Annotated in this window: 101 protein-coding genes (2 of these 101 running past the window's edge); 34 read left to right on the plus strand and 67 right to left on the minus strand. The window is 69.4% G+C overall.

All coding sequences use genetic code 11. From position 1 onward, the window contains the following. Both QTI45_RS19340 and QTI45_RS19345 read left to right on the plus strand, forming a co-directional pair. On the plus strand, positions 1–964 hold the 3' portion of the coding sequence (locus QTI45_RS19340) for an HlyD family secretion protein (RefSeq protein WP_286655538.1). It extends 170 nt beyond the left edge of the window; 964 of the gene's 1,134 nt are visible here — the last part of the coding sequence; its start codon lies beyond the left edge, outside the window; the stop codon is at positions 962–964. Then, complete coding sequence (locus QTI45_RS19345) at positions 961–2,376, plus strand: efflux transporter outer membrane subunit (RefSeq protein ID WP_286655539.1); 1,416 nt, start codon at positions 961–963, stop codon at positions 2,374–2,376. The genes QTI45_RS19340 and QTI45_RS19345 overlap by 4 nt, the downstream gene beginning before the upstream one ends. A gap of 7 nt (positions 2,377–2,383) precedes the next feature. On the opposite strand, the gene QTI45_RS19350 is transcribed toward QTI45_RS19345, so the two are convergent. Beyond that, the gene (locus QTI45_RS19350) at positions 2,384–3,574 is read right to left on the minus strand and encodes a CaiB/BaiF CoA transferase family protein (RefSeq protein ID WP_286655540.1); all 1,191 of its coding nucleotides are present in this window, start codon (positions 3,572–3,574) and stop codon (positions 2,384–2,386) included. Further along, on the minus strand, positions 3,567–4,499 hold the full coding sequence (locus QTI45_RS19355; protein WP_286655541.1) for a hydroxymethylglutaryl-CoA lyase: 933 nt from the start codon (positions 4,497–4,499) through the stop codon (positions 3,567–3,569). The genes QTI45_RS19350 and QTI45_RS19355 overlap by 8 nt, the downstream gene beginning before the upstream one ends. A gap of 95 nt (positions 4,500–4,594) precedes the next feature. Here QTI45_RS19355 and QTI45_RS19360 point away from each other — a divergent pair, with 95 nt between their 5' ends. Further along, entirely contained in the window at positions 4,595–5,335 is a 741-nt protein-coding gene (locus QTI45_RS19360; protein WP_286655542.1) for an IclR family transcriptional regulator, read from the plus strand. Between the two features lie 158 nt (positions 5,336–5,493). Next, positions 5,494–7,671, plus strand: coding sequence for a malate synthase G (locus QTI45_RS19365; RefSeq protein WP_286372064.1), 2,178 nt, complete (start codon positions 5,494–5,496; stop codon positions 7,669–7,671). Positions 7,672–7,767: 96 nt separating this feature from the next. Here QTI45_RS19365 and QTI45_RS19370 read toward each other — a convergent pair whose 3' ends face one another. Both QTI45_RS19370 and QTI45_RS19375 read right to left on the minus strand, forming a co-directional pair. After that, complete coding sequence (locus tag QTI45_RS19370; RefSeq protein ID WP_286372065.1) at positions 7,768–8,484, minus strand: ProQ/FINO family protein; 717 nt, start codon at positions 8,482–8,484, stop codon at positions 7,768–7,770. A 150-nt stretch (positions 8,485–8,634) separates the two neighbouring features. Next, positions 8,635–9,567 carry a LysR substrate-binding domain-containing protein gene (locus QTI45_RS19375; protein ID WP_286372066.1) on the minus strand — a complete coding sequence of 311 codons (933 nt, stop codon included), beginning with the start codon at positions 9,565–9,567 and terminating at the stop codon, positions 8,635–8,637. Positions 9,568–9,649: 82 nt separating this feature from the next. Here QTI45_RS19375 and QTI45_RS19380 point away from each other — a divergent pair, with 82 nt between their 5' ends. The 6 genes from QTI45_RS19380 to QTI45_RS19405 all read left to right on the plus strand — a co-directional run bounded on the left by QTI45_RS19380 (position 9,650) and on the right by QTI45_RS19405 (position 14,742). Next, positions 9,650–9,961: a DUF2917 domain-containing protein gene (locus QTI45_RS19380; RefSeq protein ID WP_286655543.1), complete on the plus strand. Its 312-nt coding sequence runs from the start codon at positions 9,650–9,652 to the stop codon at positions 9,959–9,961. A gap of 98 nt (positions 9,962–10,059) precedes the next feature. Continuing rightward, positions 10,060–11,238 carry an acetyl-CoA C-acetyltransferase gene (locus tag QTI45_RS19385; protein WP_286655544.1) on the plus strand — a complete coding sequence of 393 codons (1,179 nt, stop codon included), beginning with the start codon at positions 10,060–10,062 and terminating at the stop codon, positions 11,236–11,238. Position 11,239: 1 nt separating this feature from the next. After that, the gene (locus QTI45_RS19390) at positions 11,240–12,034 is read left to right on the plus strand and encodes an enoyl-CoA hydratase-related protein (RefSeq protein WP_286655545.1); all 795 of its coding nucleotides are present in this window, start codon (positions 11,240–11,242) and stop codon (positions 12,032–12,034) included. 5 nt (positions 12,035–12,039) lie between these two features. Beyond that, positions 12,040–13,203 carry an acyl-CoA dehydrogenase family protein gene (locus QTI45_RS19395; protein ID WP_286655546.1) on the plus strand — a complete coding sequence of 388 codons (1,164 nt, stop codon included), beginning with the start codon at positions 12,040–12,042 and terminating at the stop codon, positions 13,201–13,203. 58 nt (positions 13,204–13,261) lie between these two features. Further along, positions 13,262–14,518, plus strand: a complete 1,257-nt coding sequence (locus QTI45_RS19400) for a 6-phosphofructokinase (protein WP_286655547.1) — start codon at positions 13,262–13,264, stop codon at positions 14,516–14,518. Continuing rightward, entirely contained in the window at positions 14,518–14,742 is a 225-nt protein-coding gene (locus QTI45_RS19405) for a cysteine-rich CWC family protein (RefSeq protein WP_286655548.1), read from the plus strand. Before QTI45_RS19400 ends, QTI45_RS19405 begins: the two co-directional genes overlap by 1 nt. Here the strand turns inward: QTI45_RS19405 and QTI45_RS19410 are convergent. Next, positions 14,733–15,965: a zinc-binding metallopeptidase family protein gene (locus QTI45_RS19410; RefSeq protein ID WP_286655709.1), complete on the minus strand. Its 1,233-nt coding sequence runs from the start codon at positions 15,963–15,965 to the stop codon at positions 14,733–14,735. The genes QTI45_RS19405 and QTI45_RS19410 overlap by 10 nt on opposite strands. 167 nt (positions 15,966–16,132) lie before the next feature. On the opposite strand from QTI45_RS19410, the gene QTI45_RS19415 reads away from it, so the two are divergent. Together QTI45_RS19415 and QTI45_RS19420 are read left to right on the plus strand one after the other, a co-directional pair. Then, positions 16,133–17,590 carry an MFS transporter gene (locus QTI45_RS19415; protein ID WP_286655549.1) on the plus strand — a complete coding sequence of 486 codons (1,458 nt, stop codon included), beginning with the start codon at positions 16,133–16,135 and terminating at the stop codon, positions 17,588–17,590. Positions 17,591–17,615: 25 nt separating this feature from the next. Further along, entirely contained in the window at positions 17,616–18,380 is a 765-nt protein-coding gene (locus QTI45_RS19420; protein ID WP_286655550.1) for a class II glutamine amidotransferase, read from the plus strand. Between the two features lie 21 nt (positions 18,381–18,401). Here the strand turns inward: QTI45_RS19420 and QTI45_RS19425 are convergent, their stop codons facing one another. Both QTI45_RS19425 and QTI45_RS19430 read right to left on the minus strand, forming a co-directional pair. Beyond that, positions 18,402–19,907 (minus strand): carotenoid oxygenase family protein, encoded by a 1,506-nt coding sequence (locus QTI45_RS19425; RefSeq protein ID WP_286655551.1) that lies wholly within the window; start codon positions 19,905–19,907, stop codon positions 18,402–18,404. Positions 19,908–19,914: 7 nt separating this feature from the next. Continuing rightward, a complete protein-coding gene (locus QTI45_RS19430) occupies positions 19,915–20,328 on the minus strand; it encodes a DUF2141 domain-containing protein (protein ID WP_286655552.1) in 414 nt (137 codons plus the stop codon). A 221-nt stretch (positions 20,329–20,549) separates the two neighbouring features. On the opposite strand from QTI45_RS19430, the gene QTI45_RS19435 reads away from it, so the two are divergent. Then, positions 20,550–22,760, plus strand: coding sequence for a TonB-dependent receptor (locus QTI45_RS19435; RefSeq protein ID WP_286655553.1), 2,211 nt, complete (start codon positions 20,550–20,552; stop codon positions 22,758–22,760). 13 nt (positions 22,761–22,773) lie between these two features. Beyond that, on the plus strand, positions 22,774–24,039 hold the full coding sequence (locus QTI45_RS19440) for a PepSY-associated TM helix domain-containing protein (RefSeq protein ID WP_286655554.1): 1,266 nt from the start codon (positions 22,774–22,776) through the stop codon (positions 24,037–24,039). A 71-nt stretch (positions 24,040–24,110) separates the two neighbouring features. Here QTI45_RS19440 and QTI45_RS19445 read toward each other — a convergent pair whose 3' ends face one another. From QTI45_RS19445 to leuS, 9 genes are all read right to left on the minus strand, one after another. After that, a complete protein-coding gene (locus QTI45_RS19445; RefSeq protein ID WP_286372083.1) occupies positions 24,111–24,941 on the minus strand; it encodes a PhzF family phenazine biosynthesis protein in 831 nt (276 codons plus the stop codon). Then, positions 24,938–25,885, minus strand: coding sequence for a glutathione synthase (gshB, locus tag QTI45_RS19450; RefSeq protein WP_286655555.1), 948 nt, complete (start codon positions 25,883–25,885; stop codon positions 24,938–24,940). The genes QTI45_RS19445 and gshB overlap by 4 nt, the downstream gene beginning before the upstream one ends. Beyond that, positions 25,882–27,129 (minus strand): benzoate/H(+) symporter BenE family transporter, encoded by a 1,248-nt coding sequence (locus QTI45_RS19455; RefSeq protein WP_286655556.1) that lies wholly within the window; start codon positions 27,127–27,129, stop codon positions 25,882–25,884. The genes gshB and QTI45_RS19455 overlap by 4 nt, the downstream gene beginning before the upstream one ends. 20 nt (positions 27,130–27,149) lie before the next feature. Continuing rightward, positions 27,150–29,018, minus strand: coding sequence for a potassium transporter Kup (locus QTI45_RS19460; RefSeq protein ID WP_286372086.1), 1,869 nt, complete (start codon positions 29,016–29,018; stop codon positions 27,150–27,152). Between the two features lie 153 nt (positions 29,019–29,171). Beyond that, positions 29,172–30,470, minus strand: a complete 1,299-nt coding sequence (gene gshA / locus QTI45_RS19465; protein ID WP_286655557.1) for a glutamate--cysteine ligase — start codon at positions 30,468–30,470, stop codon at positions 29,172–29,174. Between the two features lie 118 nt (positions 30,471–30,588). Further along, positions 30,589–31,881, minus strand: coding sequence for a glutamate-5-semialdehyde dehydrogenase (locus QTI45_RS19470; protein WP_286655558.1), 1,293 nt, complete (start codon positions 31,879–31,881; stop codon positions 30,589–30,591). A 96-nt stretch (positions 31,882–31,977) separates the two neighbouring features. Then, complete coding sequence (gene holA / locus QTI45_RS19475; protein WP_286372089.1) at positions 31,978–33,051, minus strand: DNA polymerase III subunit delta; 1,074 nt, start codon at positions 33,049–33,051, stop codon at positions 31,978–31,980. An 8-nt stretch (positions 33,052–33,059) separates the two neighbouring features. Further along, positions 33,060–33,578: an LPS-assembly lipoprotein LptE gene (locus QTI45_RS19480; RefSeq protein WP_286655559.1), complete on the minus strand. Its 519-nt coding sequence runs from the start codon at positions 33,576–33,578 to the stop codon at positions 33,060–33,062. Further along, on the minus strand, positions 33,575–36,217 hold the full coding sequence (gene leuS / locus QTI45_RS19485; RefSeq protein ID WP_286655560.1) for a leucine--tRNA ligase: 2,643 nt from the start codon (positions 36,215–36,217) through the stop codon (positions 33,575–33,577). The genes QTI45_RS19480 and leuS overlap by 4 nt, the downstream gene beginning before the upstream one ends. A 180-nt stretch (positions 36,218–36,397) precedes the next feature. Between leuS and QTI45_RS19490 the strand changes: the two genes are divergently transcribed. Genes QTI45_RS19490 through QTI45_RS19515 form a run of 6 tightly spaced genes read left to right on the plus strand, consistent with a single transcriptional unit; the run spans position 36,398 to position 47,622 of the window. Beyond that, positions 36,398–38,020 (plus strand): alpha-glucosidase, encoded by a 1,623-nt coding sequence (locus tag QTI45_RS19490; RefSeq protein WP_286655561.1) that lies wholly within the window; start codon positions 36,398–36,400, stop codon positions 38,018–38,020. Beyond that, a complete protein-coding gene (gene glgB, locus QTI45_RS19495) occupies positions 38,010–40,169 on the plus strand; it encodes a 1,4-alpha-glucan branching protein GlgB (RefSeq protein WP_286655562.1) in 2,160 nt (719 codons plus the stop codon). Before QTI45_RS19490 ends, glgB begins: the two co-directional genes overlap by 11 nt. Positions 40,170–40,176: 7 nt before the next feature. Next, positions 40,177–42,225, plus strand: coding sequence for a glycogen debranching protein GlgX (gene glgX, locus QTI45_RS19500; protein WP_286655563.1), 2,049 nt, complete (start codon positions 40,177–40,179; stop codon positions 42,223–42,225). A gap of 50 nt (positions 42,226–42,275) precedes the next feature. Further along, positions 42,276–43,574, plus strand: coding sequence for a glucose-1-phosphate adenylyltransferase (gene glgC / locus QTI45_RS19505; RefSeq protein WP_444813186.1), 1,299 nt, complete (start codon positions 42,276–42,278; stop codon positions 43,572–43,574). 5 nt (positions 43,575–43,579) lie between these two features. Then, a complete protein-coding gene (gene glgA / locus QTI45_RS19510; protein ID WP_286655564.1) occupies positions 43,580–45,061 on the plus strand; it encodes a glycogen synthase GlgA in 1,482 nt (493 codons plus the stop codon). Then, the gene (locus tag QTI45_RS19515) at positions 45,058–47,622 is read left to right on the plus strand and encodes a glycogen/starch/alpha-glucan phosphorylase (protein ID WP_286655565.1); all 2,565 of its coding nucleotides are present in this window, start codon (positions 45,058–45,060) and stop codon (positions 47,620–47,622) included. Before glgA ends, QTI45_RS19515 begins: the two co-directional genes overlap by 4 nt. Here the strand turns inward: QTI45_RS19515 and QTI45_RS19520 are convergent. From QTI45_RS19520 to QTI45_RS19535, 4 genes are all read right to left on the minus strand, one after another. Then, positions 47,591–48,052, minus strand: a complete 462-nt coding sequence (locus tag QTI45_RS19520; RefSeq protein WP_286655566.1) for an ExbD/TolR family protein — start codon at positions 48,050–48,052, stop codon at positions 47,591–47,593. The genes QTI45_RS19515 and QTI45_RS19520 overlap by 32 nt on opposite strands. A gap of 17 nt (positions 48,053–48,069) precedes the next feature. Continuing rightward, positions 48,070–48,768: a MotA/TolQ/ExbB proton channel family protein gene (locus QTI45_RS19525; protein WP_286655567.1), complete on the minus strand. Its 699-nt coding sequence runs from the start codon at positions 48,766–48,768 to the stop codon at positions 48,070–48,072. A gap of 7 nt (positions 48,769–48,775) precedes the next feature. Next, a complete protein-coding gene (dapB, locus tag QTI45_RS19530; protein ID WP_444813298.1) occupies positions 48,776–49,567 on the minus strand; it encodes a 4-hydroxy-tetrahydrodipicolinate reductase in 792 nt (263 codons plus the stop codon). Positions 49,568–49,679: 112 nt separating this feature from the next. Then, complete coding sequence (locus tag QTI45_RS19535) at positions 49,680–50,243, minus strand: outer membrane protein assembly factor BamE (protein ID WP_286372099.1); 564 nt, start codon at positions 50,241–50,243, stop codon at positions 49,680–49,682. Positions 50,244–50,330: 87 nt separating this feature from the next. On the opposite strand from QTI45_RS19535, the gene fur reads away from it, so the two are divergent. After that, positions 50,331–50,750 (plus strand): ferric iron uptake transcriptional regulator, encoded by a 420-nt coding sequence (fur, locus tag QTI45_RS19540; protein ID WP_286372100.1) that lies wholly within the window; start codon positions 50,331–50,333, stop codon positions 50,748–50,750. Between the two features lie 90 nt (positions 50,751–50,840). Here the strand turns inward: fur and hprK are convergent, their stop codons facing one another. From hprK to QTI45_RS19560, 4 genes are all read right to left on the minus strand, one after another. Further along, on the minus strand, positions 50,841–51,797 hold the full coding sequence (gene hprK / locus QTI45_RS19545) for an HPr(Ser) kinase/phosphatase (protein WP_286372101.1): 957 nt from the start codon (positions 51,795–51,797) through the stop codon (positions 50,841–50,843). 28 nt (positions 51,798–51,825) lie between these two features. Further along, positions 51,826–52,293 (minus strand): PTS sugar transporter subunit IIA, encoded by a 468-nt coding sequence (locus tag QTI45_RS19550; protein ID WP_286372102.1) that lies wholly within the window; start codon positions 52,291–52,293, stop codon positions 51,826–51,828. Between the two features lie 90 nt (positions 52,294–52,383). Continuing rightward, positions 52,384–52,713 carry a ribosome hibernation-promoting factor, HPF/YfiA family gene (gene hpf / locus QTI45_RS19555; RefSeq protein WP_093381418.1) on the minus strand — a complete coding sequence of 110 codons (330 nt, stop codon included), beginning with the start codon at positions 52,711–52,713 and terminating at the stop codon, positions 52,384–52,386. A 322-nt stretch (positions 52,714–53,035) separates the two neighbouring features. Continuing rightward, positions 53,036–55,156 carry an ATP-dependent helicase gene (locus tag QTI45_RS19560; protein WP_286655568.1) on the minus strand — a complete coding sequence of 707 codons (2,121 nt, stop codon included), beginning with the start codon at positions 55,154–55,156 and terminating at the stop codon, positions 53,036–53,038. 210 nt (positions 55,157–55,366) lie between these two features. Between QTI45_RS19560 and corA the strand changes: the two genes are divergently transcribed. Continuing rightward, positions 55,367–56,353: a magnesium/cobalt transporter CorA gene (gene corA, locus QTI45_RS19565; protein ID WP_286372104.1), complete on the plus strand. Its 987-nt coding sequence runs from the start codon at positions 55,367–55,369 to the stop codon at positions 56,351–56,353. On the opposite strand, the gene QTI45_RS19570 is transcribed toward corA, so the two are convergent. From QTI45_RS19570 to QTI45_RS19615, 10 genes are all read right to left on the minus strand, one after another. After that, positions 56,346–57,122 carry a 5'-methylthioadenosine/adenosylhomocysteine nucleosidase gene (locus QTI45_RS19570; RefSeq protein ID WP_286372105.1) on the minus strand — a complete coding sequence of 259 codons (777 nt, stop codon included), beginning with the start codon at positions 57,120–57,122 and terminating at the stop codon, positions 56,346–56,348. The genes corA and QTI45_RS19570 overlap by 8 nt on opposite strands. Next, complete coding sequence (locus QTI45_RS19575) at positions 57,119–58,747, minus strand: ABC transporter substrate-binding protein (protein ID WP_286372106.1); 1,629 nt, start codon at positions 58,745–58,747, stop codon at positions 57,119–57,121. The genes QTI45_RS19570 and QTI45_RS19575 overlap by 4 nt, the downstream gene beginning before the upstream one ends. Before the next feature lie 14 nt (positions 58,748–58,761). Continuing rightward, positions 58,762–59,775, minus strand: a complete 1,014-nt coding sequence (locus QTI45_RS19580) for a dipeptide ABC transporter ATP-binding protein (protein WP_286655569.1) — start codon at positions 59,773–59,775, stop codon at positions 58,762–58,764. Further along, entirely contained in the window at positions 59,772–60,791 is a 1,020-nt protein-coding gene (locus QTI45_RS19585) for an ABC transporter ATP-binding protein (protein ID WP_286372108.1), read from the minus strand. Before QTI45_RS19585 ends, QTI45_RS19580 begins: the two co-directional genes overlap by 4 nt. Position 60,792: 1 nt before the next feature. Next, positions 60,793–61,692: an ABC transporter permease subunit gene (locus QTI45_RS19590; RefSeq protein ID WP_286372109.1), complete on the minus strand. Its 900-nt coding sequence runs from the start codon at positions 61,690–61,692 to the stop codon at positions 60,793–60,795. Continuing rightward, positions 61,692–62,699 carry an ABC transporter permease subunit gene (locus QTI45_RS19595; protein ID WP_286372110.1) on the minus strand — a complete coding sequence of 336 codons (1,008 nt, stop codon included), beginning with the start codon at positions 62,697–62,699 and terminating at the stop codon, positions 61,692–61,694. The genes QTI45_RS19590 and QTI45_RS19595 overlap by 1 nt, the downstream gene beginning before the upstream one ends. 95 nt (positions 62,700–62,794) lie before the next feature. Then, the gene (locus tag QTI45_RS19600; protein ID WP_286655570.1) at positions 62,795–64,474 is read right to left on the minus strand and encodes a long-chain-fatty-acid--CoA ligase; all 1,680 of its coding nucleotides are present in this window, start codon (positions 64,472–64,474) and stop codon (positions 62,795–62,797) included. 117 nt (positions 64,475–64,591) lie between these two features. Next, on the minus strand, positions 64,592–66,079 hold the full coding sequence (locus QTI45_RS19605; RefSeq protein WP_286655571.1) for an NAD(P)(+) transhydrogenase (Re/Si-specific) subunit beta: 1,488 nt from the start codon (positions 66,077–66,079) through the stop codon (positions 64,592–64,594). Then, the gene (locus tag QTI45_RS19610) at positions 66,076–66,414 is read right to left on the minus strand and encodes an NAD(P) transhydrogenase subunit alpha part 2 (protein ID WP_286511333.1); all 339 of its coding nucleotides are present in this window, start codon (positions 66,412–66,414) and stop codon (positions 66,076–66,078) included. Before QTI45_RS19610 ends, QTI45_RS19605 begins: the two co-directional genes overlap by 4 nt. Before the next feature lie 33 nt (positions 66,415–66,447). Continuing rightward, positions 66,448–67,578 (minus strand): Re/Si-specific NAD(P)(+) transhydrogenase subunit alpha, encoded by a 1,131-nt coding sequence (locus tag QTI45_RS19615; protein WP_286655572.1) that lies wholly within the window; start codon positions 67,576–67,578, stop codon positions 66,448–66,450. 229 nt (positions 67,579–67,807) lie between these two features. Between QTI45_RS19615 and QTI45_RS19620 the strand changes: the two genes are divergently transcribed. From QTI45_RS19620 to QTI45_RS19630, 3 genes are all read left to right on the plus strand, one after another. Continuing rightward, on the plus strand, positions 67,808–68,530 hold the full coding sequence (locus QTI45_RS19620; RefSeq protein WP_286371667.1) for a response regulator transcription factor: 723 nt from the start codon (positions 67,808–67,810) through the stop codon (positions 68,528–68,530). 61 nt (positions 68,531–68,591) lie between these two features. After that, on the plus strand, positions 68,592–69,269 hold the full coding sequence (locus QTI45_RS19625; RefSeq protein WP_286655573.1) for a sensor histidine kinase: 678 nt from the start codon (positions 68,592–68,594) through the stop codon (positions 69,267–69,269). Positions 69,270–69,271: 2 nt separating this feature from the next. Beyond that, positions 69,272–69,739 carry an NUDIX hydrolase gene (locus QTI45_RS19630; protein WP_286371669.1) on the plus strand — a complete coding sequence of 156 codons (468 nt, stop codon included), beginning with the start codon at positions 69,272–69,274 and terminating at the stop codon, positions 69,737–69,739. Here the strand turns inward: QTI45_RS19630 and mnmA are convergent. Next, positions 69,729–70,841: a tRNA 2-thiouridine(34) synthase MnmA gene (gene mnmA, locus QTI45_RS19635; protein WP_286655574.1), complete on the minus strand. Its 1,113-nt coding sequence runs from the start codon at positions 70,839–70,841 to the stop codon at positions 69,729–69,731. The two genes, QTI45_RS19630 and mnmA, sit on opposite strands and share 11 nt — an antisense overlap. Positions 70,842–70,892: 51 nt before the next feature. Beyond that, a complete protein-coding gene (locus QTI45_RS19640; protein WP_286371671.1) occupies positions 70,893–71,888 on the minus strand; it encodes an LLM class flavin-dependent oxidoreductase in 996 nt (331 codons plus the stop codon). Between the two features lie 76 nt (positions 71,889–71,964). On the opposite strand from QTI45_RS19640, the gene QTI45_RS19645 reads away from it, so the two are divergent. Continuing rightward, a complete protein-coding gene (locus QTI45_RS19645; RefSeq protein ID WP_286655575.1) occupies positions 71,965–73,536 on the plus strand; it encodes a phospholipase D-like domain-containing protein in 1,572 nt (523 codons plus the stop codon). Between the two features lie 7 nt (positions 73,537–73,543). On the opposite strand, the gene QTI45_RS19650 is transcribed toward QTI45_RS19645, so the two are convergent. From QTI45_RS19650 to QTI45_RS19665, 4 genes are read right to left on the minus strand one after another with little or no spacing between them, the layout of a single operon-like run. Then, positions 73,544–73,921, minus strand: a complete 378-nt coding sequence (locus QTI45_RS19650) for an SHOCT domain-containing protein (protein WP_286371673.1) — start codon at positions 73,919–73,921, stop codon at positions 73,544–73,546. A gap of 46 nt (positions 73,922–73,967) precedes the next feature. Continuing rightward, the gene (locus QTI45_RS19655) at positions 73,968–74,192 is read right to left on the minus strand and encodes a LapA family protein (RefSeq protein WP_286371674.1); all 225 of its coding nucleotides are present in this window, start codon (positions 74,190–74,192) and stop codon (positions 73,968–73,970) included. Positions 74,193–74,232: 40 nt separating this feature from the next. Beyond that, positions 74,233–74,685, minus strand: a complete 453-nt coding sequence (locus QTI45_RS19660) for an SH3 domain-containing protein (RefSeq protein ID WP_286655576.1) — start codon at positions 74,683–74,685, stop codon at positions 74,233–74,235. A 12-nt stretch (positions 74,686–74,697) separates the two neighbouring features. Further along, the gene (locus QTI45_RS19665; RefSeq protein ID WP_286371676.1) at positions 74,698–76,128 is read right to left on the minus strand and encodes a basic amino acid/polyamine antiporter; all 1,431 of its coding nucleotides are present in this window, start codon (positions 76,126–76,128) and stop codon (positions 74,698–74,700) included. 274 nt (positions 76,129–76,402) lie between these two features. On the opposite strand from QTI45_RS19665, the gene QTI45_RS19670 reads away from it, so the two are divergent. Further along, positions 76,403–77,167: a carbonic anhydrase family protein gene (locus tag QTI45_RS19670; protein WP_286371677.1), complete on the plus strand. Its 765-nt coding sequence runs from the start codon at positions 76,403–76,405 to the stop codon at positions 77,165–77,167. Between the two features lie 49 nt (positions 77,168–77,216). Continuing rightward, complete coding sequence (locus tag QTI45_RS19675; protein WP_286655577.1) at positions 77,217–77,660, plus strand: outer membrane lipoprotein; 444 nt, start codon at positions 77,217–77,219, stop codon at positions 77,658–77,660. Positions 77,661–77,681: 21 nt separating this feature from the next. On the opposite strand, the gene QTI45_RS19680 is transcribed toward QTI45_RS19675, so the two are convergent. Together QTI45_RS19680 and ssb are read right to left on the minus strand one after the other, a co-directional pair. Further along, complete coding sequence (locus QTI45_RS19680; protein ID WP_286655578.1) at positions 77,682–79,346, minus strand: ankyrin repeat domain-containing protein; 1,665 nt, start codon at positions 79,344–79,346, stop codon at positions 77,682–77,684. Positions 79,347–79,529: 183 nt separating this feature from the next. Beyond that, positions 79,530–80,054, minus strand: a complete 525-nt coding sequence (gene ssb, locus QTI45_RS19685) for a single-stranded DNA-binding protein (RefSeq protein ID WP_286655579.1) — start codon at positions 80,052–80,054, stop codon at positions 79,530–79,532. 123 nt (positions 80,055–80,177) lie between these two features. On the opposite strand from ssb, the gene uvrA reads away from it, so the two are divergent. Continuing rightward, entirely contained in the window at positions 80,178–83,279 is a 3,102-nt protein-coding gene (gene uvrA / locus QTI45_RS19690; RefSeq protein ID WP_444813292.1) for an excinuclease ABC subunit UvrA, read from the plus strand. A gap of 24 nt (positions 83,280–83,303) precedes the next feature. Here uvrA and QTI45_RS19695 read toward each other — a convergent pair whose 3' ends face one another. After that, positions 83,304–84,008 carry a hypothetical protein gene (locus tag QTI45_RS19695; protein WP_286655581.1) on the minus strand — a complete coding sequence of 235 codons (705 nt, stop codon included), beginning with the start codon at positions 84,006–84,008 and terminating at the stop codon, positions 83,304–83,306. A 10-nt stretch (positions 84,009–84,018) separates the two neighbouring features. Further along, the gene (locus QTI45_RS19700; protein ID WP_286655582.1) at positions 84,019–84,969 is read right to left on the minus strand and encodes a 5'/3'-nucleotidase SurE; all 951 of its coding nucleotides are present in this window, start codon (positions 84,967–84,969) and stop codon (positions 84,019–84,021) included. A 275-nt stretch (positions 84,970–85,244) separates the two neighbouring features. Between QTI45_RS19700 and atpE the strand changes: the two genes are divergently transcribed. Further along, a complete protein-coding gene (gene atpE, locus QTI45_RS19705) occupies positions 85,245–85,487 on the plus strand; it encodes a F0F1 ATP synthase subunit C (protein ID WP_286371684.1) in 243 nt (80 codons plus the stop codon). Positions 85,488–85,497: 10 nt separating this feature from the next. Here the strand turns inward: atpE and QTI45_RS19710 are convergent, their stop codons facing one another. Then, the gene (locus QTI45_RS19710) at positions 85,498–86,820 is read right to left on the minus strand and encodes a tetratricopeptide repeat protein (RefSeq protein WP_286655583.1); all 1,323 of its coding nucleotides are present in this window, start codon (positions 86,818–86,820) and stop codon (positions 85,498–85,500) included. Positions 86,821–86,916: 96 nt separating this feature from the next. Here QTI45_RS19710 and QTI45_RS19715 point away from each other — a divergent pair, with 96 nt between their 5' ends. After that, on the plus strand, positions 86,917–87,951 hold the full coding sequence (locus QTI45_RS19715; protein ID WP_286371686.1) for a GlxA family transcriptional regulator: 1,035 nt from the start codon (positions 86,917–86,919) through the stop codon (positions 87,949–87,951). Here QTI45_RS19715 and QTI45_RS19720 read toward each other — a convergent pair. The 7 genes from QTI45_RS19720 to gtdA all read right to left on the minus strand — a co-directional run bounded on the left by QTI45_RS19720 (position 87,948) and on the right by gtdA (position 95,379). Continuing rightward, the gene (locus QTI45_RS19720) at positions 87,948–88,832 is read right to left on the minus strand and encodes an acyl-CoA thioesterase (protein WP_286655584.1); all 885 of its coding nucleotides are present in this window, start codon (positions 88,830–88,832) and stop codon (positions 87,948–87,950) included. The two genes, QTI45_RS19715 and QTI45_RS19720, sit on opposite strands and share 4 nt — an antisense overlap. 79 nt (positions 88,833–88,911) lie before the next feature. After that, positions 88,912–90,258, minus strand: a complete 1,347-nt coding sequence (locus QTI45_RS19725) for an FAD-dependent oxidoreductase (protein ID WP_286655585.1) — start codon at positions 90,256–90,258, stop codon at positions 88,912–88,914. Continuing rightward, the gene (locus QTI45_RS19730) at positions 90,255–91,235 is read right to left on the minus strand and encodes a Bug family tripartite tricarboxylate transporter substrate binding protein (protein WP_286655586.1); all 981 of its coding nucleotides are present in this window, start codon (positions 91,233–91,235) and stop codon (positions 90,255–90,257) included. Before QTI45_RS19730 ends, QTI45_RS19725 begins: the two co-directional genes overlap by 4 nt. Positions 91,236–91,305: 70 nt before the next feature. Continuing rightward, positions 91,306–92,289: a Bug family tripartite tricarboxylate transporter substrate binding protein gene (locus tag QTI45_RS19735; RefSeq protein ID WP_444813293.1), complete on the minus strand. Its 984-nt coding sequence runs from the start codon at positions 92,287–92,289 to the stop codon at positions 91,306–91,308. 41 nt (positions 92,290–92,330) lie between these two features. Further along, entirely contained in the window at positions 92,331–93,554 is a 1,224-nt protein-coding gene (locus QTI45_RS19740; protein ID WP_286655587.1) for a 3-hydroxybenzoate 6-monooxygenase, read from the minus strand. 16 nt (positions 93,555–93,570) lie between these two features. Continuing rightward, a complete protein-coding gene (locus tag QTI45_RS19745; RefSeq protein ID WP_286655588.1) occupies positions 93,571–94,275 on the minus strand; it encodes a fumarylacetoacetate hydrolase family protein in 705 nt (234 codons plus the stop codon). A gap of 66 nt (positions 94,276–94,341) precedes the next feature. Beyond that, positions 94,342–95,379 carry a gentisate 1,2-dioxygenase gene (gene gtdA, locus QTI45_RS19750; protein WP_286655589.1) on the minus strand — a complete coding sequence of 346 codons (1,038 nt, stop codon included), beginning with the start codon at positions 95,377–95,379 and terminating at the stop codon, positions 94,342–94,344. Positions 95,380–95,511: 132 nt separating this feature from the next. Between gtdA and QTI45_RS19755 the strand changes: the two genes are divergently transcribed. Beyond that, positions 95,512–96,426, plus strand: coding sequence for a LysR family transcriptional regulator (locus tag QTI45_RS19755; RefSeq protein WP_286655590.1), 915 nt, complete (start codon positions 95,512–95,514; stop codon positions 96,424–96,426). A 36-nt stretch (positions 96,427–96,462) separates the two neighbouring features. Then, entirely contained in the window at positions 96,463–96,912 is a 450-nt protein-coding gene (locus QTI45_RS19760; protein WP_286371694.1) for an acyl-CoA thioesterase, read from the plus strand. Positions 96,913–96,919: 7 nt separating this feature from the next. Here QTI45_RS19760 and QTI45_RS19765 read toward each other — a convergent pair whose 3' ends face one another. From QTI45_RS19765 to QTI45_RS19795, 7 genes are all read right to left on the minus strand, one after another. Further along, the gene (locus tag QTI45_RS19765) at positions 96,920–98,971 is read right to left on the minus strand and encodes a S9 family peptidase (RefSeq protein WP_286655591.1); all 2,052 of its coding nucleotides are present in this window, start codon (positions 98,969–98,971) and stop codon (positions 96,920–96,922) included. A gap of 78 nt (positions 98,972–99,049) precedes the next feature. Beyond that, positions 99,050–99,601 (minus strand): GrpB family protein, encoded by a 552-nt coding sequence (locus tag QTI45_RS19770; RefSeq protein ID WP_286655592.1) that lies wholly within the window; start codon positions 99,599–99,601, stop codon positions 99,050–99,052. Between the two features lie 11 nt (positions 99,602–99,612). Beyond that, positions 99,613–100,887 (minus strand): fumarylacetoacetase, encoded by a 1,275-nt coding sequence (gene fahA / locus QTI45_RS19775; protein WP_286655593.1) that lies wholly within the window; start codon positions 100,885–100,887, stop codon positions 99,613–99,615. Beyond that, positions 100,884–102,188, minus strand: coding sequence for a homogentisate 1,2-dioxygenase (gene hmgA, locus QTI45_RS19780; protein WP_286655594.1), 1,305 nt, complete (start codon positions 102,186–102,188; stop codon positions 100,884–100,886). Before hmgA ends, fahA begins: the two co-directional genes overlap by 4 nt. A gap of 19 nt (positions 102,189–102,207) precedes the next feature. Continuing rightward, a complete protein-coding gene (locus QTI45_RS19785) occupies positions 102,208–102,399 on the minus strand; it encodes a DUF2783 domain-containing protein (protein ID WP_286371699.1) in 192 nt (63 codons plus the stop codon). A gap of 6 nt (positions 102,400–102,405) precedes the next feature. Continuing rightward, positions 102,406–104,085: an FAD-dependent oxidoreductase gene (locus QTI45_RS19790; protein WP_286655595.1), complete on the minus strand. Its 1,680-nt coding sequence runs from the start codon at positions 104,083–104,085 to the stop codon at positions 102,406–102,408. Between the two features lie 4 nt (positions 104,086–104,089). Continuing rightward, the gene (locus QTI45_RS19795) at positions 104,090–105,049 is read right to left on the minus strand and encodes an MBL fold metallo-hydrolase (protein ID WP_286371701.1); all 960 of its coding nucleotides are present in this window, start codon (positions 105,047–105,049) and stop codon (positions 104,090–104,092) included. Between the two features lie 116 nt (positions 105,050–105,165). Between QTI45_RS19795 and QTI45_RS19800 the strand changes: the two genes are divergently transcribed. Beyond that, on the plus strand, positions 105,166–105,993 hold the full coding sequence (locus QTI45_RS19800; RefSeq protein WP_286655596.1) for an IclR family transcriptional regulator: 828 nt from the start codon (positions 105,166–105,168) through the stop codon (positions 105,991–105,993). On the opposite strand, the gene QTI45_RS19805 is transcribed toward QTI45_RS19800, so the two are convergent. From QTI45_RS19805 to tsaB, 8 genes are all read right to left on the minus strand, one after another. Further along, positions 105,974–106,471, minus strand: a complete 498-nt coding sequence (locus QTI45_RS19805) for a GFA family protein (protein WP_286655597.1) — start codon at positions 106,469–106,471, stop codon at positions 105,974–105,976. The genes QTI45_RS19800 and QTI45_RS19805 overlap by 20 nt on opposite strands. Then, positions 106,468–106,818 carry a GFA family protein gene (locus QTI45_RS19810; protein ID WP_286371704.1) on the minus strand — a complete coding sequence of 117 codons (351 nt, stop codon included), beginning with the start codon at positions 106,816–106,818 and terminating at the stop codon, positions 106,468–106,470. Before QTI45_RS19810 ends, QTI45_RS19805 begins: the two co-directional genes overlap by 4 nt. A 41-nt stretch (positions 106,819–106,859) precedes the next feature. Next, a complete protein-coding gene (locus QTI45_RS19815; protein ID WP_286655598.1) occupies positions 106,860–108,335 on the minus strand; it encodes a DUF1501 domain-containing protein in 1,476 nt (491 codons plus the stop codon). Between the two features lie 11 nt (positions 108,336–108,346). Then, entirely contained in the window at positions 108,347–110,200 is a 1,854-nt protein-coding gene (locus QTI45_RS19820) for a DUF1800 domain-containing protein (RefSeq protein WP_286655599.1), read from the minus strand. A 179-nt stretch (positions 110,201–110,379) separates the two neighbouring features. Further along, positions 110,380–111,204 carry an orotidine-5'-phosphate decarboxylase gene (gene pyrF / locus QTI45_RS19825; protein ID WP_286655600.1) on the minus strand — a complete coding sequence of 275 codons (825 nt, stop codon included), beginning with the start codon at positions 111,202–111,204 and terminating at the stop codon, positions 110,380–110,382. A 26-nt stretch (positions 111,205–111,230) separates the two neighbouring features. Next, positions 111,231–111,980 carry a uracil-DNA glycosylase family protein gene (locus tag QTI45_RS19830; protein ID WP_286655601.1) on the minus strand — a complete coding sequence of 250 codons (750 nt, stop codon included), beginning with the start codon at positions 111,978–111,980 and terminating at the stop codon, positions 111,231–111,233. Next, complete coding sequence (gene rimI, locus QTI45_RS19835) at positions 111,977–112,573, minus strand: ribosomal protein S18-alanine N-acetyltransferase (RefSeq protein ID WP_286655602.1); 597 nt, start codon at positions 112,571–112,573, stop codon at positions 111,977–111,979. The genes QTI45_RS19830 and rimI overlap by 4 nt, the downstream gene beginning before the upstream one ends. A gap of 115 nt (positions 112,574–112,688) precedes the next feature. Further along, positions 112,689–112,747, minus strand: partial view of a tRNA (adenosine(37)-N6)-threonylcarbamoyltransferase complex dimerization subunit type 1 TsaB gene (tsaB, locus tag QTI45_RS19840; RefSeq protein ID WP_286655603.1) — the end only. The gene runs 619 nt beyond the window's last position; only the last 59 of its 678 coding nucleotides appear in the window; its start codon lies off the right edge, out of view; its stop codon occupies positions 112,689–112,691.

Below are 112,747 nucleotides of genomic sequence, written 5' to 3' on the forward strand. Positions count from 1 at the left end.
CAAGGTCGACGGCTATGTCGCCGAGGTCATGGTGCAGGACTACATGGCGGTCAAGGCCGGGCAGCCGCTGGTCCGGCTGGACGACCGCATCTATCGCCAGAAGCTCGACCAGGCGCGCAGCAGCCTCGCGATCCAGGAGGCGAACCTGGCCAACACGGCGCAGGCCCGGCTGTCGCGCGAGGCCACCATCGGCAGCACCCAGGCGCAGATCGCCAGCGCCGATGCCCAGCTGGCCAACGCCCGCGCCCAGCTCTCGCGGGCCCAGGCCGACATGCGCCGTGCCACGCCGCTGGCCAGGGACGGCTCGCTGTCGCAGCGCGAGCGCGACCAGACCGAGGCCGCACTGCACCAGGCCGAAGCCAGCGTGAAGCAGGCCGAGGCGGCAGCCCGGCAGGCCCGCGCCGGCCAGGCCGTCGCCACGCAGGATCTGCACACGGTCGTGGTCAACCGCGACGCGGTCGAGGCCGCGGTCGAGGCGGCACGCGCCACGGTGCGGCTGGCCGAGATCGATCTCGAGAACACGCAGATCCGGGCTCCGCGCGACGGCCACCTGGGCGAGGTCGGCGTCAAGCTCGGCCAGTACGTGACGCCCGGCACGCAGCTGATGGCCGTCGTGCCGCAGCAGGTCTGGGTGGTGGCCAACTTCAAGGAGGCGCAGACCGCGCGCATGGCTCCGGGGCAGCTGGCCCACTTCCATGTCGATGCGCTCGCGGACGCCGAACTCGAAGGCCGCGTCGAGCGCCTGTCGCCGGCCACCGGCTCGGAGTTCAGCGTGATCAAGCAGGACAACGCGACCGGCAACTTCACCAAGATCCCGCAGCGCCTGTCGGTGCGCATCGCGGTCGATCCGGGCCAGCCGCTGGCGCATCGGCTGCGGCCCGGGATGTCGGTGGTGGTGAGTGTCGACACCCGCTCGAGCCGCGGCGCCGACGCCGCAGTTCACGCCGACGGAGATCCGTCATGAAGCGGGCCGCCCTGATCCGCGCCGCCACGGCAGTGGCCGCGGCGCTGCTGCTGCAGGCCTGCGGCAGCCTGCCGGCCGCGCCCACGCTGGCCGCCGCGGTGCCCCCGAGCTGGCAGGGCGCCGCCGCCGCGGCGCCTGGCGTGCCGGTGCGAAGCGGCTGGTGGAGCGCCTTCGGCGACCCGGTGCTCGACGGACTGGTGCAGCAGGCGCTGGCCCACAACACCGACCTGCGCGCCGCCGCGGCGCGGGTCGCCGAAGCCCGAGCGCTGGCCGACGTCCAGCACGCGGCCGCCTGGCCGACGCTCGACTTCGGTCTCGGCGGCCAGCGCAGCCGCAGCATCAGCGCGGCGACCGGCAAGCCCTATCTGTCGAGCGTGCTGCAGCCGCAATTCCAGGCTGCCTACGAAGTCGACCTTTGGGGGCGCGTGAGTTCGCTCGGCCAGGCCGCCGATGCCCTGGTGCTGTCCAGCGAGGACACGCGCGACAGCGCCGCGCTCAGCGTCGCTGCCACCACGGCCGCCAGCTACATCAACCTGCGCGCGCTCGATGCACGGCTCGAGGTCGCGCGGCAGACACTGGCGGCCCGGCAATCGGCGCTCGAACTGGCCCGCTCGCGCCAGCAGCGCGGCTACAGCTCCGAACTGGAGACGGCGCAGAGCGAGGCCGAATACCGCTCGACCGCGCAGGCGATCCCGCAGCTCGAGCTCGCGATCGTGCGCCAGGAGCACGTGATCGACCTGCTCACCGGCGCCGCACCCGGACCGGTGCCGCGCGGCCTGCCGCTGGTCGAGCTGAAGCTGCCCGCCCTGCCCGACGCCGGCCTGCCCTCGGAGCTGCTGCGCCGGCGGCCCGACCTGGCCAGCGCCGAGGCGCAGCTCGCGGCCACCGATGCCCAGCTGGCCGCCGCGCGCGCCCAGTTGCTGCCCTCGCTGCACCTGGGCGCAACGCTCGGCAGCATCAGCTCGAGCGCGCTCACCGGCGATCCGTTCAAGCTCTGGAGCATCGGCGGCAGCGTGTTGGCGCCGATCTTCGACGGCGGCCGGCTGAAGGCCCAGGTGCGGGCGTCGGACGCCCGCCGCGAGCTGGCGCTGGCGGGCTACGAGAAGGCCGTGCTGACCGCCTTCGCCGAAGTCGAGGACCAGCTTTCCGCGGTCGGCGACCTGGGCCGCCAGGGGCAGCAGGCCGAGGCGCAGCGCGTGGCGCTGCAGGAGGCGGTGCGCGTGGCGACCAACCGCTACCTCGAGGGCTATGCCTCGTACCTCGACGAACTCGATGCGCAGCGCAACCTGTTCAGCGCCCAGCAGGCCGAACTGCAGCTGCGGGCCGACCAGCTGGCGGCGCAGGTCGGCCTGTATCGCGCGCTCGGCGGCGGCTGGCAGCCCGAGGCGGCGAAGCCGGCAACGGCCGGCTGACGCAGCCTCAATCGCCCGCGACCGCGCCCCGCGCCTTGAGCTGCGCGATCTGCGCCGCGTCGTAGCCTGCTTCGCGCAGCAGCGCATCGGTGTGCTCGCCGAGCAGCGGCGGCTGCAGCCGGATGCCGGGACGCTCGCCGCCGATCGTGAAGGGCATCAGCGGCACCTTCGACTGGCTGCCGTCGTTCATGCGGACTGGCGCCAGTCCGCCGGTGGCGTTCAGGTGCGGGTCGTCGAACAGCTCCTGCGGCCGCGTGATCGGCGCGAAGGGCAGCTCGTTCTGCTCGAACACCGCACTGAGCTCGGCCGCGCTGCGCCCGGCCAGGTGCGAGCGCAGGATCGGCATCATCCAGTCGCGCGCCAGCACGCGGTCGTTGTTGGTCGCCAGGCGCGGGTCTGCCAGCAGCTCTTCGAGGCCGAAGGCCTTGCAGAAGATCGTCCACTGCTTGTCGCTGACCGCCGCCAGGAAGATCTGCTCGCCGTCCTTGACCGTGAAGACGTCGTACACGCCCCAGGCCGATATCCGGCTCGGCATCGGGTCGGCGGCGCGGCCGGTGGCGGCGAACTGCATCATGTGCTGCGCCACCAGGAAGATGTTGTTCTCGAACAGCGCCGACTGCACCTCGCAGCCCTGGCCCGTGAGCTCGCGCTGACGCAGCGCGGCCATCGCGCCGATGGCGCCGAACATGCCGCCCATGATGTCGTTGACGCTGGTGCCGGCGCGCAACGGGTCGCCGGCGCGGCCGGTCATGTAGGCCAGGCCGCCCATCATCTGCACCACCTCGTCGAGCGCCGTGCGGTGGTCGTAGGGGCCGGGCAGGAAGCCCTTGTGGCTGACGTAGATGAGGCGCGGGTTCAGCTTCTTCAGGCTGTCGTGATCGAGGCCCAGCTTCTTCATCGTGCCGGGCTTGAAGTTCTCGCTCACGATGTCGGCGCTGGCGACCAGGCGCAGCGCGGCCTCGACGCCTTCGGGATTCTTGAGATCGAGCGCGATGCTCTTCTTGTTGCGGTTGAAGGTCGGGAAGAAGCCCGCGCCCGACCCCAGCAGGCGGCGCGTGCTGTCGCCCTCGATCGGCTCGACCTTGATGACCTCGGCGCCGAGGTCGCCCAGGAGCATGCCGCAGGTCGGCCCCATCACCATGTGGGTGAATTCGACGACGCGGATGCCGGCGTAGGGCAGCGGTGGGGTGTCAGACATGTGCGGTTTCCTGGTTGAAGCCCTTGGGCAGGCCGGCCTCGGGCGTCATGCCGTAGACCGGTTCGCCGGGCAGGCCGGCGATCAGCGGCGCGCGCGCCGCGATGAGTTTCTGGAGGTCGATGCCGGTCCGCACGCCCATGGCCTCGAACATGAAGACCAGGTCTTCGGTGACCACGTTGCCCGAGGCGCCGGGCGCGTAGGGGCAGCCGCCGAGGCCGCCGAGCGAGGCATCGAAGGTGCGCACGCCTTCCTCGTAGGCGGCCAGGCAGTTGGCCAGGCCGAGGCCGCGGGTGTTGTGCATGTGGGCTGCGCCGGCCTTGTCGCCGATCTCGGCCCGCAGGCGCCTGAAGAGGCGGCGCACCTGCGCCGGGTTGGCGTAGCCCACGGTGTCGGACAGGCCCGACTCGTCGGCGCCGGCAGCGACGCACTGCGCCGCCAGCCAGATGACCTCGTCCTCGGGCACCTCGCCCTGCAGCGTGCAGCCGAAGGCCGTGGAGATGCCGGCCTCGAGACGCACCTGCGGCGCGATCTGGCGGCGCAGGTCGGCGATCGCGCGCACCTCCTCGATCATTTCCTCGCGTGTCTTGCGCACATTGGCCAGCGAATGGGCCGCGCTGGCCGACACCGGCATCGTGAGCTTGTGGACGCCGGCCGCCAGCGCCGCCTCGGCGCCGCGGCGGTTGGGCACCAGCGCCATCACGGTCAGGCCGGGCAGCGTGGCGGCGTGGCGCACCACCTCGGCGGCGTCGGCCATCTGCGGCAGCAGGCGCGCCGGCACGAAAGAGGCGACCTCGATCTCGCGCACGCCGGCCGCGTGCAGCGCGTCGATCCAGCGCAGCTTGTCCGCGGTCGGCATGGTGGCCTTGACCGATTGCAGGCCGTCGCGCGGGCCGACCTCGCTGATGAGCACATCGGGGGCTGTCATTGCAGGTCCTTCATGGCTTGACTGTTCTATCTTACAGAACTATATTCCAACAAACAGAATTAGACCGACGAACAATCCGCCTGTCAAGCCGCGCCATGCCCCGCAAACCCCAGACCGAATCCGTCTCAGACCTGAACGCCGCGCCCGGCGGCGCTGCCGCGGTAGACCGCGCGCTGAGCCTGCTGTCGGCCTTCCGGCCCGGCGATGATTCGCTCTCGCTGGCGCAGTTCGCCGAGCGCACGCAGCTCTACAAGAGCACGGTGCTGCGCCTGCTGGCCTCGCTCGAGCATGCGCGCCTGATCCGACGGCAGGACGACGGCCGCTACGCGCTCGGCACCGAGATCGCGCGCCTGCATGCGCTCCATGCGGCCTCGTTCTCGCTCGACGGCATCGTGCCGCCGGTGCTGCGCGAACTGGTCGCGGCCACCGGCGAAAGCGCGGCCTACCACGTGCGCCAGCCGCAGGGCAAGGGCTGGGCGCGCCTGTGCCTGTACCGGGTCGATTCGCCGCACCTGGTGCGCGACCACGTCCGCGCCGGCGACCTGCTGCCGTCCGACCGCGGCACCGGCGCCCGCGTCCTGATCGCCTTCGGCCCCGAGGCCGACCGGCCGGGCAGCGCGCCGGACCGCGCACTCATCGAGAGCATCCGCGACCAGGGCTACTGCGCGCTGGTCGGCGACCGCACGGCCGAGTTGGCCGGCATCTCGGCGCCGGTGTTCCATGCCGACGGCCGGCTGGCGGCCGCCCTCACGCTGACCATGCCGGCCCACCGCTACGACCCGCAACACATCGAGGCGGTCCTGGCGGGCGCGCGAAGGCTCAGCGGGCTGGTCTGACGGCGCTTTTCTTGCGAGCTGGGCGTAGGCTTGCGGAACACCGGACGCCGCGCCGATTACCTCCATTTTTGTCACTGATCAAACCCGCTATCGGCTCTTTTTCGCCAGACAGGTATCGAATACAGTCGAAGCCAGCATCTATCAAGGAGTACAGAACCATGACCGCCCGCACCTCCGTCCACGGCCTCCAGGTCGCCACCGAACTGCACCAATTCATCGAACAGAAGGTGTTGCCCGCCACCGGCGTCGCCAGCGAGGTCTTCTGGAAAGGCTTCGACGCCATCGTCAGCGAGTTCGCGCCCAAGAATGTGGCGCTGCTGGCCGAGCGCGACCGCCTGCAGCTCGAGATGGACCAGTGGCACAAGGCGCACCCGGGCCCGATCGCCGACATGCCGGCCTACCGCGCCTTCCTCGAGTCGATCGGCTACCTGCTGCCGCAGCCGAAGGACGTACAGACCACCACGGCCAACGTCGACGCCGAGCTCGCCTTGCAGGCCGGCCCTCAGCTGGTGGTGCCGATCCTGAACGCGCGCTATGCGCTGAACGCGGCCAACGCGCGCTGGGGCTCGCTGTACGACGCGCTCTACGGCACCGACGCGATCCCCGAGACCGGCGGCGCCGAGAAGGGCAAGGGCTACAACCCGGTGCGCGGCGCCAAGGTGATCGAGTTCGCGCGCCACGTGCTCGACCAGGCCGCGCCGCTGGACAACGGCTCGCACAAGAACGCCACCGGCTACAAGGTGGAAGGCGGCAAGCTGGTGATCGCGCTGCAGAGCAGCAGCACCGGCCTGAAGGACCCGTCGCAGTTCATCGGCTACACGGGCGAGGCGGCAGCGCCCAGGTCGGTGCTGCTCAAGCACAACGGCATCCACCTGGACATCCAGATCGACCGCTCGACCGCGATCGGCAAGAGCGACGCCGCCGGCGTCAGCGACGTGGTGCTCGAGGCCGCGCTGTCGACCATCCTCGACCTGGAAGATTCGGTGGCAGTGGTCGATGCGGCCGACAAGGTGCTCGCCTACTCGAACTGGCTCGGCATCCTGAAGGGCGACCTGACCGAAGAAGTCGCCAAGGGCGGCCAGACCTTCACGCGCGGCCTGAACCCGGACCGCGAATACACCGGCGCCGACGGCCAGCCCGTGAAGCTGCACGGCCGCTCGCTGATGTTCGTGCGCAACGTCGGCCACCTGATGACCAACCCGGCGATCCTGTACGCCGGCGGCAAGGAGATCCCCGAAGGCATCATGGACGCGGTCATCACCACGACCATCGCCACCGTCGACCTCAAGCGCCGCGGCAACTCGCGCACCGGCAGCGTCTACATCGTGAAGCCGAAGATGCACGGCCCGGCCGAAGTGGCCTTCGCCAATGCGCTGTTCGGCAGCGTCGAGCAGCTGCTCGGCCTGCCGGCCAACACCGTCAAGCTCGGCATCATGGACGAAGAGCGCCGCACCAGCGTGAACCTCAAGGCCTGCATCGCCGAAGCGGCCGCGCGCGTGGCCTTCATCAACACCGGCTTCCTCGACCGGACCGGCGACGAGATGCACACCGCCATGCAGGCCGGCGCGATGCTGCGCAAGGGCGACATCAAGGCCACGCCCTGGATCCAGGCCTACGAGAAGAACAACGTGCTGGTCGGCCTCTCGTGCGGCCTGCGCGGCAAGGCCCAGATCGGCAAAGGCATGTGGGCCATGCCCGACCTGATGCACGCGATGCTCGAACAGAAGATCGCCCACCCCAAGGCCGGCGCCAACACGGCCTGGGTGCCCTCGCCGACGGCCGCCACGCTGCACGCGCTGCACTACCACCAGGTGAGCGTCGCCGAGGTGCAGAAGCAGCTCGAGCAGATCGATGCCAACGCCGAGCGCGACAACATCCTGAACGACCTGCTGAAGGTGCCGGTGGCGATCAGCGTCAACTGGACCGAGGCCGAGCGCCAGCAGGAGCTCGACAACAACGTGCAGGGCATCCTGGGCTACGTGGTGCGCTGGATCGACCAGGGCGTGGGCTGCTCGAAGGTGCCTGACATCCACAACATCGGCCTGATGGAAGACCGCGCGACCCTGCGCATCTCGAGCCAGCACATCGCCAACTGGCTGCTGCACGGCGTGGTCACGAAGGATCAGGTCAACGCCACCTTCGAGCGCATGGCGGCGGTGGTCGACCAGCAGAACGCCGGCGATCCGCTCTACCGGAAGATGGCCGGCAACTTCGCGACCTCGGCCGCGTACAAGGCGGCCCAGGATCTGGTGTTCAAGGGCATCGAGCAGCCGAGCGGCTACACCGAGCCGCTGCTGCACGCATGGCGCCTGAAGGTGAAGGCCGGCACGGCCTGAATCTGAGCCCCCACGCTCCCCGAGGGGGCCGCAGGCCGCCTTGGGGCGGCCCGGCGCCGGCCTGAGCACTCCGCCCGCCTGCGGGCGGGCAGCCCGTCAGGACCGAGCGCGCTGGAGGGTGCGCCCGACCTCGGCCGGGTCCATGCCGTACATCTCTGCGAACTCCGCGACCGTGCGTCCGCTGGACTCGAAGGCACGCAGCAGCGCCTCGCGCTTGGCGGTTCGCGCGCCGACCTCCGCGAAGGCCTCGTCGAGCACCGCCTGGGTCGCTTCGTCCTGCGAGCGCGCGACCAGCACGTAGTCTTCGCGCGACAGGCCCGAGGCCTCGATGGCTTCGACCAGGCGGGCGCGCAGCTTCGGCCGCAGGTCTTCCTCGGTGCGTGCCTGGCGGCGCTTGAAGACCTCGAGGATCGCGTGGTGCACGTGCTCGGGCGCCACGTCCTCGACCGGCACGCCGTTCAGGTCATGGCGCTTCTCGCCGGCGGCCACGGCATCGAGGTAGCGGGTCGAGCGCGCATGCTGGCCCAGCGCGATCTTCAGGTCTTCCTTCTTGAATGCGTCGGGATGCAGCGCCAGCAATTCCTGGTAGACGCCGAGCTTGAGCGGCAGGAAACGGGCGCCGAACATCTTCGGATAGAGCTCGAACAGCTTCTCGAGCACGGGACTGGGCTTGCGGGCGGGGCGTTGCGGCGCCTTCGGCGCGCCGCCCTGGCTGGCGCCCGGCTTGGCGTTCTGCCGGGTGTTCTGCCGCCCACGGCCGCCCTTCCTGGCGGCTTGGGGAGCGGGGGCGGTGTCGGTCGTCGTCGGATTCATCGGAATTTGGGTCTGCGGGATCGGTGCCACTGGGGCCATGCGTGCCCCCGACTTTAATCCCTCGGCCCAGGCCGGCGCCGGGCCGCCCCCAAGGCGGCCACCCCCTCGGGGGGCAGCGACGCACGCAGTCAGGCGCGTGGGGGCTGCTTTTCAGCCGCGCTGCGCGGCCTCGGCTTCGGCCCGGAGCCAGCGCACGAAATCCTGCGCGTCGGAGTTGCCCGCGGCCCGCTGCGAGCTCTCGATGAAATAGCCGCGCCGCGAGGCCGCGCCCTCGCCGAAGGGGGCCACCAACTGCCCCGACTGGACCAGCTCGCGCAACAGCGGCATCCGCCCGATGACCACGCCCTGGCCGGCGACCGCGGCGCCCACCGCATCGGCGTACTGGGTGAAGCGCAGCGTGTTCTTCATGCGCAGGTCGGCCAGGCCCATGACCTCGAGCCAGGGTTCCCAGTCGGCGGTAGGCGATTCGGCGTGGTTCGGCAGGTCGACCGTCAGCAGGGTCTGCGCCGGCAGGTCGCCCGGCGTCTTCAGCGCAGCCGCGATGTGCGGCGCGCACAGCGGCATGACCGACTCCTCGAACAGGGTCGGGCCCGTGCCGCGGGTGATCGGCACGAAGCGCACGGCGACGTCGATGCGGGCGCGCTCGAGGTCCAGCACGTCGAGCGTGGCCGAGACCCGCACATCGACCCGCGGATGGTCGGCCGTGAAGCGCGCCAGCCGCGGAATCAGCCACAGCGAGGCGAAACCCGGCGTGGTCGTGATCGAGACCTGGCGCAGCACCGGCGCCGCGCGCACCCGGGCGGTGGCGTCGCGCAGCCGTTCGAGGCTCTCGACCACCGCACGCTGGAGCACCCGACCGGCCTCGGTCAGCGCCAGTGCGCGATGGCGGCGCTCGAACAGCGGCACGCCCAGGCTGGCCTCGAGCTGCTGGATCTGCCGGCTGACCGCCGACTGCGTGAGGAACACCTCGGCGGCAGCTTGCGTGAAGCTCAGCGTGCGCGCCGCGGCCTCGAAGCTGCGCAGCAATTCGAGCGGCGGCAGGTCGGGGCCTGCGAGTGGGGCTTTCGCATTCTCTAGACGCATGCAACGAGTTCCAAATGAACGTATGACAGAGAGAGCACCGATGACTATATTCATTCGCACAAGGAATGCAAAGGAGCTCTCCATGACCCCCCGCAAACAACGTCTGAGCCTCAGCCTGCCGAAGAAGGCGATCTTCACCCTGCCCGACGCCCACGAGGTCGACATCGAATGCACCAGCGGCGCCGTATGGATCACGCTGGACCATGACCGTCGCGACATCGTGCTGGAGCCGGGCGAACGCTTCCGCAGCGACTCGCACCGGCGCGCCCTGGTGGCGGCGCTGGAAGCGTCCTGCGTGCGCTTCAGCGCGGCGGCGCTGTCGATCGCCGCGGCGCCGGCTCCCGCCGAGCGGTCGCCTTGGCGACTCTGGCCCCACGGGATGTCCCCGGCTTGACCCCGCCGCCGGGGCGTTGAACCATCGACGCTCCCGGTCGGGGAGACGATGTCGTCGCTGCCCGCTCCGGGCCCCATTTCCCGGACGAAGGACACACCATGGCAGAGGCATACATCGTGGCCACCGCGCGCACCGCGGGCGGCCGTCGCGGCGGCAGGCTTTCGGGCTGGCACCCGGTCGACCTGGCGGCGCAGGTGATCGACGCGCTGGTCGCGCGCAGCGGCATCGACCCGGCGGCGGTCGAGGACGTGATCCTCGGCTGCGTGAGCCAAGTCGGCGAACAGGCCACCAACGTGGCGCGCAACGCGGTGCTGGCCTCGAAACTGCCCGAATCGGTGCCCGGCACCTCGGTCGACCGCCAATGCGGCTCGTCCCAGCAGGCGCTGCACTTCGCGGCCCAGGCCGTGATGTCGGGCAGCATGGACGCGGTGATCGCGGCCGGCGTCGAGAGCATGACGCGGGTGCCGATGTTCACGCCCAACGCGCTGCCGGCCAAAGCCGGCCTCGGCATCTACATGAGCCCGGCGATGCAGCGGCGCTATCCCGGCGTCGAGTTCAGCCAGTTCACCGGCGCCGAGATGATCGCGAAGAACTACGGCCTCACCAAGGACATGCTCGACCGCTACGCCTTCGAGAGCCACCAGCGCGCGATCGCGGCCAGCCGCGAGCAGCTGTTTGCCGACGAGATAGTCCCGGTCGAGGTGCGGCTGGCCGACGGCACGGCCAGCGGCGAGATGCACACGGTCGACGAGGGCATCCGCTTCGAGGCCACGCTGGAAGGCATCGCGGGCGTCAAGCTGATCGCCGAAGGCGGCCGCTGCACGGCAGCCACCGCGAGCCAGATCTGCGACGGCGCCAGCGGCGTGCTGGTGGTCAACGAGCGCGGCCTGAAGGCCCTGGGCGTGAAGCCGCTGGCGCGCATCCATCACATGAGCGTGATGGGCCACGACCCGGTGATCATGCTGGAGGCGCCGATTCCCGCCACCGCGCGGGCGCTCGCCAAGGCCGGCATGACGATCGACGACATCGACCTCTACGAGGTCAACGAGGCCTTCGCGCCGGTGCCGCTGGCCTGGCTGCAGAAGCTCGGCGCCGACCCGGCCAAGCTCAACGTCAACGGCGGCGCGATCGCGCTCGGCCATCCGCTCGGCGCCTCGGGCACCAAGCTGATGACCACGCTGGTGAACGCGCTCGGCCAGCGCGGCAAGCGCTACGGGCTGCAGACCATGTGCGAAGGCGGCGGCATGGCCAACGTGACGATCGTGGAGCGGCTCTGAGATGAGTGCGGTTCTCTATGCGCTCCATGAAGGCATCGCGACCATCACGCTCAACCTGCCGGCCAAGCTCAATCCGATCGCGCTCGACCTGCAGCAGGAACTGCGCGAGTGCCTCGCGCGTGTTCGTGGCGACAGCCAGGTGCGGGCGGTGGTCCTCACCGGCGCCGGCAAGGCCTTCTGCGTCGGCGCCGACCTGAGCGCCATGCGGCCGCCCGAAGAGGGCAAGACGCTGGGCGACCAGACCGCCGACTGGATGCAGTCGATGAGCAACCCGCTGATCCAGGAACTGCGCGAGCTGCCAGTGCCGGTGGTCTGCGCGGTGAACGGCCCGGCCGCCGGTGCCGGCGTCGGCCTGGCGCTGGCCTGCGACATCGTGGTGGCGGCGCGCAGCGCCTACTTCTACCTGCCCTTCCTGCCCAAGCTCGGCATCGTGCCCGACCTCGGCTGCACCTGGTTCATCCCGCGCCGGGTCGGCCCGGCGCGCGCCATGGGCATGGCGCTGCTCGACCAGAAGCTGGCCGCCGAGACCGCGGCGCAATGGGGCCTGATCTGGGCCGCCGTCGACGATGGCGCGCTCGGGTCCGAGGCGCTCAGCATCGCCCAGCGCCTCTCGCGCCTGCCGGCGCATGCGGTGCAGGAAGCCCGCCGCGCGCTCGAGCAGTCGGAGCGTCACACGCTGCCCGAGCAACTGCACTATGAAAGCGAGCGCCAGCGCGAGCTGATCGGGCGCCCGAGCTTTGCCGAGGGCGTGACGGCCTTCCTGCACAAGCGCAGCCCGGTCTTCCCGCCACGGTGAAGCCCATGATCGAACGCACCATTTTCGGCCCCGACCACGAAGCCTTCCGCGATTCCTTCCGCCGCTTCATGGACAAGGAGATCGCCCCCTTCCACGAGGCCTGGGAAGAACAGGGCTACGTGGCCCGCGAAGTCTGGAGCAAGGCCGGCGCCAACGGTTTCCTCTGCATGTCGCTGCCCGAGGAATACGGCGGCTCGGGTGCCGACCTGCTCTATTCGGTGATCCAGTTCGAGGAGCTCTGGGCCCGCGGCCTGACGGGCATCGGCTATGGGCTGCACAGCGAGATCGTCGCGCCCTATATCCTGCGCTACGGCACCGACGAACAGAAAAAGCGCTACCTCCCCAAGCTCGCGAGCGGCGAGATGATCGGCGCCATCGCGATGAGCGAGCCGGCCGCCGGCAGCGACCTGCAGGCGGTGCGCAGCACGGCGCTGAAGCAGCCCGACGGCAGCTACCTGCTGAACGGCAGCAAGACCTTCATCACCAACGGATGGCACGCCGACCTGGTGATCGTGGTCGCCAAGACCGATCCGGCCGGCGGCGCCAAGGGCACCAGCCTGTTCCTGGTCGAGCGCGGCATGCCCGGCTTCGAGAAGGGCAAGCGGTTGAAGAAGCTGGGGCTGAAGGCTCAGGACACCTCCGAGCTCTTCTTCGACGGCGTGCGGCTGCCGGCCGATGCCCTGCTGGGCGGCGCGGCACAGGAGAACCGCGGCTTCGTCTGCCTGATGGAGCAGTTGCCCTGGGAACGCCTGCAGATCGCGATCAGCGCGGTGGCGGCCTCGCAGGCCGCGATCGACCACACGGTGGCCTACGTGAAGGAGCGCCAGGTCTTCGGCAAGCCCGTGGGCGCCTACCAGAACACCCGCTACACCCTGGCCGAGCTGCAAACCGAGGTGCAGGTGGCGCAGGTCTTCGTCGACAAGTGCATCGAACTCCTGATGGCCGAGAAGCTCGACACCGCGACCGCGAGCATGGCCAAGTACTGGACCAGCGACCTGCAATGCAAGGTCATGGACGAATGCGTGCAATTGCACGGCGGCTACGGCTTCATGTGGGAGTACCCGGTGACCCGGGCGTATGCCGACGCGCGGGTGCAGCGGATCTACGGCGGCACCAACGAGATCATGAAGGAAGTGATCACCCGGGCGATGGGGCTGCCGGGCCGCTGAAGTCCGCACTGGCAGGCGGCACTGGCAGGCGGGCGGGGGCTGCAGGACAATGCGCCCCATGCCCACGCTCAATGCCTTCTACGCCCAGTCCGGCGGCGTCACCTCGGTCATCAACGCCTCGGCCTGCGGCGTGATCGAGACGGCTCGCCGGCACCCCGACCGCATCGGCACCGTCTACGCCGGCCGCAACGGCATCCTCGGCGCGCTCGCCGAGGACCTGATCGACACCGGCCGCGAATCGGCCGAGGCGATCGCGGCGCTGCGCAGCACGCCCTCGGGCGCCTTCGGGTCCTGCCGCTACAAGCTCAAGTCCCTCGACAAGAACCGGCGCGAGTACGAGCGCCTGATCGAGGTCTTCAAGGCCCACGGCATCGGCTACTTCTTCTACAACGGCGGCGGCGACTCGGCCGACACCTGCTTCAAGATCAGCCAGCTGTCGCAGTCGCTGGGCTATCCGCTGCAGGCGATCCATGTGCCGAAGACCATCGACAACGACCTGCCGCTGACCGACTGCTGCCCGGGCTTCGGCTCGGTCGCCAAGTATGTGGCGGTGTCGACGCTCGAGGCCTCGCTCGACGTCCGCTCGATGGCCGCCACCTCGACCAAGGTGTTCGTGCTCGAGGTCATGGGGCGCCACGCCGGCTGGATCGCGGCGGCCGGCGGGCTGGTGGCGGACCACGGGATTCCGGTGGTGATCCTGTTCCCCGAGATTCCTTTCGACCAGCCGGCCTTCCTGGCCCGCGTCGACGCGCTGGTGAAGTACCACGGCTACTGCACCGTGGTGGTGTCCGAGGGCTGTCATCACCCCGACGGCAGCTTCCTGGCCGAGCAGGGCAGCAAGGACGCCTTCGGCCACGCGCAGCTCGGCGGCGCGGCGCCGGTGGTGGCGCAGATGATCAAGGAGGCGCTGGGCCACAAGTTCCACTGGGCGGTGGCCGACTACCTGCAGCGCGCGGCGCGGCACATCGCCTCGGCCACCGACGTGAAGCAGGCCTACGAGCTGGGCCAGCGCGCGGTCGAGCTGGCACTGGAAGGCCGCAATGCGGTGATGCCGACGATCGAGCGCACCTGCGACCAGCCCTATGCCTACCGCCTCGGCACGGCGCCGCTCGACGCGGTCGCCAACGCCGAGAAGTTCATGCCGCGCGATTTCATCTCGGAAGACGGCTGGGGCATCACCGACACGTGCCGGCGCTACCTGCTGCCGCTGATCCAGGGCGAGGACTACCCGGCCTACCGCGACGGCCTGCCGGTCTACGTGACGCTCGAGAACATCGCGGTGGCCAGGAAGCTGGCGCCGTTCGAGCTTTCCTGATGGACGCCACCCCACGCCCGGACGACCCTTCGCGCTGCCCGTTGTGCGGCGAGTCGAACCGCTGCGCGATGGAGATCGAGCGCGAGACCGGCCAGGCGCAGCCGGCCTGCTGGTGCATGGAGGCCGATTTCAGCGAGGACCTGCTGGCGCGCGTGCCGCAAGGGCAGCGCCGCATGGCCTGCATCTGCGCGCGCTGCGCCGCGCAGGCCGCGCTTCAGGACTGATCGGCGGCCGGAACGTCCCTGGGTTCTTCCTTCACCGCCATCGCCGGCAAGCCGCCGCGCTCGCGCTGCTCGGTGATCACCTGGTGGATGAACTGCAGCTTGCCGACTGCCGCGCGCGGCAGCACGAAGGGGTAGTAGTCAGGCTGCCCCATGCTGCGCGACAGCTCGTTGAGCACGTTCGTGAGCCGCACCCAGCCATTCAGGAAGTCGAGGAACTGGCCGGCGCCCGGATGGTCGGGCTGCCAGAGGTCGGCGAGTTCGAAGAGGTCGCTCGTGAGCTCGACGTTCTGCGCATCGACGCCGAAACTCAAGGCGGTGTCGGCGGTGTCCGCCATGTGCAGGTAATGGGCCCAGGTCTCGGCCCAGTCCTCCCATGGATGCGAACTCGCGTAGCTGGTCACGAATCGATCGGCCCAGTCGGGCGGCGGACCGTTGTCGTAGTGGTTGCGCAAGGCCGCGCCGTAGTCGTCACGATCGTCGCCGAAGAGCTGGCGAAAGCCCTCGATCCAGGGCGTCGGCGCCACCAGCAGATCCCAGTAGTAGTGGCCGATCTCGTGCCGGAAGTGGCCCAGCAGCGTGCGATAGGGCTCGCGCATCTCGGCCCGGATGCGTTCGCGCACCGAATCCTCGGCCTCCTCGGCGTTCAGCGTGATGACGCCCATCTCGTGCCCGGTCATCACGTGCGGCCCGCCCGGCATGTGGCTCAGGAAGTCGAAGGCCAGGCCGTGCGCCGGATCGCTGACGCGCGTCACCACCGGCAGGCCGAGCGCCAGCAACTGCGAGATCAGCCGCCGCTTGGCCAGCTCGAGGCTCAGCCAGAGCGCGCCGTTGCTCTCCACTGACAGGTCGGGAATGGTCCGCGTCACGCTGCACGACAGGCACAGGCCGGGCACCAGGCCCTCGGTGTTGAAAGACGGGTCGTCGCCCTCGCGCGGCGCCGGCACCATCCAGTTGCAGGCCGCCGGCGTCATGAGGTTGGCGCAGCGGCGGTAGGCCTTGCCGTGGGTGTCGCCGAAGACCGCGAAGGTGTCGGGCTCGGCACCCTCGAAGTCGAGCGGCGCGAGCGGCACCACGCCGAGCCGTTCGACCACGTAGCCGAGCGGCGTGAGGCAGGCCAGGCATTGGCTGTTGCGCAGGAACACCGGGCGGCCGCACTGGCACTGATAGGCACGGCTCAGCGTCGGCGCCTGCAGTTCGGCCGCCAGCGAGCTGCCGGTTTCCATGGCGAGCGGTTCGCCGGGGCTGTTGTTGTCGTTGTTCTGGACTTCCATGGCGGCTCTCGGGTCTTCGGTCAGGTCAACGCATGATTCTGTCCGCCGACACTTCCCCGCGAAGCGGTGCAAACGCCGATATCCTTGTAGGACGGCCGAGCGCGGCAATTCCCCTTCCGATGAACAATCCTCCCCCGCAGTCCCTGAGCAGCCGATACGGCGAGCGCTACCGCTGGCTGCTGCTCGTTTCCGTCATGGTCGGCGTGATGGCCTCGATCATGTCGTCGACCATCGTCAACGTCGCGATCCCCGGCCTGAGCCATCATTTCTCGCTCGGCCAGGAGCGCGCCCAGTGGGTCAGTTCGGGCTTCATGGTGGCCATGACCGTGTCGATGCTGACCACGCCCTGGCTGCTTTCTCGCTACGGCTACCGGCGCACCTACGTCGGCACCATGGTGCTGCTGCTGGCCGGGGGGCTGGCCGGGGGGCTGGCCACCGACTTCACGCTGGTGCTGGTCGCGCGCGTGGCCGAGGGCCTTGCCGCCGGCGTGGTGCAGCCGATTCCGGCGATCATCATCCTGCGCGCCTTCCAGCCCCACGAGCAGGGCCGCGCCAGCGGCATCTTCGGCATGGGCGTGGTGCTCGCACCGGCCATCGGCCCGAGCATCGGCGGCGTGCTGGTCGACCTGTTCGGCTGGCGCTCGATCTTCTTCATGGTGGTGCCCTTCTGCCTGGCATCGATCTGGCTGGCCTACAAGTTCGTTCCGACCACCGCGCCGGGCGGCGTGGTCGCGGCCCGCAGCAGCGGGCTCGACTGGCGCGGGCTCGGGCTCGGCACCGTCGGCACGCTGTGCCTGCTGAACGGACTGGTCGCCCTGCGCGGCGACTCGACGCTGCACGCCACGCTGCTGCTGGCTGGCGCCGGCATCGCCTTCGGCGCCTTCGTCGCCTGGCAGAAGCGCCTGGCCGCGAGCGGCGGCGAGCCGCTGATGAACCTCGCGCTGTTCGAGTACCGGCAGTTCGCGATGGGCAGCGTGGTCGCCTTCATCTACGGCACCGCCTTGTTCGGTTCGACCTACCTGCTGCCGGTCTACATGCAGGTCGGCCTGCAGCTGTCGGCCTCCCACGTCGGCACCATCCTGCTGCCGGCGGGCATCGTGCTGGCCTTCACCATTGCCGGCGTCGGCCGGCTGGCCGACCGGCAGCCGACCTGGCTGCTGGTGTGCATCGGCCTGGTGCTGCTGGCCGCGTCCTTCGCGCTGATGGTGCTGCTGCGGATCGACAGCGCGCTGTGGCTGCTGGTGGCCTTCGCGATCATCGGGCGCATCGGGCTCGGCTTCATCCTGCCCTCGCTCAACCTGGGCGCGATGCGGCCGCTGGCCAAGCCGCTGATCCCCCAGGGGGCCAGCGCCATCAATTTCCTGCGCATGCTGGGCGGCGCCGCCGGCGTCAGCCTGTGCGCGATCGTGCTCGAGTGGCGGCTCGCGGTCCATGGCGATTCGCTCGCCAACGTGGCGACCAGCCCGGCGCGGCTGGCGGCCTTCGACGAGGTGTTCCTGATGCTGGCGGGCCTGTGTGCGCTGGCCATCGTCGCGGCCTGGCAGCTGCGGGTGAAGCCGCCCGCCGGGCAGGCATGAGCCCGCTTCAGTTCTAATAGCCGCCATGTGCCAGCTGCTCGGAATGAACTGCAACACGCCGACCGACGTGACCTTCAGCTTCACGGGCTTCGCCCAGCGCGGCGGGCGCACCGACCACCATGCCGACGGCTGGGGCATCGCCTTCTTCGAGGACCGCGGCCTGCGGCATTTCGTCGATCACCAGCCGGCCTGCGAGTCGCCGGTCGCCGACCTGATCCGCCGCTATCCGATCCAGAGCCGCAACGTCATCGCCCACATCCGCAAGGCGACGCAGGGCGCGGTCAACCTGCAGAACTGCCATCCGTTCGTGCGCGAGCTCTGGGGCCGCTACTGGGTGTTCGCCCACAACGGCGACCTGAAGGATTTCCGCCCGCGCCTGCACGGCAACTTCCATCCGGTGGGCAGCACCGACAGCGAGCACGCCTTCTGCTGGATCATGCAGGAGCTGGCCAAGTCGCATGCCGACGTGCCGAGCACCGCGGAGCTCACGCTGACCCTGCGCGAACTGGCGCCGCGGCTGGCCGCGCACGGCACCTTCAACTTCATGCTGTCGAACGGCCAGGCGCTGTGGGCCCATGCCTCGACCCACCTCTGGTACGTCGAGCGCCGGCATCCCTTCCTGACCGCCGAGCTGTCGGACGAAGACCTCAGCATCGATTTCGCGCAGCACACCACGCCCAGCGATCGCGTGGCGGTGGTGGTGACCGCGCCGCTGACCACCAACGAGCCATGGACGGCCTTCGCGCCGCACGAACTGGCGGTGTTCGTGGACGGGCAGCGGCACGGCTAGCCCCGCGAGCGGACCGGCCCGCTACGCCGCCGCGCCCGGCACGAACACCCCATGCAGCCCCAGCGGCAAGGCATGGGCCAAGGTCGCCTGCGCCACCGGGCCGTCCGCCAGCCGGTCGGCCGCAAAGCACGAGAGCACGGTCTTCTTCTGCGCCAGGTCGAGCACGGTGCCGAGAATCCAGCCGGGCCGCTCGCCATCGGGCACCAGCACATGCTCCTCCACCATGGCCTGCGGGCCGTAGACGAAGCGCTGCGATGCGCCTGACTCGACGTCGGTCAGCGCGATCGCGGCGAAGCCGGGGCGTTCCGCGAGCAGCTGGGTCGCGTGCAGCACCTGGCGATGCCGCAGGCCGATGCGGCGCGGGTCGATGCGCGGGAACTCGGCGTCGAGCCCCAGCCCGGTCTGGCTGGCCTCGCCCGTGGACAGGTTCAGCGTGGCGACCGTCAGGGTCGGCTCGGGGCCGCGCACGCGGCGGCCGCGCATCAGCTCGCGGTCGCTGGTGAAGACCGCCGCCGCGGTGTCCGAACGCACGTAGTCCACATGGATCAGCGTGCCGCCCGCCGTGTCTTCCGACCAGGCGTTGCCGAGGTGGAACAGGAAGCCGGCCGGCAGTTGCAGCAGCTGCCGCTTGCCCCAGTCCTTCTTGTCGACCACCAGCACGCGCATGCCGAGTTCGGGGCGCCAGACGTGGGCATCGAGGAAGCTCGCGCCAGCGTCCTTGCGCGCGCGCTCGAACACCAGCGGCGGCATCAGGAACACCAGGTGGCGGTCGGTCACCGCGAAGTCGTGGACCATCGGCAGCGCCGGGACCGGCAGCGCATCGGCCCGCCGCAATGCGCCGTCGGGTGCGATCTCGTAGAGCATCAGCAGCCCCTGGCCGGAGCCGATGCCGAAGTTCCACACCGACCCGTCCGGGTCCACGCGGGGATGGGCGGAGAACGGCAAGCCCGCCAGATCGCCGCGCCAGGTCTTGACGCCCAGCGTGCCCAGGCTGCCGGGATCGACCCGCGTGGCCGAACCGCCTTCCCACAGGGCCAGCAGTTCGCCGCCCAGCGGCAGGAGGTTGGTGTTCGCGACGTTCATGCTGTCGGGCGAAGTCGCCGGCGCCACCCCCGGCAGGATGGTGCCGAAAGCCTCATCGAGCCGGCGCCCGGCGCGCAATTCGGCCGTGCGCTTGCCGGTGGCGACGAAGCGGCCCTGGTGCCGCACCTCACGGCCCTCGATGACAAAGCGCTGCGTCATGCCATCGCCGTCGAACCAATGGTGGTAGCGCTCGCCGCCGAGGTCGTGGCCGGCCGGCCCGACCCGGTACAGCGTGCCGGACAGCGCGTCCGGGAAGCGGCCGCGCACCACGGCGCGGGTCGGCGCGAGGTCGGCCGGCGGCGTGGCGAAGCCGATCTTCCAGCCGGCGCCGGAAGCGTCGAACTGGGCTTGCCAGCCGTCGGGATTCGCGGCTCGCGCAGCCCGGGGCAGCAGCGGTGCCGCACCGGCGGCAGCCAGCAGGCGCAAAAGTTCGCGGCGGTCCATGGCGGCCTCAGCGCAGGTGCACCGTGATACTGGCATCGCCGTCGAGCCGGACGGCGGCGGCATCGAAGGTCGGCGGCCCCATGGTGCCGCGGGCGTCGTTGGAGAAGCCATGGCGCTCGACCGGCAGGCCGAGCGGATTGGCGTCGAGTTTCCCGTTGCCGTTCTGGTCGACGAAAAGCTTCAGCGCGTAGCGCCCGGCCGGCAGGCCGACGAAGACCATCTGGGCGCCACCATCGCGCAGCGGCACCACCTGCGCCGCGATCGATTTGCCGGTCGCGAAGCCCTCGGCGCTATCGAACATCGCGACATAGAGGGGCGACGCCGTGGCCGGGCCGTCGGCGACGGTCACGCGCAGGTCGGCCGCGGCGGCGGCCAGCGGGCCGAGCAACGCCGCAGCAAGAACAGTTCGAAGCGGATTCATGGAGGTCCTCCGTAGGAATGAAGGACCGGACGATCTCGCGAGGCGCCCACCGGGGCCAGCAGGATGCGACGAAATGCGGAAAAGGCGGCGCCAGCTGCGGCAGAGGGCGCCCTGGCGCCAAAAAAACAACGGCGCATGCGTCTTCCGGACGCCGCGCCGAAACAAATCCACAAGTCAAAACGATAATACTAACCGTTCTCATTTGCACTTTCGCTGCCGCCATGACCTCCCTCCATTTCCACCTTCGCCCCGTCGCCCTCGCCAGCGCACTGGCCATGCAGGCCCTGGCGGCCGTCGCCCAGACCGCGCCGGCGGCTGCGGAGCAGGGCGGCACCCTGGCCACCGTGACGGTCGAGGCCAGCGCGGACGCTTCCGCCGGCGGCCTGACCAAGCCCTTCGCCGGCGGCCAGGTGGCGCGCGGCGGCCGGGTCGGCATCCTGGGCACCCAGGACAACATGGCGACGCCGTTCTCGATCACGACCTACACCAACCAGCTGATCCAGAACCAGCAGGCCCAGAGCGTGGCCGACGTGCTGCTGAACGATCCGTCGGTGCGCACTGCGCGCGGCTTCGGCAACTTCCAGGAGCTCTACGTGATCCGCGGCTTCCCGGTGTACTCGGACGACGTGGCCTACAACGGCCTCTACGGCATGCTGCCGCGCCAGTACATCGCCTCGGAGTTCTTCGAGCGGGTCGAGGTGTTCCGCGGCGCCAACACCTTCCTCAACGGCGCCGCGCCTTTCGGCAGCGGCCTGGGCGGCGCCCTGAACCTGCTGCCCAAGCGGGCGACGAGCGAACCGCTGACCCAGGTCAGCGCCGGCGTGCAGACCGGCGGCGAAGGCTTCATCGCGGCCGACATCGCGCGCCGCTTCGGACCCGACGACAGCACCGGCATCCGGCTCAATGCGGTGCGGCGCGACGGCGGCACCGGCATCGACAACGAGAAGCGCGACCTGAGCGCGTTCAGCCTCGGCTTCGACTGGCGCAGCCGCAACGTGCGGGTGTCGGCCGACGTCGGCTACCAGGACCACACGCTGACCGAGGGCCGGCCGAGCGTGACGCCGTCGTCCACGCTGCCGATCCCCCGCGTTCCCGACGCCCAGTCCAACTTCGCCCAGCCGTGGACCTACTCGTCGGAGCGCGACAAGTTCGGCACCGTGCGCGCCGAGGTCGACATCACCGACAGCGTGATGGCCTGGGCCGCGGGCGGCGTGCGGCGCAGCACCGAGGACAACGTGCTGGCGAACCCGACCGTGACCAACGTCTTCGGCAACACCACCGGCACGCGCTTCAGCAACACCCGCGAGGACAAGGTCTCGACCGGCGAGATCGGCGTGCGCGGCAAGTTCAACACCGGCTCGGTGGGCCACACCGTGGTGGCGTCGGCGACCACCTTCGACAACGACCGCTACAACGCCTACGCGATCTCGGCGGCGAGCCTGCGCAACAACATCTACTTCCCGTTCCCGTCGCCCTACCCGATCGCCAACGGCCCCGGCGCCTTCGTCGGCAACCTGCTCAGCAGCCCGGGCCTGACCGACAAGATCAACACCTCGAGCCTCGCGCTGGCCGACACGATGTCGTTCTACGACGACCGCGTGCTGCTGACGCTGGGCGCGCGGCGCCAGACCATCGAGCAGACCACCTTCGCCTACAACACCGGCCTGCAGACCAGCGACTACGACGAGAGCAAGACCACGCCGGTGGCGGGCATCGTCTTCAAGGCGACGCCCGAAGTCTCGATCTACGGCAACTACATCGAAGGCCTGGTCAAGGGCAATGTCGCGCCCACGGTGGCGAACAACCTGCCCGTGGTCAACGGCGGCCAGGCCTTTGCGCCGTCCCAGACCAAGCAGACCGAAGTCGGCGTCAAGTACGAAAGCGGCGGACTCGGCGCCAGCGCGGCCTACTTCGACACCAAGCAGCCGAATTTCTTCATCGTCAACCAGGTCTACGGGCCCAACGGCGAGCAGCGCAACCGCGGCCTGGAGTTCATGCTGTACGGCGAACCGGTCAAGGGCCTGCGCCTGCTCGGCGGCCTGACGCTGCTCGATGCCGAGCAGGTCGACACCGTGGGCGGCCTGACCGACGGCAAGGACGTGATCGGCATCCCGAACCAGCAGTTCAACTTCGGCGCCGAGTGGGACGTGCCGGGCGTGCCGGGCTTCGCGCTCAACGCCCGCCTGATCTACACCTCCAAGCAATACGCCAACGCCACCAACACCCAGGAAGTGCCGTCCTGGAACCGCTTCGACGTCGGCGCGCGCTATCTGGTCGACCTCGGCAACAGCCGCCTGCTGACGCTGCGCGCACGCATCGACAACCTGTTCAACAAGTCCTACTGGGCATCGGTCGGCGGCACGCAGGGCTCCAACTACCTGATGATGGGCGCGCCGCGGACCTTCATCGTGAGCGGCACGATCGACTTCTGACGGGCGCTTTCGCATGCGGGCCTTCTGGACCACCGTCCACCGCTGGCTCGGTCTCGCGGTCGCGCTGTTCCTGGTCGTCTCCGGACTGACCGGCGCCGTCATCTCGTGGGACCACGAGATCGACGGCTGGCTCAACAGCGAGCTCTACGACACCCCCGCGCGGGGCCCGTTCCGCGACCCGCTCGAACTCGCGGCCGCGGTGGAAGCCAGCGACCCGCGCGCCCGGGTCGCCTACCTGCCCCTGGGCTTCGAGGAAGGGCACGCGGCCGGCTATTTCGTGCAGCCGCGCATCGATCCGGCAACCGGCAAGCCCTTCCGGCTCGGCTACAACCAGGTCTTCGTCGACCCGGTGACGGCCGAGGTGCGCGGCCGGCGCGACTCGACCGCGATCTCGCTCAAGCCCGAGACGCTGATGCCCTTCCTGCGCAAGCTGCACTACATGCTGCACGTGCCGGCCCTGTGGGGCACCGACCGCATCGGCTGGTGGATCATGGGCACCGTGGCGTTGATCTGGCTGGTCGACAGCTTCGTGGCGATCTACCTCACGATGCCGCGCCGGCAGCGAAGGCCCGCGCATCCGGAGCACCGTCCGCCGGCGGCCTGGTGGCGACGCTGGAAGCCTTCCTGGGCGGTGCGCTGGCGCGCCGGCGGCTACAGGCTCAACTTCGACCTGCACCGCGCGGGCGGGCTGTGGATCTGGCCTTTCATCATCGTGATCGCCTTCACCTCGTTCTCGCTGAACCTCTACAAGGAAGTCTTCTACCCGGTGCTGTCCCTGGTGTCGAAGACCACGCCCGGGCCATCGGCGCTGGTGCCGCTGGCCCCGCTGGGAACGCGCATCGAGCCGACCCTGGGCTTTCGCGAGACCATCGCGCTGGCCGAGGCCGAAGCCAGGCGCCGCGGCTGGACCACGCCGCTCGGCGGCATCTTCTACAACGCGCGCGGGGGCTTCTACAACGTCTCCTTCTTCGACCATGCGACGCACGACGACAGCGACGGCATGGGCCTGTCGAACCTCTACATCGACGGCCGCGACGGCCACCTGATCAGCAGCAACCAGCCCTGGCACGGCACGGCCGCCGACGTCTTCGCGCAATTGCAGCTGCCGCTGCACGGCGGACGCATCCTCGGCCTGCCGGGCCGCATCCTGATGTCGCTGATGGGCCTGGTCGTGGCGATGCTCTCGGTCACGGGGATCGTGATCTGGGCCCGCAAGCGCCGGGCGCGCGTGGTGAATGCGCATCGGCCGGCGGCAGGAGGACAGCGCAGGCTGGCCTGAGTCGTAGCTTTGGGGGTACGACCGTTGTGCCTGTTGCAGAAGTTCAACCCGGCAGTTGGGCGCCTCGCGGATCAGACGATCGGCCGCACGCTGCCCGATACGCGAACACTCGCCCCGACCGTCGGCGTGATCTCGACGTGCAGGCGCGAGCGCATCCCCATGTCTTCGCCCTGGACGATATCAATGACCCCTTCGTGCGGCCAGCCAAGGTCGCGCAGATAACCGCCCAATGCCGCGGCGGCCGCCCCGGTGGCCGGATCCTCATACACGCCACCGAACGCAAACGGATTGCGGGCATGAAAGCGCCGCGGCAATTCGGCGTGAATCAGGCTGATGGTGCAAAGCTTCTCGGCCTTCATGAGCACCCGGCCGACTTCGAACTCATAGCGCATCGCGGCCAGTTCCCGGCGGCTTCGCAGCGGCAGCACCAGATGATCGGCACCTGCATTGGCGATCGCGGGTGGGATCCGCGGATCGAGGTCATCCCGGTCGAGAGAGAACAGGCGCAAGGCAGCATCGACCAGCGCATCGGGTGCGGGCCGGCTGGCCGTCGGCGGCGACTGGAGTGCCGCCACCACCGTGGCGCCTTCTTTCCGACCCTCGACGCTGACGCGCGCAGCATTGAGTTGCAGCATGAAGACGCCGTCGCCATGGCGCAGCGCGAGCACCGCGCCGAGCGCAATCGTCGCGTGGCCGCAGAAGTCCACCTCGGCCTCGGGAGCGAAATACCTGACCCGCCAGCCGTCACCGGCGGGCGCGGCGAAAGCCGTCTCGGAGTAGCCGACTTCCGCAGCCACCGCCTGCATCGACTCGGCGGCAGGCAGGACGTCGCAGAGAACGACGCCGGCAGGGTTGCCGCCGACGTCGCCGTCCGAGAACGCCGCGACGCGTTCGACCTTCATGCCTTCACATGCGCCTCCAGCGCATCGATGAACATCGCCGGCACATCGAACCCGGTCTGTTCCGTGATCTCCTGGAAACAGGTCGGGCTGGTGACGTTGATCTCGGTCACGTAGTCGCCGATCACGTCGAGGCCGATCAGCAGCAGCCCGCGCGGCGCCAGCGCGCGGCCCACGGCTTCTGCGATCTCGCGGTTCTTCGGCGTCAGCGGCTGGGCCACGCCCTTGCCGCCGGCCGCCAGGTTGCCGCGCACCTCGGTGCCCTGCGGGATTCGGGCCAGCACGAAGGGCACCGGCTCGCCGCCGATGATCAGGATGCGCTTGTCGCCGGCCGAGATCTCGGGCACGAAGCGCTGCACCATGATGGTTTCGGCGCCGTCCTTGTTGAGCGTCTCGGTGATCGAGCCGAGATTGAGCCCGTCTTCGCGCACCCTGAAGATGCCCATGCCGCCCATGCCGTCGAGCGGCTTGAGGATGATGTCCTTGTGTTCGGCATGGAAGGCACGCACGGCTGCCGGGTCGCGCGTGACCAGGGTCGGGCTGGTGAACTGCTGGAACTCCATCACCGCGAGCTTCTCGGGGTGCTCGCGCAGCGAGGCCGGCTTGTTGACCACCTTCGCGCCTTCGCGTTCGGCCTGGCCCAGCAGGTGCGTGGCGTAGATGTACTCGGCGTCGAAGGGCGGGTCCTTGCGCATGAGGACCGCGTCGAAGCCGTGCAGCGGCGCCTGGCGGCGCGGCGTTTCGGTGAACCAGTCGTCGCTGTTGCCGGTGAGCGTGATGTCGCGCACGCCGGCCGTCACGGGTTGCCCCGTCTGCCAGCCCATGTCGCGCGGCTCGCAGGCCGAGATGCTGTGGCCACGGCGCTGGGCCTCGCGCATCATCGAGAAGGTGGTGTCCTTGTAGATCTTGAATTGCTCGAGCGGGTCGGCGACGAAGAGGATGTTCACGGGCTGTTCTTTCCAATGGCGGCTTTGGCGTCCTGCTTGATCTTGCACGCAGGCGCGATGTCCTTGCCGGTTGCGGCCTTCTTGCGGCCGAGTTGCTGGACGCCGAGCGCCAGCGCCCCGGCCACCACGCCCCAGAAGGCCGAGCCGATGCCCGCCAGCGTGACGCCCGAGAGCGTGACCAGGAAGGTGATCAGCGCCGCCTCGCGGTGCGGCTCGTCGCGCACCGCAGCGGCCAGGCCGCCGCCGATGGTGCCGAGCAGTGCCAGGCCGGCGATGGTCGCGACCAGTTCCTTGGGGAAGGCGGTCAGGATGCCGGTGACCGCGGCCCCGAACAGGCCGATCACGATGTAGATCGCGCCGCAGCTGACCGCCGCGGTGTAGCGCCGAGCCGGGTCCTCGTGCGCCTCGCGGCCCATGCAGATCGCGGCCGTGATGGCGCTGAGGTTCAGGGCGAAGGCGCCGAAGGGCGCCAGCACCAGGGTGAAGAGGCCGCTGATCGTGATCAGCTTCGACACCGGCAGCTCGTAGCCCGCGGCACGGATCGCCGCGACGCCGGGCAGGTTCTGCGATGCCATGGTGACGACGAACAGCGGCAGCGCGAGACTGACCACCGCCTGCCAGCTGAACACCGGCATCGTGAACACCGGCATCGCGAGGCTGAAGTGCACCGCACTCCAGGCCAGTTCGCCGCGCGCCGCGGCGAAGGCGATGCCGACCCCCAGCGTCAGCGGCACCGCGTAGCGCGGCAGCAGCCGCTTGCCCACCAGGTAGGCGCCGAGCATCAGCAGCACCAGCGGCAGCGCGGTCTGGGCCGCGACGAAGGCCTGCAGGCCGAAGCGCGCCAGCACGCCGGCCAGCAGCGCCGAGGCCAATGCCATCGGGATCTTGTTCATGACGCGCTCGAACCAGCCGGTGGCGCCGGCCAGCGCCATCAGCAGCGCGCAGACGATGAAGGCGCCGACCGCCTCGCCCATGCTGAAGCCGGCTCCGGCCACCGCCAGCACCGCGGCGCCGGGCGTGCTCCAGGCGATCATGACCGGCTTGCGCCACCACAGCGAGGGCAGCACCGAGGCCAGGCCCATGCCGAGGCCCAGCGCCCACATCCAGGAGGAGATCATCTCCGGCGTGGCGCCGAAAGCCTGCGCGGCCTGGAACACGATCGCCACCGAACTGGTGAAGCCGACCAGCACGGCCACGAAGCCGGCAGTGAAGGCCGAGAGGCTCAAATCCTTGAAGAACCGCATCCCTGGATTGTGCCGGGGGCCTAGATTTCTATCTTGGAGCCGAGCTCCACCACCGCGTTGTTCGGCAGCCCCAGGAAGTCCGCCGCCCCGCTCGCGTTGTGGTGCATCTGTGCGAACAGCTTCTCGCGCCAGGGCGCCATGCCGCTGCCGAGCGTCGGAATCACGACGTCGCGCGACAGGAAGTAGCTGGTCGCCATCGGCTCCAGCTGGCAGCCGCGCAGGCGCGCGTGTTCGAGCGCGCGCGGCAGATCGATTTCGTTCTTGAAGCCGTAGTGCACCACCACCTGCCAGCAGTGATGGCCCAGCGGCTCCATCTCGATGCGCTTGTCCATCGGGATCCAGGGCACCTCGTGGTTGCGCACCGTGACGAACAGGTTCTGGTCGTGCAGCACCTTGTTGTGCTTCAAGTTGTGCAGCAGCGCATTGGGCACCACGCCCGGCTCGGCGGTCATGAAGACCGCGGTGCCGTCGACCCGCGCCGGCGGGCTGACGAAGACCGAATCGAGGAAGCCGCGCAGGTCGATCGCCTCGGCCAGCTGGGTCTCGCCCATCAGCCGGCGCCCTTCCTTCCAGGTCAGCATCAGCATGAAGATCGAGCCGCCGATCAGAAGCGGGAACCAGCCGCCCTCGAACAGCTTGAGCAGGTTCGAGGCGAAGAACAGGAAGTCGACCACGAAGAAGGCGCCGGTGGCCGCGATGCACAGGAACAGCGGGTACTTCCAGGCGTAGCGGATCACGAAGAAGGTCAACACCGTGGTGATCAGCATGTCGGTGGTCACGGCGATGCCGTAGGCCGCCGCCAGGTTGCTCGACGAGCGGAACATCACGACCGCCAGCACGATCGCCACGAACAGTCCCCAGTTGACGAAGGGGATGTAGATCTGGCCGGCGGTGCGCACGCTGGTGTGCTCGATGTTCATGCGCGGCAGGTAGCCGAGCTGGATCACCTGGCGCGTGACGCTGAAGGCGCCCGTGATGAGGGCCTGCGAGGCGATCACGGTGGCGGCCGTGGCCAGCAGCACCAGTGGCAGCAGGGCCCATTCGGGCGCCATCATGAAGAAGGGGTTCTTCACGGCCAGCGGGTTCTCCAGCAGCAGGGCGCCCTGGCCGAAGTAGTTGAGCGTCAGCGCCGGCATGACGACCGAGAACCAGGCGATGCGGATCGGCTTCTTGCCGAAGTGGCCGAGGTCGGCATAGAGCGCCTCGGCGCCGGTGACGCACAGCACGGTCGCCCCGAGGATGATGAAGCTGGTGCCCGGGTTGTCCCACATGAAGCGCAGCGCGTAGTACGGGCTCATCGCCTTGAGGATCTCGGGGTGGGTCAGGATCTGCGACACGCCGAGCACCGCGATGGCGAAGAACCAGGCCAGCGTGATCGGACCGAAGAAGCGGCCGATCCCGGCCGTGCCGTGCTTCTGGAGCGCGAACAGGCAGAACAGCACGACCAGCGTGATCGGGATCACGTAGTGCCTGAACTGCGGCGACACCACCTCCAGGCCCTCGACCGCCGACAGCACCGAGATCGCCGGCGTGATGACGCCGTCGCCATAGAAGAGCGAGGTGCCGAAGATGCCGACCACCAGCAGCACCTGCCGCAGCCGGGGCTTGTCGACCACGGCCTGCGAGGCCAGCGCGAGCATCGCCACCAGGCCGCCCTCGCCTTCGTTGTCGGCGCGCAGCACCAGCACCACGTACTTGAGCGAGACGATCACCGTCAGCGTCCAGAAGAACATCGACAGGATGCCGTAGACGTTCTCGATCGTGAACGGGACATGGCCGTGGCCGAACACCTCCTTGACCGCGTACAGGACGCTCGTGCCGATGTCGCCGTAGACGACACCGATGGCCGCGAGGATCAGCGCGGCGGAGGAGGATTTAGGGGCGGACACGGATGGGCTGCAAAGGGTCGCCGGCGTGCAGCACACCGCTGGGCGCTGGCGCGGCCCGCTTCGGCCGCTGAACCGCCTTCACCCTGACTTTTGCGTTGTTATGGGGTCGCTATTTTGCCGCTGCCGCGCCGGTCCGCAAGCGCAAATCCGAAATCATTCGTAGACCTCGGCATCCGGGTCGGTGGCCTCGAGTTCGTAGCTGGCCGCCACCATCGCGAGCCGGCCGATCACGCCGTACATGTAGAAGCGATTCGGGGCGCTCGCGCCGGGCTTGGCTCCCGGCTGCGGTAAGTGCGCACTTTCAGAAAATGCCAAGGGCACGAAGCTGGCACCGGGCAGGTTGAGGTTCTCGTCCGGGGCGCGCTCGGCATGGACGCGGTAGAAGCCGCCGACCACGTAGCGGTCCATCATGTAGACGACCGGCTCGGCCACCCCGTTGTGCACCCGCTCGTTGGTCAGCACGCCCTCCTGCACGATCAGGTCGCAGGGCTGCTGGCCTTCCTTGGCGGCGCCCGCCTTGCTGGCGCGCGGCCGGCGCACCAGCGCCTCGATCTCCTTGGCATCGCGCACCGTCATGACGCCCAGCCCGGCGCTGCCGTCGTCGGTCTTGACCACCACGAAAGGCTTTTCGTTGATGCCGTATTCCTTGTACTTGCGGCGCACCTTGGCGAGCAGCGCGTCGACGTGGCTGGTCAGCACGTCGATGCCCTGGCCGGTCGCGAAGCTGACCTCCGCGGCCTTGGCGTACATCGGGTTGATCAGCCAGGGATCGATGCCCAGCAGCTTGCCGAAGCGCTTGGACACCTCTTCGTAGCTGTGGAAGTGGTTGCTCTTGCGGCGCACCGACCAGCCTGCATGCAGGGGCGGCAGCAGGTATTGCTCGTGCAGGTCCTCGAGGATGCCCGGCGTGCCGGCCGACAGGTCGGTGTTCAGCAGGATGGTGCAGGGGTCGAAGTGCTTGAGCCCGAGCCGGCGCTTGCTGCGCACCACCGGCTCCAGGCAGACCGTCTCGCCGTTGGGCAGTTCAATCTTCTTGGGCGACTTGATCGCCGGATCGATGGAGCCGACCCGCACGTTGAGCCCGGCCATGTGGAAGATCCGCACCAGTTGCGCCACGTTGGCGAGGTAGAAGGTGTTGCGCGAGTGGTTCTCGGGGATCACGAGCAGGTTGCGCGCCTCGGGACAGATCTTCTCGATCGCGGCCTGGGCGGCCTGCACCGCCAGCGGCAGCATTTCCTGGGTGAGATTGTTCCAGCCGCCCGGATAGAGGTTGGTGTCGACCGGGGCCAGCTTGAAGCCGGCATTGCGGATGTCGACCGAGCTGTAGAACGGCGGCGTGTGCTCCATCCATTCGAGCCGGAACCAGCGCTCGATGGCGGGCGTCGAGTCGAGCACGCGCTGCTCGAGTTCGTTGATCGGGCCGGTCAGGGCGGTGACGAGATGGGGGACCATGCGGCGGCCTTGTTGGATTTATGCCTGGGCTAAGCCAAGGATTGTAGATTTGGGGACGGATGCCCCGATGACAAGCTCGCCCCCAGGGTGCCTGGCGCTTCGTGCCCGGCCCCCCGGGTCAGGTCCGTACTTCGCCCTGGCCCAGAACCACGTACTTCAGCGAGGTCAGTCCCTCGATGCCGACCGGCCCGCGCGCATGGAACTTGTCGGTGCTGATGCCGATCTCGGCGCCCAGCCCGAACTCGAAGCCGTCGGCGAAACGGGTGCTGGCATTCACCATCACGCTGGCCGAATCGACCTCGCGCAGGAAGCGCTGGGCGTTCATGTGGTCGCGGGTGACGATCGCGTCCGTGTGATGGCTCGAGTAGTGGTTGATGTGCGCAATGGCCTCGTCCACGCCCTCGACCACCTTGATGCTGATGACTGCCGCCAGGTACTCTTCGGACCAGTCCGATTCGACCGCGTCGAGCACCTTGTCGGCCGGCAGGTGGGCGCCCTCCGAGCGCAGGATCTGCGCCGCCGCCGGGTCGCAGCGCATCTCGACGCCCTTGGCGGCGAAGATGGCGCCGATCTCGGGCAGGAAGGTCTCGGCGATCGACGACGCCACCAGCAGGCCTTCGGCGGCGTTGCAGGGGCTGTACTTCTGGGTCTTGGCGTTGTCGACGATCTTCAGCGCCATGTCGAGCTCGGCCGTGTGGTCGACATAGACATGGCAGTTGCCGTCGAGGTGCTTGATCACCGGCACCCGGGCGTCGCGGCTGATGCGCTCGATCAGGCCCTTGCCGCCGCGCGGAATGATCACATCGACGAACTGCGGCATCGCGATCAGCTGGCCGACGGCCTCGCGATCGGTGGTGCCCACCAGCTGCACGGCATCGACCGGCAGGCCGGCTTCTTCGAGCGACTCGGCGACCAGCCTGGCCAGCGCCTTGTTCGACTCGATCGCCTCGGAGCCGCCGCGCAGAATCGCCGCGTTGCCGCTCTTGATCGCCAGGCTCGCGGCCTCGATGGTCACGTTGGGACGGCTCTCGTAGACCATGCCGAAGACGCCGATCGGCACCCGCATCTGGCCGACCCGGATGCCGCTGGGCTGCTGCTTCATGCCGATGACCTCGCCGATCACGTCGGACATCGCGGCCAGCTGCTCGCAGCCCTGCGCCACGGTCTCGATGACCTTGGGCGTCAGCTTGAGGCGATCGACCATCGGCGCCGACAGGCCGGCGCCCTCGGCGCGCGCCAGGTCCTTCGCGTTGGCCTCGGCCAGCGGCTCGCCGGCCGCGCGCAGGCGGCGGGCCAGTGCCTTGAGGGCCTTGTTCTTGGTGGCGGCATCGGCCCGCGCCATCAGGGCGGAGGCCAGCTTGGCCTGCAGCCCGAGCGTCTGGACGTACTCGGAGACATTCAACGTGTTCATCCCCGGATTGTGCCGCGGGGGCCAAAGGCGGCGTGCGCGAGGGGACAGGAATGCACCATTCTTGTGCGTCAACGGAGGAGGGGAGCGGCGCGCCGGTCAGCGCGGCCGGGCCGACGCGGCCGCGGGCCCGCAGGCCCGGCACAGCATCAACGCCAGCCGATGCAGGGCTTGCCAGCCGTTGGCCGGCCAGTCGGGCTGTTTCAGGCCCTTGACGATGCCGTCGACCACATGCGCGGCGCGCAGCATGCGGGCCAGCGCCCGGTCGTCGAGCCGGGGCAGCACGCGCTCGAAGGCGCGTTCGCGCGGCCCCCAGATGCGGTTCTCGCGCAGCGCCATCGGCAGCGGGCGGCCAGCCGCCATCGCGTCCCTGACGCGCTTCAGCGCCCGGATGTCCTCGGCCAGCGTGTAGTGCACCAGCACCTCGGCCTCGCCTTCGGCCTGCAGGCCGTCGAGCATGCGGGCGACCCGCTGCGGATTGCCGGCCAGCACCGCCTCCGACAGCTTGAAGACGTCGTAGCGCGCGACGTTGTTGACCGCGCCCTCGACCTGCTCCCAGCCCAGTTCGCCCTCGGGGTAAAGCAGCGCGAGCTTCTGGATCTCCTGGTGCGCGGCCAGCAGGTTGCCCTCGACCCGGTCGGCGAAGAACTGCAAGGTGCGCTGGCCTTCCTCGCCGGCCCGCACGCGCTGGCCCTGCAGCGCCAGGCGCTGGGCGATCCACTGCGGCAGCGCGGCGCGCTCCACGGCATCGACCTGCAGGCTGACGCCGTGGTTCTCCAGCGCCGCGAACCAGGCCGCGCTGCGGGTCGCCTTGTCGAGCCGCGGCAGCATCACCAGCGTGAGCGTGCTGTCGTTGCCGGCCGCCGCCTCGGCGATCTGTTGCAGGGCGGCGCTGCCGTCCTTGCCGGGCTTGCCCGAGGGGATGCGGATCTCGACCATCTGGCGCTCGGCGAACAGGCTCAGCGAGCCGCCCGCAGCCAGCACCGCGCTCCAGTCGAAGTGGGCGCCGGCCACGGTGTACGAACTGCGCTCGGTGTAGCCCTGGGCCCGCGCCGCGGCACGGATCGCATCGGCGGCTTCCTGCGCCAGCAGCGGCTCGTCGCCGTGGATCGCGTAGAGCGGCGCCACCCGCTTCGCGAGGTGGGCGGAGAGTTGCGCGGTCGCCAGTTGCACGGCGGCCCTCAGAACGCCTTGATGGCGGCCAGGCGGCGCAGCACCTGCTGGGCGATGTCGTTCTGCATGTCGCGGTACAGGAGCTCGGATTCCCCTTCCTTGGCAAGTGCAGCGGTCTCGTTGTAGGTGATGTCGCGCGACTGCTGGATTTCGGTCGGGCCGAGCAGTTCCTTGCCGCCCTGGCCCCGCACCCTGAAGCGCAGGGTCAGGATCAGCTGGAGCTCGCGCACCTGGCCTTCGGGCGTGGTCGACAGCACGACGTTGTTGCGGCTTTCGCCCAGCAGTTCGAGCACGGCGTCAGCCTTGTCGGCCTGATCGACAGGCAGTACCTCGACAGTGCCCGCAGCCCGCAGCTGGCGTCGCAGGTAGTTCGAGAACGGCGTGTTGCCCATCACCGCGATGCTCTGGAAGGCGAAGGTCGGCGCCTTGCGCAATTCGAAGCCGCAGCCCGCCAGCACCGCCCCCGCCGCGACGGCCAGAAAACCGCGCCGCGGCAGCCGCGGGCGTCCGGTCGGTCGGCGGCTCATAGCACCACGTTGACCAGCCGGCCCGGCACCACGATCACGCGCTTGGCCGCCGCGCCTGCGGCATGCTGCACGAAGTCCTCGCAGGCCAGCGCGATCTTTTCGATCTCCGGCTTGGTGGCCGCAGCCGGCACGCGCAGCGAGCCGCGCAGCTTGCCGTTGATCTGCAGCATCAGCTCGATCTCGTCCTGCTCGAGCGCGCCGACATCGACCACCGGCCAGGGCGCATCGAGCAGGTCGCCCTGGCCCTTGTCATAGCCGAGCTGCTGCCAGAGCTGGTGCGCGATGTGCGGCGTCGCCGGATAGAGGCAGCGCAGCAGGATGCCGAAGCCCTCGCGCACCGCGGCACGGTCGCCCGCATCGGGCGCGGCCGGCTTGAAGCCTTCCAGCGCGTTGAGCAGCTTCATCGCGCCCGACACCACCGTGTTGTATTGCATGCGCTGGTAGTCGTAGTCGATCTGGCGCAGGACGGTGTGGACTTCGTGGCGCAGCAGCTTGGCATCCTTGCCGAAGACCGGCTTGCCGGCCGCCGCGGCGCCGGCTTCGGCCGCCGCATGCTGCGCGACGCCGAAGTTCCAGACCCGGCGCAGGAAGCGGTAGCTGCCCTCGACCGCGGCGTCGTTCCACTCCAGGGTGGCCTCGGGCGGCGCGGTGAACATGGTGTAGAGCCGCGCGGTGTCGGCGCCGTACTTCTCGATCAGGTCCTGCGGATCGACGCCGTTGCGCTCGCTCTTGCCCATCTTGCCGACGCCGCCGTACTCGACCCGCGTGCCGTCGGCCGTGGTACCGCCGCTGATCCGGCCCTGCGCGTCGAGCACCGGCGTGACCTCGACGGGCGGGAAGTAGTCCTTGCCGCCCTTCTCGTTGCGCTTGTAGAAGATGTGGTTGAGCACCATGCCCTGCGTCAGCAGCTTGCTGAAGGGCTCGTCGACCTTCACCAGGCCGAGGTCGCGCATGACCTTGGTCCAGAAGCGCGCATACAGCAGGTGCAGGATCGCGTGCTCGATGCCGCCGATGTACTGGTCCATCGGCATCCAGTACTGCGCGCCGTCGGCCACCATGGCCTCTTCGTTCTTCGGGTCGCAGTAGCGCATGAAGTACCACGAACTGTCGACGAAGGTGTCCATGGTGTCGGTCTCGCGGCGCGCCGCCTTGCCGCACACCGGGCACACCACGCCGGCATGGAAGCCTTCGTGCTTGATCAGCGGGTTGCCGTGGCCGTCGGGCACGCAGTCGGTCGGCAGCACCACCGGCAGGTCGCGCTCGGGTACCGGCACCGCGCCATGCTCGTCGCAATGGATGATCGGGATCGGCGTGCCCCAGTAGCGCTGCCGGCTCACGCCCCAGTCGCGCAGGCGCCAGGTGGTCTGCATCTCGCCCAGGCCCTTCTGGCCCAGCGCGTGCGCCACCGCCTTGACCGCCTCGGCATGGTGCATGCCGCTGAAGTTGTCGGAATTGATGGTCACGCCGCGCTGCTTGTCGCCGTACCAGTCCTGCCAGCGGTGGTAGTCGAAGTGCGGCTCGTCGTCGACCAGCACGACCTGGATGATCTCGATGCCGTACTTGTTGGCAAAGGCGAAGTCGCGCTCGTCGTGGGCCGGCACGCCCATCACGGCGCCGTCGCCGTAGCTGATCAACACGTAGTTGCCGACCCAGACCGGGACCTGCTCCTCGGTGATCGGGTGGGTCACGGTGAGGCCGGTCGGAACGCCCTTCTTTTCCTGCGTGGCGAGCTCGGCCTCGGTGGTGCCGCCGCCCTTGGCTTCGGCGATGAAGGCCGCGACCTGGGGGTTCGTCTTCGCGGCGTGCAGCGCCAGCGGATGCTCGGGCGCCACGGCGCAGAAGGTCACGCCCATGATGGTGTCGGCACGGGTCGTGAAGACGTACATGCGGCCGTCCTGGATCAGGTGGCCCTGCTCATCCTTGATCTTGTGCGTGAAGGCGAAGCGCACGCCCTCGCTCTTGCCGATCCAGTTCTCCTGCATCAGCTTGACGCGCTCGGGCCAGCCCGGCAACTTGTGCTGGGTGTGCTCGAGCAGTTCCTCGGCGTAGTCGCTGATCTTGAGGTAGTAGCCCGGAATCTCGCGCCGCTCGACCGTGGCGCCGGTGCGCCAGCCCTTGCCGTCGATCACCTGCTCGTTGGCCAGCACGGTCTGGTCGACCGGGTCCCAGTTGACGACCTGGGTCTTGCGGTAGGCGATGCCCTTTTCGAGCATCTTCAGGAACAGCCACTGGTTCCACTTGTAGTAGCTCGGATCGCAGGTGGCGATCTCGCGGCTCCAGTCGATCGCCAGCCCCATGGCCTGCAACTGGCCCTTCATGTAGGCGATGTTCTCGTAGGTCCATTTCGCCGGTGGAACGCCGTTTTTGAGGGCGGCGTTCTCGGCCGGCAGGCCGAAGGCGTCCCAGCCCATCGGCATCAGGACGTTGTAGCCGCTCATGCGCAGGTAGCGCGTGAGCATGTCGTTGATCGTGTAGTTGCGCACGTGGCCCATGTGCAGCTTGCCGCTGGGGTAGGGCAGCATCGAGCAGGCGTAATACTTCTTCTTGCGCGCGTCTTCGGTCACGCGGTAGGCATCGGCCGCGGTCCAGTGGGCCTGGGCGGCCGATTCGACATCGGCGGGTTTGTAGCTGGGATTCATGGGCACTCGACAACAGCCCGGCGCCAGGCGGCCGGGAGAGGGATTATCACTCGCCACCAGGCCGGACTCACTTCGCGCAGCCCTCCCGCCAACGGGCGCGCTGCGCGCAGCCTCGGGGCAGCCCCTGAAGCGGCATGTTTCTCGCATGCCACAATCGTTTTCGAATCCCGGGGGTACGGCATGGCGAAGGACTGGTGGCGGGGCGCAGTGATCTACCAGATCTACCCGCGCAGCTTCATGGACAGCAACGGCGACGGCATCGGCGACCTGCCGGGGATCACGGGCACCCTGGGCCACGTGGCCGGGCTGGGGGTGGATGCGATCTGGATCTCCCCCTTCTTCCGCTCGCCGATGAAGGATTTCGGCTACGACGTGGCCGACTATCGCGCGGTCGACCCGATCTTCGGCACCCTGGCGGACTTCGACGCCCTGCTGGCCCGGGCCCACGGGCTCGGCCTGCGGATCATCATCGACCAGGTGCTGTCGCACACCTCCGACCAGCATGCGTGGTTCGCGGCCAGCCGCGCCAGCCGCGACAACCCGCAGGCCGACTGGTATGTCTGGGCCGACCCCAAGCCCGACGGCACGCCGCCCAACAACTGGCTGTCGGTGTTCGGCGGTTCGGCCTGGCAATGGGACTCGCGCCGGCGCCAGTTTTACCTGCACAGCTTCCTGGCCGAGCAGCCCGACCTCAACTTCCACTGCCCCGCGGTGCAGGAGGCGCTGCTCGGCGAAGTGAAGTTCTGGTGCGAGCGCGGCGTCGACGGCTTCCGCTTCGATGCCTGCAACCACCAGTTCCACGATGCGCAATTGCGCGACAACCCGCCCGCGAACGGGGGCGAAGTCAGCACGGTGCGGGCCGACAACCCCTATGCGATGCAGCAGCACCTGCACGACAAGAGCCAGCCCGAGAACCTGCTGTTCCTCGAACGGCTGCGGCGGCTGCTCGACGGCTATGGCGCGGTCGCGCTGGGCGAGGTCGGCGACGAGGACGCCCCCCCGGTCATGGCCCGCTACACCGAGCGCGACAAGCGGCTGCACCTGGCCTACAGCTTCAGCCTGCTGACCAGCGAACACAGCGCGCGCCACCTGCGCACCCAGGTCGAGACACTGGACGCCGCGCTCGCCAAGACCGACGGCTGGGGCTGCTGGGCCGTCTCGAACCACGATGTGCCGCGGGTTGCCAGCCGGTGGAACGCCGCCGGTTCGGTCGACACCCGCCGCGACCGGCTCTGGCTGGCGCTGCTGCTGTCGCTGCGAGGCAGTGCCAGCATCTACCAGGGCGAGGAACTCGGCCTGCCCGAGGCCGAGGTGCCCTTCGAACTGCTGCAGGACCCGTACGGCCGCGCCTTCTGGCCCGAGTTCAAGGGCCGCGACGGCTGCCGCACGCCGATGCCGTGGCGGGCCGACCAGCCGCACGGCGGCTTCACCGACGGCCTGCCCTGGCTGCCAGTGTCGGAGGCCCACCTGTCGCTGGCCATCGACCAGCAGGCCGGCGATCCGCAGTCGATGCTGCACTTCAGCCGCGCGCTGCTGCACTGGCGCCGCACGCAGCCGCTGCTGCGCACCGGCCGCATGCGCTTCCTCGAGGCGCCCGAACCCTTGCTGCGCTTCGAACGGCGCGAAGGTGACAAGGCGCTGCAAGCGGTGTTCAATCTGTCCGGAACGCCGGCGACGCTGCAATTGACCGAGTCCCTGGCACCGCTGGACGGATCGCCGTTCGCCGGCGCCGAACTCGATGGCCGCGTTCTCACTCTGCCGCCCTTCGGCATCTTCATGGGAGAACCGCCGCATGCTGCCTGAAGCCGAAGTCCGCGCCCTGATGCGCGCCGAGCACGGCGACCCGTTCGCGGTGCTCGGTCCGCACGCCACGGACGAAGGCTTGTGGGTGCGCGCCCTGCTGCCGGGCGCGCAGACGGTCGCCGTGCTGCACTCGGGCTCGGGCTGGCCGCTGGCCCAACTCGACCGCCAGGGCGACAGCGACCTGTTCGCCGCCCTGGTGCCGGCTTCGGAGGCCCGCCTCGGCTACCGCTTCGAGGTCGACTGGGGCGCGCACAAATCGGCGCTCGAGGATCCGTATCGCTTCCCGCCGGTGCTCGGCGAAACCGATGTCTGGCTGCTGGCCGAGGGCACGCACCTGCGGCCCTACGAACAGCTCGGCGCGCACCTGCGCGAGATCGACGGCGTGCGCGGCGTCGCCTTCGCGGTCTGGGCGCCGAACGCGCGCCGGGTGTCGGTGGTCGGCGACTTCAACCAGTGGGACGGCCGCCGCCACATGATGCGGCTGCGCCGCGAATGCGGCGTTTGGGAGATCTTCGCACCCCACCTGGCGCCCGGCGACAGCTACGAATTCGAGATCCTGTCGGCGCAGGGCGAGGTGCTGCGCAAGGCCGACCCCTTCGGCTTCTCGGCTCGCCTGCGGCCCGACACGGCCTGCGTGGTGCAGCCGCTGCCGCCACCGGTACGGCTGCCGCCCGGGCGCGCCGAAGCCAATGCGCGCGATGCGCCGCTCAGCATCTACGAGGTCCACCTGGGCTCGTGGCGCCGCAAGAACGGCCACGAATGGCTCGACTACCGCGAACTGGCCGACACGCTGGTGCCCTATGCGCGCGACATGGGCTTCACCCACATCGAGCTGCTGCCGATCAGCGAACACCCGTTCGACGGCTCCTGGGGCTACCAGCCGATCGGCCTCTACGCGCCGACCTCGCGCTTCGGCACGCCCGGCGACTTCCGCCATTTCGTCGAGGCGGCGCATGCGGCCGGCCTCGGCGTGATCCTCGACTGGGTGCCGGCGCACTTCCCGACCGACGCCCACGGCCTGGCGAACTTCGACGGCACGGCGCTCTACGAGTACGCCGATCCGCGCGAGGGCTTCCACAACGACTGGCAGACACTGATCTTCAACTACGCGCGGACCGAGGTGCGCAACTACCTGGTCGGCAATGCGCTGTACTGGCTCGAGCGCTACGGCGTCGACGGCCTGCGGGTCGACGCGGTGGCCTCGATGCTCTACCGCGACTACAGCCGCAAGGCCGGCGAATGGGTGCCCAACGCGCTGGGCGGGCGCGAGAACCTCGAGGCCATCGAGTTCCTGCGCCGCATGAACCGGGTGGTCGGCGTCGAGCGGCCCGGCGCCATGACCCTGGCCGAAGAGTCGACCAGCTTCCCGGGCGTGACGCGCCCGCCCGAGAACGGCGGCCTCGGCTTCCACTACAAGTGGAACATGGGCTGGATGAACGACACGCTGGCCTACACCGGCATCAACCCGGTCTATCGCAAGCACCATCACCAGCGCATCACCTTCGGCCTGATGTACGCGTTCAGCGAGAACTTCGTGCTGCCGCTGTCGCACGACGAGGTGGTGCACGGCAAGGGCTCGATGATCGGGCGCATGCCCGGCGACGCCTGGCAGAAGTTCGCCGGCCTGCGCAACCTCTATGGCTACCTGTGGGCCTATCCGGGCAAGAAGCTGCTGTTCATGGGGGGCGAATTCGCCCAGTTCGCCGAATGGAACGCCGACCACAGCCTCGACTGGCACCTGCTCGAACAGCCGGCGCACCAGGGCGTCCGGCGGCTGGTGCGCGACCTCAACAACGTCTTGCGTCACTACCCGGCCCTGCACGAGCTCGACTGCGAGGCCGAGGGCTTCGAGTGGATCTGCCACGACGACGCGGACCATTCGGTGTTCTCCTTCGTGCGGCGCGCGCGCGACGGCAGCTTCGTGCTGGCGGTGTGCAATTTCACGCCGGTTCCGCGCCTCGGCTACCGGCTCGGGGTGCCCGCGGACGGCACCTACCGGGAGCTCATCAACACCGACCACGCCGTGTACGGAGGCAGCGGCATCGGCAACGGGCCGGTCGCCAGCGAGCCGGTGCCCTGGCATGGGCGGGCCCGTTCGATGGTGGTCTCGGTGCCGCCGCTGGGAACCTTGATGTGGGTGCTGGCGTGAAGCCGGGGTGCAGCGCGTGAACGACGGCACGCCCCTGCCGCTGGGCGCCACGGCCAGCCCGGAAGGCGTCAATTTCGCGCTCGCCGCACCGAACGCCACCGCGGTCGAACTGTGCCTGTTCGACGGCAGCGGCGCCCACGAGCAGCAGCGCCTCAGGCTGACGGCCCGGACCGACGGCGTCTGGCACACCCGGCTGCCGAGCGCCCGCCCGGGCCTGGTGTATGGCTGGCGGGTGCATGGCCCGTGGTCGCCGCACGAAGGCCTTCGCTTCAATCCCGCCAAGCTGCTGCTCGACCCGTACGCGCGCGAGATCGTCGGCCGCTACGGCGGCGAAGACCTGTTCCTCGGCCACGACCCGTCGGACCCGGACCAGCGCGACATGCGCGACAACGCCGCCATCGCGCTCAAGGCCCGCGTCACGGCGCCGCTGCCTGCAGCGCCGCCCGGGCACAGCCGCGTCGCGGCGGGCGACCGCGTGCTCTACGAGGTCCACGTGCGCGGCCAGACGCGCCTGCACCCGCAAGTCCCCGAGGCCTTGCGAGGCAGCTACGCCGGCCTCGCCGAGCCGGCGGTGCTCGACCACCTGCAGCGGCTGGGCGTCACGACGCTGAGCCTGATGCCGGCCCAGCAGCGCGCCGACGAGTCGCGCCTGCTGGCGCTGGGCCTCAGCAATTACTGGGGCTATAGCTCGATCGGCTGGTTCGCGCCCGAAGTCCGCTACTGGAGCGGCCGCCCCGGCAGCACGCCGGCGAGCGAGTTCCGCGCCCTGGCCGATGCGGTGCATGCGCGCGGCATGGAGCTGGTGATCGACGTGGTCTACAACCACAGCGCCGAGACCGACGAACTCGGCCCCACGCTGAGCCTGCGCGGCATCGACAACGCCCTCTACTACCACCTGCGCCCCGACGACCGGGCGCTCTACCAGAACTGGACCGGCTGCGGCAACTGCCTGAACCTGGCCGAGCCGCGCGTGCTGCAGCTGGTGATGGACAGCCTGCGCCATTGGGTGAGCGAACTCGGCGTCGACGGCTTCCGCTTCGACCTCGCGCCGGTGCTGGCGCGCGGCGCCGATGGCGACTTCGATCCGCGCGCGCCCCTGCTCGCGGCGATCGCGCAGGACCCGCTGCTGTCGCGCGTCCTGCTGATCGCCGAACCCTGGGACATCGGCCCGGGCGGCTACCGGCTCGGCGAGTTCCCGGCCGGCTGGCTCGAATGGAACGACCGCTTCCGCGATGTGCAGCGTGGGTTCTGGCTGCAGGGCAGCGAAGGCATCGGCGAATTCGCCCACCGCTTCACGGCCTCGAGCGACGATTTCAGGCGCAATGCCCGGGCCCCGGTCGCCAGCATCAACTTCATCACCGCGCACGACGGCTTCACCCTGCGCGACCTGCTGAGCTACAGCGAGCGCCACAACCTCGCCAACGGCGAAGGCAACCGGGACGGCAGCAGCCACAACCTGAGCCGCAACTGCGGCGTCGAGGGCGACACCGACGACCCGGCCGTGCTGGCCGAGCGACTGCGCCTGCGGCGCGTGCTGCTGGCGGTGCTGCTGCTGTCGCAGGGCACGCCGATGCTGCTGGCCGGCGACGAGATCGGCCACACCCAGCGCGGCAACAACAATGCCTACTGCCAGGACAACGAAACCACCTGGCTCGACTGGGACCGCGCCGACCCCGCCATGACGGCCTACGTCGCACGCCTGCTGGCGCTGCGCCGCGAAGCCGCGCCCCTGCGCAGCACGCGCTGGTGGCCGGCCGAAGCGCCGCAGGGCGCGACCGCGCTGCGCTGGCTGGCGCCCGAGGGCCACGTCATGCGCACCGAAGACTGGCAGCGCGGCGACCGCCAGGCGCTGGCGATCCTGTTCGAGTCGCCGGCCCCCGAGCCGAGCTGGCTGGTGCTGCTGAACGCCGGCGCAGCCGACGTCGAATTCACGCTGCCGCCGGGACGCTGGACCCAGCGGCTGGCCAGCGATCCGGCCGCCGACCCGGCGCACGCCACCCCCCTCGAAGCCGCCCTGACACTGCCGCCCGGCAGCCTCCGGGTCGCCAGGACATGACGCCTGCGGCACCGCGGTGCTAGGCTGGATCACCGAGAAAACCAACGGAGATGAAGATGGAAGATGTCGCGCAACCCACCCTGCAGGCCCACCAACTCGTTCGCCGGACCATCGCCCTGGTGCTGGCCGGCGGCCGCGGCTCCCGGCTCAAGCAGCTGACCGACCGGCGCGCCAAACCCGCGGTCTATTTCGGCGGCAAATTCCGCATCATCGATTTCGCGCTGTCGAACTGCCTCAACTCGGGCATCCGCCGCATGGCGGTGGTCACGCAGTACAAGTCGCACTCGCTGATGCGCCACCTGCAGCGCGGCTGGAGCTTCCTGCGCGCCGAGCTTAACGAGATGGTCGACGTGCTGCCGGCCCAGCAGCGGGTCGGCGACGAGCACTGGTACCGCGGCACGGCGGATGCGGTCTACCAGAACCTCGACATCATCCAGACACGCTCCACGCCGCATGATTACGTCGTCGTGCTCGCCGGCGACCATGTCTACAAGATGGATTACTCGATCATGCTGACCGACCACGTCGCCAGCGGCCGCGGCTGCACGGTCGGCTGCATCGAGGTGCCGCGCATGGAGGCCACGGCCTTCGGCGTGATGGCCATCGACGCCGACCGCAACATCACGGCCTTCCTCGAGAAGCCGGCCGATCCGCCGGCCATGCCGGGCAACCCCGACGTGGCGCTGGCCAGCATGGGGATCTACGTCTTCGACTCCGAATACCTCTACAAGCTGCTCGAGGACGACAGCGCCAATCCCGATTCGGACCACGATTTCGGCAAGGACATCATCCCGCGCGCAGTCGCCGAGGGCCGCGCGCTGGCCCATCCTTTCGGCATGTCCTGCGTGACCCGGGCCAGCCGCGGACCCGGCGCCGCCGCCTACTGGCGCGACGTGGGCACGATTGATGCATTCTGGGCAGCGAACCTCGATCTGGCCTCGATCACCCCCGAGCTCGACATCTATGACACCGACTGGCCCATCTGGACCTACCAGCGGCAGCTGCCGCCGGCCAAGTTCGTGCTCGACCGCGACGGCAAGCATGGCATGACGGTCAACACCATCGTCTCGGGCGGCTGCATCGTCTCGGGCTCCAAGGTCAGCAGCTCGGTGCTGTTCTCGGGCGTGCGCATCCATTCGTTCTGCGAAATCAACGAGGCGGTGCTGCTGCCGGACGTGGAGGTCGGCCGCGGCTGCCGGCTGAACAAGGTCGTGATCGACCGCGCCTGCGTGATCCCCGACGAGATGGTGATCGGCGAAGACCCGGTGGCCGATGCCGCGCGCTTCGAGCGCACCGAAGGCGGCGTGGTGCTGGTGACGCGAGAAATGCTGAAACGGCTGGAGCCCTGAACAAGATGAGGATCCTCCAGGTCAGCGCCGAACTGTTTCCCCTGCTCAAGACCGGAGGACTGGCCGACATCGCCGGTGCGCTGCCGCTGGCGCTGCTGGCGGCCGGACAGGATGCGCGCGTGCTGCTGCCGGGCTTCCCGGCCATCCTATCCGGTATCGCCGATGCGGCGCCGGTGGCCGAGCTGACAGCCCCCTGGGGCGAGCGCGCGCAGCTGCTGCTCGGGCGGCTGGTCACCGACGGCGGCCCCGGCATCCCGATCTACGTCATCGACGCGCCGGCGCTCTACGGGCGGCCCGGCAATCCCTACGAAGACCCGCAGCGCCAGCCCTACGGCGACAACCACCGGCGCTTCGCCCTGCTCGGCTGGGCGGCCGCGCAGCTGGCGCAAGGCCTGGACCCCGGCTGGCAGCCGGAGCTCGTGCATGCGCACGACTGGCATGCGGCGCTGGCACCGGCTTACATGGCCTTCGCGCCGCGCGGCCGCGGCCCGAGGGTCGGCAGCGTGTTCACGATCCACAACCTGGCCTACCAGGGCCTGTTCGCGGCCTCGCACTTCGCCGAGCTGGGCCTGCCGGCCGCGGCCTTCTCGATGAACGGGCTCGAATACCACGGCCAGCTCTCGTTCATGAAGGGCGGCCTGTGCTTCGCCGACCGCCTCACGACCGTGAGCCCGACCTACGCCCGCGAGATCCAGACGCCCGAGCAGGGCTGCGGCCTCGACGGCCTGCTGCGCAGCCGCTCGGAGGTGCTCAGCGGCATCCTCAACGCAGTCGACGACCAGGTCTGGAACCCGGCCACCGACGCGCTGATCCCGCACCGCTACGACGTGCGCCGACTGGTCGGCAAGACCCGCAACAAGGCGCAGCTGCAGCACGAGCTCGGCCTGGCGCCGCAGGCCGATGCGCCGCTGTTCGTGCTGGTGAGCCGGCTGACCGAGCAGAAGGGCCTGCACCTGGTGCTCGGTGGCCTCGACGCGCTGCTGGCCCAGGGCGGCCAGCTGGCCCTGCTCGGCAGCGGCGATGCCTGGCTCGAGGCGGCCTTCAGGCAGCGCGCGGCCGACGCGCCGCAGTCGGTCAGCGTCACGCTCGGCTACAGCGAGTCCACCGCGCACCGGCTGTTCGGCGCCGGCGATGTCACGCTCGTGCCCTCGCTCTTCGAGCCCTGCGGCTTGACCCAGATGTACGGCCTCAAGTACGGCAGCCTGCCGCTGGTGCACCGCGTCGGCGGCCTCGCCGACACGGTGGTCGACACCACGCTCGAGGACCTGGCCAGCGGCGAGGCCACCGGCTTCGCGTTCGACGAATTCGGCGCCGAGGGCTATGCGCGCGCGGTGCGCCGCGCCTTCGCGCTCTACCAGCGCCCCTCCGACTGGCGCGCGGTCCGCGCCAGCGCCATGCGCCGCCCCGCCGACTGGGGCAGTGCCGCCGCGCAATACCTCGGCGTCTATGCCGCGGCCCTGAACCCACGCCCCTCCCACACGCCATGAACATCGAAGACTTCAAGTACGACCACCCCGATCGCGACGTCGCTGCCTTCAAGCGCGCGGTCGCCAACAAGCTGATCTACGCGGTCGGCAAGGACCCGTTCGCGGCCAGCCCCGACGACTGGCTGCATGCCACGGCGCTCGCTGTGCGCGACCAGCTGGTCGAGCGCTGGATGGGCACCACGCGCGCGCAGTACGCGCAGAAGCTCAAGCGCGTCTACTACATGTCGATGGAGTTCCTGATCGGGCGCACCTTCACCAACGCACTGCTGGCGCTCGAACTGCAGGACACGGTGAAGCAGGCGCTGGCCGACTTCGGCGTCGACATCCAGGCGCTGGCCGAGCGCGAGCCCGACGCGGCCCTGGGCAACGGCGGCCTGGGCCGGCTGGCGGCCTGCTTCCTCGACTCGATGGCCACGCTCGGCGTGCCGGGCATGGGCTACGGCATCCGCTACGAATACGGCATGTTCCGCCAGCGCATCGTCGACGGCCAGCAGCTCGAGACGCCCGACTACTGGCTCACGCGGGGCAATCCGTGGGAGTTCCAGCGCCCCGAGGTGACTTTCCGGGTGCGCTTCGGCGGCCACGTCCAGCGGCGCGAAGGCAAGAACGCGCCCTACGGCGCGGCCAACTGGGTCGACACCCACGACGTGCTCGCGATGGCCTACGACACCATCATCCCGGGCTACGGCACGCAGGCCACCAACACGCTGCGGCTGTGGTCGGCCAAGGCGACCGAGGAGATCGATCTCTCGGCCTTCAACCGCGGCAACTACATGGAGGCGGTCGAGAGCAAGAACCATTCGGAGAACGTCTCGCGCGTGCTCTATCCCGACGACTCCACGCCCTCGGGCCGCGAACTGCGGCTGCACCAGGAGTACTTCTTCGTCAGCGCCAGCGTGCAGGACCTGCTGCGCCGCTACCTGCGCAACCACACCGACTTCGACGCCCTGCCCGAGCAGGTCAGCATCCACCTCAACGACACCCATCCGGTGCTCGCCGTGCCCGAGCTGATGCGGCTGCTGATCGACGAGCACGACCTGCCCTGGGACACCGCCTGGGCCCACACGCAGAAGGTCTTCAGCTACACCAACCACACGCTGATGCACGAAGCGCTCGAGACCTGGCCGGTCGAGATGTTCGGACGCATCCTGCCGCGCCATCTGCAGATCCTGTTCGACATGAACTCGCGCTTCCTGTCCGAGATCACGCACGCGCACGGGCACGATGTCGAGCTGCTGCGGCGTCTCTCGCTGATCGACGAATCGGGCGAGCGGCGCGTGCGCATGGCCTATGTCGCGGTGCTGGCCAGCCATTCGATCAACGGTGTCTCGGGGCTGCACTCGGAGCTCATGAAGCAATCGATCTTCGCCGACTTCAACAAGCTCTTCCCCGAGCGCTTCAACAACAAGACCAACGGCGTGACGCCGCGCCGCTGGCTGGCGCAGGCCAATCCGCCGCTGGCCGCGCTGCTCGACGCCCGCATCGGCCGCGGCTGGCGGCGCGACCTCACGCAGCTGCAGGCGCTCAGGCCGATGGCGCAGCAGCCGGCCTTCGTGCGCGCCTTCCGCCATGCCAAGCGCGAGAACAAGCTGCGGCTGGCCAACTGGATCGACGAGCACATGCGCATCGACATCGACACCGACGCGCTGTTCGATGTCCAGGTCAAGCGCATGCACGAGTACAAGCGGCAGCTGCTCAACGTGCTGCATGTGGTCACGCGCTACCACCGCATCCTGGCCGAGCCCGACGCCGGCCATGTGCCGCGCGTGATCGTGTTCGCCGGCAAGGCGGCCTCGGCCTACCAGATGGCCAAGCTGGTGATCCGGCTGATCAACGACGTGGCCAAGGTGATCAACGAGGACCCGCGCGTGGGCAAGCTGCTGAAGGTGGTGTTCCTGCCGAACTACAGCGTCAGCCTGGCCGAGGTCATCATGCCGGCGGCCGACCTGTCGGAGCAGATCTCGACCGCCGGCACCGAGGCCTCGGGCACCGGCAACATGAAGTTCGCGCTCAACGGCGCGCTGACCATCGGCACGCTGGACGGCGCCAACGTCGAGATGCGCGACAACGTCGGCGCCGAGAACTTCTTCATCTTCGGCAACACCACGCCCGAGGTCGCCGACATCCGGGCCAGCGGCTACCACCCGCGCGGCATCTACGAGGCCGACCCGGAACTGCAGCGCACCCTGGACAGCATCCGCGACGGCCTGTTCTCGCCCGCCGAGCCGGCGCGCTACCAGCAGATCTTCGACGCGCTGGTGAGCTGGGGCGACCACTACCTGCTGCTGGCCGACTACGCGAGCTATATCGAGGCGCAGGGCAAGGTCGACGCGCTGTACCGCGATGCCGACGCCTGGACCCGGATGGCGATCCTCAACGTGGCGGGTATGGGCGAGTTCTCGTCGGACCGCACCATCGCGCAGTATGCGCACGAGATCTGGAAGACCAGGCCGGTGGCGCTGGGCCCGGCGGCGGCAGCGCCTGCGGCCCCGGCTGCGGCCACGGCTGCGACCACGGCTGCGACCACGGCTACGGCTTCTGCGGCGGCGGCGCCTCGGTGACGAAGCCGATGCGGTTCAGTCCCGCCTTGTTCGCGATGCCCATCAATTCGACCACCCTGCCATAGGGCACGGTCTGGTCGGCGCGCAGCTGCACCTCGGTGTCGCGGCTGTCGGCCGCGGCCTTCGCCAGGCCGGCCGCCAGCTCCTGGGCACTCACCGGCTGGTCGTTCAGGTACACCTTGCCGGCCGCATCGACCACCAGCGTGACGAAGCGTGGCGTGTCGCCGGACTGGCCGGCATCGGTGCGCGGCAGGTCGAGCTTGATCGAGCTCGCCATCAGCGGCGCCGTGATGATGAAGATCACCAGCAGCACCAGCATGACGTCGACCAGCGGCGTCACGTTGATGTCCGACAGCGGCCGCTGGCCGCCGGCGCCGGTCGAGCGGCCGCCGCTGGCGCTGCTGCCGAGCGAGGTGCGACCGAAGGCCATGTCGTCGGTCTCCGCCGTTAGGCCGGCATCGGCCGCGCCGGCGGCAGCGGCGCCTCGCGCGCGGCGGGTTCGCCGAGCATGCCGAGCAGGTCGTGGGCGAAGCCCTCGAGTTCGGCCTCGATGCGGCCGACCACCCGACCGAAGACGTTGTAGGCCAGCACGGCCGGGATCGCCACCGCCAGGCCGAAGGCCGTCATGATCAGCGCCTCGCCCACGGGGCCGGCGACCTTGTCGATCGTGAAGCCGCCGGTCTCGGCCGCGATGCCGACCAGCGCGCCGTAGATGCCCCAGACGGTGCCGAGCAGGCCGACGAAGGGCGCCGTGGCGCCGACCGTGGCCAGCAGGATCTGTCCGGCCTGCAGCCGGCGCAAGGCCGCGTGCAGCGCGTCGCGCAGGGTCCGCGTGACGCGCTGGGCGCGGTCGACGCGGCCGCCGAGCGTCGAGGCCTCGGCTTGCAATGCCAGCTGGTTGATCGCGCGCACCGCCGGCAGCACCAGCGCCGCGCGGTCGAAGGGCCGCAGGCGCGCCTCGGCGTCCTGCAGCGAGGCCGACTGCCAGAAGGCCGCGATGCTGCGCAGCACGTCGCGCGTGCCGCCGCGCAGCAGCCAGGCCTTCCAGAGGATCACGACCCAGCTCGCCACCGACATCGCGAGCAGCAACGCCGCGACCGTCCGGCTGACGCCGTCACCGTGCGCAAGCAGCGCGAGGACGCTCATGCGGGGCTCAGCGCAGCCCGAGGACGTCGAACATGTCGAACAGGCCCGCCTTCTGGCCGGCCAGGAAGCGCACCGCGCGCAGGCTGCCCTGGGCATAGGTCGCCCGGCTGGACGACTTGTGGCTGATCTCGATGCGCTCGCCGATGCCGGCGAACAGCACGGTGTGGTCGCCCACGATGTCGCCGCCGCGGATCGCCGAGAAGCCGATGGTCGAAGGGTCCCGTTCGCCGGTGATGCCCTCGCGCGCATAGACCGCGCATTCCTTGAGATCGCGCCCCAGCGCGTCGGCGATCACCTCGCCCATCTTCAGGGCGGTGCCCGAAGGTGCATCCACCTTGTGCCGGTGATGGGCCTCGATGATCTCGATGTCGTAGCCGGTGGCGAGCGCCTTGGCCGCCATCTCGAGCAGCTTCAGCGTGACGTTGACGCCGACGCTCATGTTGGGCGCCAGCATGATCGCGATGTCCTTCGCGGCCTCGGCGATCCCGGCCTTCTGTGCATCGCTGAATCCGGTGGTGCCGATCACCATCTGGACGCCGAGCTCGCGGCACACCGCCATGTGCGCCAGGGTGCCCTCGGGCCGCGTGAAGTCGATCAGCACCTGCGCATCGGCCAGGCCGGCGCGCAGGTCGGAGACGATCGGAACGCCGCTCGTGATGCCGAGGAAGGCGGCGGCGTCGCTGCCGATCGCCGCGCTGCCGGCGACATCGAGGGCGCCGACCAGCCGGCAGTCGGGGGCTTCGCGCACGGCCTCGACCAGCATGTGGCCCATGCGGCCGGAAGCGCCCGCGATCGCGATGCGCCGGAAGGGAGTGGTGGGAGCGGAAGAATCGGTCACGCGTTTCAGCCTCTGGAAATGCGGGAAAACGGAAAAGGAGCGGGGGGCCGGGCAGTCCGGCCGCCGGGCCCGCTCAGCGCGGCGATTCGAGCGGCGGGTAGGCCGCCGGCAGCGGGGGCTGCGGCCGCTCGGCGGGAGCCGACGGGCTGTCCGCGGGTTTGTCCTTGGGCGGATCGAACTTCTTGAGCTGGTCTTCGCTCGCCTCGAGCTGGGGCGTCGAGCCCCTGCGCTTGCGGGTGTCGAGCTGGGCGACGAACTCTTCCTCGCTCGGCATCGGGTCGCCCTCGAAGCGCTCGAGCAGTTCGCCGTTGAAGTAGAGCGTCAGGTGGCGCTGCTGGGCCTCGACGCCCTGGCGCCGGATCGTGAACACGTAGTCCCAGCGATTGGAGTGGAAGACATCGGTCAGGAGCGAGGTGCCGAGGACTTCGCGCACCTGCTGGCGCGACATGCCGGGCTTGAGCGCCTCGACCTGCTCCTTGGACACGAAATTGCCCTGCACCACCTCGACCTTGTAGGGCGTGACGGCCGACAGGGCGCCACGCGCGCTGTCGCTGACGCTGCTGCAGGCGCCCAGGCACAAGCTCGCGGCGATGGCGCCGAGCAGCAGCCAATGGCGGCGTTGTGGAATGGCAGACATGGGGAAAGGGTTGGGCGATATGATCGAATCATTGTAGCGGCTGGCCCCCGGCGGGCCTCTCCCGCCAGGCCGGCGGAGGAACGACCCATGGGCAATATCGACGAACTCAAGAACACCGGCCTCAAGGCCACCCTGCCACGACTGAAGATCCTCGAGATCTTCCAGAACGGCAGCCAGCGCCACATGACTGCGGAAGACGTCTTCCGCGTCCTGCTCAACGACCACTCCGACATCGGCCTGGCCACGGTCTACCGCGTGCTGACCCAGTTCGAGCAGGCCGGCATCCTCGAGCGCAGCCATTTCGAGAGCGGCAAGGCGGTCTACGAACTCAACGAGGGCAAGCACCACGACCACCTGGTCTGCACCGCCTGCGGCAAGGTCGAGGAGTTCTACGACGCCGAGATCGAGCGCCGCCAGCAGATGATCGCCAAGGACAAGGGCTGGATCCTGCAAGACCACGCGATGTCCTTGTACGGCCTCTGCGCCGACTGCGTGAGCAAGAGGTAACCCCCCGGTCGCTGTGGTTTTCGTCGGCGGCGCGCAGCGCCCGCCTGTTCGTGGGAGGGCTACACGCAGTGAGCCCGACCTGGGGGCCAGCTAGTCATCCTGCGCGCTTTCCATCGCCTTGTGGTGGCGGGCGACGAAATCGGCATAGGTGTCGATGCCGCGCAGCTGCAGGATCGAATTGCGCACCGCGGCCTCGACCAGCACCGCGATGTTGCGGCCGGCCACCACCTGGATGATCACTTTTCGCACCGGGATGCCCAGCACGTCCTGGGTCAGCGGGGCCGAGGGCATGCGCTCGTAGTCGCGCTCGAAGCTGTCGCGCCGCACCAGGTGCACGATCAGCTTGAGCCGCATCTTCCGGCGTACCGCGGTCTCGCCGAAGATCGCCCGGATATCGAGCAGGCCGATGCCGCGCACCTCCAGCAGGTTCTGCAGCAGTTCGGGGCAGCGGCCCTCCAGCGTGGTCTGGTTGATGCGGTAGAGATCGACCGCGTCGTCGGCCACCAGGCCGTTGCCGCGCGAGATCAGCTCCAGGCCGAGCTCGCTCTTGCCCAGCCCCGATTCGCCCGTGATCATCACGCCCAGGCCCAGGATGTCCATGAAGACGCCGTGCATCGAGGTGCGTTCGGCGAAATGCTTCGACAGGTAGGCCCGCAGCAGGTCGATCACGAAGGCCGACGACTCGCGGGTGGCGAACAGCGGCAGCTGGGCCCGCTCGCAGATCGACAGCAGCTCGTCGGGCGCCGGCTGGCCGTCGGCCAGCACCAGCATAGGCGGCTCCAGCGTGACGATGCGCGCGATGCGCCGGGCGGTGTCCTGCAAGGTGCCGCGGGTCAGGTAGGCGACTTCGCGGGCGCCGAGGATCTGGACCCGGTAGGGATGGATGTAGTTGAGGTAGCCGACCAGGTCGGCGGCCGACTGGGCCCGGCTGATGACGTCGGGGTCGAACTGCCGTTCGGAGGCGCCGAGCCCGGCCAGCCACTCCCAGCGCAGCGAGCCGCGGAACTCCTCGAACATCGCATCGGCGCTGATGACGGTCGGCTTCATGTCCGAACCCGCCCGGCGCCGATGGAACTCAGGCCACCTGTGCCGACTGCCATCCGGCGATCAGGGCGTGCAACGCCGCGGCATCGGTGCTCGACTTGATCTGCTCGCGCAGATTGGCGTCGCTCAGCAGCTCGGCGATTTCCGAGAGGATTTCAAGATGTTTCTGGGTCGCTGCTTCCGGCACCAGCAGGAAGATCAGCAGCACCACGGGCTGTTCGTCCGGGGCGTCGAAGCCGATCGCATTGGCCAGCTGGAAAACCGCCGCCATCGGCGACTTGAGGCCCTTGATGCGGCCGTGCGGGATGGCGACGCCATGGCCGAGGCCGGTCGAGCCCAGGCGTTCGCGAGCGAACAGGCTGTCGGTGATCAGGGCGCGTCCGAGACCGTGCAGGTTCTCGAACAGCAGGCCTGCTTCTTCGAAAGCACGCTTCTTGCTGGTGGCGTCGACGCTCACGAGCACTTGAGCGGGCGGCAGGATGGACGCGAGTCGGTTCATGTTGGGGCGGGGGCGATTATGCACCCACCCCGAAAAAAGCAAAGGGCCGCACGAAGGCGGCCCGCAAGAGTATTTGCCCGAACAGCGGAACTACATCACGCGCTTGGGTGCTGCGTGGTGATGATCCTGGAGGCGGTCCTTGTGGCGCACGACCTGACGGTCGAGCTTGTCGACCAGTTCGTCGACGGCGGCGTAGAGATCAGCGTGGCTCGATTCCGCGAACATGTCGTTGCCCTTGACGTGGATATTGCACTCGGCCCGTTGCCGGCGTTCCTTTTCCTTCTGCTTTTCCACCGTAAGGATCACCTTCACATCGACCACTTGGTCGAAATGCCGGGTGATCCGGTCCAGCTTGCTCGTTACGTAGTTGCGCAATGCAGGTGTGACGTCGAGGTGATGACCGCTGATCGTCAAATTCATGAATGACCTCCTGGAATTGACGGTTGGGGAAATAGCCGCGCCCCTCTTGCGAAGAGGCGTAGCCGGGGGAAACGAGAGGGGAATGAAAGGAGAGAGAAGGGGAAGAGAGGGAGAAAGGAGAGGCTTCGGGTCACTATGCCCATGCTGTCATCGAATTGCAATCCCTTTGCGGCAGGCGTCTGCGCCAGATCAAGGCCGGGCCGCCATGCGCTATGCATTTGATAGCAACAAAGGGCCGGGCGACAGGGCAGGCCGGCCCTACTGGAAGCAAACCCAGGGTCAAGCAGAGGCGCTGCGACCCCGTGGACCGAAGGGCCTCCGATCAGCGCCAGGCGGCCCGCATCCGGCTCAGCAGGTCGATCGTGGCGGCCGGCGGCGGCACATGCGGCGCGCGCTCGGGCGGCGCCGGCCAGGTCTGCTGCTCGAAGCGCTGGGCATCGGCCGCCGGGATGAAGCGGGTGCGGCCCGCGTACAGGTGGCGGTCGCCGCGCACGGCCTGCTGGGTCACGTAGAAACGCTGCGGCACCAACAGGTGCAGGTGGTCGCGGGCGCGGGTCATCGCGACATAGAGCAGCCGGCGCTCTTCCTCGAGTTCGCGGGCGCCCTGCGCGACATCGGCCGGTATGCAGCCGTCGACCACGTTGAGCACGTGGACAGAGTTCCACTCCTGCCCCTTGGCCGAGTGGATGGTCGACAGGATCAGGTAGTCCTCGTCGAGCAGCGGCGGGCCGGGCCGGTCGCTGGTGGCTTCGGGCGGATCGAGCGTGAGTTCGGTCAGGAAGCGCTCGCGGGAGGCGTAGCCGGCGGCCAGCCGGGCCAGCTGCTCGACATCGCCGCGCCGCACGGCCGCATCGTCGTGCAGCCGCTCCAGGTGCGGCAGGTACCACTCGAGCGCGAGGTCCATGTCGGCCGGCCAGGCCAGCGCGGGAGCGCGCAGCGCCGCATAGATGCCGGCGAAGCGCGCCCACTCGGCCTGGGCCGCCGCGGGCGGCACGAAAGCCTGCACCGCCGCGCCCGGATCCCCGGCCTCGGCCATGGCGTCGAGCAGCCGCGCGGAGGTCACCGGACCGATGCCCGGGATCATCTGCGTGACGCGGAAGCCGGCCATGCGTCCGCGCGGGTTCTGGGCGAAGCGCAGCACCGCGAGCAGGTCTTTGACGTGCGCCGCCTCCAGGAACTTGAGGCCGCCGTACTTCACGAACGGGATGTTGCGCCGCGCCAGTTCGAGTTCGAGCGCGGCGCTGTGGCTGGAGGTGCGGAACAGCACCGCCTGCGACTTCAGCGACAGGCCGCCTTCGCGGTGGGCCAGCACCCGGTCGGCCACCCAGCGGGCCTGCTGCGCCTCGTCGGGCACCAGCACCAGCTGCGGCTTGCCGGCCGAGGGCTTGTCGGTCCAGAGCGTCTTGGCGTGCCTTTCGGCGGCACCCGCGATCAGCGCGTTCGAGACGTCGAGGATCGGCTGCGTCGACCGGTAGTTGCGTTCCAGCGTGACGATGCGCGCGGGCTGGCCGAACTGCTGAGGAAAATCGAGGATGTTGCGCACCGTGGCGCCGCGGAACGAGTAGATCGACTGCGCGTCGTCGCCGACCACCGTCACCCCGCGGCCGTCGGGCTTCATGGCGCGCAGGATGGCCGCCTGCAGCAGGTTGGTGTCCTGGTATTCGTCGACCAGAACATGGTCGAAGCGGCCGCCGACATGCGCGGCCAGCGCGGGCTCGGCGACCATCGCCGACCAGTACTGCAGCAGGTCGTCGTAGTCGAGCACCTGCTGCTGCTGCTTGGCCTCGACATAGGCGCCGAACAGCCGCTTGAGCTCGGCCTCCCATTCGGCGCACCACGGGAACGCCTCCTTCAGCACCTCGCCCAGCGGCGCGCAGGTGTTGACGGTGCGCGAATAGATCGACAGGCAGGTGCCCTTCTGCGGAAAGCGGCGCGTGGTGGACGAGAGGCCGAGATCGTGGCGCACCAGTCCCATCAGATCCTCGGCGTCGCCGCGATCGTGGATCGTGAAGTTCTCGCCGAGGCCGATCTGCGCCGCGTACTCGCGCAGCAGGCGGGCACCGATGCCATGGAAGGTGCCGGCCCAGGGCAGGGCCGGCGGCGTCTGCGAGGCCAGCCCGAGCACCCGCACCAGCACCTGGCCGGCACGGCGCTCCATCTCCTGCGCGGCTCGCCTCGAAAAGGTCAGCAGCAGGATGCGCTGCGGATCGGCGCCGCCGGCGATCAGGTGGGCCACCCGGTGCGCCAGCGTGCTGGTCTTGCCCGAGCCGGCGCCGGCGATCACGAGCAGCGGACGCGGGTCCTGCTGCGCCGGCTCGAGGGCGGCGTCGACCCCATGCAGCACCGCGGCGCGCTGGGCCTCGTTGAGCGTCGCGAGCGCTTGCGCGAGCCGCTCGGCCTGGGTCGTGGCGCCGGTGGAAGGAGGTGTCGCAACGCGCTGCATCGGCGCAACTGTACTGTATGTCCGTCCAGCCCGCCGCCAGCGCCGCCGGGAGCCGGATGACATAATCGCGCCTCGCTGCAAACCGGAGATTCGCGCATGGAAACCGATCCGTCTCGGCAGCTTTCACTTCCCCTCTGACGCCCTGCCGGCGAGGAAGCTGAAAGCGCCCCACCCCTCGCCCGCCCGTCAGACATTTCAAGGAAGTGAGCCATGCTCAACATCTTCACGCTCGCCAATGGCCGCCTCGTCCAGGAAGAGATCGAGGCTCTCGAAGAGCTTTCCAAGTTCCAGCCGATCTGGGTAGACCTCGAATCGCCGACGGTTGAGGAGAAGCGCTGGATCAAGCAGTACTACGGCCTGTCGATCCCCGAGGATGCGATGGACGAGGACATCGAGGAGTCGGCGCGCTTCTATGAGGAAGACAACGGCGAACTCCACATCCGCAGCGACTTCCTGATCGACGACGACGAGAACCCGCGCTCGGTGCGTGTCGCCTTCATCCTGAACCAGCACAACGCCGAACTGCGCAGCCGCGGCGTGCTGTTCTCGATCCACGACGAGGACGTGCCGGTGTTCCGCCTGCTGCGCATGCGCGCGCGGCGCGCTCCCGGGCTGATCGAGGATGCCAAGGAAGTGCTGCTGAAGCTGTTCGACGCCGACGCCGAGTATTCGGCCGACACGCTCGAGAACATCTACGACGAGCTCGAGATCGCCGGCAAGAAGGTGCTGTCGGGCAACGTCAGCGACGAGCTGGCCGGCGAGGTGCTGGGCCTGATCGCGCGCCAGGAAGACTTGAACGGGCGCATCCGCCGCAACGTGATGGACACGCGCCGCGCGGTCAGCTTCATGATGCGAAGCCGGATGCTCAACGCGGAGCAGTTCGAGGAGGCGCGGCAGATTCTTCGCGACATCGAATCGCTCGACAACCACACGGCCTTCCTGTTCGACAAGATCAACTTCCTGATGGATGCGACCGTCGGTTTCATCAACATCAACCAGAACAAGACCATCAAGATCTTCTCGGTGGCCAGCGTGGCGCTGCTGCCGCCCACCTTGATCGCCAGCGTCTACGGCATGAACTTCAAGTTCATGCCCGAGATGGACTGGAGCTACGGCTACGCCTATGCGATCGCGCTGATGGTCGCCAGCGCGCTGGTGCCGATGTGGTACTTCCGCCGGCGCGGCTGGCTCAAGTAGCCTCGTCGTCTTCGGGCGGCGGCAGGGCCGCCAGCCAGGCCCCCACCAGCGCCAGGCTGTAGCGGCTCGCGACCGCCGAGACGAAGCGGGTGAAGTCGCCGTGGGCCTCGTCGTCGGCCCGGTCGGAAATGGTTCGCACCGCGGCGAACGGAACGCCGTAGTCGTGGCACACCTGGGCCACCGCGGCGCCTTCCATCTCGACCGCCAGCGCGTCGGGCAGCGCGAGGCGAAGCGCGGCGCTTTCGGCCGCGGTCGAGACGAAGCGGTCGCCGCTCACGAGCAGGCCGCGGTGCACCGCCGGCAACCTCAGGCCGAAGTCATCGACCACCTTCTGACCCAGCAGCGCGACCGGATCGACGAGCACCTCGGCCGCCACTTCGGCGAGCGCCTCGCTGATCTCGGTGTCGGCCGCGAAGCGGGCATGACCGGTCAGCGGAACCTCGTATTTCGGGAAGATCGGCGAGGCGTCGAGGTCGTGCTGCAGCAGCCGGGTCGCGACCACCACGTCGCCGACCCGGACGCCCGGCGCCAGCCCGCCGGCCACGCCGGTGAAGACGATCGCCTGCACGCCGAAGCGCTCCAGCAGCACCGTGGCCGTGAGCGCCGCCGCCACCTTGCCGATGCGCGACAACACCGCGACCACCGCCTGGCCGTTCAGGTGGCCGACCCAGAAGTCGCGGCCCGCCACGCGCACGCGCTGCTCGTCGGGCATCTGTGCGAGGAGCGCGCTGAGCTCCTCGTGCATCGCGGCGACGATCGCGATCGTCATTGCTTGATGTCGACGCCGTAGAAGGTGTGGCGGCCGAAGGGGCTGAGCTTGAAGTCGATCACCTCCTTGCGCACCGGCTTCAGCTGCACCGCATGCGCGATCGTGAACCACGGCGCCTGTTCCTTGAAGATCACCTGGGCCTTCTTGTAGAGCGCGTCGCGTTCGGCCTGCTTGGGCACGTTCTTGGCCTTCACGACCAGCTCGTCGTAGGGCTGATAGCAGAACTTGGCCACGTTGCTGCCGCTGGCCGACTGCGCCGACGCACAGCCGAGCAGGGTGGAGAGGAAGTTGTCGGGATCGCCGTTGTCGCCGGTCCAGCCCAGCATGCCCATCTGGTGCTCGCCGGCCTGCATGCGCTTTCTGTACTCGCCCCACTCGAACGTCTTGATCTCGGCCTTGACGCCGACCTTCGCCAGGTCGGCCTGCATCAGCTCGGCGATCCGCTTGGCGTTCGGGTTGTAGGGGCGCTGCACCGGCATCGCCCACAGGTCGGTCGTGAAGCCGTCCGGATAGCCGGCCTGCGCCAGCAGCTTCTTGGCGGCCTCGGGATCGTAGGGGTCGTCCTTGATCGCGTCGTTGTAGGACCACATGGTCGGCGGGATCGGATTCTTGGCGGCGACGCCGGTCGTCAGGTAGACGCCGTCGATGATCGCCTTCTTGTTGATCGCCATGTTGAGCGCCTTGCGCACGCGCACGTCGTCGAAGGGCTTCTTCTGCGTGTTGTAGGCCAGGTAGCCGACATTGAGGCCGGCCTGCTCGAGCACCTGCACGTTCGGGTCCTTGCGGATGGCGTCGAGGTCGGCCGGATTCGGGTAGGGCATGACATGGCACTCGCCCTTCTGCAGCTTGGCCCAGCGCACCGAAGCATCGGGCGTGATCGCGAAGATCAGGTCGTCGATCTTGGCCTTGCCGCCCCAGTACTGCGGGAAGGCCTTGAAGCGCACGATGGCGTCCTTCTGGTACTGCACCAGGTAGAACGGGCCGGTGCCGATCGGGTCCTGGTCGATCTTCTCGGGGGTGCCGGCCTTGAGCATCGCGATCGCGTATTCCTTGGACTGGATGCCGGCGTAGGGCATCGCGAGGTTGGCCAGGAAGGGCGCCTCGGGCTTGTTGAGCACGAACTTGACCGTGTAGTCGTCGATGCGGTCGATCGACTTCAAGAGCTTGGGCATGCCCATGTCGTTGAAGTAGGAATGGTTCGGGCTCGTGACCTTGAAGTAGGGATCGGCCTCCTTCCACTGGCGCTCCATCATGAAGATCACGTCGTCGGCATTGAAGTCGCGCGTCGGCTTGAAGCTCTTGGCCGTGTTGTGCCACTTGACGCCGCGGCGCAGCTTGAAGGTGTACTCGGTGCCGTCGGGCGAGATGGTCCAGCTCTCGGCCAGGCCGGGCACCACCTTGGTGGAGCCGCGCTCGAAGTCGACCAGGTTGTTGTAGACCTGGGTGGTGGCATCGAACGAAGTGCCGGTGGTGTTCACCGCGGCATAGAAGTTCTCGGGGCTGCCCTCGGAGCAATAGACCAGCGTCTTGGCCGACGCGGCGCCGCAGGCCAGCGCGAGCGCCGCCGGAGCCAGCAGCGTGGCCGCGCGGAGGCGGCGCGAGACAGAAGAGGGGGTGTTGGACATGTCGTTCGACTCCTTCAGGGGTTCTTCGGGCTTGGGGACGCGCCAGGCGCGGGCGGGGGAACTTCGGCAGGCAGGAACTTCTCGGCATGGTGGCAGGCCACCATGCGCTCGTCGAGCAGGCGCGGCAGCGGCCGCTCGCTGCGGCAGCGGTCGGTGGCATGGCCGCAGCGCGTGTTGAAGACGCAGCCCGGCGGCGGCGCGAGCGGCGAGGGCAACTCGCCCTTCAAGACGATGCGCTCGGCCACGAGGCCCGGCGTCGAGGCCAGCAGCGCCTGCGTGTACGGGTGCAGCGGGCGCGCGAAGATGCGCGCCTTCGGGCCCTGCTCCACCGCGTGGCCCAGGTACATCACGAGCACCTCGTGCGCGATGTGGCGCACGACGCCGAGGTCGTGCGAGATGAAGAGGTACGACAGCCCCAGCTCGGCCTGCAGGTCGGCCAGCAGGTTCAGCACCTGGGCCTGGATCGAGACGTCGAGCGCCGACACCGGCTCGTCGGCCACCAGCAGGCGCGGGTCGAGCATCAGCGCGCGCGCGATCGCGATGCGCTGGCGCTGGCCGCCCGAGAACATGTGCGGATAGCGGTTCGCGTACTCGGGCCGCAGGCCGACCCGGGCCAGCATCTCGCGCGCCTTCGCCGCCCGCTCGCTCTTGCCCAGGGTGGTGTTGATCGCCAGCGGGTCCTCGAGCACGGTGGCGATCTTCTTGCGCGGATTGAGCGAGCCGTAGGGATTCTGGAACACCAGTTGCACCGCCTGGCGCAGTTCGCGCCGCCGCTCTTGCGGTGGCGCGACCGCATCGTGGCCGACGAGCTGGAGGGAGCCCGCGGTCGGTTTCTCGATCAGCGCCACCATGCGCGCCAGCGTCGATTTGCCGCAGCCCGATTCGCCCACCACCGCGAGCGTGCGGCCCCGCTCGATGCGGAACGAGATGTTGCCCACCGCCTGCAGATGCGCCGGCGCACGGAACAGGCCGCGGCGCACGGCATACACACGCTGCAGGTCCCGGGCCTCGACCACGATGTCGCTCATCGCACGAACTCCACCACGCGCGCGCCATCGCGCGCCAGCGCGGCGTCGCGCTGCGGGTCGCCGAGCGCATAGTGGCAGCGCACCTGGCCGCCCATCCATTCGCGCAACTCGGGCCGCACCGCGCGCGAGTGCGCGGTCGCGTAGTCGCAGCGCGGCGCGAACAGGCAGCCTGCGGGCCGGTCGTGCACGCCGGGCACCACGCCGGCGATGGTCGCCAGCCGCCCTTCGCCGGCCGCGCGCTCGGGCAGCGCCGCCAGCAGGGCCGCGGTGTAGGGATGCTGCGGCGCCGCGAACAGCTCGGCGACGCCGCGTTCCTCCATCACCTGGCCCGCATACATCACGGCCACGCGCTGCGCCATCTCGCTGACCACGCCCATGTTGTGCGTGATCAGCACCAGGCCCATGCCGCGTTCCTTCTGGAGGCTGCGCAGCAGGTCGAGGATCTGGGCCTGGATCGTGACGTCGAGCGCGGTGGTGGGCTCGTCGGCGATCAGCAGCTTCGGGTTGCAGGCGATCGCCATCGCGATCATCACGCGCTGGTTCATGCCGCCGGAAAGCTGGTGCGGATAGCTGCCCAGCCGCGTGGAGGCGGCCGGGATGCCGACCTGCTCGAGCAACTCGGTGGCCCGCCTCCTGGCCTCGCGCTTGTCCAGGCGCAGGTGCAGCCGCAGTGTTTCCATCAGCTGCCAGCCGATCGTGAAGCAGGGGTTCAGGCTGGTGGTCGGCTCCTGGAAGATCATCGCGACGTCTTTGCCGACCAGTCCGCGCCGTGCCTTGTCCGACAGGCCGAGCAGGTCGTGGCCGTCGAAGCGAAGGTGCTGCGCGCGCACGCGCCCGGGCCATCCGATCAAGCCCATCAGCGCCATCATCGTGACGCTCTTGCCGGAGCCCGACTCGCCGACGATGCCGAGCACCTCGCCCTGCTCCAGCCGCAGGCTGACGCCATCGACCGCATGCAGCGTGCCGCCCTGGGTGGGGAACTCCACATGGAGGTCGCGGATGTCCAGGAGGGCCATGTCAGCGTTTGAGTTTCGGGTCGAGCGCATCGCGCAGCCCGTCGCCCAGCAGATTGAAGGCCAGCACCGCGGCGAGGATCGCCAGCCCCGGGAAGGTGACCACCCACCAGGCGCGCAGCACGAACTCGCGCGCGTCGGCCAGCATGGTGCCCCACTCGGGCGAGGGCGGCTGCGCGCCGAGGCCGAGGAAGCCGAGCGCGGCGGCGTCGAGGATGGCGGTCGAGACGCCCAGCGAAGCCTGGACGATCAGCGGTGCGGCGCAGTTGGGCAGCACTTCGCGGAACATCAGGCGCAGCGTGCCGGCGCCGCTCACGCGAGCCGCCGTGACGTAGTCGCGCGAGACCTCGGAGATGACCGCGGCGCGCGTGATGCGCACGTAGTGCGGCAGCACGACCACCGCCACCGCGAGCATCGCGTTGATCAGGCCCGGGCCGAGGATGGCGACGATCACGATCGCCAGCAGCAGGCTGGGCAGCGTGAGCACCACGTCCATCAGGCGCATGATCGCGATCTCGAGGATGCCCCGGAAGAAGCCCGCGATCAGCCCCAGCGCAATGCCGACGGCGGCCGAGATCGCGACCACCGCGACCCCGATCGACAGCGAAAGCCGGGCGCCGAACATGAGCCGCGAGAGGATGTCGCGGCCGATCGCATCGGTGCCCAGCAGGTGCGTGGCCGAACCGCCCTCCTGCCAGGCCGGCGGCCGCAGAAAGGCGGTGCTGTCGGTCTGGTTGGGCGCGTGCGGGGCCAGCCAGGGCGCGAACAGCGCGACCAGCAGCAGCACGACGATCACGCCCAGGCCGATCACCGCGCCGCGATTGGCCGAGAAGGAACCCCAGAACTCGCGCCACGGACCGGGTGGCGCGCTGATTGCTTCGACCGGAACGGCGGTGCTGCTCATCAGGATTGCCGGATGCGGGGGTTGATCAGGCCGTAGGCGACGTCGACCAGCACGTTGACCGTCATCACGATCACGCCGAGCAGCAGCATGCCGCCCTGCAGCACCGGATAGTCGCGCCGTCCGATGGCCTCGATCAGCCACTTGCCGACGCCCGGCCACGAGAAGATGGTCTCGGTCAGGATGGCGCCGGTGAACAGCACGCCGACCTGCAGCCCGATCACCGTGACCACCGGGATCAGCGCGTTGCGCAGCGCATGCACGCTCACCACGCGCAGCGGCGCCAGGCCCTTGGCGCGCGCGGTGCGGATGTAGTCCTCGCCGAGCACCTCGAGCATGGCCGAACGCGTCATGCGCGCGATGACGGCCAGCGTGTTGGTGCCCAGCACCACGGCCGGCAGGATGAGGTGCTGCAGCGCCGAGGCGAAGGCGCCCTTCTCGTCCGAGAGCAGCGAGTCGATCAGCAGGAAGCCGGTGACCGGCTCGATGAAGTACTGCACCGAGATCCGGCCCGACACCGGCGTCCACCCCAGCTGCACCGAGAAGAACAGGATCAGCAGCAGCCCCCACCAGAAGATCGGCATCGAATAGCCGGTCAGCGAGGTCGCCATCACGCCATGGTCGAACAGCGAGTTGCGCTTGACCGCCGCCAGGATGCCGGCCGGGATGCCCAGCAGCAGCGCGAACAGGATCGCGCACAGCGCCAGCTCGACGGTGGCCGGGAACAGCGCCAGGAACTCGCTCATCACGGGCTCCTGCGTGATGACCGACTTGCCGAGGTCGCCATGCAACACCCGGCCGATGTAGATGCCGTATTGCGTGAAGAGAGGCTGGTCGAGCCCGTAGTCCTTCAGCAGCGCTGCGTGGCGCGCCGGGTCGATGCCGCGCTCGCCGGCCAGCGTCTCGATCGGGTCGCCCGGCACCAGCCGGATGAGGAAGAACGCGAGCAGCGTCATGCCGATGAAGGTCGGCACGAGCAGGCTGGCCCGGGTGAGGATGAATCTGAACATTCAGCCCCAATATGCAAGAGCGATGCCGGGTCTGGTCCCCGGCCGAACCCTAAGAAGCTGCTTGCGATCTCCCTGGGGTCGCAAACAGGTTCCAGCTACTTCTTGGCGTCGCGCAGTTCGCGCCGCAGGATCTTGCCGACCGGCGTCTTCGGCAGATCGGTGCGGAACTCGATCACGCGCGGCTGCTTGTAGCCGGTGAGGTTGGCTCGGCAGTGGGCCCGCACGTCGGCCTCGGTCAGCTCGGGGTTCTTCTTGACGATCACCAGCTTGACGCCCTCGCCGGTCTTCTCGTCGGCGATGCCGACGGCGGCGCACTCGAGCACGCCCGGCATCTGCGCCACCACGTCCTCGATCTCGTTCGGATAGACGTTGAAGCCCGAGACCACGATCATGTCCTTCTTGCGGTCCACGATCTTGAAGTAGCCGCGCTCGTCGGCGATCGCGATGTCGCCGGTCTTGAAGTAGCCGTCCGGTGTCATGACCTTGGCGGTCTCGTCGGGCCGCTGCCAGTAGCCGGCCATGACCTGCGGGCCCCGCACCGCGAGTTCGCCCGCGGCGCCCGCGGGCACCTCGCGGCCTTCGTCGTCGATCAGCTTCACCTCGGTGTTCGGCAAAGGCACGCCGATGGTGCCGGTGTAGGCCGTGCTGGTGGTCGGATTGCAGGTGACCGACGGCGAGGTTTCCGACAGGCCATAGCCTTCGCAGATCGGGCAGCCGGTCTTCTCGAGCCAGAGCTTGGCCACCGCGCCCTGCACCGCCATGCCGCCGCCGACCGAGACCTTGAGGTTCTTCCAGTTGACGGTGTTGAAGTCCGGATGGTTCGCCAGGCCGTTGAAGAGCGTATTGACCGCGGGAAAGCTGTGGAAGGTGTGCTTGGACAGCTCCTTCAGCACCGCCGGAATGTCGCGCGGATTCGGGATCAGGATCAGCTTTCCGCCGGTGCGCATGCTGAGCATCATGTTCACCGTGAAGGCGAAGATGTGATAGAGCGGCAGCGCGCAGACGCTGGTCGGCTGCTCTCCGGCCGGCACCTTCTGCATGACCGGATCGTTCCAGGCCTCGGACTGCAGCACGTTGGCGATCACGTTGCGGTTCAGCAGCACCGCGCCCTTCGAGACACCCGTGGTGCCGCCCGTGTACTGCAGCACCGCGACATCGTCGGGACCGAGCGCCGGCGCCTGCAGGGTGCGCGAGGCACCCTTTTCGAGCGCGTCGTTGAAGCGCACCGCACCCGGCAGGCTGTAGGCCGGCACCATCTTCTTGACGCTGCGCACCACGTAGTTCACCAGCGCGCCCTTGAGGAAGCCGAGCCGGTCGCCCATCGAGGCCAGCACGATGTGCTTGACCGGCGTGGCGGCCAGGCACTGCTGCAGCGTGGTGCCGAAGTTCTCCATCAGCACGATCGCGATGGAGCCCGAATCCTTCAGCTGGTGCTCGAGTTCGCGCGGCGTGTAGAGCGGGTTGACGTTGACCACGATCATTCCGGCGCGCAGCACGCCGGCCACCGCGATCGGGTACTGCGGGCAGTTCGGCATCATGATCGCGACCCGGTCGCCCTTCGCCAGGCCCAGCCCCTGCAGGTAGCAGGCGAAGGCGCGGCTCTGGTGGTCGACCTCGCCGTAGCTCACGTCCTTGCCCATGAAGCTGTAGGCGGTGCGGTCGGCGTACTTGGTGAAGCTTTCTTCCATCAGCGCCACGAGGGAGGTGTAGCGCGAGGCGTCGATGTCGGCGGGCACGCCTTGCGGGTAGCTGCCGAGCCAGGGGCGATCAGTCACTGTGTGTCTCCAGAACGAAATCTCTAGGGGAAATTTGCCGCCATCGTAACTTGAGTGCCGGATGCGGCACGGGCCGCGACACTGCGCGGCCCGTGGTCTTCGTGCGGGCGCCGAGTGCTACTCGATCGCCTTGGCCATGTCCTCGACCACCTTCTTGGCGTCGCCGAAGACCATCATGGTCTTGTCCATGTAGAACAGCTCGTTGTCCAGGCCCGCATAGCCCGCGGCCATCGAGCGCTTGTTCACGATCACGGTCTTGGCCTTGTAGGCCTCCAGGATCGGCATGCCGTAGATCGGCGTGCCCTTCTGCAGCGCCGCCGGGTTCACGACGTCGTTGGCGCCCAGGATGATCGCCACGTCGGCCTGGCCGAACTCGCCGTTGATGTCCTCCATCTCGAACACCTGGTCGTAGGGCACCTCGGCCTCGGCCAAGAGCACGTTCATGTGGCCCGGCATGCGCCCGGCCACCGGGTGGATCGCGTACTTGACCGTCACGCCGTGCTCGGTGAGCTTGGCGGCGAGCTCCTTCACCGCGTGCTGGGCGCGCGCCACCGCCAGGCCGTAGCCCGGCACGATGATCACGGTCTCGGCGTTGCTGAGCACGAAGGCCGCGTCGTCGGCGCTGCCGCTCTTGACCGGGCGCTGCTCCTTGGCGCCGCCGCCGGCCGTGGCCGCCTCGCCGCCGAAGCCGCCCAGGATCACGTTGAAGAAGGAGCGGTTCATCGCCTTGCACATGATGTAGCTCAGGATCGCACCCGAGGAACCCACCAGCGAACCGGCCACGATCAGCATCGCGTTGTTCAGGCTGAAGCCGATGCCCGCGGCCGCCCAGCCCGAGTAGCTGTTGAGCATCGACACCACCACCGGCATGTCGGCGCCGCCGATCGGGATGATGATCAGCACGCCCATCACGAAGGCCAGCAGCAGCATCGCGAGGAAGGCCGTCCAGCTCTCGGTCGCCATGTAGACCAGGCCGAGCGCGATGGTCAGCAGGCCCAGCACCAGGTTCAGCATGTGCTGGCCCTTGAACTGCACCGGCGCGCCCTGGAACAGGCGGAACTTGTACTTGCCCGAGAGCTTGCCGAAGGCGATCACCGAACCGCTGAAGGTGATCGCGCCGATCGCCGCGCCCAGGAACAGCTCGAGCCGGTTGCCGGCCGGAATGGCGTAGCGCAGGAAGCCGTCGATGACCGCCGCGCCCTCGGGTGTCTGCACGCCGACCGCGGCCGCCACCGGGGGCGGCGTGATGCCGAAGGCCCAGGGTTCGACCACCGCGGCGACCGCGATGAAGACGGCTGCCAGGCCGATCATGCTGTGGAAGAAGGCCACCAGCTCGGGCATCTGCGTCATCTCGACGGTCTTGGCGCGGTAGGCGCCGTAGCCGCCGCCGACCACCACGCCCAGCAGCACCCAGGCCATGCCCATGGCCTTGCCGCCCGAGAGCTGCACGATCAGCGCGGCGGTGGTCAGCATGGCGATCGCCATGCCCACCATGCCGAAGATGTTGCCGCGGATCGAGGTGGTCGGATGGGACAGGCCCTTCAGGGCCTGGATGAAGCAGACGCTGGCGATGAGGTAAAGCAGCGTGACGACGTTCATGCTCATGCTGCATTCCCCTTGCCGGTCGCTTCAGCAGCCGGGGCCGCCTTCTTGTCCTTCTTCTTGAACATCTCCAGCATGCGACGCGTGACCAGGAAGCCGCCGAAGACGTTGACCGCGGCCAGCGCCACGGCCAGCACGCCCATGGTCTTGCCCAGGCCGCTCTCGGTCAGCGCGGCCGCGAGCATCGCGCCCACGATCACGATCGCCGAGATCGCATTGGTGACCGCCATCAGCGGCGTGTGAAGCGCCGGCGTGACGGTCCACACCACGTGGTAGCCGACGTAGATCGCCAGCACGAAGATGATCAGGTTGATGACGGTATGGGATACGGGATCCATGGCGGTGCTCCTGCGGGTTCGCTCTGTACGGGCTTACTTCTTGGTGACCTGGCCGTCCTGCGCCATGCGGCAGGCGGCGACGATGTCGTCCTCGAGGTCGATCTTCAGGCCGCCCTCCTTGGGCAGGATCAGCTTGAGGAAGTCGAGCACGTTGCGCGCATAGAGCGACGACGCATCGGCGGCGACCAGCGCCGGCAGGTTGGTCTCGCCGACGATGGTCACGCCGTGCTTGACCACCGTCTTGTCGGCCTCCGACAAGGGGCAGTTGCCGCCCACGCCGTCGGCGCCCTTGCCGGCCGCGATGTCGACGATCACCGAGCCCGGCTTCATCGACTTGACCATGTCCTCGGTGATGAGCGTCGGCGCCGCGCGCCCCGGGATCAGCGCGGTGCTGATCACGATGTCGGCCAGCGCCACGCGCTTGGCGACCTCGACCTGCTGGCGCGCCAGCCAGCTCGGCGGCATCGGCTTGGCATAGCCGCCGACGCCGACCGCGGCTTCCTTCTCTTCGTCGGTGTCGTAGGAGACCTCGATGAACTTGCCGCCCAGCGATTCGATCTGCTCCTTCACGCTCGGGCGCACGTCGGAGGCCTCGATCACCGCGCCCAGGCGCTTGGCCGTGGCGATGGCCTGCAGTCCGGCCACGCCCACGCCCAGGATCACGACCCGGGCGGCCTTCACGGTGCCGGCCGCGGTCATCAGCATCGGGAAGAAGCGCTGGTAATTGTCGGCGGCGACGATCACGGCCTTGTAGCCCGCGATGTTGGCCTGCGAGGACAGCACGTCCATGCTCTGGGCGCGCGTGGTGCGCGGCGCGGCCTCCAGCGCGAAGGCCGTGAGCCTTGCCGCGGCCAGGCGCTGCAGGCCGGCGGCGTCGAAGGGGTTGAGCATGCCGATGACGACGCTGCCCGGCTTGATCAGCGCGATCTCGTTGTCGAACGGGGAGCGCACCTTGAGCACGATCTCGGCGCCAAAGGCACCCGCGGCATCGGTGATCTCGGCACCGGCGGCCTGGTAGGCGGCATCGGTGACGCTGGCGGCCACGCCGGCGCCCGATTGCACCCGCACCACATGGCCCTGCGCCACGAGCTTCTTCGCGGTCTCCGGGGTGACGGCGACGCGGGTCTCGCCTGTCGCGGTTTCGAGCGGCACGCCTATCAGCATGAAGGTCTCCTCAGGGCAGCATTTGGAATTCGCGCGAGCTTACCCGAAGACGCAACCCGGAAACTGTCCCCCGGGTGCCGCCGCCATGGCGGCCTTTGGAGCCCCCGGCCTGCCCTTGCTGCTATCAAATCACTAGCGCAAGGAATCGGGGACGGCTGGGTACACTGTCGCCGGGATGACCGGCACGAAGAAGCCGGCGCTCGAAAACGAAGAGACACAGGGGGATGAAATGCGTATAGCGGCACTCGATGACGAGGCGCATCAGCTCGAGCTGATCCGCCATTCGGTGGAGGTCATTGGCCACGAGTGCCATGGCTATGCCGACGGCAAGTCGCTGCTGCGCGACCTGCACCGCGAGACCTACGACCTGCTGGTCCTCGATTGGCGCTTGCCCGACATCGAAGGCCCGCGCGTGGTTCGATGGATCCGCGAGGACCTGGGCAACCCGATGCCGATCCTGTTCGTCACCCATCGCAGCGAGGAGAAGGACCTGGTCGAAGGGCTGGCCGCTGGCGCGGACGACTTCATGGCCAAGCCGATCCGGGTGTCCGAACTTCAGGCCCGCGTGCGGGCGCTGCTGCGCCGCGCCTATCCGGCCCACCACGGCGGCGAGATCAGCTTCCGGAACTACCGCTTCTATCCGTCGACCCGCACCTTGCGGATCGCCGGCAAGCCGGTCGACATGAGCCGGCGCGAGTACGAACTGGCGCTGTTCCTGTTCCAGAACCTCGGCCGGCTGCTGTCGCGCGAGCACCTGCGCGAGGCAGTCTGGGGCAAGGGCGTCGAATCGCCTTCGCGCTCGCTCGACACCCATGTTTCCCGTATCCGCCAGAAGCTCGACCTCCAGCCTTCCAACGGCTTCCTGCTATCCGCCGTGTATGGCCTGGGCTATCGGCTGGAGCCGCTCGACGGCGACACGCTCTCGCCGCTGCACTCGGACGCGGGGCGATGAGCCCCCGCCCGGCCGTTCCGAAGGGGGCTCGCACCGCAGTGCGCAGCACGGAGGTTGTCTTGTGAGCGCGGCGCCCGCCGAGCACGACAACATCACGCCGCTGCGGCTGGCCGAACGGCAGCGCGACGAGGCGCTGCGCTTCCTGTCGCACGATGCGCGCGTGGCCTGTGCCACGATCATCGGCATGGTGGAGCTGACGCGCGCGAGTTCCGCGGCCCTCGGCCTCGAGCCGTTGCTGTCGAGCATCGAGCGCGAGGCGCGGGCGGGCCTCTCCCGCTGCGACGGTTTTCTCGCGCTGGCGCGGGCGGAGGCGCAGCCCTTGCGCCTCGAAGCGCTCGACCTGGTGTCGCTGCTGCAGCAGTCGATCGACCAGGCCTGGCCGCTGGCGCGCGAGCGCCAGGTCCGCATCCGCGCTGAATCCTCGCTCGCCGCCGCACCCTGCGAGGCCGACCGGGGCCTGCTGGCGCGCGCGCTCCAGGCCTTGCTTCAGCAAGCGCTCGAGCGTTGTACGCCGGGCGCGGATCTGCACTGCGGCGTCGCAGCCGAAGGCGATCGATGGTGCGTGGTCTTCGATGGCCCCAGCCCCGCGCCGGCGGTCGAGCTACATTGCCGCCTGGCCCGCACCGTGGCACGGCGCCACGGCGGATCGCTCGAGACCGAACAGCGGCCCGGCGGCGGCTGCCTCAGGCTCCGGCTGCCGAAGCGAAGCGGGCCGCGGACATCGCACGAGGAAGAATGAGCATGGACATGCGCTGGAAACCCAACGTCACGGTGGCTGCCGTGATCGAGCGGCAAGGCCGCTACCTGCTGGTCGAAGAAGAGACGCCCGACGGCCTGCTTCTGAATACGCCGGCCGGCCACCTCGACCCCGGCGAATCGCCCGCCGACGGCTGCGTGCGCGAGACGCTCGAAGAAACCGCCCACCACTTCACGCCCACCGCCCTGGTCGGGATCTACCTGGCGCGCAGCCGCCAGCCCGAGGACATCACCTACCTGCGCTTCGCCTTCACCGGCACCCTGGGCGCATTCGAGCCGGCGCGTGCGCTCGACCACGGCATCGTGCGCACGCTGTGGCTGACGGTCGACGAGATCCGCGCCAGCACCGCGCGGCATCGCAGCCCGCTGCTGCTCCAGGGCGTCGAAGACCACCTGGCCGGCAAGCGCTATCCGCTGGAACTGGTGCGCGTCGACCCGTCGCTCAAGGGCTGACGCTGGCGATCACGCCGCCGCCGAGGCAGACCTCGCCGTCGTACAGCACGGCCGACTGCCCGGGCGTGACGGCCCACTGCGGCTGGTCGAAGTCGAGCCGGAAGGCGCCATCGGCGCCTTCGCCGAGACGGCAGGCGGCATCGGCCTGGCGGTAGCGCGACTTGGCACCCAGCGGGCCGGCCGCGGGCGCGCTGCCCGACACCCAGCTGGCATCGTCGGCCTCGAGCGTCGGCGACAGCAGCCACGGATGGTCGTGGCCCTGCACCACCCACAGCGTGTTGCTGGCGACATCCTTGCGCGCCACGAACCACGGCGCATGGTCGCCGGCGCCGCGCTGCGCGCCCTTGGCCTTGATGCCGCCGATGCCCAGGCCCTGGCGCTGGCCCAGCGTGTAGAAGCTCAGGCCCTGGTGCTCGCCGATCTGGCGGCCGCGCTCGTCGCGGATCGGGCCCGGCTCCTTCGAGATGTAGCGGTTGAGGAACTCTCGGAACGGCCGCTCGCCGATGAAGCAGATGCCGGTGGAGTCCTTCTTCTTCGCGTTCGGCAGGCCGATCTGGTCGGCGATGCGCCGCACCTCGGTCTTGTGCAGTTCGCCGACCGGGAACAGCGTCTTGGAGAGCTGCTGCTGGTTGAGGCGATGCAGGAAGTAGCTCTGGTCCTTGGCCGGATCGAGGCCCTTGAGCAGTTCGTGCAGGCCGGTGGCGGCATCGAGGCGCACGCGCGCATAGTGACCCGTGGCGATCTTCTCGGCGCCCAGGCGCATCGCGTGGTCGAGGAAGGCCTTGAACTTGATCTCGGCATTGCACAGCACGTCCGGGTTCGGCGTGCGGCCGGCCTGGTATTCGCGCAGGAACTCGGCGAACACGCGGTCCTTGTAGTCGGCCGCGAAGTTGACGTGCTCGATCTCGATGCCGAGCACGTCGGCCACGCTGGCGGCGTCGATGAAGTCGATGTTCGACGAGCAGTACTCGCTGTCGTCGTCGTCTTCCCAGTTCTTCATGAAGATGCCGACCACCTCGTGGCCATGCTGCTTCAGCAGGTGCGCCGTGACCGCGGAATCGACTCCGCCGCTCAGGCCCACCACGATGCGCTGCTTTTTCATAGGGCGGTGATTGTCCCAGCACCCGCATGCCGGTGCCGGCGGCGGGTCAAATCAGCGCGCCGCCGCCTGTTCGCGGAGTTCGGCCAGGATCTCGTAGGAGCGCAGCCGCGCTTCATGGTCGAAGACCTGCGAGGTGATCATCAGCTCGTCGGCGCCGGTGCGCTCGACGAAGGCCTCGATGCCGGCGCGCACCGTGTCGCGCGAGCCGACCGCGGAACACGAGAGCACCGAGTCGAGCAAGGCGTTCTCGGCCGGCCCGACCTTCTGCCGGTAGCCCGCCACCGGCGGCGGCAGGCGGCCGGGCCGGCCGCTGCGCAGGTTCACGAAGGCCTGCTGCCAGGAGGTGGCGCGGAACTGGGCTTCCTCGTCGGTCTCGGCCGCGAACACGTTGAAGCCCAGCATCACGTAGGGCTTGGCCAGCTGCGCCGAGGGCTTGAAGGTCTCGCGGTAGATGCGGATCGCCTGCATCAGCTGCTGCGGCGCGAAGTGGGAGGCGAAGGCGTAAGGCAGGCCCAGGTGAGCCGCCAGCTGGGCGCCGAAGGTGCTGGAGCCGAGGATCCACACCGGCACCTCGAGCCCGCGGCCGGGCACCGCGAGCACCGGCTGGCGCGGCTCCTTGGACATGAAATCCATCAGCTCGACGACGTCCTGCGGGAATTGGTCGGAATCGGATTGCAGGTCGCGCCGCAGCGCCTGCGCCGTGCGCTGGTCGGAGCCCGGCGCGCGACCCAGGCCGAGGTCGATGCGCCCGGGGTAGAGCGACTCCAGGGTGCCGAACTGCTCGGCGATCACCAGCGGCGAATGGTTCGGCAGCATCACGCCGCCGGCGCCGATGCGAATGGTCGAAGTGCCGGCGCCGATATGCGCCAGCAGCACCGCGGTGGCGGCGCTCGCGATGCCCGGCATGCCGTGGTGCTCGGCCAGCCAGTAGCGCCGGTAGCCCAGCTTCTCGCCGTGCTGCGCCAGCGACAGCGAATTGCGGAAGGACTGCGCGGGGTCGCTGCCCTCGGTGACGGGGGAGAGGTCGAGGATGGAAAACGGAATCATGCCGCTATCTTGGCCCGGATCACGCGTCTTCAAGCAGCGAAGGGATATTGGCCCGACTCCGGGTAGGCTTGCGGCCATGACCCTGCGCCGCCTCGGATCCGCCGTGCTTGCTTTCGTGCTGTTGCTGGCCCTGGGCGGCTGCGGCTCGCTGCCGAGCGACGTCCATCGCCGGGTGTCCATGAGCCAGCCCGCCGCGCCCGAAGAGAGTCCGCTGGCCCGGCTGGCCGCCAGCGAGCTGCCGGCCGGCGCGCAGTCGGGCTTCCGGCTGCTGCCGCTCGGCGCCTATGGCCTCGATGCCCGGCTGGCGCTGATCGAGCGCGCCACCCGCAGCCTGGACCTCCAGGTCTACATCATGGAGAACGACGAGTCGGGCCGCGCGGTGTTCGCGGCACTGCGCGACGCCGCCCTGCGCGGCGTGCGCGTGCGGCTGCTGCTCGACGACTTCAACAGCGCCGGCGCCGAGCCGCTGCTGGAGGCGCTGGTCGGCGTGCCGCAGCTCGAGATCCGCGTCTTCAATCCCTTCTGCTGCGCGCGCCGGAGCCTGCCCGGGCGCATCGCGACTTCGCTCGGCGACCTGCCCCGGCTCGACCACCGGATGCACAACAAGCTGATGATCGCCGACGGCGCGCTGGCGATCGTCGGCGGCCGCAACATCGCCGACGAGTACTTCGGCCGCAGCCCGGTCGCGAACTTCATCGACCTCGACGCGATCGCCGCCGGCCGCGTGGTGCCGCAGCTGGGCGTGCTCTTCGACCGCTACTGGAACAGCGAGGAGTCCTTTCCGGTCGAGACCCTGGTCCAGCCGCCCTCGCCGGTCGCCGATGGAGCCGCCACCCTGGCCCAGCTGCTGCCCGCGAACGCGGCCCGGATCGAGCTCGCGCTGCCGCCCGTCGACCTGCTGGGACGCGAACCGGTCGGCAGGGAGCTGGCGGCGAATCGCCTGAGCCTGGTGCCCGGGCTCGCCTATGGCGTCGCCGACCTGCCGTCCAAGCGGCTGCAGATGGGGGACGAGCTCGAGGTCCACAGCCTGATGACCGGCGCGGTGAGCCAGATGCTCGGCACCCGCGACGAGCTGGTGGTGAGCTCGCCCTACCTGGTGCCGGGCACGCGCGGCATGGCCGTGCTGCACAGCCTGCAGCGCAAGGGCGTCGACGTCACGCTGGTGACCAACTCGCTGTCGGCCAATGATTCGGCGCTGGTCTATCTCGGCTATGCACGCTACCGGCAACCGATCCTGCGCGCCGGCGTCAAGCTGTACGAGGTCAGTGCGCAGCCCTCGGCCTCGACCACGCGCCCGTTCTTCAGCGGCTCCTCGCGCGGCCGCCTGCATGCGAAGCTGGTGGTGATCGACCGGGAGGTGGTGCTGCTGGGCTCGCTGAACCTCGACCCGCGCTCGGCCCGCCGCAACACCGAGCTGGGCGTGGCCATCGACAGCCCGGCGCTGGCGCAGGAGGCGCTGCGGCTGCTGGAGGCCATGAAGAGCGAAGCCTACGGCGTGCGGCTCGAGGGGCAGGGCGACATGCTGTCCTGGGTGCTGCCCGCCGCGGGGGAGCAGGACCAGGGCGTCGACATCGAACCCGGGACTTCGCCCTTGAACGCGCTGCAGCGCATGCTGCTGCAGCCGCTGGTTCCGGAAGACCTGCTCTAGGGCCGCCCTATGCGAGGGCCTTGGCCTTGAGGCGCTCGAACTCTTCCTTGGTGATCGTGCCGGCGTCGAGCAGCGCCTTGGCATCGGCGATGTGCTCGGCCGGCGATTTGCCCGCCACTTCGCGGATGTAGGCGTCGGTGTCGGACTTCGCGCGCTGCAGGCTGGCGCGCTGGCGCTCGGCCATGCCGCGGCCGCGCGTGACGATGTAGATGATGGCCGTCAGGCCCGGGATGATCACCAGTCCGATGATCCACAGCACCTTGGCCCCGCCGCCGAGCTCCGAATCGCGGAACAGGTCGCCGATGATCTGGAACAGGATGAGCAGGTAGACGATGAGGACGAAGGTCGACAGCAGGAGTTGGATCAGGTCCCAAAAATTGCTCATGTGGATCTTTCTAGCGAGTTGGAAATCGAGGAACGGGTCCGGGCGCTCAGGGCCGCCGCGTGGCGCCGTGCGCCATCGAGCGCAGCAGGCTCAGCACGAAGCCGCCGGTGAACATGCCCAGCACGTAGATGAGCAGCACCAGCACCGAGATCGGCAGCGTGACGCTCATCGAGAACAGGGAGACGGTGGCCGTCTCCAGGTTCTGGAACTTGAACAGCAGGACGATGCCGGCCAGGATCACGATCAGCGCGATGTAGACGAAGCGATGCATGTGGCTCTCTCCTTGGGTGAAGTGACTGCGGGACGATTCTTCATCCGGCCGGCCCGCGCTGCTGGCCCGGCGGCCGCATCGGCGGCGGCGGCGGCGGACGGAACGACGGCGACCCCCAGTTCGACCACTGGTTGCGGTTCAGGTCCCAGGGCCGCCCGCGGTAGTGCCGGTCCCAGTAGCTCGGCACCGAGAAGTTGACGATCGGCGCGCGGCGCGCCGAGTTCGAGAGGTAGCGCGAATCGACCCAGCCGCGGCTGCGGCCCGCGGCGACATCGCACCAGCGCCAGCGCGAGGTGCAGCCGAACACGCGCACGGTGGTGCGCGCCGGCAGCCAGGTCACGAGCGGGAATGCGCGATCGGGCCCGGCGCGCAGGTTGACCGCCTGCAAGGTGGAGGCCGACTGCTGTGCCAGCGCCGACAGCGCCGACAGCGCCGACAGCGGCAGCAGCAGCGCGAGCGCGGCGAACCGGCGGAACGAAAGCGGCAGCTGCATGGCGTCTTCCCGCTACACCGTGATGGCGCCGGAGACCAGCGCCCAGAGCGCCCCCAGCGCGACGAGCACGAGCACGCCGAAGACGACCATCTCGGGTGCCGTGAAGAGCCGCTGCTTCTGCTCGCGGCGGGCCAGGACGTACAGGAAAGTGCCCGGCGCATACAGGATCGCCGAGAGCAGCAGGAACTTGGGCCCGCCCGCGTACAGCATGCCCGCGGCATAGACCGTGGCGAGCGCGCCGCGGATCCAGTCGCCGGTGCGGCTGCGGCCGTCCTGCTCGTAGGTCTTGCCGGTCCAGGCGAGCTTGAGCCCGTAGGCGGCCACCAGCAGATAGGGGATCAGCGTCATCGAGCTGGTCATCTTCAACGCCAGCGTGAAGGCGTACTCGGCGAACCAGGTCACGAGCAGGAAGAGCTGGATCACGATGTTGGTGAGCCAGAGCGCGGCGGACGGCACCTTGTTGGCGTTCTCGCGCGCGAGAAAGCTCGGCATGGTCTGGTTCTTGGCCGCCGAATGCAGCACCTCGGCCGCCAGCAGCGACCACGACAGGTAGTTGCCGAGGATCGAGATCAGCAGGCCGACGCTGATGAAGACCAGGCCCCAGGGACCGACGATCGAGGCGAACACGCCGGCCATCGCGGGGGTCGGCAGCGCCTGCAGGTCGGGGCGCAGCAGCACGCCATAGGAGAACATCGTGACCAGGATCAGCAGGCAGAGCACGCCCAGGAAACCGAGCACGGTGGCGGTGCCGACGTCCTCGCGCTTCTTCGCGTGGCGCGAATAGACGCTCGCGCCCTCGATGCCGACGAACACGAAGACCGTCACCAGCATCGTGTTGCGGACCTGGCTCGCGAGACTCGACAGGCTGCGCTCCTCGCCGCCCCAGAAGTTCCAGGCAAAGATGTCGGCCTTGAAACCCGCGACCGCGACCACCAGGAAGACCGCGATCGGCACGATCTTGGCGACCGTGGCGATGGTGTTCAGCGCCGCCGCCTCCTTGACGCCGCGCAGTATCAGGAAGTGCACGCCCCAGAGGATCACCGACGCCGACATGATGGCGACCGCGGTCGAGCCGTCGCCGAAGACCGGGAAGAACTGCCCGAGCGTGGCCTTGATCAGCACCAGGCAGGCCACGTCGGCCAGGCAGCAGCCGATCCAGTAGCCCACCGCGGAAGCGAAGCCGAGGTAGTTGCCGAAGCCGGCCTTGGCGTAGGCGTAGATGCCGGTGTCGAGGTCGGGCCGGCGCCGCGACAGGGTCTGGAAGACCAGGGCCAGCATCAGCATGCCGGTGCCGGCGATGGCCCAGGCGATCAGCGCGCCGAAGCCGCCGGTCGACCGGCCGAAGGCCGAGGGCAGCGCGAAGATGCCCGAGCCGATCATCGATCCGACCACCAGCGCGATGAGCGCGCCGCGTGAAAGCTTCTGGTCTTGCGACGTCGTCATGCAGGATCGGGCAGGGAGGGCCGAGCCATCGGTGCACCCTCCGGAATTCTTGTTTGCATAGGTTCTCGTCGACTGTTCTGGCACAGCGGCCGCGTTCATGGACCGACTGTCGCGGCCGAGCATCAATCGCTCCCGTTCCTTTGTCAAGGATGACTTCTAGCGCCGATCGTGGTGCTGGATTTTCGGGTTCGATCGCCGCATGATCGGCCGCGCCAGGCCTCGCAACGCAAGTCGGGGCCAACCCGAGCAAGCTTCACACGACGAGAGGACAGCCATGAAATCGATCCCCAGTTGCTGCGCCGCCGGCAGCACCGAGACATCGCCCGCCTCCGGCCGCCGCGCGTGGCTGAAGGCGGGGGCAGGCACCGGCGCCGCCGTTCTGATGGCCGGCATCGGCCTGCGCACGGAGGACGCCGAGGCGGCTTCCCTGAGCCAGGCCCAGCGCGACGCGCTGACCCCCGACAAGGTCATCGAGATGATGAAGAAGGGGAACCAGCGCTTTCGCTCCGGCAAGCTGCAGGCGCACGACTACCTGGCGCAGAAGCGTTCCAGCGCCTCGGGCCAGTACCCGGCCGCGGTGATCCTGAGCTGCATCGACTCGCGCGCGCCGGCCGAGATCCTGCTCGACATGGGGATCGGCGACACCTTCAATGCCCGCATCGCCGGCAACATCGCCAACAAGGACCTGATGGGCAGCCTCGAGTTCGCCTGCGCGGCCGCCGGCGCCAAGGTGGTGCTGGTAATGGGCCACACGGCCTGCGGCGCAATCCGCGGCGCCATCGACAACGTGCAGCTCGGCAACCTCACCGGGTTGCTCGACACCATCAAGCCGGCCATCGCCGCGACCACCTACGCGGGCGAACGAAGCGGCAAGAACGCGGCCTTCGTCGACGCGGTGGCGCGGACCAACGTGCAGCAGACCATCGACACGCTGCGCAGCGGCAGCCCGATCCTCGCGGACCTCGAGAAGAAGGGGCAGATCAAGATCGTCGGGTCGATGTACGACCTGTCGAACGGCCTCGTGACCTTCCTGGCCTAGCGAGGCCGCGCCGGCGCCAACTCCAACTTTTTTTCAGGCAGACCTCATCATGAAGATCCATCTTTTCTCCCGCATCGCAACCCTCGCCATCGCCCTCGTGCTGACCGCCTGCGCGGCGCCCGGGCCGCAACCCGGATCGATGGTGATCCGCCAGGGCAAGATCGAGCAGATCACGCCGACGACGATCCGCAGCGAAGCCCATACCGGCGTCGGCGCCGTGCTCGGCGGCATCACGGGCGTGGGCCTGGGCAGCCTGATCGGCGGCGGCACCGGGCGCGACGTCGCGATGGTCGCCGGCGCGATCGGGGGCACCATGGCCGGCGCCGAGATCGCCAACCGCGCGGCCCAGTCGATGCCCGGCCAGGAGGTCTTCGTGCGCACCGACAGCGGCGTGCTGGTCGAGGTGACCCAGCCGATCATGCATGACCTGCGCGTCGGCCAGCGCGTGTTCCTCCAGGGCAGCGGCCACCAGACCCGGGTGATCCCGCAGTAACCGCGGCAGCCGCCGCCGGGATCAACGGTCCGGGCGCGGGCCAGGTCCGGCGCTGGCCAGGAGACAGTCGGCCACCTCTTCCGAGAAGCGCATGCGGCGCCCGTCGACGATCACGCTGTCCGGCCCTTGCGGGTCCGGATGGGCCGGAGGCAGCCCATGGGCGGCCAGCGCCTCGGCGCAGCCGACCCAGTCGCCGCGCTCGACCGGCTGGTTCAGCGAGGCCCAGGACAAGGTGCCGGCCACGTTGTCTCCGAACCCGTGCAGCTCGGTCCAGCTGGCGCCCTGCTCCAGCAGGAAGCGGGCGAGCGCGGAGTCGCCCCGGAACACCGCCTGGTTCAGGGCCGATGCATTCCAGTCTCCGCCCGGCACCGCGATCGGCCAGCCCGACCCGACCATGAGGCGCACGGCGTCGCTGCAGCCCTGGGCAGCGAGTTCGGGCAGCAGCCGAAGCTGGACGTCCGAGAGCATGTGGATCACCCGAGGCTGGGCCGCGCGAATCCGAAGGGCTTCCGCCTCGTCGGCCCGCGCGCACGCGGCGATGAACGCCTCCGCCACGGAAAGCCGGGGCTCGCCGCCGGCCTGGCCCAGAAGCCGGGCGATCTCCGGCAAGCCGAAGCGCGAGGCCAGCAGGCAGGCGCTGGTGCCGTCGCGGGTGCTGGCCGAAGGGTCGGCGCCGGCGGCCAGCAAGGCCTCGATGTGGGCCAGCGAGCGCCGCCTCCGGATGGCCCACAGCAGCGGCACCGCTGCATCGGCCACGGCGGGATCGCCGGCGGCTTCATTCGGATTCGCGCCGTTCGCCAACAGCAGCCGCAGCCCTTCGATGTCGTCGAAATCCAGCACGCGGCAGAGCGCGTTGGTGCCGGCCACGCGGGCCCCGGCCTGCAGCAGCAGCCACGTGCACGCGATGTTCTCCAGCGAGTGATAGAGGGATTCGCCGTCGTCGGGGTCCGCACCGGCGTCGAGCAGCAGCTTCGTCATTCCGGCGTCGTGGTTCTGTCCGGCAGCACCGTAGAGTGCGGACAGCGGCGAGGTCGGCGAGGGCTCGGCCAGCGACGCCGGCGGCCAGCGGCTGCCCACGGCCTGGTTCGGGTCCGCGCCGGCGTCGATCAGCAGCCTGGCGCAGGCGAGCAGGCGCTCGCGGAAGGCCGGCAGCCGCACCAGCGCCGAATGGGTGACGGCGACCAGCGGCGGCAGCTGCAGCGGGCCGCCCGGCCGATGCACCCAGCCGGGCTCGCGCGCGAGGGTCCGGCGCAGCAGCGCTTCATCGCCCGCCGCGCAAGCGAGATGGGGGTCCTCGCCGAGCAGTCCCGGCCTCTCCTGGAGCAAGCGCGCAGCGACCGAAGGCCGTGCGCGGTTCGTTCCTCCCGCGATGTCGCCGGCATAGACCAGCCCCAGCCAGTCGCGCACCGAGCGCGCGGGATCGGTCGACAGCGCCTGGCGCGCAAGCACGAAGGCCTGCAGGTCGGGCCAGGAGGCGAAGCCGTACTCGCGCGCCACGCAGGACTGCGCGTCGTGAAGCCGGAGGCCGAGGCTCGCGATCGCCGGATCGGACTTGCCAGCCACGGCCGGCAATGCTTCGCGAAATCGGCCGAAGGCGGCCGGGTCGCCGCTGCGGCAGGACGCCAGCAGTTCCTTGGCTTGCTTCTTGAGGTGGCCGATGTCGGGCCGGGGGGGAATGCGCTTCACGTGAACCTCCGTGCAACAGCGCCGACGACCCGCAGATTCGGCTGCACAAAGGAATGTGGCTGGGCACGAGAAGGCAAGTGGGTTCAACCCTTCCCGCGGGCCCGGGCGCGGCTTGCACCGCGGCCCGGATGTTAGAACAGGCCGTGCGCGCGGGTCAACGCGTGCGCATCGGGGAGGGGACGATCAAAAGGGAATGTCGTCGTCCATGTCGTCGAAGCCCGACGACGACTTGGCCGGCGCCTGGCGCGGAGCCGGTGCCGGAGCACGCGGCGCCGCTGCCGGCGGGCGCGAATAGCCGCCACCGCCGCCGCCGCCACCACCCTGCGAGTAGCCGCCGTCGTCGTCGCCGCCACCCGACGGGCCGCCCTGGCCCTGGCGGCTGCCCAGCATCTGCATCTGGTCGACACGGATGTCGGTGGCGTACTTCTCGACGCCGTCCTTGTCGTTGTACTTGCGCGTGCGGATCTGGCCTTCGACGTAGATCTGCGAGCCCTTGCGCAGGTACTGCGCGGCGATCTCGGCCAGCCGGCCGTTGAACACCAGGCGGTGCCACTCGGTGGCTTCGCGCATCTCGCCGCTCTGCTTGTCCTTCCACTTGTCGGTGGTGGCCAGGGTCACGTTGCAGACCTGGTCGCCGCTGGGAAAGGTACGGGTTTCGGGATCGCGTCCCAGGTTGCCGACGAGGATGACTTTGTTGACCGATGCCATGTGCACTGCCCCTGATGAATGGATGGAGGAGAAGGAAAAAGAGAACCGGAGATTGTGCCGCATGCGCCGGGCCGGAGTGCCGCCGCGGAATCGGCCGCCCAGGAAACCGGACGAAACCGGCCGATGGCCGGGAAAACGCCCAGGACTTATCATGTCCGGTTGCCCAAAATCGACCGCCCCGTGAATCTCCCCCCCGAAGACGCCTACCTCGGCGCCGTGCTGGCGCAGCAGCGCATCAGCATCCGCGGCGCGCGCACCCACAACCTCAAGAACGTCGACCTCGACATCCCGCGCAACAAGCTGGTGGTGATCACCGGCCTGTCGGGCTCGGGCAAGTCGAGCCTGGCCTTCGACACGCTCTATGCCGAGGGGCAGCGGCGCTACGTCGAGAGCCTGTCGGCCTATGCGCGGCAGTTCCTGCAGCTGATGGACAAGCCGGACGTCGACATGATCGAGGGCCTGTCGCCCGCGATCAGCATCGAGCAGAAGGCGACCAGCCACAACCCGCGCTCCACCGTCGGCACGGTGACCGAGATCCACGACTACCTGCGCCTCTTGTACGCCCGCGCCGGCACGCCCTACTGCCCCGAGCACCACCTGCCGCTGCAGGCGCAGACCGTGTCGCAGATGGTCGATGCCGCGATCGCGCTGCCCGACGAGCCGCGGCTGATGATCCTGGCGCCGGTGGCGCGCGAGAAGAAAGGCGAATTCCTCGAGCTTTTCGCCGAGATGCAGGCCCAGGGCTACATCCGCTTCCGGGTCGACGGCCAGACCTACGAATACAACGACCTGCCCAAGCTCAAGAAGACCGAGAAGCACGACATCGACGTGGTCATCGACCGCCTGCGCGCCCGCCCCGACATGCAGCAGCGGCTGGCCGAGAGCTTCGAGGCCGCGCTGCGGCTGGCCGACGGCCGCGCGATCGCGCTCGAGATGGAAACGCCGGCGGCCGAGGGCAGCACGCCGGCCGCGCCGCGCGAGCATCTGTTCAACGCCAAGTTCGCCTGCCCGATCTGCCATTACTCGCTGGCCGAGCTGGAGCCGCGGCTGTTCTCGTTCAATTCGCCGGTGGGCGCCTGCCCGAGCTGCGACGGCCTGGGGCATCGCGAGTTCTTCGATCCGGCGCGGGTCGTGGCCTTCCCGTCGCTGAGCCTCGCGAGCGGCGCGATCAAGGGCTGGGACCGGCGCAACGGCTACTACTTCAGCATGCTGGAGAGCGTGGCCAAGCACTACAAGTTCGACATCGACAAGCCCTTCGAGGAACTGCCCGCCTCGGTCCAGCAGACCGTTCTGCACGGCTCGGCGCAGGAAGAGATCAAGTTCAGCTACGTCATGGACAGCGGCCAGCAGGCCGGCAAGAAGCTGGTGCGCAAGCACCCCTTCGAGGGGATCATCCCGAACATGGCGCGGCGCTACCGCGAGACCGACTCGACGATGGTGCGCGAGGACCTCTCGCGCTTTCGCAACATGCAGCCTTGCCCCGACTGCGAAGGCACGCGCCTCAGGCCCGAGGCGCGCAATGTGTTCCTGGTCGACGAATCGGGGCCGGAGCCCAAGCGCATGGCGATCTACGAGATCAGCCACGCCACGCTGCGCGACAGCCTGGGCTACTTCCAGCAGCTGCAGCTGCGCGGCGCCAAGGCCGAGATCGCCGACAAGGTGGTGCGCGAGATCGGCCTGCGGCTCAAGTTCCTCAACGACGTCGGCCTCAACTACCTGAGCCTGGACCGCAGCGCCGAGACCCTGTCGGGCGGTGAAGCCCAACGGATCCGGCTGGCCTCGCAGATCGGCTCCGGCCTGACCGGCGTGATGTACGTGCTCGACGAGCCCAGCATCGGCCTGCACCAGCGCGACAACGACCGGCTCATCAGCACGCTGCGCCACCTGCGCGACATCGGCAACAGCGTGATCGTGGTCGAGCACGACGAGGACATGATCCATGCCGCCGACCACGTGATCGACATGGGGCCGGGCGCCGGCGTGCATGGCGGCCGCGTGATGGCGCAGGGCAGCTATGCCGAGGTCGCGGGCAATCCGGACTCGCTGACCGGGCAGTACCTGTCGGGCGCGAAGAAGATCGAAGTACCCGCGCGACGTACGCCATGGCTGCCGGTGGTCGCCACGGCGGCCTTCCACGCCGGCAAGAAGCCGCCGCGCTTTCCGCCCAGCCCGGCGGCCGAGCGGCGCGCGGCGCGGGAGGCGGCGCACCTGGCCTCGCAGAGCGATCTGCAGGAGATCCGCGTCATCGGCGCCACGGGCAACAACCTCAAGAACGTCAGCGTCGCCTTCCCGGTCGGCCTCTTGACCTGCGTGACCGGCGTCTCGGGCTCGGGCAAGTCGACGCTGGTCAACGACACGCTCTACAGCGCGGTCGCCCGCACGCTGTACCGCGCCCATGAAGAGCCGGCCGCGCACGAAGCCATCGAGGGCATCGAGTACTTCGACAAGGTGATCAACGTCGACCAGTCGCCGATCGGCCGCACGCCGCGCAGCAATCCGGCGACCTACACCGGCCTGTTCACGCCGATCCGCGAGCTGATGGCCGAGACCAACACCGCGCGCGAGCGCGGCTACGGGCCGGGCCGCTTCAGCTTCAACGTCGCGGGCGGCCGCTGCGAGGCCTGCCAGGGCGACGGCGTGGTCAAGGTCGAGATGCACTTCCTGCCCGACGTCTACGTGCCCTGCGAGGTCTGCCACGGCCAGCGCTACAACCGCGAAACGCTGGAGGTGCTCTACAAGGGCCGCAACATCGCGCAGATCCTGGACATGACGGTGGAGACCGCGCACGACTTCCTGAAGGCGGTGCCGACCATCGAGCGCAAGCTGCGCACCTTGCTCGATGTCGGCCTGAGCTACATCAAGCTGGGCCAGTCGGCGACCACGCTGTCGGGCGGCGAAGCGCAGCGCGTCAAGCTGGCGCTGGAGCTCAGCAAGCGCGACACCGGCCGCACGCTCTACATCCTCGACGAGCCGACCACCGGGCTGCACTTCGCCGACATCGAGCTGCTGCTGAAGGTGCTGCACCAGCTGCGCGACGCCGGCAACACCATCGTCGTGATCGAGCACAACCTGGACGTCATCAAGACCGCCGACTGGGTGATCGACATGGGGCCCGAGGGCGGCGCCGGCGGCGGCACGGTGGTGGGCACCGGCACGCCCGAGGCCATCGCGGCCAACGAGGCCAGCCATACCGGGCGCTATCTGAAGCGGCTGCTGGAGGGCTGAGCCGCGCCTCAGGGGCGCGCGAGGCTACTCGGAGTAGGCCCAGAGGTCGACCAGCAGAGTGCCGTTGTCGGCCAGCAGCCTGAACCTTGCGGGTGCGTAGTCCGTGTCTGCGGCCAGCACACCCGAGGCCGAGGCCGGCAGGCCGCCACAGGCATCGGTGCTGGCCGAGAGGCCGAGCTTCAGCGAGTTGGGCAGCACGCCCGCAGACAGCTTGCCGGAGAGCTTGCAGGCCGAGCTGCCGGCCACGATGGCGCCGTCCGCCGTCACGCTGAAGTCGGCCACCACGCCGGCCGTCGTCTGCGTGCGGTAGCGCCCGGCCAGCTTGGCGAGGTCGACGCCCGCATCCGCGAGGCCATGGCTCTGCAGCAGGGTCACCGACACGTCCTTGTCGGAGGCCGGCACACCGACCCAGGCACCGCCCGCGTCGCGCCGGTAGCTCTGCTTGGCGCGGTCGTCGCTGTCGCCGAAGACGAGCAGCCGGCTGCCGTCCGCCGCTGCGTAGTACTTGCCGACCGTGGGCGCGCCGGCGTCGCCGGTGCTCACCACATAGGTGCCCGCGGCCAGGTCGTCGACGCTGACCTTCGGCGCCGGCGCCGGCGTTGGCGTCGTCGTTGCCGGGGGTGTGGTCGCTCCGGGCAGGAACCCGCTCCCGCCGCTGCCGCCGCCACCGCAGGCAGCCAACAGCAGCGCGGCGCTGCACGCCGCCATCCAACCGAATATGCGATTCATGCTGCGCATCTCACTTGCTCAGCAGATCGCGCAGGCGCAGACGCAGCCATTGCTGGCCCGCGGGCCGGTGGTCGAAGCCCACCTGCATCGCCGTGACCGAGACCTTGGTCTTCGACACCAGCGCCTCGTCTTCGGCCTGGGCCGCCGTGGCGGCCGTGCCCGCCGCGCCGCCGATGCCGTAGGGCGGCGTGTTGTTGAACTTCAGCGCGTACAGCTCGAAGCTGCCGTGGCGCGAGAAGGCCCACGACAGGCCCGCGGTCGGCGCGTTGGGGAAGTTGACGTTGAGCGCCAGCCCATCGGGCAGCAGCGCGCCGCTGCCCGCCTTGGCCTGCAGTTCCTTGACCAGCTTGACCGAGAGCTGCGCCACCACGGCGGAATAGGCGTTGGCCAGGCCGGTGTTGTCGGTGGTGTCGGCGCCAGCGCTCAAGGCGATGGCCGGCAGGCCGCGGCCAGCCGCGAACTGGGCATTGCCCACGGTGCCCGAGTTGTTCACCACGCGCCCGACGTTCTGCCCTTCGTTCGGGCCCGACAGCACCAGGTCCGGCGCCTTGCCCCAGCGGGCCTTGGCCAGCACGTCGAGACCGTACATCGTCGCCATTACGGGCGTGCCGTGCACATAGTTGTAGTCGCCGCCGGTGTAGCCGGCCTTCGTGAACGGGCCCACCGCCGGCGCGCCCGTGGCGGCGGCACCGTTGTGGCAGCCGCCTTCGGCATCGATCTGGGTCTTGTCGTTGTCGGAAATGATGACGCTGGTGCTGTACATCACGATCGCGGCGCCGCGTCCGCTCTGGCCGGTGCAGGGCACCGACACGATCACATCGTGGCCGTCGGCCTTGAGCGCCTCGTAGAGCGCCTTGAGGTTGCTGGTCAGGCCGTCGTCGTTGGACAGCAGGATGTTGAGGGCGAAGGCCGGACTGGCCAGGCCGAGCAAGGCCGCGGCGGCGGCAAGACGGAGTTTCATGGAAGAGTGGGTGCGATGTTGCTTGAATCGCCGGTTGGGCGAAGGCACCGCGAACTGCGTTGCGGCGCGGATGTTGGCCGCGCCGGGTGACATCGCCGTGACACCGTCGGCTCACGGATGTCGCGGATGTCGCGCGCGCGACTGCGCGGCTTGCCGGCCATGACCTCCCAGGTCATCGACGCCGCGCACCGGCCCGGCGACATTGGAGGCAAGCCGGAGCCGCAGGGGCGCCGGCAGCCACCAGGCCGAACTTCCCAGGCCAACGAAAGAGCATCATGAACGGCTTCGACATCCTTCCCCTCGCAGTGGCCCTCCTCATCGGCATCGCCGCCGTGGGTTCCTGCATCGGCATCGGCATCGTGGGTGCGAAGCTGCTGGAAGGCACGGCACGGCAGCCCGAACTCAAGGACACGCTGCAGACGCTGTTCTTCCTGATCGCCGGCGTGACCGACGGCGCGTTCATCATCGCCACCGGCATCGGCCTGTGGTTCGCAACGGCCAATCCGTTCCGCGGCTGAAGCTGCGCGCTCAGGCAGTGGCGAGCGAGCGAGCGGCGCAGCTGACGGCCGATGGCCGTCCCCTCGCCGGCCTGCGGGCCGAGCCTTCGCTGTCCAGCCCGCGCCACAGCGCGGCATCGCCGGCCCGCCGCGCCGCCTCCATCGCGGTCAGGTGCAGCAGGCTGCGCTGGGCCTGGCTGCCGCCGTAGCCCTGCGCATCGGGCAGCAGCGGCAGCAGCAGTTCGGCGCAGTGCGCATGGCGGCCTTCGCCGAAGGCCATGACCGCCTCGCACACGGTCCCGGCCTCGGCCCACCAGGGCCCCGGCGCGGCCGCCGGCACCGCGGCCATCGCACGCCGGCCGGCTTGCGCCGCCTCGTGCTCCTGCGCCCCGACCAGCGCCAGCATGGCGTGGACATCGTTGAAGACCGACCAGCCCCAGTGGGCCTGTTCGCGCCAGCGCGCCGCCAGCGACTGCCAGCGCCCCGCGACATCGACACCGCGCAGGCCGAGCCGCCACAGCAGCGCGCTGGCATCGGCCAGGTCCATCGCCATCGAGGCCGGGCCCGGCGCGATCGCGCGGTCGTAGACCGCCAGTGCCGAGGCCGGGTCGTCGTTCGACAGGTGCAGCAGCGCCAGGTGCCAGAAGTTGTGGACCGCCAGCGCGTTGTCGCGCTGCCAGAGCGAGGTGCCGGTGCTGAGCCAGCGGATGCCCTCGTCCACCCGGCCCTGCATCTCGTACACATGCGCCACCGCATGCACCGCCCAGGTGTCGTGGGGATTGCGTTCCAGCGCCTGCAGGCCGAGCGCCTCGGCGCGCGCGTACTCGTTGCATTCCTCGAGGCCGAAGGCCTGCATGCCGAGCAGGTAGCCGAAGCCCGCGTCGTCTTCGCTCCACTGCGCGAGCACGCGGCCGATGCGGTCGCGCAGCATCTGCGAGCGGCCCAGCACCAGGTCGCTCATGTGTGCCAGTTGCAGCGCGAAGAGGTCGCGCGGATGGTCGACCAGGTGGCGGTCGAGCAGCCGGTTGGCATGCGCCATGTCGCCGTCGGCCCAGTGCTGCAGCGCGGCCTGGAAGGACCGCTCGCGCGGATTCGGGCGACGCCGGCCGCCGCTGGCCGCCGCCAGGCACTCGCGCGCCGACGGCAGCAGCCCGGCATCGAAGCCGCTCAGCATGAAGCCGGCCGTCAGGAGGTGGCCGGCGATGAAGTCCGGGTCCTCGTCGAGCACCGGCTGGAGCACCGCGACCGGATCGGTCCGCAGGCTGTTGAAGAGGTCGAGCGCCTGCGCGTAGCCGGCCACGGAGGCAGGGCGGTCGGTCGATAGCGCGAGGCCGCGGGCGTCGGCGAGGGTCATGGCTGCTCCTTGAATCGATGACGCTCCGAGCGTAAGTTCGGAGCTTCCGAAGACCCGCAGCGATTCCCGCAACAACCCTGACGATTCCGCCATCCGATGCCCCAAGGCCGCGCGCTACCGCTCTTCGCCATCCTGGTCACGCCGGAAAGCGCGGCTTCGGTGGTCTACGGCATGTACGACCTGTTCAAGGGCGCCGGCCGCGACTGGCCGCTGGTGGTCGACGGCGCCCCGGGGCCGCCGCTGATCGAGGCGGTGATCGTCAGTGCGAAGGGCGGCGTGCTGCGCGCAGCCAACGGCGTGCCGATCGAGGCCCACCGGGGCTTCGCCGAACTCGCACCGCCCGACGTGATCTGCGTGCCGGAGCTGATGATCGCCCCGACCGAACCGCCGGTCGGCCGCTTCGAGGCCGAGGTCGCCTGGGTGCGCGAATGCCACGCCCGCGGCGCCCTGGTCGCCACCGCCTGCTCGGGCGCCTTGCTGCTGGCCGAGGCCGGGCTGCTCGACGACGAGGACGCCACCACCCACTGGGCCTTCTGCGACCTGATGCAGCGCCGCTATCCGCGCATCCGCGTGCGGCCGCAGCGCGCGATGGTGGCCGCAGGCGACGGCCAGCGGCTGGTGATGGCCGGCGGCGGCAGTTCGTGGATGGACCTCGCGCTCTACCTGATCGCCCGCTGCGTCGGCGTCGAGGCTGCGATGCAGGTGGCGCGGATCAACCTGATCGACTGGCACCACGTCGGCCAGCAGCCTTTCGCGCGGGTGGCCAGCACGCGCCAGGTGGAGGATGCGGTGATCGGCCGCTGCCAGGCGTGGATCGCCGACCACTACGCGCACTCGGCCCCGGTGGCCGGCATGGCGAGCCACAGCGGACTGGCCGAGCGCTCGTTCCAGCGCCGCTTCAAGCTGGCCACCGGCATGACGCCGATGGCTTACGTGCAAACGCTGCGGATCGAGGAGGCGAAGCACCTGCTCGAGACCACGGGCGATGCGCTGGAGGCGATCGCCAACGAGGTCGGCTACGACGACGCGGCCTTCTTCGGCCGCCTGTTCCGCCGCAGCGTGAACCTGACGCCGGCGCAGTACCGGCGGCGCTTCGGCGGCCTGCGTGCGGCGCTGGCCGGACCCGGCTAGGTGCCGGCCCGGCGCACGCGCAGCATCCCCTCCTGCGCGGTGGAGGCCACCAGCCGGCCGTCGCGCGCGAAGATGCTGCCGCGGCAGAGGCCGCGGGCGCCGCTCGCGCTGGGCGAATCGAGGCTGTAGAGCAGCCAGTCGTCGAGCCGGAAGTCGCGATGGAACCACATCGCGTGGTCGAGGCTCGCGGGGCGCACCTGGCCGCTCATGAAGCTCAGGCCGTGGGGCCGCATCGCCGCGCCCAGCAGGCCGTGGTCGGAGGCATAGGCCAGCAGCGCGCGATGCACGTTGGGGTCGTCGGGCAGCGCGGCGATGGCGCGCATCCAGAGCGAGTTCTCGGCCGGCCGCGCCTCGGGGGTCAGCAGGTCGTCGGGGTCGACCCGGCGGTACTCGAGGCCGTGCGGCAGGAGGCCCTTGACCTTCCAGCGCTCGGGCAGCCGCTCGCCGAGCGCGATGCGCTGCTCGCGCTCGCTCGCCAGGCCCTCGGGACCGGCCACGGGCGGCATCGCCGACTGGTGGTCGATGCCGTCGTCGACCGTCTGAAACGAGGCCGACATCTCGAAGATGATGCGCTCGCCCTGGCGCGCCACCACGTGGCGGGTGGTGAAGCTGCGGCCGTCGCGCACGCGGTCGACCGCGTAGTCGATCGGCGCGTGCTCGCCGGGCAGCAGGAAGTAGGCGTGCATCGAATGCGCCGGACGGTCGGCCTCGACCGTGCGGCTGGCGGCCATCAGGGCCTGGCCCAGCACCTGGCCGCCGAAGACCGCGGGGGTTCCGATGTCCTCGCTCTGGGCCCGGAAGCGGTCGTCGCCCAGCGGTTCGAGGCGCATCAGGTCGACCAGTTCGGCGACGACGCGGGTGGCAGTGGTGTGATCGATCATCGGGAGCGCGCAAAAAAGACAGCCTGCGACGATAGCAAAGAGCGCGCCGCGATGCTGTCCCGCGGCTGTCAGCCCGCGCTCAGGTGTCGAGGTCGACGCCGTCGGCCGCCAGCCTGCGCTGCAGCGCAGGCACGTCGACCGCCGCGAAATCGCCCGCACCCAGCGCCGCCGCGGCCGTGCCGGCGGCCTGCCCCATCACGAAGCAGCCGCCGCTGGCGCGCGCGGCCGACTGGCCCTCGTGCGTCATCGAGGCGCAGCGGCCGGCCACCAGCAGGTTGGCGACGCCGCGCGGCACCAGCATGCGCCAGGGCAGCTGGTTGTAGGTGCGGCGCTCGTCGCGCGGAAAGGCCCACTCGATGCGGCCTGCCGCGTGCATCTCCATCGGCCAGGCGTTGATGCCGATGCTGTCGCCGAAGCGGGCCGACGACAGGATGTCCTCGCCGGTCAGCGCGTACAGGCCCTCGATGCGGCGGGTTTCGCGGATGCCGACCTGGGGCGCGATCTCGACGATGGCCGAACGCTCGAAGCCTGGCACCTCGGCCTTCAGGAAGCGGAAGAACTCGCCGATCTGGCGCCGGCCCTCGACCTCGCCGTCGCTGAGCTGGCGGGCGTCGACCCCGTTCATCGCGCCACCCTCGGCATTGCGGATCTGCGTCACGTTGGCGCGCCATTCGCGCGGGTCGATCTGCGGCCGCAGGATCGCGCCCTCGCGCGGAAAGCTGTAGGCAGCCGGGTCGCGCTCGCGCGCCTGCTGCATCAGGTCGTTGATGGCCTTGAATTCGCCGACCGCCGCCAGCGCCCGCTCCGCCTCGACGTGGCCGACCCGGAACATGGTGGACGGGAACAGCCCGCTGCCCTGCCCGTCGCCGACCACGAAGGGCACGCCGGCGAAGGCCGCCACGTCGGCATCGCCGCTGGCGTCGATGAAGGCATTGGCGCGGATCGCCTGGCGGCCCGACTTGGTCTCGACCACCAGCGCCGCGATCCGATCGCCGTCCATCACGACGGCCGCGGCCAGCGCATGGAACAGCAGGTGCACGCCGGCGGCCAGCAGCAGCTGGTCGGCCGCGCACTTGTAGATCGAGGTGTCGTAGGAGCGCACGCGGATGCGGCCATGCAGGCCGTCCTGCGGCTTGTTGAGGCCGCCCAGGGCGTCGATGCGCGCCAGCAGCTCGTCGGCGACGCCGCGCACCAGCAGCGTCATCTCGCCCTCGCGCTTGCCGTAGAGGCCGGCGAAGTTGGTGACGCCGCCGGCGGTCCCCATGCCGCCGAGGAAGCCATAGCGCTCCACCAGCAGCGTGCGCGCGCCGTGGCGCGACGCACTCCCCGCGGCGGCGATGCCGGCCGGCCCGCCGCCGACCACCACGACGTCGTAGTCGCCGAAGACCGGCAGCGTGCGTTGCGGCTCGACGACAGCCTGGCTCACTGGAGTTTGATTCCGTTGGTGGAGATGATCTTCGACATGATCGCCGCCTCTTCCTTGACGCGTGCGCGCATGCCGTCGGGCGAGGTGCCGACCGCCTGCCAGCCCTGTTCGAACAGCTTCTGGCGCACTTCGGGCGACTTCATGACGATCGCGAGCTCCTTCGAGATGCGGTCCTGCGCGGTTTTCGACAGGCTCGCGGGGCCGACCAGCGCGGTCCAGACCTCGAGGTTGAAATCGCGCACGCCGGCATCCGACAGTGCCGGCACGTCGGGCGCCAGCGTGCTGCGCCCGCTGGTCAGGCCGACCGCCTTGACCTTGCCGGCCTTGACCTGCGGCAGCGCCACGCCCGGCGGAATCAGCGCCATCTGGATCTGGTTGCCGATCAGGTCGGTCATGACCTGCGGATTGCCCTGGTAGGGCACGTGCTCGGCCTTCAGGCCCGGCACCTTGCTCTTGAGCAGCTCCATGCCGAGATGCCCGACCGAGCCGACGCCGACCGAACCGTAGCTCCACTTGTCGCCGCCCTTGCGCGCGGCGTCGAAGAAGGCGGCGCCCGCGGGCAGGCCGCCCTGGCTCACCAGCACCAGCGGCGCGGTGGCGATCAGCGACAGGTAGCTGAAGTCCTTGCCCGGGTCGTAGGGCAGCTTCGGGTACAGCATCTTCGACGAGGTCAGGTTGCCGTTGATGACGATGCCCAGCGTGTGGTCGTCGGTCGCCTTGGCCACCTGGTCGGCCGCGATGTTGCCCGAGGCGCCGGGCTTGTTGTCGACCACCACCGGCTGGCCGAGGGCCTTGGCCAGCGGCTCGGCGATGGTGCGCGCCGCGATGTCGGGGGTCGAGCCGCCCGGGAAGCCGACGATCAGCCGGATCGGCTTGGTCGGCCAGGCCGCGGCCTGCGCCGAAGCGGCGAAGGGCAGGACAGCGGCGCCGACGCCGCAGGCGGCAGCGATCAGGAAGGCTCTCTTGGAGGGGTGCATGGAAACTCGGTCGAGGGAAATTGGGGAACCCAAGGATAGCCCCGTCTTGTAACCAGACGTCATCGCGCTCTCATTCGAGGCTGATGTTGCCGCGCTTCACGAGTTCGCCGTAGACCTTCGATTTCGCCTCGGCGTTGCGCTCGATCTCTTCGGGCGACCAGGCCAGCGGCTCGAAGGCGAAGGTGTCGAAGCGGGCCCGGATCTCGGGGTCGGCGATGACCTTGGCGACATCGGCGTTGATCTTCATGCGGATCGCGGCCGGCACGCCCTTCGGCGTCAGCAGCGAGACGAAGGAGTTGACCTCCAGCCCGGCCGGACCGCCGGACTCGGCCATGGTCGGCACCTCGGGCATCTGCGGGATGCGCTTGGGTGCCGCGATCGCGATGTAGCGCAGCTTGCCGGCCTTGTAGATCCCCTGGCTCGACGGCAGGCTGGCGAAACTCCAGGCCACCTCGCCCGAGCCGACGTTGGCGAACAGCTGCGAGACCTCGCGGTAGGGCACGTGCTGCATCTGGGTGCCGGTCAGCGCCTCGAGCTGCTGGGCGCCCAGGTGGCCGGGGCTGCCGACGCCCCACGAGCCGTAGCTGAGCTGCCCCGGCTTCGCCTTGGCGGCAGCGACCAGGTCGCTCATGTTCTTCCACGGCGAGTCGGTCGGCACGGCGACGAAGAAGGGCGTTCGGAACAGCGAGGCCACCGGGTCGAAATGCTGCAGCGTCACGAAGTTGCGCGACTTGTAGAGGTGCGGCAGGGCGGCGACGTGCTCGCTGTCGAGCTGCAGCAGCGTGTAGCCGTCGGGCGCCGCGCGACGCACCTGCTCGATCGCGATGAAGCCGCCGCCGCCGGGCTTGTTGTCGACCAGCACGCGCTGGTTCCAGAGCCGGCCGAGCTTGTCGGAGATCAGCCGCAGCACCGCGTCGGGGCCGCTGCCGGCCGCGAAGGGCGTGACGATCGTGACCGGCCTGGTCGGGAAATCCGCGGCCGGCGCCTGGGCCGCCGCGCTGGTGGAAAGCAGGGCCATGGCGCCGGCGGCGACCAGTGAAAGGAGGGATTTCATTTGTTTGTCTCGTGATTGTGAAAAAGGATCCGGCGTTTTTATCAGGCCGCCACCGCGACTCGCGCGTCGTCCAGGCAATGCGCGGGGTTCCAGCCATAGAGCCACTCGACCGCGTCGTAGAAGCGCTCGGGCGTGCGGCCGACCCAGAGGCTGTTGCGCACCAGCCGCTCGACGCCCTTGGCGTGGTAGATCCGGCCCATCTCGCGCACCGACAGCACGACGCGCGCGGTGCGTGCCACGCGGGCCTCGGCGTAGAGACGAAAGGCCGCGCCCAGGTCGAAGTCGCAGGCCTCGACCGCGGCGCCCAGCGTGACCGCATCTTCCAGCGCCATGCAGGCGCCCTGTGCCAGGTACTGCATCATCGGATGCGCGGCATCGCCCAGCAGCGTGGCCCGGCCCTCGCTCCAGGTGGCGACCGGCTCGCGGTCGGCGGTGCTCCAGCGGCGCCAGGAGGTGGGGCGGTCGAGCAGCTGCCGCGGGCGCGCGTGCACCCCCTCGAAGTACGACATCACCTCGTCCTTGCTGCCTTCGCTGACGCCCCACTGCTCGCGCTCGCGGCTGTGGAAGGTGACGACCAGGTTGTACTGCTCGCCCTGGCGCAGCGGGTAGTGCACCAGGTGGCAGTTCGGGCCGGCCCAGACCACCGGTGCGTTCCAGCGCAGGTCCTCGGGCATGTCGGCCGCCGGCACCACGGCGCGGTAGACCACATGGCCCGAGACCCGCGGCGCATCGCCGATGAGCTTGGCGCGCACCACCGACTTGACGCCGTCGCAGCCGACGATGCCGTCGGCGCCGAAGCGACGGCCATCGCGCGTGACCGCGGTCACGCCGCGCTCGCCGAGCTCCAGCGCCTCGACCTGGGCCGAGGTATGGAAGCGGATCAGCGGCTGCCGCTTCACGGCTTCGTGGATGGCGCCGTGCAGGTCGGCCCGGTGGCTCACCGCATAGGGGTTGCCGAAGCGCGCCCTGTAGGCCTCGCCGACCGGCACCGAGCCGACCTCGCTGCAGTCGACCGCGTCCATCATCACCAGCCGGTCGGTGAACACCGAGCCGCGCCGCACCGCCTCGCCCACGCCGAGCGCATCGAGCGCCGCGAAGGCGTTGGGGCCGAGCTGCAGGCCGGCGCCGATCTCGCCGATGGCGGCGCTCTGCTCCAGCAGGTCGACGCCGATGCCCAGGCGCGCCAGCGCCAGCGCCGCGGCGAGGCCGCCGATGCCGCCGCCGACCAGCAGCACGGAGGGCTTGTTCCCGTTCGAGAGGCTCATGATCGCTCCCTTCGGATCAGTCGACGCGCACCGAGATCGGCTCGAGGCCGTCGATGCGCACCTTCATCGTCTGCCCACGCTGCACCGCGCCCACGCCCTCGGGCGTGCCGGTGAAGACGAGGTCGCCGGGCTGCAGCGCGAACAGGGTCGAGAGGTTGGCGATGACTTCGCCGACCGACCAGATCAGGTTGCGGATGTCGCTCTTCTGGCGCACTTCGCCATCGACTTCGAGCGTGATCGCGCCCGTCGCCATCTCGCCGATCGCGGCCCGCGGGCGCAGCACGCCCACCGGGGCCGAGAAGTCGAAGGCCTTGCCGATCTCCCACGGCCGGCCCTGCTCGCGCATCTTCATCTGCAGGTCGCGGCGCGTCATGTCGAGGCCGACCGCGTAGCCCCAGATGTGGCGATGCGCATCGTCGACCGCGATGTCGCGGCCGCCCTCGCCGATCGCCACCACCAGCTCGGCCTCGTAGTGGTAGTTGGCGGTCAGGGCCGGATAGGGGATGGCCACCGTGCGGCCCGCGGGCACCGGCACCACCGAGGCGTCGTCGTTCGGCTTGCAGAAGAAGAAGGGCGGCTCGCGGTCGGGGTCGAAGCCCATCTCGCGCGCATGGGCCGCGTAGTTGCGGCCGACGCAGTAGACGCGGCGCACCGGAAACAGTTCGGTGCTGCCGGCGATCGGAAGGCCGACGATGGCCGGGGGCGGAAGAACGAAGGACATGGGAGCTCCTGCCGCGCGCGGCGGCCATGGGAATGGAGAAATGGCCGCCCGCGGCAGCCGGGGGAATCAGGCGTTGTCGAGGAAGGCTTCGCGCAGCACGCCCATCGCCTGCTGGACCGGCCGATCGGAGAAGCTGAACAGCACCACCTCGTCGGCGGCCGCGAGGCGCAGCGGCGCCCAGGAAGGGACGACGAAGGTGTCGCGCGGCCCGAAGGCGAAGCACTGGCCGCCGATCTCTGCCGTGCCGCGGCCCTCGACCACGCTGTAGACCGCGCCGTCGGTGGCGCGGTGCGGCTTGCCGCCGAAGCCGGCCGGCAGCAGTTGCAGATTCGTCGCGATGGTCGGCATCGGCGAGCCACCGGTCAGCGGGTTGACGTAGCGCAGCTTGTGGCCCAGCCAGGCGTCGGGCGCTTCCTGCCGCTGCAGTTGCGCCAGCGCCTCGCGGCTGCGCGCATAGGGGTAGTTGAAGATCGGCGAAGTCGGCGACGCGTGGTCGTGGCGCACCGGCACCATGTTGTGGCCGAAGCGCGCCAGGCTGTGGCCTTCGGGCCGCGCCACCTGCTGCGAGCGGGCATCGTCGTTCTCGGCGAAGCCGGCGTCGAAGAAGCGGATCATCGGGATGTCCAGGCCGTCGAGCCAGACCACCGGCTCGCTGGCGCCCTCGATGCCTTCGTTGCCGTGGTCGTGCCAGGCCCACGAGGGCGTGATGATGAAGTCGCCCGGATGCATCGTGGTGCGCTCGCCGCCGACCGTGGTGTAGGCGCCCTTGCCGTCGACGATGAAGCGCAGCGCCGACTGCACGTGGCGGTGCGAGGGCGCGACCTCGCCCGGCATGATCAGCTGCAGCCCGGCATAGAGCGACTGCGTGATCGACGAGCGGCCGGGGATCGCCGGGTTCTCGAGCACCAGCACGCGGCGCACCGCCTCCTCGGCGGTGATCAGCGCCGCCGACTCCATCAGCAGCGGGCGGATCTCGTCGTAGCGCCACAGCGCCGGCACGCAGGGCGTCTGCGGCTCGCGCGGCACCAGCGCGTGCAGCGACTCCCACAGCGGGGTCAGGTTCAGCGGGCGGATGCGCTCGTAGTAGTCGCGGCGTTCGTTCATGGGGCTTGTCTCCTGGCGGCGGGCGCCGAGGCACGGATTGTTGGCCCGGACCACTATTTGCTCAAGCCTTGCCGCCAATACCTCGAATAACGTTTTTGGATAATGGTGGGCCTCCCACCCACCGGAAATCCCATGTCCAAGCTCGACCTCGAATGGCTCTCGGTCTTCGACGAGGTCTACAAGACCGGCAGCGTCTCGAAGGCGGCCGATCGCCTGGGCTTGGCGCAGGCGGCGGCCAGCACCATGCTCAACAAGCTGCGCGCCCACTTCGACGACCGCCTGTTCGTGCGCACCGCCCAGGGCATGCAGCCCACGCCGTACGCGCAGCGGCTGGTCCACCACGTGCGCGAGGTGCTGGCCCAGCTCGACCAGGCCCGCGGCAGCCGCGCCGGCTTCGCGCCGGCCGAGGCGCGGCGCAGCTTCCGCATCTGCATGACCGACATCAGCGAGGTGGTGCTGCTGCCGGGCCTGCTCGACCACCTGCGGCGCCAGGCGCCAGGCGTGCACCTCGAGACCGAGATCATCTCGACCGACAGCGGACGCCGGCTGGAGGACGGCGAGGTCGACCTCGCGGTCGGCTTCATGCCGCAGCTGGACGCCGGCTTCTACCAGCAGACGCTCTTCATGCAGAACTTCGTCTGCCTGGCGGCGCAGAACCATCCGCGCATCGGCGTCCGGCTCACCCGCCGGCGCTTCGAGGCCGAGGCGCACGCGGTGATCTCCTCGTCGGGGACCGGCCACGCGATCGTCGACAAGACCATCGCCCGCCTCGGGCTGGAGCGCAACGTGGTGGTGCGCCTGTCCAGCTTCCTGAGCGTGGCGCGGATCGTGGCCCACACCGAGCTGATCGTGATCGTGCCGCGGATCCTCGGCGAGGTGCTGGCCACGCAGGAGCCGGTGCGGCTGCTGGAGCCGCCCTTCGCGCTGCCTTCGTACGCGGTCAAGCAGCACTGGCACGAGCGCTTCCACGCCGACGCCGGCAACATGTGGCTGCGGCGCACGGTGGCGCAGCTGTTCGCGCCCCGAAACGCCGCGGCGCTCGCATAATCGGCGTCCTCGATCCACTCCTCGCCCGGGCCAACCATGTCGTCCATCACCCTGCGCTTCCTGGCCGAACCCAGCACCGTCAATTTCGGCGGCAAGGTGCACGGCGGCACTGTCATGAAATGGATCGACGAGGCCGGCTACGCCTGCGCCACCAGCTGGTCCAAGCGCTACTGCGTCACGGTCTTCATCGGCAGCATCCGCTTCCATCGCCCGATCATGATCGGCGACCTGGTCGAGGTCGAGGCCCGCCTCGCCTACACCGGCAACAGCAGCATGAACATCTCGGTCGAGGTGCGCAGCGGCGACATGAAGGGCGGCGACATGCACAAGACCACCGAGTGCCTGGTGGTCTTCGTCTCGGTCGATTCGCACGGTCGCACCCTGCCGGTCGACACCTTCACCCCCGGCACGCCCGGCGAGATGGCGCTGGCCGAGCGGGCCCGGGCGCATCTGGAGGCGGCCCGGGCGGCCGCGGCTGCGAGTTAGGGTCCGGTCAGCGCGGCATCAGCTGGTAGTAGTCGAAGCCGTTGCTGCGGCCGCCCAGGCAGCCGGCCAGCGTGTCCTCGACCTCGCGCCAGAGCGCCAGCCGGTTGCGCCACTTGCGCACGCTGTGGCCCTCGTCGGCGAAGCTCATGTAGCGCACCGGCCGGCCGAGCCGCTGCAGTTCGGCCACCACCTCGTCGGAGTCCTGGCGCAGCACGCGGACGTCGTTGCTGCCGTGGACCACCAGCAGCGGCGCCGTGATGCGGTCGATCTGCGAGATCGGCGAGTTGGCGAGCATCGCCGCGCGCTCGTCGGGCTTGGCTACATCGCCGTAGGTCATCGCGAAGTAATGGCGGTTGCGCCAGAACGGCGGCCAGTTCTCGATCACGCGCGGCCAGTTGGCAACGCCGACGAGGTCGATGCCGCAGCGGTAGTCGTGCGGTTTCTGGATCAGCTGGGCCAGCACCGAGAAGCCTCCGAAGCTGCCGCCGAAGACCGCCAGCCGCTGCGGGTCCGCGATGCCCTCGCCGATCGCCCACTGCACCGCCTCGGCAATGTCGCGCTGGATCCGGCCGTTGTATTCGAGCGCGCCAGCCAGCATGAAGGCGCGCCCATAGCCGCTGGAGCCCCGGTAGTTGACCTTGAGCACCGCGTAGCCGCGATTGGCCAGCATCTGCGTGTTCGTGAAGCCGGCGCCCTGCCACCGGTCCCGCACCCAGGGACCGCCATGGATGTCGACCACCAGCGGCGCCGGGCCCTCGACGCCGCGCGGCCGAACCACGTAGCCATGGACCGTGAGCCCGTCGGAGGTCCGGAAGGCGAAGGGCTCCATCGGCAGGAACAGGTCCGGTCCGGGTTTGCGCGGCGGGGTCAGGCGGGTGAGCCGGGCGCTGTCGCGGTCCAGCAGCATTTCGACCGCCTCGTCGCCGGTCGCGGCGCGCAGCACCACCTGCCTCGCGCCGTCGGCCATGCTCGAAGGTCGTGTCAGCACCGGTTCGGCATCCAGCCAGCCCCGGTCGCGCGCGGTCCGCACCGCCTGGGCGACGTCGGCGCCGAGCGCCGGGTCGAGGTACACGAAGCGGGGCAGGCCCGGCTCCATCGAATAGGCGTAGGGCGCCCCCTGGATCGGCGGGTACTGGGCGCCGTCGAGATCGACCTCGGCACTCTCGGCCAGCACCCGCTCCTGGCCGGTGGCCAGGTCGACTTCCACCAGCGCGCCCTTGTCGCGGCCGATGTTGGTCATGGCCCAGAGGCGGCCGCCCTGCAGGTCGATGCGGTGCGGCCAGAAGAAGTCGAAGGCCTTCACCGTGCGCAGCCGCTGCCAGCTGCCGTCGGGTTTCCTGAGCTCGAGTGCTTCGTCCGAACCGTCGACGCTGCCCAGTTGACGGATGCGCCCGGCGAGCTGCTGGTCGGTGCCGATGAACCAGGCCAGTACCCGCCCGTCGCCCTCGCTGCGCGCCACCTCGCGCACGGTGCGTGTGGCGGCGTCGGCCTCGAACAGGTCCATTTCGCTGCGGTCGCGCCGGTTGCTGGCGAAGAAGAAGCGCGCGCTGCCCGGTGCGCCGCGCGCCACATAGGCCGAGCGCACGCCGGGCCACGGCGTCACGGCCCAGGGCCTGCCGTCCGGGTTGTCGCTGTCGAGCACGAAGAACTGGGTGTTCTCGTCGCCGCTGAAATCCTTCAGGTAGGCCACGTGCCGGCTGTCGGGCAGCCACGAATAGGTCGGGCCCGAAACGAAGGGACGGGCCAAGGTGCCGGTGGCGAAGGACTTGACGGCGGGGCCGCTGATCGACGCCGCATCGGCACTGGCGCGAAGCGCGAGCCCGACGTCGGTGCCGACGGTCTGCACCCACAGCAGCCGGCGGCCGTCGGGCGACAGCACATGGCCGTCGACGTAGTCGATGTTGGCGACGAAACGCCGCATCGGCACCAGCGGCGGCAGCGCACCGCCGTCCTGGGCCGCGACCAGCACGGGGGCGGTGGGCGCGGTCGAGCAGGCGGCCAGCGCCAGCGCGGCCGCCGCAGCCGCCATGACGGCCAGCCGGCGCAATCCGAGAACCATGCTTGTCTCCCTCTTCGGTGTCGATTGTTGTGCGCCGGAATTGTGGCCGACATGGGACGACACGGGCCGGCGTTCACCTCACGCTGCCGGCGGGAGCAGGCCTGGAATCAGCGCCTCGATCTCCTTGATCACCGCCTCCTTCTCGCGGTTGTAGACCTGCGGGTCGGCGGGATCGATGGCATGGGCCCGATCCTTCGCCCGCTCGTACTTTCGCCGCAGGTCCGGGCGCCGGTTGAGGATGTCGATGAAGGCCAGGGAGTCCTTGTGGACCGGATCTCCCTCGTGGCAGATGTGGAGGTTGATGTTGAAGCGCCGTCCCCGATGCAGGACCGAGGCGCAGACATAGGGCTTGTCGTCCTTGTCGACCCACACCGGCCGACGATGGAAGCCGGCACGCTCGAAGGCCTGCTGCTCCTCGCGCAGGCTCGCTCGGGACGTGATGGCCGCAATGTCGATCATGGGCTTGCCGCGCAGCTCCGGCACGGCCGTGCTGCCGATGTGCACCAGCTCGACACCCTCCAGGCAGGCCTGCGCATGCCCCCTGAGCGCGAGGAAGACCTCGGCGTAGACGGGGTCGTACGGCACGATGTGCCGGTGCTCGAGCCCTTCGTCGAATCGCTCGATCTTCATCTGGCAGAGGATCAGCCCGCCGCCAGCACCGTTCCGCTGACTTCGCCGAGGCCGATGCGCACCGCACCGGGGCGCTCGCACCAGCCGCGCATGACGAGCGTGTCGCCGTCCTCCAGGAAGCTGCGCTGCTCGCCGTTGGGAAGCCGCATCGGCTGCTTGCCGCCGCCGGTGAGCTCCATCAGCGAACCGGCCTCGATCGCCTCCGGGCCCGACAAGGTGCCCGAGCCGAGCAGGTCGCCGGGCTGCAGGTTGCAGCCGTTCACCGTGTGGTGGGCGATCAGCTGGGCCGGCGTCCAGTAGGCGGCGCGGGTGCTGTTGGTTTTCGACAAGCGATGCGGCGCCTCGCCCGCCTCGCGCATCTTCGCGGTCTGCAGCAGCACCTCCAGCTCGATCGAGAACGCGCCCTGCGAGCGATTGGCCTCCGAGTCCAGGTAGGCCAGCGGCTGCGGATCGTCAGCCGGGCGCTCGAAGGCGGCGCGGAAGGGCGCCAGGGCCTCGGTCGTGACCAGCCAGGGCGAGAGCGTGCTGGCGAAGTTCTTCGACAGGAACGGGCCCAGCGGCTGGTACTCCCAGCCCTGGATGTCGCGCGCCGACCAGTCGTTGAAGAGCGTCACGCCGAACAGATGCGCCTCGGCCGCGCCCATGCCGACGGGCTCGCCCTGCGCATTGCCCTGGGCCACGAACCAGCCGAGCTCGAGTTCGTAGTCCAGCCGCTTCGACGGGCCGAAGCTCGGCACGGCGGCGTCCGGCGCCTTGGTCTGGCCCTGCGGCCGCTTGAAGCGCTGGCCGCTGACACCGATCGACGAGGCCCGCCCGTGGTAGCCGATCGGGACCCACTTGTAGTTCGGCAGCAGCGGGTTGTCCGGGCGGAACTGCTTGCCGACCGTGGTCGCGTGGTGCACGCTGGTGTAGAAGTCGGTGTAGTCGCCGATGCGGCAGGGCACATGCATCGTGGCCGCCGACTGGCTGACCAGGGCCTGCTCCCATTCCGGCTGCCGCGCGCTGCCTTCGGCCAGCCCCTGGGAGATCAGCGCCCGCAGCGCCGAGCGCTTCTCGGGCGTGGCCGCCATCAGCGCGTTCATGTCGTCGGTGTCGATCAGTCCGGCGCGGCGCAGGTCGAGGATCCGGTCGCCGATCGCGACGCCGATGCGCGGTGCCGCGTCGGCGCCGTGGCTGAAGCGGCCGAAGGGCAGGTTCTGGATCGGGAAGTCGCAGCCGGCCTGGTTGGCCGAGGCGACCCAGCTGCGCAGCTTCGGATCGTGGGTGGCGTTGAGCGTGGTGTTCATGGCTTGAAGTGGTCCTGGAGGCCGGCCCAGCAGTCGGCGTAGTTCTGGTCGAGCGCGGGGCTTTGCATCGCGTACCCGGTCGGGATGAATCGGAAGCGGCTCTCGAACATGAAAGCCAGCGTGTTGTCGAGCTTCTGCGGCGCCAGCTTGGCATGGCTGGCCTTGTCGAAGGCTTCCTCGTCGGGGCCGTGCGGCACCATGCAGTTGTGCAGGCTGGCGCCGCCCGGCTTGAAGCCGCCGGGCTTGGCGTCGTACTCGCCATAGACCAGGCCCATGAACTCGCTCATGAGGTTGCGGTGATACCACGGCGGCCTGAAGGTGTCTTCCATGACCAGCCAGCGCGGCGGGAAGATCACGAAGTCGCAGTTGGCGGTGCCCGGCGTGTCCGAAGGCGAAGTCAGCACCGTGAAGATCGACGGATCGGGATGGTCGAAGCTGATCGAGCCGATGGTCATGAAGTTGGCCGTGTCGTACTTCACCGGCGCCAGGTTGCCGTGCCAGGCGACCACGTTGAAGGGCGAATGCCGGGTCGGCGCCGACCAGAAGCGGCCGCCCGACTTCTTGACCAGCTCGTAGGCCACGCTCGCATCCTGGAAGGCCGCCACCGGCGCCTGGAAATCGCGCGCGTTGGCCAGGCCGTTGGAGCCGATCGGGCCCAGCTCGGGCAGCCGGAACTGAGCGCCGTAGTTCTCGCAGACGTAGCCGCGCGAAGGCCCGTCGGGCAGCTCGACCTTGAACACGACCCCGCGCGGCAGCAGCGCGATCTCGCCGGGCTTGACGTCGAGCACGCCCATCTCGGTGGTGATTACGAGACGGCCCTGCTGCGGCACCACCAGCATCTCGCCGTCGGCGTTGACGAAGGCGCGGCGCTCCATCGAGCGGCTCGCCAGGTAGACCAGGGCGCCGATGCCGGTCTGCGCCTCGGCATCGCCGTTGGCCGCCAGCGTGTGCATGCCGTCGATGAAATCGACCTCCTCGCCGCCGAAGGGGATCGGCGCCCAGCGCAGCGGCTCGGGCGGCAGGGCGATCTCGCGATCGGCGCCGGTGCTCCAGCGGGCCTGCGCGTAGGGCTGGTAGCGGCCGGCCACCACCGAGGGCTGGCGCCGGTACAGCCAGGTGCGCCGGTTCTCGTGGCGCGGCGCCGTGAAGGCGGTGCCCGAGATCAGCTCGGGATAGAGGTCGAAAGGCGCGCGCTGCGGGCTGTTGCGGCCCTGCGGCAGGGCGCCGGCGATGGCTTCGGTGGCGTACTCGTTGCCGAAGCCGACCTGGTAGCGGCGCTCGGCCGCGGATGCGATCGTCATGATGGGATCTCTTTCAGTTTCAACGGGATGACGCAGCTGCCTCGAAGGCCTGGCGCAGCACGGCGGTCGAACCGACGTGGTTGGCCAGCACCAGCACCAGGCGGGCGTTGAAGGCATGGCTCTCGTCGCTCGTGAGGCCCTGGTGGGCTTCGATCAGCGCCTCGTAGAAGTCGTCGGGCGCATCGAGGTTCGGGGTGGTGATCAGGTCCATGGCGTTCTATGCCTTCGACAATGCACGGTCGCACGCGGCGCGCACGGCCTCGGGAGTGGGCGCGCGCCAGCGCGCGCAGACATGCTGGTCGGGCCGCAGCAGGTAGACGGTGCCGGGCCGGGCGTCGTAGCGCCGCGCCGCCAGTTCGCCGGCGCGGTCGTCCGCGAGGCGCACGACGTGCAGCGGCCGGTCGGCGCGCGCCAGTGCATCGAGGCTGCGGTCGGCCTCTGCACCCTCGCCGAAGACCAGCGCGGTGAACTTCGTCTTCGCAGCACCAGCGGGGCTCAGCGAGCGCAGCAGCCAGCCGCCGTGGCCGCCGGCGTCGGCGATCGGCGCATCGGCCGCCGCGGCGCCGGGCACCATCGGCCCCTCGAAGGCATCGACGTCGGGCGTGTTCAGCACCGACTCGCGCAAGGTGCTCGGCACCGACAGCCGGCCGCTGTTGACCAGCGCCCGCGCGAAGGCGTGGCGCTTCGACAGTTCCAGCACCGCATCGCGGAACAGCCGGCTGACCTCGCTCTTGGGCGTGATGAAGTCGGTGGCGCGGGTCGAGTTGCGGATGTTCTCGTCGGCCGCGTATTCGCGCTCGCTGGCATAGCTGTCGAGCAGCGCGTCGGGCGCCTCGCCCTGGTGCACCGCGGCCAGCTTCCAGGCCAGGTTGTCGGCGTCCTGCACGCCCGAGTTGGCACCGCGCGCGCCGAAGGGCGACACGCCATGCGCCGAGTCGCCCGCGAACAGCACCCGGCCGTGGCGAAAGCGCTCCATGCGCTGGCAGGCGAAGGTGTAGACGCTGGCCCAGCCGATGTCGAACTTCACGCCTTCGTGGCCGATGCTGTCGAGCAGCGCGCGCACCCGCGGGATGATGTTCTCGTGCTTGCGCTCTTCGACCGGATCAGCGTCCCAGCCGAGCTGGAAGTCGACCCGCCACATGCCGTCGGCCTGCTTGTGCAGCAGCACGCTCTGCTTCGGATGAAAAGGCGGATCGAACCAGAAGCGGCGCTCGGTCGGCAGGTCGGCGTCCATGTTGACGTCGGCGATGAGGAAGCGGTCGCGGAACACGCGGCCCTTGGCCTCCTGGCCCAGCAGCTGCCGCAGGCTGGAGCGCGAGCCATCGCAGGCGGCCACGTAGCCGGCCGCCAGGCGGTACTCGCCCTCGGGGGTCTCGATGGTCAGCAGCGCCCGGCCGGCGTCCTGCTCGATGCCGACCACCTTGCTGCTCCAGCGCAGGTCGATCAGCGGCAGCTCGGCGGCGCGCTCCGCGAGGTAGCCCTCGACGTAGTACTGCTGCAGGTTGATGAAGGCCGGGCGTTCGTGGCCGGTCTCCGGCAGCAGGTCGAAGCTGTAGACCTGCTCGTCGCCGAAGAACACGCGGCCCACATTCCAGGACACGCCCTTGTCGACCATGCGCCCGGCGCAGCCCAAACGGTCGAAGATCTCCAGCGTGCGCTTCGCGAAGCAGATTGCGCGCGAGCCGGTCGACAGGGTGCAGTCGTTGTCGAGCAGCACCACCGGCACCTGCCGCTGGGCGAGGTCGATCGCCAGCGCCAGGCCCACCGGGCCGGCGCCGACCACCACCACCGGGTGGCGGACCGGTGTCGCGGCATCCTGGTCGGGGTGCCGCCTGTAATCGAAGCGCAGCGACTGGTAGTCGACCGGCGCCGCGTCGTGCGATGCGAGGCCCTGCATGGCTTCAGCCTTCGAGCGTCTTCCACATTTCGATGTCGCGCTCGGCAGTCCAGATGCGCGGGTCGGTGTACTTCGTGGCTTCGTCGTAGCAGCGGGTGACGTCGAAGGGCATGCAGTGGTCGAAGATCACCCAGTGGCCGTACTTGGGCTTCAACGCTGCGTAGGTGTCCTTGTAGACCGCATTCAGGTCCTTGCCGGCGGCGACGCCCTTCTGGACATTGGCGTACATGTCCGAGATGAACGCGCGTGTTTCGTCCAGGCCCTTGGCCACTTCTTCAGGCGTCGTGAGCGCGGCACCGCGGCCGGGCACCAGCGCCTTGGGCTTGAGCGCGGCGAGGTTCTCGAGCGTCTTGGGCCAGTCCTTGAAGTAGGCATCGCCGGCATAGGGGGTGGCGCCGAACTCGACCAAGTCGCCTGACAAAAGCGCCTTTTCTCCTGGCAGCCAGACGACCGTGTCGCCCTTGGTGTGGCCGCGGCCCAGCTGCAGCAATTGCACTTCGAGCTTGCCCAGCCACAGCGTCATCTTGCCGGTGAAGGTCATGGTCGGCCAGGTCATGCCGGGCGGCACGGTCTCCACGCCCGCGAACAGGCGCGGGAAACGGCCGATCTCGCTGGCCTTGTCCTGCTCGCCGCGCTCGACGATCAGGTCGTAGGTGTCCTGGCTCGCCAGTATGTGCTCGGCCCCGTAGGCGCTCGCGCCCAGCACCCGCACCGCGTGGTAGTGGGTCAGCACCACGTACTTGATCGGCTTGTCGGTCACCTCGCGGATGCGGCGGATCACGTCGGCCGCCATCGCCGGCGTGGCCTGGGTGTCGGCCACCAGCACCGCGTCGTCGCCGATGATGATCCCGGTGTTCGGGTCGCCTTCGGCCGTGTAGGCCCAGGCATGCTCGGAAATCTGGCTGAAGCTGATCTTCTTTTCTTCGAGATCGGCCTGGCTGGCGAACTTCTTGGTCTCGGACATCGCGGGTCTCCTGATTTGTCTAAAGTGAATTGATTCGCATGGAACGAATGCACGGAGTGTAATTCGAGGATCAGTTAATGTCTAATGCCTTCTGTATCAACGAATGACAAAACACCATGGCGGCTGAGTCCGATCGCGCGCAGCGCGGCATCCAGAGCATCGAGGTGGGCGGCCAGCTGCTGCGCGCCCTGGTGCACCACGGCCGGCCGATGGCGCTCAAGGACCTGGCGCGCGAGGCCGAGATGTCCGCCGCCAAGGCGCATCCCTACATGGTCAGCTTCGGCCGCCTCGGGCTGATCGAGCAGGACCGCACCACCGGCCACTATCTGCTTGGACCGCTGGCCTTGCAACTGGGTTTGATCAGCCTGCAGCAGGCCAACCCGGTGCATATCGCGACGCCGCTGATCGCCGAGCTGGCGCAGCAGATCGGCCACACGGCGGCGATCGCGGTCTGGGGCGACCGCGGCGCCACCATCGTGCGGATCGCCGAATCGCCGGCGCCGCTGCACGTGAACATGCGCCACGGGACGGTGTTCTCGCTGACCAACACCGCGTCGGGCCGGCTGTTCGGTGCGTACCTGGACTCGGCCGTGGTCAAGCGCCTGCTCGAAGAGGAACGCCAGCGCGAACAAAAAGCCCCGGTGGCGCCGCCACAGCGCGGCATGCCGCCGGTGCAGCCGCTGCCGGGCTGGAAGGATTTCGAGGCGCAATTGCACGAGGTGCGCGCCCACGGGCTGAGCCGCTCGGAAGGCGAGATCCTGCCCGGCGTGTGCGCGATGTCGGCGCCGGTCTTCGACCACACCGGCGCGATCGTGCTCGCGGTCACCGCGATCGGGCCGGCGGCCATCTTCGACACGCGCTGGGACGGCGAGATCGCGGTGGCGCTCAAGGCTTGCGCCGACCAGGTGTCCGCGCGGCTCGGGGCTACCCTTTCAAGGCCTTGAACCGCTCGACGCTCTCCACCGGCCAGTACTCGGAGCGCCGGTAGTACTCCCTCACCGCCGCCGCGCCCGGCGGCAGCGGCACCCAGGGCTGCTTCGACATCGTGAAGATGTGGATGTCGGGCGGCAGCAGGTCCGGATCGTCGAGCGTGCCGACACGCACGAAGGCGACCGCCTCGCCGCTTCCCGCGTAGTGGCTCCACAGCGCGATGCAGCAGCGGGTGCAGCGCACCACCGTCTGGCCCTTGCCGCTGGCCGACGGGATGCGCAGGCGTTCGATCTCGCCTGCGAGCAGTTCGACGCGGTCGGCCTCGATCATCGCGTTGAGGGCGAAGGCGGAGCCGCTCTCGCGCTGGCACCATCGGCAGTGGCAGCAATGCACGAACAAGGGCCGCGTGGCCATGCGATAGCGCACCGCCCGGCAGCTGCAGCCGCCCTCGACCGGGAACGGATCCGATGCGCCGGTCCCGGATGCGCTCATCGCGAACGTCCGTCGTAGTGCTGCACCGGCACCGCATCGAGCGCGATGCCCTCCAGGCAGCGGATGTTGACCGCCATGGTCGGCTGGCCCTTGGGGTCGGTCGCCTCGGCGAAGGGATGGATGCCGCAGGTCTTGCAGAAGCGGTGCCGGATCGCGTGCTGGTTGAACAGATAGGTGCCGAGGTTGTCGTCCTCGGGCGTGTTCAGCGTGAAGCGCGCGCGCGGGACGAACCACAGCAGCGAGCCCTTGCGCTGGCACATCGAGCAGTTGCAGGCGAGCGCGCCCTGGATCTCGCCCTCGACGTTGAAGGCGATCCGGCCGCAATGGCAGCTTCCCTGGTAGATCATGGGGCGTCTCCGTGCATTGGCGCGACGGAGATTACACCGCCTCAGGCCATGAATCCAATGTTCTTCGGGTACTCGATGCCGTTGAAGTTGCCGCCGAAGTTCTTCAGGTTCGGCAGGATGCCCGGCAGGTCCGCGTCGGGCACGCCGAACCACTTGGCGAGCGTGGCGCCGTACTGGTCGACCGAGGTGCTGGGGATCAGCCGGCCCTGCCCCACGTGGCCTTCGTAGCCCGCGAGCTTGGAATCGTTGTCGATGCTCACCACCTGCGGCGTGCCGTAGATCTTCTTGCCGTTGACCGCGCCGCCGACGACGAAGTGGTGGCCGCCCCAGCCATGGTCGGAGCCGTCGCCGTTGCTGGCCAGCGTGCGGCCGAAATCCGAGGCGGTGAAGGCCGTGACCTTGTCGGCCATGCCCTGCGCGACCATCTGCCGATGGAAGGCGGCCAGCGCGTCGCTGAGCTGCTGCATCAGGTTGACCTGGTTGGAGATCAGGTTGTCGTGCAGGTCGAAGCCGCCCATCGAGACAAAGAACACCTGCCGCTTGGCGCCCAGCGTGGAGCGGCCGCGGATGATGCGCGACACCATCTTGAGCTGGTTCGCCAGGCCGGTGTTGAGGCCGGCGAAGGTGTCGGTGGCGAAGGTCGCGGGCGCGATCGCCGCGGTGACCGTGGTCTCGGCCTCGACCGCGCGCTTGGTGACCTTGTTGTACTCGTTCTCCATCGCGTGGCTGCGGGTCTCCTGGGCCAGCTGGGCCATCGCCGCCTTGACGCTGCTCGAGCCGAAGGTCGTCGTGTCCTTGATGCTCCGGATGCCGACCGCGCCGCCCGTGCTGACCTGGTATTGCAGCGCCTGGTCGCCCGACAGGAACACCGCGTTGCCCGCCACCGAGATGCAGGTGAACAGCGAGTTGGTGTTCTGCCGCTGGTCGATCATCAGGTCGCCCACGTTGCCGCCCCAGCCGACCGTCGAGCCCTCGGGCGAGGACGACTGCCAGGTCGACTGCTGGTCGTTGTGCGAGAACAGCTTGGGCGGCTGCGGATAGAGCTTCTTGTTGCTGTTGTTGTACTGGGCCCGCGTGAGCGGCACCACCAGCGGCCCGACGTTGAGCTGCACCGCCACCTTGCCTTCGTTGTTGAAGAGGCCGGCGAGCTGCGTCATCGCCGGGTGCAGCGCGTACTGGCGGCCGTTCGGCAGCGGCACGCTCGGCACCAGCAGCGTGCCGGCGAGCGCCTCCTTGGCGATCGCGATGCCGCCCGAGGCCTGCGGCAACCGGATCTGGCTGTAGGCGTTGTAGCTCGGGTCGTCATAGGTGACGACCGTGTTCGCATAGTCGTTGCCGCCGAACAGGAAGACGCAGACCAGCGCCTTGTAGTCGTCACCGGGCGCGGCCTGCGCCGCGGCTTCGCCCATCGCCGCGAGATTGAGGGCGAACGGCAGGGCGGTGCCGGCCATGGCGAGCTGGCCCGAGCGGCGCAGGAAGGCACGGCGCGTGTGCGCGGCGGGGTCGATCAGGTACATCGCGACGTCCCTTATTTCTGGATCAGGTAGGAGGGCGAAGCCATCACCAGCAGCACCGCGGCATAGACGCGGTTGAGCTTGACGGCGTCGGAGCTCCCGCCGTTCACCGGCGGGTTGGCCAACGCACTGGTGATCAGCGCCTGGGTGGCCGCGGACAGCTGGTTGCCGGTCAGCAGCAGGTTCAGCCGCTGCACCAGCGCCGCCGGGTCGAGCACCAGCGCCAGCTCGCTCGCGTAGGCCGCGTTGACGTCCCGGCCGGTGCTCTTGGGCAGCACGTTGCTCTGCAGGAAGTTCAGGTAGCCGCCCACGCTGGTCTCGTTGACCAGCTGGAATTCGGGTGCGACCAGCCTGGAGGCGGCGAGCGCGGTCGAAGGCGGCACGTAGCCGGGCCGGAAGAAGTTGAACACCGACGGCGAGCGCAGCGGGCTCTGGCCCAGCTGGTCATTGGGCCGGGACAGGTCGCCGACCTTCCAGTTGCCGCTGGTGGAGCCGGCACCGAAGGTCCGCGCCCATTGCGCCAGGCGCAGCATCGGCTCCCGCAGGCGGCCGAAGTTGGGGTCCGAGAGCCCGGCCGGGCTGCGCGCCTCGTTGTCGAGCAGCACCGCCGCGAAGACGCTCTTCATGTCGCCGCGCACGCCGCCGCCGTTGTCCGCGAACACATCCGACACGCGCTTCACGTAGGCCGGACTCGGATTGCTGGTGACCAGCCGCTGGATCAGCTGCTTGCAGATGAAGGGGCCGACATTGGGATGGCCGAAGAGCGTGTCGAGCGCGATCTTCAGCGCCGCCTTGCCTTCGGTGCCGCCCGGCACCGTGGCGCCGAGGAAGCGGGCCTCGAGCGTCGAGTGACGGGACGCGGTGAGCGCCATCGGCCGCGAGGTCCAGGCGCTGCTCTCGATCGTGCCGGTGCCGCCCGGCGGGGTGAAGGCACCCGGCGTTCCGTTCTTCTCGTCGGCCCGGATGTCGAGGTCGTAGCCGGTGAAGACGCGCGCCAGGTTGGTCACGTCGTCCTGGCTGTAGCTGTCGAGCGGCACGCCGTCGCTGCCGGTCTTCACGCTGCCGTCGGCCTCCAGCTGGTAGAGCCCGATGGTCATGAGCTGCATGACCTCGCGTGCATAGTTCTCGTCCGGCTGGCGGCCCTGGGCGTTCTCCTTCTGGTTGCCCTTGGTGTTGAGGTAGAAGCCCATCGCCGGATTGAGCGACACGTCTTCCAGCAGCTTGCGGAAGTTGGTCGTGACGCCGGCCACCAGCGTGTCCCAGTACTGGGCCATCATGTGCTCGGCCCAGTTCGAGCCGATGTCGTTGCGCGAGACCACGAAGATCTCGGTGAACACCAGCGCCATGCGCTTGCGAAAGCCGTCGGGCGAGGTCATGAGCTGGTTCCAGATCATGTCGTCGCTGTTGACCGTGTTGTAGGGCTTGCTCAGGATCCAGTCGCGCCCGCCCTGCTCGGCCGGGCGGTCGACCTGCTCGCCGAGCCAGGGCAGGTAGCCCTTGCTGCGAACGGCCGCGATGTCCGCTTCCGAGGCCGAGAACTGCGACTGCAGCAGGAAGCGCGCGGCCTCGTCGTCGGTCTTGGCCTGCGTGTAGACGTAGGTCTGCGCGGTCGGCGTGTTGGCCAGCGCGGTCAGCGAGCCGGCCTGTACCGTGCTCGAGCCGCCGAGCCCGGCCAGGCTCATGCCTGCGCCGCCGCTGCCGCCGCCGCCCCCGCCGCAAGCCGCCAGCGCGGCGGCCGATGCCGCCAGGGCCGCAGCCAGCGCGAACGGAGGGGACGCCTCCCCGCCGGGTGGCGCTGCCGCGATTTCGCGCGCGCGCAATGCCTCGTCGGCCGCTTCGGCGCGGCCGGTTGCGATGTCTTCCACCATGGGACTCCTCACTCCACGACGCGGACGCGCCGTTCCTGATGAGGCAAATGGCGTGCCCGCGCTTTGGCGTGGGCCCGAAGACCTTAAGAGAAACGTTTAGTACGACAATTGTGAGGAAATGTGACTTTTTTCGTCACATCGAGGCCACGAAGCGCTTGCAAACTGACGCGGAGTGTCTTTCAGGGCCTGGCGGCCTGAAGCGCGTCGCGGGTGCGGATGGCCTCGCGCCGGGCGGCCTCGGCGAAGTCCTCGCCGGCCGAGGCATAGCAGATGGCGCGTGACGAATTGACGATGATCGGCGCGTCCGGGCGCCAGCCGGCGCGGACGGTGGCAACCGCATCGCCGCCCTGGGCGCCGACACCGGGAATCAGCAGCGGCACCGTGGGCGCCAGGGTGCGCACGCGTTCGATCTCGGCCGGGTAGGTGGCGCCGACCACCAGTCCCAGCTGGCCGTTGAGGTTCCAGGGCCCCTGGGCCAGCTTGGCGACATGCTCGTACAGGAAGGGCTCGCCCTCGATGCCGGCCAGGCGCTGGCCCTGCAGGTCGGCGCCGCCTGGATTGCTGGTCCGGCACAGCAGGAAGGCGCCCTTGCCCTGGTGCCGCAGATAGGGTTCGACCGAATCGAAGCCCATGAACGGCGACAGGGTGACGGCATCGGCGCCGTAGCGCTCGAAGGCCTCGCGGGCGTATTGCTCGGCGGTCGAGCCGATATCGCCGCGCTTGGCGTCCAGGATGGTGGGCACGTGCGGCGCGTTGCGGCGCATGTGTTCCATGAGCTGCTCGAGCTGGTCTTCGGCGCGGTGGGCTGCGAAGTAGGCGATCTGCGGCTTGAAGGCGATCGCCAGGTCGGCCGTGGCGTCGACGATGCGGGCGCAGAAATCGTAGATCCTGCTGGCGTCGCCCTTGAGCGAAGCGGGGAATTTGGTCGGCTCGGGATCGAGGCCGACACACAGCAGCGAGCCGTTTTGGCGCTCGGCGGCGCGCAGCTTGTCCAGGAAGGTCATGGGCCGAATTTTAGGCGGCCGGCCGCTCACACTTGCGTTGCGGCCAGGCAGAGGTCGGCCCAGGCCCGGCCCTTGTCGGCCGGGTTGCGCAGCAGGTAGGCCGGGTGGTAGCTGGCGACCAACGGCAACGGCGGCAGCCCCGGGCGCTGCAACTGCACCACGCGGCCGCGCAGCCGGCCGAGCGGATCTGCGCTCTGCATCAGGCTCTGGGCGGCCAGCGGGCCCATGGCGAGGATCACGCGCGGCGCCAGCGGAGCGATGCCGTCCGCCAGAGCCTCGTCGATCGGGCGCGGGCTGTCCGGCTGGCCCGAGGCAACGCCGCGGTGCGTGCGCATCAGGTGCACCGGCGCTGCGCCGCCATGCAACTGCAGCGCATTCAGCATGGCGTGCAGCAGCCTGCCGGCCTCGCCCTCGAACGGCTCCCCATGCCGGCCGTCGAGTTCGGGCGGCATGTCGGCCACGATCAGCCAGCCGGCCTGCGACGCCGCCGGGTCGCCGCAGAGGCGTCGCGGCGCCTCGGCCAGCACGGCGGCCCCTTGCAAGGTCGCGGCGGTCGCCCGATGCACGGGCGGCGCGGGCGCTGCGACCGCCGGTGCCGCGATCGGACGCGTGGCGGCGGGCGGTTCGGGCGCGACGGCCTCGGCAGCTTCGGGCCGGGCCGCGGGGGGCTCCGTCACCGGTTCCGGCTCGGACTGGCGCCACCAGGGGAGTTTGATGCCCATCTCGTCGAGCATGGCGCGCTGGCGCGCGTCCAGCTTCATTCCCTCGGTCGTCATTTCAATGCGCCCCATGCACTTGGTGATTCGTTCAGACGCAGGCTCATCACGACCGCATCCTCGCGGGCGCCGCCTTCCGCGGGGTAGTAGCCCTTGCGGATGCCGACGCGCCGGAAGCCGTTGCGCTCGTAGACCGCCAGGGCGCGCAGGTTGCTGGCCCGCACTTCGAGCCAGAGCCACTGCGCATTCTGGCCGCGCGACCAGCCTGCCAGCGCCTCCAGCATCAGCGGCGCCCAGCCCTGGCCATGGAAGGCCGGCGCCACCGTGATGTTGAGCAGATGCACCTCGTCCACGCCCTTCATGGCGACGAAATAACCGATCAGCGTCTCGCCGCTCTCGCGCGTCTCGCGCAAGGTGACCCGGTTCCAGAGCGCCCGCGCGCCCCGCGGCGCATCGGCGGCGGCCGGCCCGCTGTCGGGCGCGGGAGCCACCAGGCACTGGCAGTGATAGCCGGCGGCCAGCGAATCGGTGAAATTCGCCGGCGTCCAGGGATGGGTGAAGGCGCTGCGTTCGATCGCGCAGACGGCGGGCACCCGCTCGATCGTCATCGGCTCGAGCCGCGCCTCGCGCGGCTGCTGCATCACGGCGCTCATGCAAGCCCCCACGCTCGGCACTGCGTGTCCTCGCTGCCCCCCGAGGGGGCGCGAGCTTGCTTGGGGCGGCCCGGCGCTGCGCTCCGGAGCCCCCTCGTTCGGCACTGCGCTGCGCTCATGACAGCCCTTTCAGCGCCGCGCGCTCCTCGGTGGTCTGCGCCACCTTGTCGCGCA

This window comes from Variovorax saccharolyticus (genome assembly GCF_030316765.1).
GTDB lineage: Bacteria > Pseudomonadota > Gammaproteobacteria > Burkholderiales > Burkholderiaceae_C > Variovorax > Variovorax saccharolyticus.

Excerpts from the sequence above, each read along its gene's own strand:
- QTI45_RS19370 (WP_286372065.1), bottom strand. The coding sequence starts at position 8,484 with ATGAATCCGACGACGACCGACACCGCCCCCGCTCCCCAAGCCGCCAGG.
- QTI45_RS19430 (WP_286655552.1), bottom strand. The coding sequence starts at position 20,328 with ATGAATCCGCTTCGAACTGTTCTTGCTGCGGCGTTGCTCGGCCCGCTG.
- QTI45_RS19785 (WP_286371699.1), bottom strand. The coding sequence starts at position 102,399 with ATGGACCTGATCACCACCCCGAACCTCGATGCGCCCGACGACTTCTAC.
- QTI45_RS19715 (WP_286371686.1), top strand. The coding sequence starts at position 86,917 with ATGCCCCAAGGCCGCGCGCTACCGCTCTTCGCCATCCTGGTCACGCCG.
- leuS (WP_286655560.1), bottom strand. The coding sequence starts at position 36,217 with ATGAATCCCAGCTACAAACCCGCCGATGTCGAATCGGCCGCCCAGGCC.
- QTI45_RS19435 (WP_286655553.1), top strand. The coding sequence starts at position 20,550 with ATGACCTCCCTCCATTTCCACCTTCGCCCCGTCGCCCTCGCCAGCGCA.
- QTI45_RS19375 (WP_286372066.1), bottom strand. The coding sequence starts at position 9,567 with ATGCGTCTAGAGAATGCGAAAGCCCCACTCGCAGGCCCCGACCTGCCG.
- QTI45_RS19570 (WP_286372105.1), bottom strand. The coding sequence starts at position 57,122 with ATGACGATCGCGATCGTCGCCGCGATGCACGAGGAGCTCAGCGCGCTC.
- QTI45_RS19735 (WP_444813293.1), bottom strand. The coding sequence starts at position 92,289 with ATGAAATCCCTCCTTTCACTGGTCGCCGCCGGCGCCATGGCCCTGCTT.
- hprK (WP_286372101.1), bottom strand. The coding sequence starts at position 51,797 with ATGAAGCCGACCGTCATCAGCGCCGATGCGATGTTCGAGGAGTTCCGC.
- QTI45_RS19345 (WP_286655539.1), top strand. The coding sequence starts at position 961 with ATGAAGCGGGCCGCCCTGATCCGCGCCGCCACGGCAGTGGCCGCGGCG.
- QTI45_RS19800 (WP_286655596.1), top strand. The coding sequence starts at position 105,166 with ATGGCGGCTGAGTCCGATCGCGCGCAGCGCGGCATCCAGAGCATCGAG.
- rimI (WP_286655602.1), bottom strand. The coding sequence starts at position 112,573 with ATGAGCGCCGTGATGCAGCAGCCGCGCGAGGCGCGGCTCGAGCCGATG.
- QTI45_RS19360 (WP_286655542.1), top strand. The coding sequence starts at position 4,595 with ATGCCCCGCAAACCCCAGACCGAATCCGTCTCAGACCTGAACGCCGCG.
- QTI45_RS19830 (WP_286655601.1), bottom strand. The coding sequence starts at position 111,980 with ATGACGACCGAGGGAATGAAGCTGGACGCGCGCCAGCGCGCCATGCTC.
- QTI45_RS19425 (WP_286655551.1), bottom strand. The coding sequence starts at position 19,907 with ATGGACCGCCGCGAACTTTTGCGCCTGCTGGCTGCCGCCGGTGCGGCA.
- QTI45_RS19795 (WP_286371701.1), bottom strand. The coding sequence starts at position 105,049 with ATGTCCGAGACCAAGAAGTTCGCCAGCCAGGCCGATCTCGAAGAAAAG.
- QTI45_RS19445 (WP_286372083.1), bottom strand. The coding sequence starts at position 24,941 with ATGAAGGTCGAACGCGTCGCGGCGTTCTCGGACGGCGACGTCGGCGGC.
- QTI45_RS19395 (WP_286655546.1), top strand. The coding sequence starts at position 12,040 with ATGATCGAACGCACCATTTTCGGCCCCGACCACGAAGCCTTCCGCGAT.
- QTI45_RS19815 (WP_286655598.1), bottom strand. The coding sequence starts at position 108,335 with ATGTACCTGATCGACCCCGCCGCGCACACGCGCCGTGCCTTCCTGCGC.
- glgA (WP_286655564.1), top strand. The coding sequence starts at position 43,580 with ATGAGGATCCTCCAGGTCAGCGCCGAACTGTTTCCCCTGCTCAAGACC.
- QTI45_RS19385 (WP_286655544.1), top strand. The coding sequence starts at position 10,060 with ATGGCAGAGGCATACATCGTGGCCACCGCGCGCACCGCGGGCGGCCGT.
- QTI45_RS19490 (WP_286655561.1), top strand. The coding sequence starts at position 36,398 with ATGGCGAAGGACTGGTGGCGGGGCGCAGTGATCTACCAGATCTACCCG.
- pyrF (WP_286655600.1), bottom strand. The coding sequence starts at position 111,204 with ATGACCTTCCTGGACAAGCTGCGCGCCGCCGAGCGCCAAAACGGCTCG.
- QTI45_RS19740 (WP_286655587.1), bottom strand. The coding sequence starts at position 93,554 with ATGAGCCTCTCGAACGGGAACAAGCCCTCCGTGCTGCTGGTCGGCGGC.
- QTI45_RS19455 (WP_286655556.1), bottom strand. The coding sequence starts at position 27,129 with ATGCGGTTCTTCAAGGATTTGAGCCTCTCGGCCTTCACTGCCGGCTTC.
- QTI45_RS19645 (WP_286655575.1), top strand. The coding sequence starts at position 71,965 with ATGACCCTGCGCCGCCTCGGATCCGCCGTGCTTGCTTTCGTGCTGTTG.
- QTI45_RS19745 (WP_286655588.1), bottom strand. The coding sequence starts at position 94,275 with ATGTCCTTCGTTCTTCCGCCCCCGGCCATCGTCGGCCTTCCGATCGCC.
- QTI45_RS19420 (WP_286655550.1), top strand. The coding sequence starts at position 17,616 with ATGTGCCAGCTGCTCGGAATGAACTGCAACACGCCGACCGACGTGACC.
- hpf (WP_093381418.1), bottom strand. The coding sequence starts at position 52,713 with ATGAATTTGACGATCAGCGGTCATCACCTCGACGTCACACCTGCATTG.
- QTI45_RS19805 (WP_286655597.1), bottom strand. The coding sequence starts at position 106,471 with ATGAGCGCATCCGGGACCGGCGCATCGGATCCGTTCCCGGTCGAGGGC.
- glgC (WP_444813186.1), top strand. The coding sequence starts at position 42,276 with ATGAAGATGGAAGATGTCGCGCAACCCACCCTGCAGGCCCACCAACTC.
- QTI45_RS19410 (WP_286655709.1), bottom strand. The coding sequence starts at position 15,965 with ATGGAAACCGGCAGCTCGCTGGCGGCCGAACTGCAGGCGCCGACGCTG.
- QTI45_RS19400 (WP_286655547.1), top strand. The coding sequence starts at position 13,262 with ATGCCCACGCTCAATGCCTTCTACGCCCAGTCCGGCGGCGTCACCTCG.
- QTI45_RS19615 (WP_286655572.1), bottom strand. The coding sequence starts at position 67,578 with ATGCTGATAGGCGTGCCGCTCGAAACCGCGACAGGCGAGACCCGCGTC.
- QTI45_RS19695 (WP_286655581.1), bottom strand. The coding sequence starts at position 84,008 with ATGAATCGCATATTCGGTTGGATGGCGGCGTGCAGCGCCGCGCTGCTG.
- QTI45_RS19810 (WP_286371704.1), bottom strand. The coding sequence starts at position 106,818 with ATGATCTACCAGGGAAGCTGCCATTGCGGCCGGATCGCCTTCAACGTC.
- QTI45_RS19440 (WP_286655554.1), top strand. The coding sequence starts at position 22,774 with ATGCGGGCCTTCTGGACCACCGTCCACCGCTGGCTCGGTCTCGCGGTC.
- QTI45_RS19610 (WP_286511333.1), bottom strand. The coding sequence starts at position 66,414 with ATGGATCCCGTATCCCATACCGTCATCAACCTGATCATCTTCGTGCTG.
- QTI45_RS19620 (WP_286371667.1), top strand. The coding sequence starts at position 67,808 with ATGCGTATAGCGGCACTCGATGACGAGGCGCATCAGCTCGAGCTGATC.
- QTI45_RS19710 (WP_286655583.1), bottom strand. The coding sequence starts at position 86,820 with ATGACCCTCGCCGACGCCCGCGGCCTCGCGCTATCGACCGACCGCCCT.
- QTI45_RS19675 (WP_286655577.1), top strand. The coding sequence starts at position 77,217 with ATGAAGATCCATCTTTTCTCCCGCATCGCAACCCTCGCCATCGCCCTC.
- ssb (WP_286655579.1), bottom strand. The coding sequence starts at position 80,054 with ATGGCATCGGTCAACAAAGTCATCCTCGTCGGCAACCTGGGACGCGAT.
- QTI45_RS19765 (WP_286655591.1), bottom strand. The coding sequence starts at position 98,971 with ATGGTTCTCGGATTGCGCCGGCTGGCCGTCATGGCGGCTGCGGCGGCC.
- QTI45_RS19630 (WP_286371669.1), top strand. The coding sequence starts at position 69,272 with ATGGACATGCGCTGGAAACCCAACGTCACGGTGGCTGCCGTGATCGAG.
- QTI45_RS19650 (WP_286371673.1), bottom strand. The coding sequence starts at position 73,921 with ATGAGCAATTTTTGGGACCTGATCCAACTCCTGCTGTCGACCTTCGTC.
- fur (WP_286372100.1), top strand. The coding sequence starts at position 50,331 with ATGGGCAATATCGACGAACTCAAGAACACCGGCCTCAAGGCCACCCTG.
- mnmA (WP_286655574.1), bottom strand. The coding sequence starts at position 70,841 with ATGAAAAAGCAGCGCATCGTGGTGGGCCTGAGCGGCGGAGTCGATTCC.
- QTI45_RS19355 (WP_286655541.1), bottom strand. The coding sequence starts at position 4,499 with ATGACAGCCCCCGATGTGCTCATCAGCGAGGTCGGCCCGCGCGACGGC.
- QTI45_RS19640 (WP_286371671.1), bottom strand. The coding sequence starts at position 71,888 with ATGATTCCGTTTTCCATCCTCGACCTCTCCCCCGTCACCGAGGGCAGC.
- QTI45_RS19605 (WP_286655571.1), bottom strand. The coding sequence starts at position 66,079 with ATGAGCATGAACGTCGTCACGCTGCTTTACCTCATCGCCAGCGTCTGC.
- QTI45_RS19535 (WP_286372099.1), bottom strand. The coding sequence starts at position 50,243 with ATGTCTGCCATTCCACAACGCCGCCATTGGCTGCTGCTCGGCGCCATC.
- gshA (WP_286655557.1), bottom strand. The coding sequence starts at position 30,470 with ATGGTCCCCCATCTCGTCACCGCCCTGACCGGCCCGATCAACGAACTC.
- QTI45_RS19665 (WP_286371676.1), bottom strand. The coding sequence starts at position 76,128 with ATGACGACGTCGCAAGACCAGAAGCTTTCACGCGGCGCGCTCATCGCG.
- QTI45_RS19560 (WP_286655568.1), bottom strand. The coding sequence starts at position 55,156 with ATGCAGCGCGTTGCGACACCTCCTTCCACCGGCGCCACGACCCAGGCC.
- QTI45_RS19550 (WP_286372102.1), bottom strand. The coding sequence starts at position 52,293 with ATGAACCGACTCGCGTCCATCCTGCCGCCCGCTCAAGTGCTCGTGAGC.
- QTI45_RS19350 (WP_286655540.1), bottom strand. The coding sequence starts at position 3,574 with ATGTCTGACACCCCACCGCTGCCCTACGCCGGCATCCGCGTCGTCGAA.
- QTI45_RS19365 (WP_286372064.1), top strand. The coding sequence starts at position 5,494 with ATGACCGCCCGCACCTCCGTCCACGGCCTCCAGGTCGCCACCGAACTG.
- QTI45_RS19755 (WP_286655590.1), top strand. The coding sequence starts at position 95,512 with ATGTCCAAGCTCGACCTCGAATGGCTCTCGGTCTTCGACGAGGTCTAC.
- fahA (WP_286655593.1), bottom strand. The coding sequence starts at position 100,887 with ATGAACACCACGCTCAACGCCACCCACGATCCGAAGCTGCGCAGCTGG.
- QTI45_RS19790 (WP_286655595.1), bottom strand. The coding sequence starts at position 104,085 with ATGCAGGGCCTCGCATCGCACGACGCGGCGCCGGTCGACTACCAGTCG.
- QTI45_RS19770 (WP_286655592.1), bottom strand. The coding sequence starts at position 99,601 with ATGAAGATCGAGCGATTCGACGAAGGGCTCGAGCACCGGCACATCGTG.
- QTI45_RS19590 (WP_286372109.1), bottom strand. The coding sequence starts at position 61,692 with ATGAGCAGCACCGCCGTTCCGGTCGAAGCAATCAGCGCGCCACCCGGT.
- QTI45_RS19525 (WP_286655567.1), bottom strand. The coding sequence starts at position 48,768 with ATGAGCGTCCTCGCGCTGCTTGCGCACGGTGACGGCGTCAGCCGGACG.
- QTI45_RS19595 (WP_286372110.1), bottom strand. The coding sequence starts at position 62,699 with ATGTTCAGATTCATCCTCACCCGGGCCAGCCTGCTCGTGCCGACCTTC.
- QTI45_RS19380 (WP_286655543.1), top strand. The coding sequence starts at position 9,650 with ATGACCCCCCGCAAACAACGTCTGAGCCTCAGCCTGCCGAAGAAGGCG.
- QTI45_RS19670 (WP_286371677.1), top strand. The coding sequence starts at position 76,403 with ATGAAATCGATCCCCAGTTGCTGCGCCGCCGGCAGCACCGAGACATCG.
- QTI45_RS19655 (WP_286371674.1), bottom strand. The coding sequence starts at position 74,192 with ATGCATCGCTTCGTCTACATCGCGCTGATCGTGATCCTGGCCGGCATC.
- QTI45_RS19585 (WP_286372108.1), bottom strand. The coding sequence starts at position 60,791 with ATGGCCCTCCTGGACATCCGCGACCTCCATGTGGAGTTCCCCACCCAG.
- QTI45_RS19580 (WP_286655569.1), bottom strand. The coding sequence starts at position 59,775 with ATGAGCGACATCGTGGTCGAGGCCCGGGACCTGCAGCGTGTGTATGCC.
- QTI45_RS19405 (WP_286655548.1), top strand. The coding sequence starts at position 14,518 with ATGGACGCCACCCCACGCCCGGACGACCCTTCGCGCTGCCCGTTGTGC.
- gtdA (WP_286655589.1), bottom strand. The coding sequence starts at position 95,379 with ATGAACGAACGCCGCGACTACTACGAGCGCATCCGCCCGCTGAACCTG.
- QTI45_RS19390 (WP_286655545.1), top strand. The coding sequence starts at position 11,240 with ATGAGTGCGGTTCTCTATGCGCTCCATGAAGGCATCGCGACCATCACG.
- corA (WP_286372104.1), top strand. The coding sequence starts at position 55,367 with ATGCTCAACATCTTCACGCTCGCCAATGGCCGCCTCGTCCAGGAAGAG.
- QTI45_RS19515 (WP_286655565.1), top strand. The coding sequence starts at position 45,058 with ATGAACATCGAAGACTTCAAGTACGACCACCCCGATCGCGACGTCGCT.
- QTI45_RS19760 (WP_286371694.1), top strand. The coding sequence starts at position 96,463 with ATGTCGTCCATCACCCTGCGCTTCCTGGCCGAACCCAGCACCGTCAAT.
- glgB (WP_286655562.1), top strand. The coding sequence starts at position 38,010 with ATGCTGCCTGAAGCCGAAGTCCGCGCCCTGATGCGCGCCGAGCACGGC.
- QTI45_RS19575 (WP_286372106.1), bottom strand. The coding sequence starts at position 58,747 with ATGTCCAACACCCCCTCTTCTGTCTCGCGCCGCCTCCGCGCGGCCACG.
- QTI45_RS19520 (WP_286655566.1), bottom strand. The coding sequence starts at position 48,052 with ATGGCCTTCGGTCGCACCTCGCTCGGCAGCAGCGCCAGCGGCGGCCGC.
- uvrA (WP_444813292.1), top strand. The coding sequence starts at position 80,178 with ATGGCCGGGAAAACGCCCAGGACTTATCATGTCCGGTTGCCCAAAATC.
- QTI45_RS19660 (WP_286655576.1), bottom strand. The coding sequence starts at position 74,685 with ATGCAGCTGCCGCTTTCGTTCCGCCGGTTCGCCGCGCTCGCGCTGCTG.
- QTI45_RS19720 (WP_286655584.1), bottom strand. The coding sequence starts at position 88,832 with ATGATCGATCACACCACTGCCACCCGCGTCGTCGCCGAACTGGTCGAC.
- QTI45_RS19415 (WP_286655549.1), top strand. The coding sequence starts at position 16,133 with ATGAACAATCCTCCCCCGCAGTCCCTGAGCAGCCGATACGGCGAGCGC.
- atpE (WP_286371684.1), top strand. The coding sequence starts at position 85,245 with ATGAACGGCTTCGACATCCTTCCCCTCGCAGTGGCCCTCCTCATCGGC.
- QTI45_RS19700 (WP_286655582.1), bottom strand. The coding sequence starts at position 84,969 with ATGAAACTCCGTCTTGCCGCCGCCGCGGCCTTGCTCGGCCTGGCCAGT.
- QTI45_RS19820 (WP_286655599.1), bottom strand. The coding sequence starts at position 110,200 with ATGGTGGAAGACATCGCAACCGGCCGCGCCGAAGCGGCCGACGAGGCA.
- hmgA (WP_286655594.1), bottom strand. The coding sequence starts at position 102,188 with ATGACGATCGCATCCGCGGCCGAGCGCCGCTACCAGGTCGGCTTCGGC.
- QTI45_RS19470 (WP_286655558.1), bottom strand. The coding sequence starts at position 31,881 with ATGAACACGTTGAATGTCTCCGAGTACGTCCAGACGCTCGGGCTGCAG.
- QTI45_RS19730 (WP_286655586.1), bottom strand. The coding sequence starts at position 91,235 with ATGCACCCCTCCAAGAGAGCCTTCCTGATCGCTGCCGCCTGCGGCGTC.
- QTI45_RS19480 (WP_286655559.1), bottom strand. The coding sequence starts at position 33,578 with ATGAGCCGCCGACCGACCGGACGCCCGCGGCTGCCGCGGCGCGGTTTT.